This window comes from Stenotrophomonas maltophilia (assembly GCF_047782825.1).
Lineage (GTDB): Bacteria > Pseudomonadota > Gammaproteobacteria > Xanthomonadales > Xanthomonadaceae > Stenotrophomonas.
Window position 1 is genome coordinate 1,239,093 of record NZ_CP180589.1, and the last position, 115,343, is coordinate 1,354,435.

Annotated in this window: 93 protein-coding genes and 1 pseudogene (2 of these 94 cut by a window edge); 36 read left to right on the top strand and 58 right to left on the bottom strand. The window is 65.2% G+C overall.

Translation table 11 applies throughout. From position 1 onward, the window contains the following. The 4 genes from ACM2ZB_RS05700 to ACM2ZB_RS05715 form a co-directional block, all read left to right on the top strand. On the top strand, positions 1 to 1,149 hold the 3' portion of the coding sequence (locus tag ACM2ZB_RS05700) for a diguanylate cyclase (protein ID WP_416057801.1). 444 nt of this gene lie to the left of the window's left edge; 1,149 of the gene's 1,593 nt are visible here — the last part of the coding sequence; its start codon lies beyond the left edge, outside the window; the stop codon is at positions 1,147 to 1,149. A 95-nt stretch (positions 1,150 to 1,244) separates the two neighbouring features. Further along, the gene (locus tag ACM2ZB_RS05705) at positions 1,245 to 3,014 is read left to right on the top strand and encodes an EAL domain-containing protein (RefSeq protein ID WP_416057802.1); all 1,770 of its coding nucleotides are present in this window, start codon (positions 1,245 to 1,247) and stop codon (positions 3,012 to 3,014) included. Between the two features lie 129 nt (positions 3,015 to 3,143). After that, entirely contained in the window at positions 3,144 to 3,587 is a 444-nt protein-coding gene (locus tag ACM2ZB_RS05710; RefSeq protein WP_416057803.1) for a chemotaxis protein CheW, read from the top strand. An 83-nt stretch (positions 3,588 to 3,670) separates the two neighbouring features. Beyond that, positions 3,671 to 4,711 carry a hypothetical protein gene (locus tag ACM2ZB_RS05715; protein ID WP_416057804.1) on the top strand — a complete coding sequence of 347 codons (1,041 nt, stop codon included), beginning with the start codon at positions 3,671 to 3,673 and terminating at the stop codon, positions 4,709 to 4,711. Positions 4,712 to 5,189: 478 nt separating this feature from the next. Here ACM2ZB_RS05715 and ACM2ZB_RS05720 read toward each other — a convergent pair whose 3' ends face one another. Next, complete coding sequence (locus tag ACM2ZB_RS05720; protein ID WP_416057805.1) at positions 5,190 to 5,759, bottom strand: TetR/AcrR family transcriptional regulator; 570 nt, start codon at positions 5,757 to 5,759, stop codon at positions 5,190 to 5,192. 133 nt (positions 5,760 to 5,892) lie between these two features. Between ACM2ZB_RS05720 and ACM2ZB_RS05725 the strand changes: the two genes are divergently transcribed. From ACM2ZB_RS05725 to ACM2ZB_RS05750, 6 genes are all read left to right on the top strand, one after another. Beyond that, positions 5,893 to 6,480: a carboxymuconolactone decarboxylase family protein gene (locus tag ACM2ZB_RS05725; RefSeq protein WP_416057806.1), complete on the top strand. Its 588-nt coding sequence runs from the start codon at positions 5,893 to 5,895 to the stop codon at positions 6,478 to 6,480. A 69-nt stretch (positions 6,481 to 6,549) separates the two neighbouring features. Next, positions 6,550 to 7,479 (top strand): alpha/beta fold hydrolase, encoded by a 930-nt coding sequence (locus tag ACM2ZB_RS05730; protein WP_416057807.1) that lies wholly within the window; start codon positions 6,550 to 6,552, stop codon positions 7,477 to 7,479. Positions 7,480 to 7,955: 476 nt separating this feature from the next. After that, positions 7,956 to 8,414, top strand: coding sequence for a hypothetical protein (locus ACM2ZB_RS05735; RefSeq protein WP_416057808.1), 459 nt, complete (start codon positions 7,956 to 7,958; stop codon positions 8,412 to 8,414). Between the two features lie 82 nt (positions 8,415 to 8,496). After that, positions 8,497 to 8,853, top strand: coding sequence for a hypothetical protein (locus ACM2ZB_RS05740; RefSeq protein WP_416057809.1), 357 nt, complete (start codon positions 8,497 to 8,499; stop codon positions 8,851 to 8,853). Positions 8,854 to 9,274: 421 nt separating this feature from the next. Continuing rightward, a complete protein-coding gene (locus tag ACM2ZB_RS05745) occupies positions 9,275 to 10,171 on the top strand; it encodes a hypothetical protein (protein WP_416057810.1) in 897 nt (298 codons plus the stop codon). A 30-nt stretch (positions 10,172 to 10,201) separates the two neighbouring features. Then, on the top strand, positions 10,202 to 12,394 hold the full coding sequence (locus ACM2ZB_RS05750; RefSeq protein ID WP_416057811.1) for an XVIPCD domain-containing protein: 2,193 nt from the start codon (positions 10,202 to 10,204) through the stop codon (positions 12,392 to 12,394). A gap of 127 nt (positions 12,395 to 12,521) precedes the next feature. Here ACM2ZB_RS05750 and ACM2ZB_RS05755 read toward each other — a convergent pair whose 3' ends face one another. Next, entirely contained in the window at positions 12,522 to 13,304 is a 783-nt protein-coding gene (locus ACM2ZB_RS05755; RefSeq protein ID WP_416057812.1) for a 3-hydroxybutyrate dehydrogenase, read from the bottom strand. Positions 13,305 to 13,750: 446 nt separating this feature from the next. Between ACM2ZB_RS05755 and ACM2ZB_RS05760 the strand changes: the two genes are divergently transcribed. The 3 genes from ACM2ZB_RS05760 (at position 13,751) to ACM2ZB_RS05770 (ending at position 18,278) form a co-directional block, all read left to right on the top strand. Next, on the top strand, positions 13,751 to 14,392 hold the full coding sequence (locus ACM2ZB_RS05760; protein ID WP_416057813.1) for a DUF1629 domain-containing protein: 642 nt from the start codon (positions 13,751 to 13,753) through the stop codon (positions 14,390 to 14,392). A 35-nt stretch (positions 14,393 to 14,427) separates the two neighbouring features. Then, on the top strand, positions 14,428 to 17,835 hold the full coding sequence (locus tag ACM2ZB_RS05765) for an XVIPCD domain-containing protein (RefSeq protein ID WP_416057814.1): 3,408 nt from the start codon (positions 14,428 to 14,430) through the stop codon (positions 17,833 to 17,835). A 101-nt stretch (positions 17,836 to 17,936) separates the two neighbouring features. After that, complete coding sequence (locus tag ACM2ZB_RS05770; RefSeq protein ID WP_416057815.1) at positions 17,937 to 18,278, top strand: hypothetical protein; 342 nt, start codon at positions 17,937 to 17,939, stop codon at positions 18,276 to 18,278. A gap of 155 nt (positions 18,279 to 18,433) precedes the next feature. Here ACM2ZB_RS05770 and ACM2ZB_RS05775 read toward each other — a convergent pair. After that, a pseudogene (locus tag ACM2ZB_RS05775) lies at positions 18,434 to 18,573 on the bottom strand (type 1 glutamine amidotransferase domain-containing protein); the annotation flags it as partial. Between the two features lie 221 nt (positions 18,574 to 18,794). On the opposite strand from ACM2ZB_RS05775, the gene ACM2ZB_RS05780 reads away from it, so the two are divergent. Continuing rightward, a complete protein-coding gene (locus tag ACM2ZB_RS05780) occupies positions 18,795 to 18,983 on the top strand; it encodes a hypothetical protein (RefSeq protein ID WP_416057816.1) in 189 nt (62 codons plus the stop codon). Between the two features lie 327 nt (positions 18,984 to 19,310). On the opposite strand, the gene ACM2ZB_RS05785 is transcribed toward ACM2ZB_RS05780, so the two are convergent. Further along, positions 19,311 to 20,150 carry a type 1 glutamine amidotransferase domain-containing protein gene (locus ACM2ZB_RS05785; protein ID WP_416057817.1) on the bottom strand — a complete coding sequence of 280 codons (840 nt, stop codon included), beginning with the start codon at positions 20,148 to 20,150 and terminating at the stop codon, positions 19,311 to 19,313. A gap of 94 nt (positions 20,151 to 20,244) precedes the next feature. Here ACM2ZB_RS05785 and ACM2ZB_RS05790 point away from each other — a divergent pair, with 94 nt between their 5' ends. Continuing rightward, positions 20,245 to 21,168: a LysR family transcriptional regulator gene (locus ACM2ZB_RS05790; RefSeq protein WP_416057818.1), complete on the top strand. Its 924-nt coding sequence runs from the start codon at positions 20,245 to 20,247 to the stop codon at positions 21,166 to 21,168. Between the two features lie 557 nt (positions 21,169 to 21,725). Here the strand turns inward: ACM2ZB_RS05790 and ACM2ZB_RS05795 are convergent. The 15 genes from ACM2ZB_RS05795 to ndk all read right to left on the bottom strand — a co-directional run bounded on the left by ACM2ZB_RS05795 (position 21,726) and on the right by ndk (position 43,750). Next, positions 21,726 to 22,532 carry a DNA-processing protein DprA gene (locus ACM2ZB_RS05795; RefSeq protein WP_416057819.1) on the bottom strand — a complete coding sequence of 269 codons (807 nt, stop codon included), beginning with the start codon at positions 22,530 to 22,532 and terminating at the stop codon, positions 21,726 to 21,728. A 179-nt stretch (positions 22,533 to 22,711) separates the two neighbouring features. Continuing rightward, positions 22,712 to 23,950, bottom strand: a complete 1,239-nt coding sequence (locus ACM2ZB_RS05800; protein ID WP_416057820.1) for an HAD-IA family hydrolase — start codon at positions 23,948 to 23,950, stop codon at positions 22,712 to 22,714. 35 nt (positions 23,951 to 23,985) lie between these two features. Beyond that, a complete protein-coding gene (locus tag ACM2ZB_RS05805; protein WP_416057821.1) occupies positions 23,986 to 28,770 on the bottom strand; it encodes a DEAD/DEAH box helicase in 4,785 nt (1,594 codons plus the stop codon). A 562-nt stretch (positions 28,771 to 29,332) separates the two neighbouring features. After that, positions 29,333 to 30,898 (bottom strand): glutamine-hydrolyzing GMP synthase, encoded by a 1,566-nt coding sequence (gene guaA / locus ACM2ZB_RS05810; protein WP_005413109.1) that lies wholly within the window; start codon positions 30,896 to 30,898, stop codon positions 29,333 to 29,335. Positions 30,899 to 31,008: 110 nt separating this feature from the next. Then, a complete protein-coding gene (guaB, locus tag ACM2ZB_RS05815; RefSeq protein ID WP_416057822.1) occupies positions 31,009 to 32,466 on the bottom strand; it encodes an IMP dehydrogenase in 1,458 nt (485 codons plus the stop codon). A gap of 215 nt (positions 32,467 to 32,681) precedes the next feature. After that, positions 32,682 to 33,557, bottom strand: a complete 876-nt coding sequence (gene folD / locus ACM2ZB_RS05820; protein WP_416057823.1) for a bifunctional methylenetetrahydrofolate dehydrogenase/methenyltetrahydrofolate cyclohydrolase FolD — start codon at positions 33,555 to 33,557, stop codon at positions 32,682 to 32,684. A 174-nt stretch (positions 33,558 to 33,731) separates the two neighbouring features. Then, positions 33,732 to 35,561 (bottom strand): monovalent cation:proton antiporter-2 (CPA2) family protein, encoded by a 1,830-nt coding sequence (locus ACM2ZB_RS05825; protein WP_416057824.1) that lies wholly within the window; start codon positions 35,559 to 35,561, stop codon positions 33,732 to 33,734. A 200-nt stretch (positions 35,562 to 35,761) separates the two neighbouring features. Continuing rightward, positions 35,762 to 36,898: a molybdopterin-synthase adenylyltransferase MoeB gene (gene moeB / locus ACM2ZB_RS05830; protein WP_416057825.1), complete on the bottom strand. Its 1,137-nt coding sequence runs from the start codon at positions 36,896 to 36,898 to the stop codon at positions 35,762 to 35,764. A gap of 225 nt (positions 36,899 to 37,123) precedes the next feature. Next, positions 37,124 to 38,521 carry a ribosome biogenesis GTPase Der gene (der, locus tag ACM2ZB_RS05835; protein WP_416057826.1) on the bottom strand — a complete coding sequence of 466 codons (1,398 nt, stop codon included), beginning with the start codon at positions 38,519 to 38,521 and terminating at the stop codon, positions 37,124 to 37,126. Positions 38,522 to 38,536: 15 nt separating this feature from the next. After that, positions 38,537 to 39,745: an outer membrane protein assembly factor BamB gene (gene bamB, locus ACM2ZB_RS05840; RefSeq protein ID WP_416057827.1), complete on the bottom strand. Its 1,209-nt coding sequence runs from the start codon at positions 39,743 to 39,745 to the stop codon at positions 38,537 to 38,539. After that, positions 39,745 to 40,383 carry a YfgM family protein gene (locus ACM2ZB_RS05845; RefSeq protein ID WP_313439696.1) on the bottom strand — a complete coding sequence of 213 codons (639 nt, stop codon included), beginning with the start codon at positions 40,381 to 40,383 and terminating at the stop codon, positions 39,745 to 39,747. Before ACM2ZB_RS05845 ends, bamB begins: the two co-directional genes overlap by 1 nt. Before the next feature lie 64 nt (positions 40,384 to 40,447). Further along, the gene (locus ACM2ZB_RS05850; protein WP_416057828.1) at positions 40,448 to 41,314 is read right to left on the bottom strand and encodes a helix-turn-helix domain-containing protein; all 867 of its coding nucleotides are present in this window, start codon (positions 41,312 to 41,314) and stop codon (positions 40,448 to 40,450) included. A gap of 19 nt (positions 41,315 to 41,333) precedes the next feature. Then, a complete protein-coding gene (locus tag ACM2ZB_RS05855; protein WP_416057829.1) occupies positions 41,334 to 42,122 on the bottom strand; it encodes a type IV pilus biogenesis/stability protein PilW in 789 nt (262 codons plus the stop codon). Beyond that, positions 42,109 to 43,314, bottom strand: coding sequence for a 23S rRNA (adenine(2503)-C(2))-methyltransferase RlmN (rlmN, locus tag ACM2ZB_RS05860; RefSeq protein WP_079221620.1), 1,206 nt, complete (start codon positions 43,312 to 43,314; stop codon positions 42,109 to 42,111). The genes ACM2ZB_RS05855 and rlmN overlap by 14 nt, the downstream gene beginning before the upstream one ends. 10 nt (positions 43,315 to 43,324) lie before the next feature. After that, positions 43,325 to 43,750, bottom strand: a complete 426-nt coding sequence (ndk, locus tag ACM2ZB_RS05865; protein WP_176020966.1) for a nucleoside-diphosphate kinase — start codon at positions 43,748 to 43,750, stop codon at positions 43,325 to 43,327. 346 nt (positions 43,751 to 44,096) lie between these two features. Here ndk and ACM2ZB_RS05870 point away from each other — a divergent pair, with 346 nt between their 5' ends. The 3 genes from ACM2ZB_RS05870 (at position 44,097) to ACM2ZB_RS05880 (ending at position 48,513) form a co-directional block, all read left to right on the top strand. Further along, entirely contained in the window at positions 44,097 to 44,750 is a 654-nt protein-coding gene (locus ACM2ZB_RS05870) for a TetR/AcrR family transcriptional regulator (RefSeq protein ID WP_313439685.1), read from the top strand. Positions 44,751 to 44,803: 53 nt separating this feature from the next. Beyond that, positions 44,804 to 47,176, top strand: a complete 2,373-nt coding sequence (locus ACM2ZB_RS05875) for a 3-hydroxyacyl-CoA dehydrogenase/enoyl-CoA hydratase family protein (protein WP_416057830.1) — start codon at positions 44,804 to 44,806, stop codon at positions 47,174 to 47,176. A 128-nt stretch (positions 47,177 to 47,304) separates the two neighbouring features. Continuing rightward, positions 47,305 to 48,513: an acetyl-CoA C-acyltransferase gene (locus ACM2ZB_RS05880; RefSeq protein WP_416057831.1), complete on the top strand. Its 1,209-nt coding sequence runs from the start codon at positions 47,305 to 47,307 to the stop codon at positions 48,511 to 48,513. A 200-nt stretch (positions 48,514 to 48,713) separates the two neighbouring features. Here the strand turns inward: ACM2ZB_RS05880 and ACM2ZB_RS05885 are convergent. From ACM2ZB_RS05885 to cmk, 9 genes are all read right to left on the bottom strand, one after another. Continuing rightward, a protein-coding gene (locus ACM2ZB_RS05885) for an IS3 family transposase (protein WP_416057832.1) occupies positions 48,714 to 49,948 on the bottom strand; the annotation gives its coding sequence in 2 pieces (ribosomal slippage) (positions 48,714 to 49,597 and positions 49,597 to 49,948; 1,236 coding nt in all). A gap of 375 nt (positions 49,949 to 50,323) precedes the next feature. Further along, the gene (galU, locus tag ACM2ZB_RS05890) at positions 50,324 to 51,202 is read right to left on the bottom strand and encodes a UTP--glucose-1-phosphate uridylyltransferase GalU (RefSeq protein WP_313439679.1); all 879 of its coding nucleotides are present in this window, start codon (positions 51,200 to 51,202) and stop codon (positions 50,324 to 50,326) included. After that, on the bottom strand, positions 51,202 to 53,112 hold the full coding sequence (locus ACM2ZB_RS05895) for a nucleoside-diphosphate sugar epimerase/dehydratase (protein WP_313439677.1): 1,911 nt from the start codon (positions 53,110 to 53,112) through the stop codon (positions 51,202 to 51,204). Before ACM2ZB_RS05895 ends, galU begins: the two co-directional genes overlap by 1 nt. A gap of 15 nt (positions 53,113 to 53,127) precedes the next feature. Next, a complete protein-coding gene (locus ACM2ZB_RS05900; RefSeq protein ID WP_416057833.1) occupies positions 53,128 to 54,105 on the bottom strand; it encodes an MraY family glycosyltransferase in 978 nt (325 codons plus the stop codon). 3 nt (positions 54,106 to 54,108) lie between these two features. After that, positions 54,109 to 55,287 (bottom strand): lipopolysaccharide assembly protein LapB, encoded by a 1,179-nt coding sequence (gene lapB, locus ACM2ZB_RS05905; RefSeq protein WP_313439675.1) that lies wholly within the window; start codon positions 55,285 to 55,287, stop codon positions 54,109 to 54,111. A gap of 6 nt (positions 55,288 to 55,293) precedes the next feature. After that, complete coding sequence (locus ACM2ZB_RS05910; protein WP_416057834.1) at positions 55,294 to 55,578, bottom strand: LapA family protein; 285 nt, start codon at positions 55,576 to 55,578, stop codon at positions 55,294 to 55,296. A gap of 77 nt (positions 55,579 to 55,655) precedes the next feature. Continuing rightward, on the bottom strand, positions 55,656 to 55,961 hold the full coding sequence (locus ACM2ZB_RS05915) for an integration host factor subunit beta (protein WP_005409286.1): 306 nt from the start codon (positions 55,959 to 55,961) through the stop codon (positions 55,656 to 55,658). A 90-nt stretch (positions 55,962 to 56,051) separates the two neighbouring features. Beyond that, a complete protein-coding gene (gene rpsA / locus ACM2ZB_RS05920; RefSeq protein ID WP_313439674.1) occupies positions 56,052 to 57,737 on the bottom strand; it encodes a 30S ribosomal protein S1 in 1,686 nt (561 codons plus the stop codon). Between the two features lie 196 nt (positions 57,738 to 57,933). Beyond that, positions 57,934 to 58,611: a (d)CMP kinase gene (gene cmk / locus ACM2ZB_RS05925; protein WP_079221613.1), complete on the bottom strand. Its 678-nt coding sequence runs from the start codon at positions 58,609 to 58,611 to the stop codon at positions 57,934 to 57,936. Between the two features lie 197 nt (positions 58,612 to 58,808). On the opposite strand from cmk, the gene ykgO reads away from it, so the two are divergent. The 6 genes from ykgO to ACM2ZB_RS05955 all read left to right on the top strand — a co-directional run bounded on the left by ykgO (position 58,809) and on the right by ACM2ZB_RS05955 (position 63,371). Next, the gene (gene ykgO / locus ACM2ZB_RS05930) at positions 58,809 to 58,934 is read left to right on the top strand and encodes a type B 50S ribosomal protein L36 (protein WP_054656844.1); all 126 of its coding nucleotides are present in this window, start codon (positions 58,809 to 58,811) and stop codon (positions 58,932 to 58,934) included. A gap of 149 nt (positions 58,935 to 59,083) precedes the next feature. Continuing rightward, the gene (locus ACM2ZB_RS05935; RefSeq protein WP_108746517.1) at positions 59,084 to 59,413 is read left to right on the top strand and encodes a hypothetical protein; all 330 of its coding nucleotides are present in this window, start codon (positions 59,084 to 59,086) and stop codon (positions 59,411 to 59,413) included. Between the two features lie 39 nt (positions 59,414 to 59,452). After that, the gene (locus tag ACM2ZB_RS05940; protein ID WP_416057835.1) at positions 59,453 to 60,490 is read left to right on the top strand and encodes an agmatine deiminase family protein; all 1,038 of its coding nucleotides are present in this window, start codon (positions 59,453 to 59,455) and stop codon (positions 60,488 to 60,490) included. A gap of 223 nt (positions 60,491 to 60,713) precedes the next feature. Further along, a complete protein-coding gene (locus ACM2ZB_RS05945; RefSeq protein ID WP_313439671.1) occupies positions 60,714 to 61,601 on the top strand; it encodes a carbon-nitrogen hydrolase in 888 nt (295 codons plus the stop codon). 14 nt (positions 61,602 to 61,615) lie between these two features. Beyond that, positions 61,616 to 62,146: a GNAT family N-acetyltransferase gene (locus ACM2ZB_RS05950; protein WP_416057836.1), complete on the top strand. Its 531-nt coding sequence runs from the start codon at positions 61,616 to 61,618 to the stop codon at positions 62,144 to 62,146. Between the two features lie 4 nt (positions 62,147 to 62,150). Further along, a complete protein-coding gene (locus ACM2ZB_RS05955) occupies positions 62,151 to 63,371 on the top strand; it encodes a TraB/GumN family protein (protein ID WP_416057837.1) in 1,221 nt (406 codons plus the stop codon). 312 nt (positions 63,372 to 63,683) lie between these two features. Here the strand turns inward: ACM2ZB_RS05955 and ACM2ZB_RS05960 are convergent, their stop codons facing one another. Genes ACM2ZB_RS05960 through ACM2ZB_RS05970 form a run of 3 tightly spaced genes read right to left on the bottom strand, consistent with a single transcriptional unit; the run spans position 63,684 to position 71,454 of the window. Next, entirely contained in the window at positions 63,684 to 66,761 is a 3,078-nt protein-coding gene (locus ACM2ZB_RS05960) for an efflux RND transporter permease subunit (RefSeq protein ID WP_416057838.1), read from the bottom strand. Continuing rightward, positions 66,758 to 70,294, bottom strand: a complete 3,537-nt coding sequence (locus ACM2ZB_RS05965) for an efflux RND transporter permease subunit (protein WP_416057839.1) — start codon at positions 70,292 to 70,294, stop codon at positions 66,758 to 66,760. Before ACM2ZB_RS05965 ends, ACM2ZB_RS05960 begins: the two co-directional genes overlap by 4 nt. Then, entirely contained in the window at positions 70,291 to 71,454 is a 1,164-nt protein-coding gene (locus ACM2ZB_RS05970; protein WP_313439664.1) for an efflux RND transporter periplasmic adaptor subunit, read from the bottom strand. Before ACM2ZB_RS05970 ends, ACM2ZB_RS05965 begins: the two co-directional genes overlap by 4 nt. Before the next feature lie 206 nt (positions 71,455 to 71,660). Between ACM2ZB_RS05970 and ACM2ZB_RS05975 the strand changes: the two genes are divergently transcribed. Both ACM2ZB_RS05975 and ACM2ZB_RS05980 read left to right on the top strand, forming a co-directional pair. After that, positions 71,661 to 72,056: a c-type cytochrome gene (locus ACM2ZB_RS05975; RefSeq protein ID WP_416057840.1), complete on the top strand. Its 396-nt coding sequence runs from the start codon at positions 71,661 to 71,663 to the stop codon at positions 72,054 to 72,056. A gap of 9 nt (positions 72,057 to 72,065) precedes the next feature. Next, entirely contained in the window at positions 72,066 to 72,527 is a 462-nt protein-coding gene (locus ACM2ZB_RS05980; protein WP_108764877.1) for a c-type cytochrome, read from the top strand. A gap of 212 nt (positions 72,528 to 72,739) precedes the next feature. On the opposite strand, the gene ACM2ZB_RS05985 is transcribed toward ACM2ZB_RS05980, so the two are convergent. Further along, on the bottom strand, positions 72,740 to 74,617 hold the full coding sequence (locus tag ACM2ZB_RS05985) for an ATP-binding cassette domain-containing protein (RefSeq protein WP_313439658.1): 1,878 nt from the start codon (positions 74,615 to 74,617) through the stop codon (positions 72,740 to 72,742). Between the two features lie 218 nt (positions 74,618 to 74,835). Next, positions 74,836 to 75,711, bottom strand: a complete 876-nt coding sequence (locus ACM2ZB_RS05990; protein WP_416057841.1) for a LysR family transcriptional regulator — start codon at positions 75,709 to 75,711, stop codon at positions 74,836 to 74,838. Positions 75,712 to 75,813: 102 nt separating this feature from the next. On the opposite strand from ACM2ZB_RS05990, the gene ACM2ZB_RS05995 reads away from it, so the two are divergent. Both ACM2ZB_RS05995 and dbpA read left to right on the top strand, forming a co-directional pair. Beyond that, positions 75,814 to 76,890 (top strand): YeiH family protein, encoded by a 1,077-nt coding sequence (locus tag ACM2ZB_RS05995; RefSeq protein WP_313439649.1) that lies wholly within the window; start codon positions 75,814 to 75,816, stop codon positions 76,888 to 76,890. Positions 76,891 to 77,067: 177 nt separating this feature from the next. Next, positions 77,068 to 78,444: an ATP-dependent RNA helicase DbpA gene (gene dbpA, locus ACM2ZB_RS06000; protein WP_416057842.1), complete on the top strand. Its 1,377-nt coding sequence runs from the start codon at positions 77,068 to 77,070 to the stop codon at positions 78,442 to 78,444. 78 nt (positions 78,445 to 78,522) lie between these two features. Here dbpA and ACM2ZB_RS06005 read toward each other — a convergent pair whose 3' ends face one another. Beyond that, positions 78,523 to 79,062 carry an adenine phosphoribosyltransferase gene (locus ACM2ZB_RS06005; RefSeq protein ID WP_108768603.1) on the bottom strand — a complete coding sequence of 180 codons (540 nt, stop codon included), beginning with the start codon at positions 79,060 to 79,062 and terminating at the stop codon, positions 78,523 to 78,525. A gap of 298 nt (positions 79,063 to 79,360) precedes the next feature. On the opposite strand from ACM2ZB_RS06005, the gene ACM2ZB_RS06010 reads away from it, so the two are divergent. Beyond that, positions 79,361 to 81,778: a membrane-bound PQQ-dependent dehydrogenase, glucose/quinate/shikimate family gene (locus ACM2ZB_RS06010; protein ID WP_416057843.1), complete on the top strand. Its 2,418-nt coding sequence runs from the start codon at positions 79,361 to 79,363 to the stop codon at positions 81,776 to 81,778. Positions 81,779 to 81,879: 101 nt separating this feature from the next. Next, entirely contained in the window at positions 81,880 to 82,734 is an 855-nt protein-coding gene (locus ACM2ZB_RS06015; protein ID WP_313439642.1) for an IclR family transcriptional regulator domain-containing protein, read from the top strand. A 113-nt stretch (positions 82,735 to 82,847) separates the two neighbouring features. Here ACM2ZB_RS06015 and pcaC read toward each other — a convergent pair whose 3' ends face one another. The 15 genes from pcaC to ACM2ZB_RS06090 all read right to left on the bottom strand — a co-directional run bounded on the left by pcaC (position 82,848) and on the right by ACM2ZB_RS06090 (position 98,193). Further along, positions 82,848 to 83,234 (bottom strand): 4-carboxymuconolactone decarboxylase, encoded by a 387-nt coding sequence (gene pcaC, locus ACM2ZB_RS06020; protein WP_416057844.1) that lies wholly within the window; start codon positions 83,232 to 83,234, stop codon positions 82,848 to 82,850. 22 nt (positions 83,235 to 83,256) lie between these two features. Next, positions 83,257 to 84,042: a 3-oxoadipate enol-lactonase gene (gene pcaD, locus ACM2ZB_RS06025; protein ID WP_416057845.1), complete on the bottom strand. Its 786-nt coding sequence runs from the start codon at positions 84,040 to 84,042 to the stop codon at positions 83,257 to 83,259. A 26-nt stretch (positions 84,043 to 84,068) separates the two neighbouring features. Then, positions 84,069 to 85,412, bottom strand: coding sequence for a 3-carboxy-cis,cis-muconate cycloisomerase (locus ACM2ZB_RS06030; RefSeq protein WP_416057846.1), 1,344 nt, complete (start codon positions 85,410 to 85,412; stop codon positions 84,069 to 84,071). A 90-nt stretch (positions 85,413 to 85,502) separates the two neighbouring features. Next, positions 85,503 to 86,066, bottom strand: coding sequence for a protocatechuate 3,4-dioxygenase subunit alpha (pcaG, locus tag ACM2ZB_RS06035; protein WP_416057847.1), 564 nt, complete (start codon positions 86,064 to 86,066; stop codon positions 85,503 to 85,505). A gap of 4 nt (positions 86,067 to 86,070) precedes the next feature. Continuing rightward, positions 86,071 to 86,781, bottom strand: a complete 711-nt coding sequence (gene pcaH, locus ACM2ZB_RS06040) for a protocatechuate 3,4-dioxygenase subunit beta (protein WP_079221590.1) — start codon at positions 86,779 to 86,781, stop codon at positions 86,071 to 86,073. 69 nt (positions 86,782 to 86,850) lie between these two features. Further along, complete coding sequence (gene pcaF, locus ACM2ZB_RS06045) at positions 86,851 to 88,065, bottom strand: 3-oxoadipyl-CoA thiolase (RefSeq protein ID WP_416057848.1); 1,215 nt, start codon at positions 88,063 to 88,065, stop codon at positions 86,851 to 86,853. Between the two features lies 1 nt (position 88,066). Further along, positions 88,067 to 88,714 carry a 3-oxoacid CoA-transferase subunit B gene (locus tag ACM2ZB_RS06050; protein WP_416057849.1) on the bottom strand — a complete coding sequence of 216 codons (648 nt, stop codon included), beginning with the start codon at positions 88,712 to 88,714 and terminating at the stop codon, positions 88,067 to 88,069. Then, the gene (locus tag ACM2ZB_RS06055) at positions 88,711 to 89,391 is read right to left on the bottom strand and encodes a 3-oxoacid CoA-transferase subunit A (RefSeq protein WP_416057850.1); all 681 of its coding nucleotides are present in this window, start codon (positions 89,389 to 89,391) and stop codon (positions 88,711 to 88,713) included. The genes ACM2ZB_RS06050 and ACM2ZB_RS06055 overlap by 4 nt, the downstream gene beginning before the upstream one ends. A gap of 171 nt (positions 89,392 to 89,562) precedes the next feature. After that, positions 89,563 to 90,888: an MFS transporter gene (locus ACM2ZB_RS06060; RefSeq protein ID WP_416057851.1), complete on the bottom strand. Its 1,326-nt coding sequence runs from the start codon at positions 90,886 to 90,888 to the stop codon at positions 89,563 to 89,565. 52 nt (positions 90,889 to 90,940) lie between these two features. Beyond that, on the bottom strand, positions 90,941 to 91,792 hold the full coding sequence (aroD, locus tag ACM2ZB_RS06065) for a type I 3-dehydroquinate dehydratase (RefSeq protein ID WP_416057852.1): 852 nt from the start codon (positions 91,790 to 91,792) through the stop codon (positions 90,941 to 90,943). A 35-nt stretch (positions 91,793 to 91,827) separates the two neighbouring features. Then, a complete protein-coding gene (locus ACM2ZB_RS06070; protein ID WP_416057853.1) occupies positions 91,828 to 93,129 on the bottom strand; it encodes a carbohydrate porin in 1,302 nt (433 codons plus the stop codon). A gap of 22 nt (positions 93,130 to 93,151) precedes the next feature. Further along, on the bottom strand, positions 93,152 to 94,663 hold the full coding sequence (locus ACM2ZB_RS06075) for a nitrous oxide reductase family maturation protein NosD (RefSeq protein ID WP_416057854.1): 1,512 nt from the start codon (positions 94,661 to 94,663) through the stop codon (positions 93,152 to 93,154). 847 nt (positions 94,664 to 95,510) lie between these two features. Next, the gene (locus ACM2ZB_RS06080) at positions 95,511 to 97,076 is read right to left on the bottom strand and encodes a protein adenylyltransferase SelO (protein ID WP_416057855.1); all 1,566 of its coding nucleotides are present in this window, start codon (positions 97,074 to 97,076) and stop codon (positions 95,511 to 95,513) included. 31 nt (positions 97,077 to 97,107) lie between these two features. Then, positions 97,108 to 97,797 (bottom strand): glutathione S-transferase, encoded by a 690-nt coding sequence (locus ACM2ZB_RS06085; RefSeq protein WP_313439610.1) that lies wholly within the window; start codon positions 97,795 to 97,797, stop codon positions 97,108 to 97,110. A gap of 186 nt (positions 97,798 to 97,983) precedes the next feature. Next, positions 97,984 to 98,193: a cold-shock protein gene (locus ACM2ZB_RS06090; protein ID WP_313439608.1), complete on the bottom strand. Its 210-nt coding sequence runs from the start codon at positions 98,191 to 98,193 to the stop codon at positions 97,984 to 97,986. A 301-nt stretch (positions 98,194 to 98,494) separates the two neighbouring features. Here ACM2ZB_RS06090 and ACM2ZB_RS06095 point away from each other — a divergent pair, with 301 nt between their 5' ends. Further along, entirely contained in the window at positions 98,495 to 98,983 is a 489-nt protein-coding gene (locus tag ACM2ZB_RS06095) for a YaiI/YqxD family protein (RefSeq protein ID WP_416057856.1), read from the top strand. Here ACM2ZB_RS06095 and ACM2ZB_RS06100 read toward each other — a convergent pair whose 3' ends face one another. Together ACM2ZB_RS06100 and ACM2ZB_RS06105 are read right to left on the bottom strand one after the other, a co-directional pair. Then, the gene (locus ACM2ZB_RS06100) at positions 98,984 to 99,868 is read right to left on the bottom strand and encodes a pseudouridine synthase (protein WP_416057857.1); all 885 of its coding nucleotides are present in this window, start codon (positions 99,866 to 99,868) and stop codon (positions 98,984 to 98,986) included. Next, positions 99,865 to 100,233 (bottom strand): hypothetical protein, encoded by a 369-nt coding sequence (locus ACM2ZB_RS06105; protein WP_416057858.1) that lies wholly within the window; start codon positions 100,231 to 100,233, stop codon positions 99,865 to 99,867. Before ACM2ZB_RS06105 ends, ACM2ZB_RS06100 begins: the two co-directional genes overlap by 4 nt. A 123-nt stretch (positions 100,234 to 100,356) precedes the next feature. Here ACM2ZB_RS06105 and ACM2ZB_RS06110 point away from each other — a divergent pair, with 123 nt between their 5' ends. The 3 genes from ACM2ZB_RS06110 to ACM2ZB_RS06120 all read left to right on the top strand — a co-directional run bounded on the left by ACM2ZB_RS06110 (position 100,357) and on the right by ACM2ZB_RS06120 (position 104,247). Continuing rightward, positions 100,357 to 100,905 carry a YaeQ family protein gene (locus ACM2ZB_RS06110; RefSeq protein WP_416057859.1) on the top strand — a complete coding sequence of 183 codons (549 nt, stop codon included), beginning with the start codon at positions 100,357 to 100,359 and terminating at the stop codon, positions 100,903 to 100,905. Beyond that, the gene (locus ACM2ZB_RS06115; RefSeq protein ID WP_416057860.1) at positions 100,902 to 102,086 is read left to right on the top strand and encodes an NAD(P)/FAD-dependent oxidoreductase; all 1,185 of its coding nucleotides are present in this window, start codon (positions 100,902 to 100,904) and stop codon (positions 102,084 to 102,086) included. The genes ACM2ZB_RS06110 and ACM2ZB_RS06115 overlap by 4 nt, the downstream gene beginning before the upstream one ends. Positions 102,087 to 102,177: 91 nt before the next feature. Further along, positions 102,178 to 104,247 (top strand): EAL domain-containing protein, encoded by a 2,070-nt coding sequence (locus tag ACM2ZB_RS06120; protein ID WP_416057861.1) that lies wholly within the window; start codon positions 102,178 to 102,180, stop codon positions 104,245 to 104,247. A gap of 126 nt (positions 104,248 to 104,373) precedes the next feature. Here the strand turns inward: ACM2ZB_RS06120 and fabV are convergent, their stop codons facing one another. The 6 genes from fabV to queA form a co-directional block, all read right to left on the bottom strand. Beyond that, positions 104,374 to 105,633, bottom strand: coding sequence for an enoyl-ACP reductase FabV (fabV, locus tag ACM2ZB_RS06125; RefSeq protein WP_313439588.1), 1,260 nt, complete (start codon positions 105,631 to 105,633; stop codon positions 104,374 to 104,376). A gap of 727 nt (positions 105,634 to 106,360) precedes the next feature. Beyond that, positions 106,361 to 107,341 carry a protein translocase subunit SecF gene (secF, locus tag ACM2ZB_RS06130; RefSeq protein ID WP_416057862.1) on the bottom strand — a complete coding sequence of 327 codons (981 nt, stop codon included), beginning with the start codon at positions 107,339 to 107,341 and terminating at the stop codon, positions 106,361 to 106,363. Positions 107,342 to 107,356: 15 nt separating this feature from the next. Continuing rightward, positions 107,357 to 109,213 (bottom strand): protein translocase subunit SecD, encoded by a 1,857-nt coding sequence (secD, locus tag ACM2ZB_RS06135; protein WP_416057863.1) that lies wholly within the window; start codon positions 109,211 to 109,213, stop codon positions 107,357 to 107,359. A gap of 62 nt (positions 109,214 to 109,275) precedes the next feature. After that, positions 109,276 to 109,620 (bottom strand): preprotein translocase subunit YajC, encoded by a 345-nt coding sequence (gene yajC / locus ACM2ZB_RS06140; protein WP_057498089.1) that lies wholly within the window; start codon positions 109,618 to 109,620, stop codon positions 109,276 to 109,278. Between the two features lie 136 nt (positions 109,621 to 109,756). Beyond that, positions 109,757 to 110,887, bottom strand: coding sequence for a tRNA guanosine(34) transglycosylase Tgt (gene tgt / locus ACM2ZB_RS06145; RefSeq protein WP_313439579.1), 1,131 nt, complete (start codon positions 110,885 to 110,887; stop codon positions 109,757 to 109,759). Positions 110,888 to 111,139: 252 nt separating this feature from the next. Beyond that, positions 111,140 to 112,207 (bottom strand): tRNA preQ1(34) S-adenosylmethionine ribosyltransferase-isomerase QueA, encoded by a 1,068-nt coding sequence (gene queA / locus ACM2ZB_RS06150; RefSeq protein ID WP_416057864.1) that lies wholly within the window; start codon positions 112,205 to 112,207, stop codon positions 111,140 to 111,142. A gap of 210 nt (positions 112,208 to 112,417) precedes the next feature. Between queA and ACM2ZB_RS06155 the strand changes: the two genes are divergently transcribed. Beyond that, positions 112,418 to 113,914: an aminotransferase class III-fold pyridoxal phosphate-dependent enzyme gene (locus tag ACM2ZB_RS06155; RefSeq protein ID WP_313439573.1), complete on the top strand. Its 1,497-nt coding sequence runs from the start codon at positions 112,418 to 112,420 to the stop codon at positions 113,912 to 113,914. Positions 113,915 to 114,015: 101 nt separating this feature from the next. Continuing rightward, positions 114,016 to 114,609: a TIGR00730 family Rossman fold protein gene (locus tag ACM2ZB_RS06160; RefSeq protein ID WP_313439570.1), complete on the top strand. Its 594-nt coding sequence runs from the start codon at positions 114,016 to 114,018 to the stop codon at positions 114,607 to 114,609. A 34-nt stretch (positions 114,610 to 114,643) separates the two neighbouring features. On the opposite strand, the gene ACM2ZB_RS06165 is transcribed toward ACM2ZB_RS06160, so the two are convergent. After that, a protein-coding gene (locus ACM2ZB_RS06165; protein WP_416058626.1) for an EAL domain-containing protein crosses the window boundary here: on the bottom strand, positions 114,644 to 115,343 show its final stretch. 2,102 nt of this gene lie beyond the right edge of the window; 700 of the gene's 2,802 nt are visible here — the last part of the coding sequence; the start codon falls outside the window, past its right edge; the stop codon is at positions 114,644 to 114,646.

The following is a 115,343-nucleotide window of genomic DNA, read 5'->3' on the forward strand; positions in this document are numbered from 1 at the left end:
TTCATCGCCCACACCGGCAACCTGGTCGTCACCCTGTCCCACCCGGTGTTCGATGCCAACGGCGACTATGCCGGCTACATCACCGCCTCGATCCACCTGCGCGACCCCAACGTGCTGCATTCCCTGCTCGGCACGCATCCCTACGAAGACGGTTCATATCTGTACGTGGTCGCCCGCGACGGCACCCTGCTCTACCACCCCGAACCCGACCGCGTTGGTCAGCCCGCCACCCGCAACGCCGCCGTGGATGCGATCAGCCAGGGCCGCGCCGGGGCACTGCATTCGCACAACCGCCACGGCGTGCACATGCTGGCCGGCTTCGCGCCGGTACCCGCCGCCGGCTGGGGCATCGTCGCCCAGCGCCCCATCGATGCCGCCGTGGCCCCGCTGGGCAGCCTGATGGCCACCGTGCTGCGCAACGCCGCACCGCTGGGCGTGCTGTCGCTGCTGCTGATCTGGCTGTGCTCGCGGCGCATCGCCACGCCGCTGTGGCTGCTGGCCGAACACACGCAGGACCGCGATCTGGGCACGGCCATCACCCAGGTCAAGGCGGTGAACGCGTGGTACTACGAAGCCGCGCACCTGAAGCAGGCCGTGCTGGTCAGCTTCCGCAACCTGAGCGAGCGTATCGGCATCCTCGACCAGGCCACGCTGACCGATCCGCTCACCCGCCTGCTCAACCGGCGCGGGCTGGAACGCGCGCTCAGCGCACTCACCGCCTCGGGCGTGCCGTTCGGTGTGATCACCCTGGATGTGGACCACTTCAAGGATGTGAACGACCAGCACGGCCACGACGTGGGCGACCAGGTCATTGCCGGCATCGCCCAGTGCATGCGCAGCAACGCACGGCCGCAGGATGTGCTGTGCCGCCTGGGTGGCGAGGAATTCCTCGCCCTGCTGCCCGAAGTGAGCGCCGAAACCGCGCTGCAGGTGGCCGAGCGCCTGCGCAGCGTGGTCGAAGCCCATCCCTTCCCCACGGTCGGGCACGTCAGCATTTCCGCCGGCGTCAGCCACTTTCCCGAAACCCAGGCCGACCCGGATCTGGCCATCCGCCAGGCCGACAAGGCGCTGTACCGCGCCAAGCATGGCGGGCGCAACAAAGCCGTGCTCTACCGCAGGCGCAGCCATCGGCCATCCCCACCGTCTTGACGCGGTACTTGCCGCATCTACACAGCCACGCCGCCCTGCACCTGCAACCCTGTCATCGCCACCCGTATCCGCCGCGGTTCAACCGGACACAACGCATGGCCCCTACCCGTACCGAAGAACGCATGTCGACGCTGGGCAGCCTGGACGTCCTTGATGACGTAGCCGGGGCATCCCTGGATCGCCTGACCGATCTGGCGGCACGCACCTTCCACGCCCCGGTGGCGTTCGTCTCGCTCATCGAAGTGGACCGCCAGCGGCTGATTTCCCGCAAGGGCCTGGCCATGGGCGATTCGCACATCCGCGATTCCATCTGCGCCCATACCATCGGTGCGGCCGCCGGGCTGGTGGTCAACGACCTCACCGTGGACCCGCGCTTTTCCAGCCTGCCGCTGGTGGCCGGGCCGCCGCACCTGCGCTTCTATGCCGGCACGCCGCTCATCGCCGGCAATGGCGTGCCCATCGGCGCGCTGTGCGTGATGGACAGCGTGCCCCGGCAGTTTTCCGCCGATGATCGCCGCCAGCTGCAGACGCTGGGCATGGCGGTGATGAACGAACTGGAGCTGCGCACGCTCAGCGGCCGCCGCGATCCGGTCAGCGGCCTGCCCAACCGGCACCAGTTTTCCATCGACTACGCCGCGCGTTCGGCGCGCAGCCCCGGGCTGCACTGCCACGCCGTGCTGATCGACGTGCTGGACCTGCCGCGCGCCAACGAGGCCGGCCAGGTGCTGGGCATGGCGCCACTGGAATCGCTCATCCGCCGCGCCGGCGTGCGCATCAACCTGGCCCTGGAAGGCGTGGCCGAGGTCTACCACGTGGGCACCACCCGCTTCGCCTTCATGGTGGACCTGCCCGACCGCGAGGCCATCGACCGCCTGCTGGACCTGCTGCGCGATGACCTGACCCGCCCGCTCATGGCCGCCGCCGTGCCGCTGTCGCCGCAGTTCCATGCCGGCATCTGCGAAGCCACGCTGGGCCGCGACAGCGCCGATGATGTGCTGCGCAAGCTGATGATCGGCGTGCACTCGGCCATTACCGGGCGCGTGCACGCCTGCTGGTATTCGGCCACGCGCGATGAAGGCCTGCGCCGCAGCTACCAGCTGGCCACCGATGCCCTGAAGGGCCTGCAGCAGGACCAGTTCCACCTGGTCTACCAGCCGCGTTTCCGCGCCCACGATCTGTGCCCGGTTTCAGCCGAAGCGCTGCTGCGGTGGAACCACCCACAGCTGGGGCCAGTCAGCCCGGCCGAGTTCATTCCCGTGTTCGAGCGCACCGCGCTGATGGACAACGTGACCGCTTGGGTGGTGGACCACGCCCTGGCCCAGCTGGCGCAGTGGCGGCAGCAGGGCCTGTCACTCACCCTGTCCATCAATCTGTCCGCCCGCGATGTCGCCCGCCGCGGCATGGCCGATGCACTCATCGCCGGCCTGCGCAGCAAGGGCCTGGACTGCACCGATCTGGAAATCGAGATTACCGAGGGCGAATGGCTGCGGGCCGATTCCCTGCCCGGCGAACAGCTGCAGCAGCTGGCCGCGGCCGGCATCCGCGTGGCCGTGGATGATTTCGGCAGCGGCTACAGCAACTTCGGCTACCTGACCGAGCTGCCCATCCACACCATCAAGATGGACAAATCCATGATTGATGGCCTGCCCAGCGACCACCGCGCGCAATTGAAGGTGCAGGCAGTGATTGGCCTGGCCCACGGGCTGGGCTACAGCACCGTGGGCGAAGGCGCGGAAACCGACGAACAGGTGGCCCTGCTGCAGGCCCTGGGCTGCGATGAGATCCAGGGGTTTGCCCTGTCCCTGCCGGTCAGCGCCGCCGAACTGGCGCAGCGCCTGCAGGCGGCCCCCTGCGCCCAGGGCTGAGGCCCGGCCGGCCACGCCCAGCACAGGCTGAATGGGCGGCGCGACGTTCATCATTTGCGCACACACGTGGTCACACGCACACGGCACTATGGCGGACGCAACCGCAACGCCCCTTCCACTGGATGTCCCTTGCAACCGCATTCCCCTACAGCCGGTCAACCGGCCAACACGTCACGCCCGGTATTCGAAGTTGTTGTCCTGCGGGCGGGTGAGCACCTGTTCTGCATCGACGTTGAAGCCGCCGTTGAAATACGCGGACCGGAGACCTTCGACCGCGCCGGCGGCGATGCCCGCCGCACCCTGACCGTACGCGGCCAGGCCTTGCGCGTGGTCGACCTGCGGCGGCTGAGCGGGCTGTCCGCCTTCGCCTACCGCTGCCCGGCCATGCTGCTGGTGCAGGCCGGGGCGGATGTGATCGCCCTGGCGGTGGACGAAGTGGGCGAGATTGAAAGCGTGCCGCCGCAGCCCAGCGCCGATACCGCGCCTGCGTTCGCGTTCTGCAGCGGGCACATCGTACTGGGCGCCAAGGGCAGTCTTCCGTTGATCGACCCGATGGTATTGCTCAACGCATAGCCCAGAACGTGCGCCCTGAGTAGAGCCGAGCCCATGCTCGGCTGCTTTTCGCAAAGGCCAATACCCAAGGATGCATGCACCAAATGACTGAGCACCTGCAGCTGGTAGAACCCCTGATCAACGAAACCTGGGTTGTTGACGGCAAAGCACTACACACCCGACCAGACGATGTCAGCGCGCTCTACATCGCGCCGCTCGTTCACCAGCGCGGCGCAACGTGGCCCAACGTGAAGATTCTTCACTCGGTGCTTCTGGACAACAACGTCCTGATTGATCTGCTGCAGGATCGACAGCCGAGTGACAACCAGTACGTACTGGAACTCTTTAGAACCACCCCTCTTGAGTTCAACCCCGTAATGGCATTGATAGAGAAGCGGCAGGGCTTTGCCGGTGCCAGCGAATCCGTCCATCAGCTTGCCGATCTGCTGGCGAAAAACTATGGCAGCGAAGCCGCGAAAATAAATGCCGTCGAGTTCGACAGGATCCTGGAACGGGGCAAGGAAGACATCTCCGCCAACCTGGACCTGCTTTCCGGCTACATTCCAGCCATCATCTACCTGTACCACCTTCCGGGAAGTGCCGAATCCAAGATCGAGTGGTTGGCGGGCATCATCAGCGCAAACGACCTGCCCTACATGCAGATTCCGTTCTATCTCGCCGCGCTTCTGTTCCTGGTCAAGGAAAAACCCGATCTTTTCCCCCGAAAGGTGGTGGCCAAGGTCACCAGGGATACCAAGTTGCAGCCCAGCATGGAGCTGCAGAAGAAGGCCGCCTTGAATCTGGCTTACGACGTCATGCTTCCCGCAACCGCGCTTTTCACGGCAGGCTTATCCGAAACCGTGGTGGTGCCCTACATTGCCACGCGCGACTATCTGCTCCAGGAACTGCTCAATCAAATTACCTGTGGCGCCATCGTGGCACTGCCGGATGGGCGCGCTAATGGCGCATGGCAACTCAAGCCGTCAGGCCATCTCCACGCCCATCTCGCGCAGGCCATTACGGCCCATATGCCACGGCGCGTCGGCCCGGGCTCGGAAAGTGAGATGGCCGTGCGGCGCGCACGCATGCGTGCAGTTGGCGACAGCTACCTTGCCAAGTGCCTCGACCTGAAGGCCCGCGCGTAGCACCACAGCCGAGCGTGGGCTCGGCTCTACAACGCAGCCATCACCGTCACGATACGGGCGGTGCGTCCAGAACAATCCGCGGCAACCGCGCCAGCGCCCGCGCGCCGTAGTAGTGCCAGCCCATGGCTGGCAACTCCCAATGCAGCCGAGCATGGGCTCGGCTCTACAGCGCTTCCATCAGCACGCCGGTTGCGATCTACACAGCCTCCAGAATGATCCGCGGCAACCGCGCCAACGCCCGCGCGCCGTAGTAGTGCCAGCCCATGGCTGGCAACTCCCAATGCAGCCGAGCATGGGCTCGGCTCTACAGGGCTTCGATCAGCACGCCGGTTGCGATCTACACAGCCTCCAGAACAATCCGCGGCAACCGCGCCAGCGCCCGCGTGCCGTAGTAGTGCCAGCCCATGGCTGGCAACTCCCAATGCAGCCGAGCATGGGCTCGGCTCTACAGGGCTTCGATCAGCACGCCGGTTGCGATCTACACAGCCTCCAGAACAATCCGGGGCAACCGCGCCAGCGCCCGCGAAAACACCGCTGGCGTATCCATCCCGCGCGCCACCACCAGCGCGCCGTGCAACTCCACCAGCATCTGCTCGGCCAGCAGTTCCGCTTCCTCATCAGCCACACCGTGCTGCCGCGCCACACCCGCCAGCGCGTCCTGCAGCCGGTGGAAGGTTGAAGCAATCGCATCGCCACAGCCGTTCTGCACACCGCGCGGCGGCGACAGCATGTTCAACAGACACGACTGCCGGCCGTGGTCGTACATCGCGTCCATGGCCGTAACGAAACGCGCCAGTTTGTCCGCCACCGGCGCATCGCCGGCCAGCACGGGGAAGATTTCCGCATCCAGCACGCGCCCCACCTGGGCGAGCACTTCCTGCGCCATCTCCTCCTTCCCGTTCGGGAAGCGGTGGTAAAGGCTGGATTTCTTCAGGCCGGTCGCTTCGGCAATCACCGCCAGCGACGCGCCTTCATAGCCAACGTCCTTGAACGTCAGCGCCAAGCGGTCCAGCAGGGCCGCGTCATCAATTTTCCTGACCTGGGGCATGGGTCACCTCCTGCCTGAACTATAACCGACCGTTCGGTCCAATTAAAGCTTGACGCGGACCGATCGTTCGGATTCAATTCAGTCCGTACCGACCGTTCGGTACATTTCATCCCAACCACCCAAGGAACCTGCCATGTCCCGTATCGCCCTCGTCACCCCCGAAACCGCCACCCCCGCCCAGCAGCCGCTGCTGGAGCAGACCAAGGCCAAGTTCGGCAAGCTGCCCATCATCATGACCGCGCTGGCCAACTCCCCGGCCACCATGAACAGCTACCTGGCCCTGTTCCAGAACCTCACCGACGGCCGCTTCAGCAAGCAGCTGGCCCGCAAGATCGGCCTGGCCATCGGCGAAGAAAACGGCTGCGAATACTGCATCTCCCTGCTGGCCGCCATCGCCAAGCTGCAGAAGCTGAGCGAGGAAGACATCGAGCTGGCCCGCCACGGCAAGTCCACCGACCCGAAGGAACAGGCCCTGCTCGACTTCGTGCTGCTGCTGGTGCGCCACAAGGGCGACGTGACCGACGAAGAACTGCAGGCCGTGCGCGCCGCCGGCTGGGGCGATGAGGACATCGTGGAAGTGTTCGGCCACCTGGCGCTGAACTTCATCACCAACTACCTGTGGAAGGTCGGCCGCAACGATGTCGACTTCCCGATCCTGCGCCTGTTCGACCAGGGCAAGATCTCGCGCGGCAGCAGCCACGCCTTCCAGCAGGTCGCCTGACCTGCCCCACGCGCGCGCCCATCCGCGTGGCGCGCGCGTGCCCCTTCCCGCCCTGTTGGAGCCCACACCATGAACACCCCTGCCCGACTGGCAGCCGGCCTTGCCGGTGCCCTCGCCGCTGCCTCCGCCCACGCCGCCGCGCCGGCCGTCACCTTCCACTACGCCCAGGTGGACGACGTGCGCGTGTTCTACCGCGAAGCCGGCGACCCCAAGGCGCCCACCATGCTGTTGCTGCACGGCCTGCCCGCCTCGTCCTTCATGTACCGCGAACTGATCCCGATGCTGGCCGACCGCTACCACGTGATCGCCCCGGACCTGCCCGGCTTCGGCTTCACCGAAGCGCCGCCGCGCGACAAGTACGCCTACACCTTCGACAACCTCGCCAACACCATCGACCGTTTCACTGAAGTGGTGGGCATCGATCGCTACGCCATCCAGGTGTTCGACTACGGCGCACCGGTGGGCTGGCGCCTGGCCACCCAACACCCGGAACGCATCACCGCCATCGTTTCGCAGAACGGCAACGCCTATGAAGAAGGCCTGGGCGAACTGTGGGAGCCGATCAAACGCTACTGGAGCGCGCCGACCGCGGCCAACCGCGATGCGCTACGCGGCATGTTCACCCCGGAAAGCATCCAGTGGCAGTACACCCACGGCGCGCCGGATGCCATGCGCATCGCGCCGGAAACCTACACGCTGGACAACGAGCGCCTGGCACGCCCGGGCAATCTGGATATCCAGCTGGACCTGATGCTGGATTACCGCACCAACGTGGCGATGTACCCGCAGCTGCATACGTACTTCCGCGACCGTAAGCCGCCGCTGCTGGCGGTGTGGGGGCGCAATGATGCGATCTTCATTCCGGCCGGTGCGGAGGCGTTCAAGCGCGATCTGCCGAAGGCGGAGGTGCATTTCTACGATACCGGGCATTTCGCGCTGGAAAGCCATGTGCAGGACATCGGGCCGGTAATCCGCGCGTTCCTGGATGCGAATCTGTAACGCCCGCACGGCGGGGTTGCGCCCGATGGCGCGACGCATACGGCCCGCTTTGCGGGCCGTTTCCGTCTTGGGCCTGCGGGCGGGCTCATTGATGAGTACTTTTGCGTACCTGTCTTGGTGCGGGGGGTATCACGCGAATCCTCGGCGCTAGCGCTGTTTGCGTCTTATTGCATCGCGCTTGGCCGCGTGGTTGGCACAGATGCGTCTATCACTGTCGCATGTGCCACAGAGGGTGCGTGCGACAATCAGGGCCTGCTCTCGAACGTCGCGGAGTTTTCGTAACTTTCTTATTGAGTTGAGAGCGCAGGCGTAAACACCATGGCGTGCCACTGACAACGAGTGGCCGGGCGTCCAAACCCGAGACATTAGCTGTTTACGCTTGCCAGCCGGCACCGTCCTGAAGCGGTGCCGGCTGGCAATCCGTCGGCCTTTATGGCGGGCGGTGCGTGGGGGTCTTCGGGCCCGCCGGTTTAGCTATGTCCCGGTTTGGAACCCGCACCGTCCGCCACCCGCTTCGCGCGGTGGCGCAGTTAAGTACTGCCAAGGAAGCCGACGCCATGAATGATCAAGATGACTTCATCACCTACATCAATGAAACCCTTGCCAAAGGCAAAGAGGACCATCCGGAACTGACCACGTTCCTGGGCATCCTCAAGCGCCTGCGCGCCGGTGAGGCCGCTGATGGCCAGCCGTGGCCGGAAAACGACGTATCACCCGGCCGACGTTCCAGCCTGGCACGCGCCGAACGCGCGCTGGTGGGCATGCAGGTGGTGATTGAAATGCTGCATGCCGCAGAGCGCTGCCGGGTTGCCGCAGACCCGGAACGGCATCTGGATGAAGGCACTGTTGAAGCGCTGTTCTTTGCATGCAGGGGGCTGGCCGAGTGGGCGTGCCGGGAGGTTCGGCCAGAGAGCGACCGTGGGTTCGTCAGCTAGACGCAACGGTTTTCAGCCCGCGCCAAGTGCCACCTGCTTACGGGCGGTGGCGCTGGCATGCACAGTTTTGGAAGCGCACACCATGACCACTCGCAAGAACCCACCCTTCTCCGTCGATGACCCCATCAACGATGACGACAATCCCGCCTCCGACCTCAGTACCTTCCAGGGCTGCCTCAAACGCATCCGCGATGGTGAAGGCTCCGACGGGCTGCTGTGGCCGGAGGAGACACTTTCTGAAGCCCGCCGCCAATCCCTGGCGCGCATTGACCGCGCGGCCGTGGGTATTGTGACAGCGGTGGAGATGCTGCATGCCGCGAACCGCTGCGAGGGAACGGCGGCGCCGGAGCGGCATCTGGATGAAGGTGTGGTTGAGGGGTTGTTCTTTGCCTGCCGGGAGCTGGCGGAGTTGGTTTGTAGGGAGGTGAGGCCGGGGTGACCTATCGATATCGCGGGCGCTCAGCCATTGCCAACGTTCTCAGCTAGATCCGTCCTCCCAAGGGTCCATCGCGATGCCCCATGCTTGGAGTCAATTGATCGATCATCAGGGGGGGCGAGTCCGGAGAGTGAGCCAAAACTGGCACTTATCGGATGTCCTGAAGATCCACCTTGGGCCGATTGTGAGTCAAACTACTAATTACACCTCTCGGTACGACTACTTGGCTATGATCCATCAGGCGATCCTTGACCTGAAAAATGTCAATGAGCTGCTGAACCAGTCGGAAGTGGCCCTACTACCGCTGGTGGCAGACCCCGGACCAGGATGATTCCAGTCCGCTGTTGCGGTGAAAATTGGCTTACCTTTGCAAATTGAGGCCATTGACGCGAACAAGTGGCATCAATCCAGGACCGGAAAACGCATGGAACTAACACCCCATACATCGCTCTATGCCTTGGCTCGTGAATGCCAGGAGTGGCTGGAGCATGCCCAGGACAAGGGCAAAGCCGAGCAAGCTGTGACAGCCATCCAGACGTTCTTGGACATGCCGGGCCAGCTGCACCAAAAGGCGGCCACACAACTGAGTGATCTTGCCTTGTTCTACGATGTTCGGAGTTGCGACGCGTTCCTTCGCTCCGACGCCGAGATGCTGACCTTATCGATCCAGCGTGCTGTCCGCTTGCGGACGTTATTCTTCCGCTGGATGGGCATGTATTCGGACATGCGTCAGGACCTTGGCAACTGGCCGAAAGAGTTCTCAGACAGCATGAAAGCTCTTGGGCCTTCGATGCTCTCTTGGTGGGATGAAGCGTCTACGTGCGCCCAGCTCTACATTGAGATGGCTGAGAAGGATCAGCGCATCAACACAATGCCGGCGATGCGGAAGATCAAGAACTCGACATCGGATGTCTTTGCACTTGAACTGATGTCCAAAGAATTTGGGATACCGACGAATTTCTCGCCGCTCAATCCACTCATTCCCGAGTACCGGTCAGTACTCGATGTCTGGACTACAGACGATGAGATGAAATTCAAGGCAGCCATGCAAGTTGCGGCTGACTTTCATGTCTCTCGCAGCAGAGAAAGTACTGATCGCAATCGATACGAGTTCGACGCGACGATTGATCGCGTTTTTCCCGCTGAACTGCTTGCAATCCAGGCACTCAGGCGCAAGCACAAACTTCCCGAATTCCAAGCTGACCATGCGCTGATCGATGAACCTTGGAAGGCGCTTAAAGCAATAGAACGGGAGGATAAATTTCCTCTTGCCCAGGCTATCGAAGAGCGACTGATCAAAGACTACCCCCAGTTCCGATAGGAAATCCCATCATGGAGAAAGGACTCCCACATGAATGATGCAACCCGCCATACGCGTAGTTCTGATATCGCAGCACTCGCAAATGCAACGGACCCGAATGGCAACGTCGATCTCACCGCGTACCAAGCCTACCGACTGATCTATTCGCATCAATCCGTTGACGGCTTGGATGCGATAGGTGTCGTCAATGAAATAGTAGCTTCGTCAGTCTATGCAACAGAGAAGGGGCGCGGGCAGGTCGGATCGTTGATAGATGCCATCAGCGCTCGAGTATCACGAGCTGATGCACGACGCTTCGATGAGGCTTTGGATGCTGCGAACGTCAACGATTCATGGATCGAGCGGAACTACGAGCGATACATCGAAGAACCGATTGTCGCCGGATACGAGACCGCCAAGGTAAAGACAGGCCAAGCCCTTGACTGGACGGACAAGCAGATCAGCGACAATCTCGCTGCTGCTAGAAAATGGGCCATCGAGGCCCGCGACAATCCGCAGAACAGCTATCTAGCCCGCGCTGCAGCTGAAATCGATAGTGATGCATTGGGGAATGCTCAGAATCGATATGGGGCGATGAAGGGCGCGACATCCCATGGGCTTGGGATGATCGGCGACACAATTGATCTCGTAAAATTTGCCCACCAATTCAGCAATGATCGCGACTTTCGCAATCTGGTAATAGGTGCGGCAGCGGTCTACGCCAATTCAGCCATTGAGGATCCGGGCAAGGTTCCCCGCGACATCAAGAATGCTGCGGTAGGCGCCTGGAACGAATGGGAGGCTGGCTACGAAAAGGCTCTCAAGGAAGGAAAGGAGAACGAGTATGTCGGCGGGATCGAGGGTGCAGCAGCCATCGAGATCATTGCGACTTTCGTGCCTGCCACCAAGCTCACCAACCTTGCCAAGGTTGCAAAGGCTGTAGAGGTTGTCGATGACCTGGCACCCGCCGCAGGAAGGATCGCGGGGCGCGTAGAGGCCCATGCCGGAAAGGAAATTGCAAGCGAGCTTGTAGAGCTTGCCCATGATGCTCAGAAGCTCCAGGCAAAAGGTGGTGTCGCTGCTGAAAGTGCCGATCTCATGTTCCATGGGTTGGCCGGTATCAAACGCAGCCAGGGTGAGTTGGGCGATCTGGTCGAAGGTTTTCGCAAGTCAGGCAACCTCGATGGCTTGCTGCAAAGTGGCGCGCTCTCGCCGAAGGAACTTGGTCATCTCGCTCGAAAAGATGTCTCGACGTTTGAAGGCCAAGTCTCGATCGAGAAGGCCATCGATGCCTACATAGGCAAGAGGCAACTGGCCGAGTTGACCGATCCGGAGGTGGGCGACATTGGGGAGGCTTTCGTCTCTCATGATCTCGCCAGAAAGGGCTATACAGATCTCGTTGCCATCCAGAACAAACAGGGCCACGGCATTGATGTTGTGGGAAAAAATCCGGAAGGCCATTGGGAGAGCTTTGAGGTCAAGGCATCTGTGCAGGGCACGGCTCGCAAACAGTATGGAAATCCGGAAGAATTCATCACGGATCGTCTGGAGAAGGCTAAAGCTGGGCAGAGCTCATGGGCTCCCAAGAACATGTGGGAGGAGCAAGCTCAAGCTACTGCTTCAAAGATCCTCGACGACACTATGGACCTTACGACTGGCAAAGCCGATATCGAGTCGAAATGGGCCAGGGTCAACATTGAGCGGGATCCGGCAACTGGCGCGATCAAGGCTGAGCCGGAAATAGAGAAGTGGAAGACGCCCCTCGAGCGCCAACAGGATCGCCAGCTCGAACGCAGTCTTCGGAAAGAGGCGGAAGATCAGAGGAACCCTGCTGAAGTCGACCATCAAGACTTCGCCTTGAATCGGCAGATCAAAGGACTGGTCACAGAGCTGGATCACCAGAATGGCCGTACCCCTGACGCAACCAGTGATCGTATGACGGCAAGTCTCTTAGTCCTTGCCAAGGAGAATGGCCTCACTCGTGTTGACCAGATCCTTCTGAGCAGCAAGACCGACACGCTGGCCAGTGCCCAGAATGTGTTCGTTGTCCAAGGATCCCCAAGTGATCCAGCAATGCTTCGTGCGCATATGCCAACGGTCCAGGCAGCTCAGACACCAGTTGAAGAGTCCCTCAGCCGCCTCGAACAGCTCAACCAGCGGCTTGCGCAAAAGTCGGCTGAACAACACACCATTGATCAAGCACAGTCACTATCTCAGGACCCATCGCCCATGCGGATGGCTTGAAGCAAATCAACGGATCTGCTCACAACCCAAACATTCGATGGGAAGCCGTCGGCCTGCTGGGTCTCAACCTTGCAGGCCAGCGGCCGAGACTACCGTCGGGCCCCTTGTAGAGTTGCGGCTGCCTTCCCTAGCGCGCCGTCCAACCACCATCCATAGGAAGCGCCGTGCCCGTCATCTGGGCCGCAGCATCCGACGACAGGAACACCACCATCTCCCCAAGCTGCTCAGGCGTCACGAACTGCAGCGAAGGCTGCTTCTCGGCCAGCAGCTCACGCGCCGCGGACTCCTGGTCCGTTCCTTCCCGCTCCGCCAGCGCGGTGATCTGCTTCTCAACCAGCGGGGTCCGCACCCAGCCCGGGCAGATGGCGTTGGCCGTGATGCCCGTGCCCGCGTTCTCCAACCCGGTTACCTTGGTAAACCCGACCACGCCATGCTTGGCCGCCACATAGGCCGACTTGTTCACCGAGCCGACCAGCCCGTGTACCGACGCAATGTTGATGATGCGGCCCGATCCCTGCTGCTTCATGTGCGGCAGCGCCGCCGCCGTCGCATGGAACACTGCGGACAGATTCAGCGCCAGGATCGCGTCCCACTTCTCGACCGGGAACTCCTCGATCGACGAGGTGTGCTGGATGCCAGCGTTGTTCACCAGGATGTCGATACGGCCCATCGCTGCGACGGCACGGGCGATCATTTCTCGCACCGCCTCTCCGCGTGACAGATCGGCACCGTCGTGCGCCACCCGCACCCCGAACTCTGTCTCCAAGCAGGAGCGGATGCGTTCGATTTCCTGCGCATCCCCGAATCCATTGAGCACGATGTCGGCCCCCTGCCGCGCCAACGCGGTGGCGATGCCAAGACCGATACCGCTGGTGGAGCCGGTGACTACCGCGACCTTTCCACTGAACATGGGCGAGACTCCTTGGGACGGAGCCACAGTGTAGATCCACGCCAAGCGTGGATGCTCTTCACGTATGCGCAGCAGATCCTATCGTTCCGGCTACGGAGCAGCCCACGAAGGCCACCGCCCTCGCCCGCGCGGCAAATGGCAATGGACCGGCCAACCGGCCAATGGGTGGGGGACGTCGGGTGTCTACGACAAGCTGGCCGGTCCAGTCCGCTTCAGGTTGATCCAACCAGCGGTCGATGTCGTGATCAGCACGCAGCGAATGGGGTCTCTGTCACACTCTCGCTCTCAGCACCTAACTTCCGTCGCTTTGGTTACTGGCTTTAGCCTATGGGTCCCACGCATTCGCTCATTTCTCCCACCATGAAACAATTTGGCACGCCAGTGGGCGGACGGGTAGGCTACTCGAGACAGTTCCGATAACGCAGCCATAGGGCCGGACGCAACGCATGGAATCGACATCTACCAATCAGCCTCGGAAAGGCGAGTTCTACCAATTGCAACCGGATGTTCGCCGAGGCGGCAAGGGGCATGGCGTGGTCTTTGAGAACGAGGACGCCCTACTTTCCCCGCCCAGACTAATTCTTTTGCCCAAGGCTGGTGGTTTCCCACCGCTGCGCGAAACCCCACGCTTGGTCTATCACCCTCGCGAAGGTGTACTGCCCGAGGATCTGGAAGGCGGGATGAGTGGCTATTGGCTGGTCTCCGAGCGCCTGCGCAAGGTGATGGAAGTGGTCGACCCTGATGCTTTCGCCTTCGCCGATGTCGACTATCGCCTGGCCGACGGTTCCAAGGGTCCCACTTACTACCTCTGCGATGTGGTGCGTACGCTGGATGCCTTGGATGAGGATGCGTCTACACTCGACATCGAGATTAGTGATGAGTTTGAGGCCGGTAAGTATTACGGACTCACGGGCGATGTCCGGCTGGCGTTCAAGCGTGAGGTTCTGGATTCGGCTCACGTGTTCAGATTAGCGTTCCATGGAGGGGTCTTCTGCGACCGCACATTTAAAGATGCCGTGGAGGCTGCCGGAATCGTCACGCCCAGGAAGTCCAACGGCCTCTGGTTCGAAGACGTTGTGAACTGCTGAACCGGCAGCATCGGCAATAGGGAAGGAACCTGATCATGCCCAACTACCGCACGCACCTTCAGGACCATCACACGATCGAGCAGCAGACGCTGAAAAACAGTCCACTGCTTGCCAAGCTGCAGAGCGCGGGAAAGTTCGATATCCATTCCCTGGAAAACCGGCTTTTTCTGCCCGCCGACCCCCAGTTTGCCAACGTGCTTGGTGTTACTCCCCATAGTGGTGGTCCCCTGAGTGCCTACCAGCTAGGGATGCTTGATCGACTGAACAGAATCCAGATGACCTCTGATGGTCAAGCCTCATTAGAGGGCGACCTGTCAGCGATGGATCGAGTTGCCCGTCGGGTGGAGCAGTTGCGGGATACTGTCAAGGTCGGCCTGATCAATGGTGATTTGAACACCAACACACCCGTTGGAAGTTCCCCTGAGCTGACCAACCAGCAGGTCCGGCACTTCTTTCGCAACATCCCCGCTTACTACCAGACCCACGCTCAGCAGATTGAGGCCTTGAAGGGCCTCCATGGCGTGGACCATGGCTGGGGTGCCATCGTGCATACCGAGCCGCGGATCGTCACTTCCCTGCATCAGTTCCAGCTTGATAGCCGGCCGATCATGCGCGGCGGCAACATCGAACTTCAACGCAGCGGGTTGTCACTGGCCATTGCCAATGCCCACCACGATGGCCGTCTGAGCATATCTCCCGGCGGCATCCTGGTAGTAGAGCGCACTCTGGGTGAGGAAGCGGCCTATCGCATCCGTGTACCGCGTGCACAGCAGGGCTTCGCCTCGATGGATCTGCTCCTCGGCGAAGCCTCAGCCAGCCCGTTGATCCGTGCCGGGGGTCTGCTTGCCTCTGGTGCTGACGCCGTCATGACCACGCGCCGGGTTTCCGAGTTGCTGCAGCAAGGCAATGGCACAGCCGCGCAATCTGAGTTCAACCATGCACTCGCACGCAGTGGTGGCGGTTGGATGGGCGGCCTGGCAACGGCCTCGGTCATTGGGACGTCGAGCTTCGTGCCAGCGGCCGTGGTGGCTGCCGATGCGCTGTTCATGAGCAAAGCCTTCGACAAAGGCGCTGATCTGCTCGACAACCGCGTCGTGTACTGCCAGGAAGACAGTGCGCATGTGCAGTGGGAGTTCAACGGCCGCAATTGGCAACGCGAAGCGAAGATGGCACGTGCGGCCGATGGTTCGCCCGACCCCGCCGTGCATAGTGTCGGCGCCAGCTATGAGACGGCGCGTGAGTTGGGTGCCAAAGCCAGTGTGCGTGCCGTAGAGCTGGCACTGGGCAAAGCACCTGAGCCGCAGAATCCCTTCAGCATCCCGGCAGGGCCGCAGGATGTGAAAGGTTTGGACAATCAGAACTGGCAGCGTGACCCGCAGACCGAGCAGTGGACCCGCCAGGTCAAGGCAGCCGTGGTAGGTGCCAACGACCGTGGCGTGTACGAAACCCAGATCGCCACGCCGGAGCGCGCCGCAGAGCTGAACCAGCAGGCGGTGCAGCGTATCGAAGACAACATCGCCCATGGCAAGGCTGCCATCGCGGCCAGCTACCTGGAAACCCGTGCCGCCACCCGTGCCAGCGATTTCGTGCCGTTGGTGCCCGACGCTGTGGAGACTGCGCGCGCCCGGTCCGATGCCATCTTGGGTTCGGACAACACGCTCTACCAGCGCGACGCCACCGGGCAATGGAGCCATGACGGCAAGATGGCTCAAGGAAATATCGCGCTGGAACTGGAGCTGACACGTACGATCCAGCAACCCTCGCTGGAACGGTTCGAGCGCACGGTGGCTGCACTGGAAGCCCGGCCTGCGCCAACCAACGCCGAACTGAACCAGTACGAGCAGCGCCATGCCTATGCCTCGGCGGGCGTTGCGCCAACGCCGGTGTGGCAACAGGCCATCGCGTTGGCCACGGCTCGCACGCGCGAGCAGCATGGCATTACCGGCGCCACGATGCAGGAGCTGGGCCCGCCTGTTGACGGCCATGCCGGTGAATCCCGGCCGATCACGCATTACCAGGTGGGGCAGGATGGCGTGGCCCGACCGGTGGCGGTGACCACCAGCGAGGAACTACAGGCGGCATGGAGGGAGGTCCGCGCACGTGCACGCGAGCAGGCACCTGTGCCGGAAGCCCCGGAGCTGCGCATCGCAGCGTTGTCACCGCGCGAGCAGGAGGCGTACCAGCAAGCGCTGCAGGAGGCCAATCGCCAGGGCGCGGCCAGCGTGGATGCGGGGCAAGCAGCGCTGGCGGCAGCGGAACACGTAAGCGGCAGTGCAACGGCACCTTCCAATGCGCGCGAAGCGGTGGAGGCCGCTCAGCGCGAAGAGGCGCTGCGCCGTCCGCTTGCTCCTGCTGAACCGGTTGCGGCGGCACCACAGCTGGTAATGCGGCCACCGCCGGAGCCCAAACCCGAAGCTGCTGTCGCCAGGCAACCTGCGGAGCCGGATACCCCATCGTCATCCGGCCGGTTCGAGCCTGAGCATCGGCGCGACACGCCCGCAACAGAAGTGCCGAACGCGCCATCGCCCGCTGCAACGGATATGCCAGCGGTCACGCATGGCGCTGTCATGCACAACGCTGCAAAACCCGAACCCATCCCCTTCCCTGAGGCAGTTCCGGTGTCCCGGCAGGTGAGCGCATCGCCGCGCGTCACCGAGTCAGCGCAGCAGACTGGCCCAGCAGCGGATGAACCCTTTGCCCATGTCACGCCGCCGAAAGCGCAGCCCTCGGCAACGCCTCCGCAGGAAAGCACTTCGCAGCAAGTCGAAAGACGCCATGAGGTGCACCCAACCACCGAATCATTGCCGTCACCCGCCACGCATCACGCGTCCATCGAACGGCCCACTGCCGACCACGCAGAGAAGTTGCCTGATAACGAGAAATCCCCCATGCAGGTCCCAGTTGCGCCGGTGACTACATGGACTGAGCCCACGCCCGCGCCGATTACGCATCCGGCCTATGCAGTGGCGAGCGATGCCGATCCAGTACAGGTCCCTCGCGATGAGAAGGCCGATCCGACCCACCCGGGCCATCCCGACCACGCGCTCTACCAGCAGATCTGCGAGGGGGTTCAAGCCTTGGATGCCAAGCACGGTCGCAGCTTCGATGCGACCAGCCAGCGGATTGCAGCCAGCTTGCTGGTGCTGGCCAGGGACAACGATCTGGAGCGGGTCGATCACGTGCTGTTGAGCAACGCCACTGCCGACAAGCCGGCCGGGCATACCCTGTTCGTGGTGCAGGGCGAACCAGGCAACCCGGCTCACCTACGGGCTGCGATGCCAACGGAACTAGCCGCACAGACCCCGGTGGAAGAGTCGATGCAGCAGTTCGATGTGGTGAGTCAGGAAGCCCATCAACGGGCTCTGGCCAATCAACTTGAGCAGCAGATGGAAGATCAGCGGGTACAGCACGATATCCAGATTCGCGCTGCCAGTGGCGGGTGAAGCTGGGCCTCAGTTCTCCCGGTATCGCAAATGGCATTGGACCACCCAGGGTATGTGGCAATACTCTCGACCCAGCAAGCAAGAACCTCAAGGTGACCGCCATGGCGCTGACCGACCCACCGGTACCGGCGAAGCTCCGGGAACTGCTAAAGGACTATCCGGAGCACATCAAACAGCTGCAGGAGGCTCTCATTTCAGTGAGCGACGGGCGACAGAATTACGCCCCTCCGTTTGAGGCTGCTGTCTGGCTGTTGGAAGACTGCCTTACTGCCTTCAAGAGAGAAGCCCGCGCTGAAATAGACGCCGCTGTGGCAGCAGGCGACTCGCAGGCGCTTGAAGGAGCCAAAGAGAAAGAACGGCTGATGTCCTTTGCCAGGTCCAGCAACATTGGCCTGGCAGATCTCAGCGAGCTGCACGCCTACTTTGACGCCAACATCAGGTAACGCTGATGCCCTCCGCTGCACTGAACGACAGTAGATCCACCCATGCGTGGATGCTCTCCCCATCGCGCCCCGTCGAAGAACACGACCCAAAGGACAGCAACCAGCGAGCACAGATCGACTCCAGCAACCGAACAGTCCCTTACCCACGGGCCGCCCTACCTCAACCGCTCCACCATCCGCTGGCCCACCTCCAGCGCCGAAGCCGGGTTTTGCCCGGTAATCAGCTCGCTGTCTACCACCACATGCCCGTCCACAGCGTGATGTTGCTGCTGAACTTTGCACCTGCCAGCTGCAATAACCTGTCCCCGGTTTCCTGGTCCGTTCCTGGCACAGTCTACGGACCCCTTAATGGATGCCAGTAATGCCCATGCCCCCTCCCCCAATCCCTACAAAGCTTCGTGAACTGCTCAAAGACTACCCGGAGCATATTGAGCGATTGCAGCAAGTTCTGAATCGATCAGCTGAACGCTCTCTGGAGGCTCCATTGATGCCATTTGACGACGCAATCATGCACTGGTGGGCCGACTGGAATCATTCATTATCGAAGCGCGCACCGAGCTCGCGGACGCCAAGGCATCGGGAGACCCGCAGGCAATTGAACGCGCCACGGAGAAAGAGCGACTGATGTCGTTTGCCCGATCCAGCAACATAGGCATGGCCAATCTCAGCGAGTTGCGCGCCTACTTTGATGCAAACATGGGCTGAGACTGGACCGGCCAGACTTCCCTAGACCCTCACGACCGCAAGGATGATGGACACATGCCCGTTAGAGACCCCGCTTTCTACGACCTGCGCCGCCTGTACTCCGACGAAGACATTGAAAGCCTCGAGCGGCAATACAAGACTCTTTGTAGTGCGGACGAGGCCTGCGCCCAAAGGCATGGCGATGGAGGTATCCGGTCCATTGGGGACTATGAAAATGCAAGACAAGCAGAAGAGGAGAAGAGGGATTTCGAGCAAAAGCATCCGCAGCTCGTAGAGATCATCAACAGTAGAAAGGGCCCTGCGAAAGATCCACGGTAAGAAGCCGCCCTACTTCAACCGCTCCACCAACCGCTGCCCCACTTCCAACGCCGAAGCCGGGTTCTGCCCGGTAATCAGCTCCCGATCCACCACCACATGCCCGGTCCACGGCGTGGCGTTGCTGCTGAACTTCGCACCCGCCCGCTGCAACGCCGTCTGCGGGTAGAACTTCATCTCACCGCCGCCCAGCATCGGCTTGGCCTGCTCTTCCTCCTCGTTGCTGATCACCGTCATCTGGTAGCCGCTGTAGATCCACTTTGGCGTGGCCGGCGTCACACCGGCTTCCAGCTTCGCCACGAAGCCACCGGCATCCGGCAGCGTGGACAGCAGCGCGATCGGCCCGTGGCAGACCAGCGCGGTGGTCTTGTTGCGCTGGTGGAAGTCAGCCAGCAACCGACCCAGCGCCGGGCTCTTCAGCAGGTCCTGCATCGGCGCGTGGCCCCCGGGAATGTAGACCGCATCGAAACGCGCGTAACCCTGCTGCTCGACGCGCGCCAGGCTGACCACCGGCGAGGCCGTCGGCGAGGTCAGCGCCAGCTTCTCCAGCAGGTCCTTGTGCAGCGACAGCTGCGCGGCATCGTTGCCGAAGTACGCCGGCGTCACCGAGGATGCATCCACCGTCGGCGCCCGCCCCTGCGGCGTAGCGAAGGTCACCTCGTGGCCCGCGTCCAGCAGCAGCTTGACTGGCTGCATCAGTTCGTTGAGATAGAAGCCGGTGGACAGCACCTTGCCGTCCTTCAGGTCCAGGTGGTTTTCGTCGGACAGCACCACCAGCACGTTGGCGGCATGGGCGCCGGTGGCGGCCAGGGTCAGGGCGAGCGCTGCGGCCAGCCGGGTCATCAGGTTCATGGGTAGCTCCTCTGGGAATGGTGGCCACTTTATTCAGCGCCGCAGCGGCGATAAATTGACCTTCTCGCAAAAGATCTGTTCCCCGGAGAGCCAAATGAGCCGCAAGTTCGACTACCTGGGCAATGTGGAGGTGTTCCTGGCGGTGGTCGAGCACGGCTCGTTCACTGCCGGCGCGGTGGCGCTGTCCACCACGCCTTCGGTGCTGAGCCGCGCCGTCACCCGCCTGGAAGCGCGGCTGGGCCGGCAGCTGCTGCAGCGGACCACCCGCCGGGTGGGCCTGACCGACGCCGGGCGGCTCTATCTGGAGCAGGTGCGCACCGCCTTCGGCCTGCTGGACGACGCCGAGCGCGACGTACAGGGCCAGGACGGCGCGCTGGCCGGCCGCGTGCGCCTGAGCGTGCCCACCACCTATGGCCACTACCGGCTGCCGCCCGTGCTGGCGCGCTTTGCGCAGCAGTACCCGCAGGTGCAGGTGGAACTGAACATCACCAACCGCAATGTGGACCTGGTGGCGGAGGGCTTCGACCTAGCTATCCGGCTGGGGCAGCTACCGGATAGTGGGCTGGTGGGGCGGAAGCTGGAGGATGCAGCGCTGCTGCTGGTGGCTTCGCCGGAGTACCTGGAGCGCCGGGGTACGCCGCAGACGCTGGAAGACTTGGAACAGCACCTGTGCCTGCCGTTTGTGATGCCGCGGACTGGGCGGCTGGCGCCGTGGGTGTTTCGGGATGGCGGGCGGGATGTGGACTGGGTGCCGCGTTCGTCGATTGAGACGTCTGACGATGTGTTGGGTGTGGTGTCGCTGGCCGAACAGGGGATTGGGATCTGCCAGAGCTATGAGTTCATCGTGCACGAGCGGTTGCAGCGTGGGGAGTTGGTGGAGGTGCTACCGCAGTTGCGGGGGCGGTCGAGGCCGTTCTCGGTGATCTATGCGCCGCATCGACGACAGTCGACGGCGTCGCGGGCGATGATTGAGTTGCTGATTGGGAATACTGCGGTAGGTGCGGGTAGTGTTGGTTGAGGCTGCGATGCTTGTTAACAGCGTCGAGTTTGAAACAAGTTTCGAGCTGCATGAAGGTCTGGCACCGTGTTGAAGTGGAGTGAGAACTGTTGCAACGAACGCAGTCGTGTTATCCGCCTCCTGTATGGGCGAATACGCCACTTTGATTCGTAATCGGCGAAGTATCTGCGCAAATGCATCGTGCGGTGTCCGTAAGCCCCGAGTGATCCTCGAGGTCCCTCACTACATCAAGTGGGCGCCTAGCGGCGCCTTTGCTAATTCGCGAGTAAAAGGGTTTGGTCGAGGTCACGCTGCTGGCGCGCCGCACGAGTGACGACATTTAATGAAAAACTACAGGCCGCGTGAGTGACCAACTGGACCGATGAGGACATCATCACAATTTTCTAGCTTCCAGCCTTTTACGTGGGAATTTTCGATGAAAATCAGGCACGACAAAATGGCAATTGCTTGGACAGCTCATCGCAATTGGACTGAAATCGGAATGCTTCGTTTAACATACGCCTGGCGTCGGATTCAATCACTCTCTAAAAGAGGAGCACAAAATTAATGAGAATTTCCTAGAACATGCTTCCTTGCATGGCAGCGATGTTAACCACCGGTTCAGCTTTTGAAACAAGACAACGTGAGTAGTCGTCCTTACTGCGCAACACTATGATGCGGGCTAAATCGGCGTCGCCCTTAAGACGCAATAGATCCATTTTTTCCGCACCACTACCATCTGCCAACCGCAAGTTGGCCTGAATCTTGGGTTCATTCCTCCCCAGATCTTGATCTGTCGGGTACGGAACGGCCAACCAGCGCCCATAATCGAGAGACGCCCGTGACGCGTGAAGACTCCCACCTTGGAGGTCAGACTGAATCATGATCACCCCCTGGGCCATCCCTGCTTGAGTCTTGTCGCGCTGAACGAACTGCTGAGCAATAGCTGCTCTACCGATTGGGTACTGGCTGACCAGGGCCCCGCCAGCGTCGAGGATATCCTCAGCAAGCTTGCGATGTTTAGACGGCGCAATGGTATGAAGACCGTGGGCCAGCACAGCGGTAGTGTGCCCACCAGCATCCACCGCCTCTTGGTGGGCAACTCCGTCACATCCGAGCGCAAGACCACTAACTATGCTCCACCCTTGCTCCACGAAGTAGCGAGTTATGCGCTGGGCAATCAGCCTCCCGTGCTCCGTCGGTTGCCGTGTACCTATGATTGCAACCGATTTCTCAGGGTTCGGAGCTAGTGATCCTCGTACCCATAGTAGAAACGGGTCGTCCTTTGTCGCGGCCAACAGCTTGGGATATCCCTTGTCCATGGGCGAGAGGATGGAACATCCGTTGTAGTCAGCAAGTTCAAGCTGCTCCTCGGCCTTGATCAAAGCTCTGCTCCATCCATCGGCCGACAGGGCCGACTTAAGCTTTGGAACCTCTAGAGCAAGTTGTTCAACGCTCTTTCCTTCAATTTCACATACTTGAGATATCTGGCGGAGCGCCGCCGGTCCAATTCCCGATAGAAAGGAGATGGCTAGGAGCTTCCCAGTGACTGAAGATATCTCGTTCAATTTGCACCTACGGCTTGGGCCAAGGACAAGCAGCTGACGCTGCGAGCACCTGCTTCCCTGAGATAACGATGAGACCACAAGAGTGTAGCCCCGGTCGTGACAACATCGTCAATCACGATAACGTGCTTCCCTTGTATCTTTCGGGGACGACGGATGTGGAGATTGTCGCCCACGTTCGCAAATCGCTCATGCGCATTCAGGTGGTTGCCATGACTGGACACCGCACCGACTCGGAAGGCCAGTACGTCTGCGCAGAAGGACACATTCGGAGCTGCATCGTCGGCACTCAAATAGCGAGCCTGATAGGCTGACGCGACCTGATCCAGCAGTCCCTCCAGTCTCGGGGGCCGACCAGGCTTAAACGGAACCACCGTGACAACTGTGTCCAGATTACGGTGCTTATCGCTACGAACGAACCGCTGGATAGCCTCGATCCACTCGTCAGGGAACTCGTCAGCATCCTTATGGGCGATGATCTGGTCAGTCAGGACATGCGTTTCGCGCCGATAACGAATCTCCTCATGCTCCCCAAACAAGCGTCCCATAACATGGATCGGAACATACCCGCCACCTGCGCTACGGGGGAAGAAATGATTGACCCTATCAATGCGGCGCTGTCTCCCTAGCAGCCGCTCGCCATTAATAAGGTACTCCAGTTCTGGCACTCCCAAATAGGGCGAAGCTAGTAGGTCCTCCAACTCGCTGGCACCTTCAAAAAGTGCATCTGGCACCCGCTCTAGCGCCCACCAATGCACGTTCTCGCGTGGTTGCCACGTTGCTTGGTCGATGAAAACCCAACAGCCTGCGCGGTAAGCACATACCACATCGACCTTCTCGTCGCCTACCAATACGACTTGATCTCGCCTACGAACGCCTAGCCTGCGGGCCGCAAGCTCAATACCTTCAGGGTTGGGCTTGGTGTTCCTAACATCCTCGTATGCCACGAGGATGTCCCACTCCATCTGTGGATATGCCTCATCCAGCAGGGTACTTGCATAGTGGCGGGGCGCGCGGGTGAAAACGCCCCAGCACATGCGGGGAAATTCCTCTTGCAGATGCTCCAACTGCTCCGGTGTGTAGAGCAACCTGTCATCACGGCTACGATACTCGCGCAGCAGCGCGCGAGTGTAGTCACGACTAGTTCTATTGACGTTCTCTCGCCCTCGGAAAACTTCCAAATCGTCAGTACGCAACAAAGTGTTGTCCAAATCAAACAGACAAAGCCGGATAGACATTTCCCGTTCCTTTAGGACGTCATACGATCAAGCCATCAGATCTTCCGTTCGTTCAACGGCGGAAGATCTCTGACGATCTTCATGGTCTCAACCGACACTCGGACAATACGCTTGACCAGATTCACAATGTAAGCAGGCTCCCCGCTCTCAATAGCCCAGTCGTTGGGATCGTTTACGATGCTGGAAGATCTGTCAGTAGATACCTGGTAGCGTTCAATCAGCCATTCTATAGCCGGCTTGCCGTTGACGACGTAATCGTGCGCCTCGGGAGGAATTCCAGTCAAAATGGTCTTGGCATTAAACTTCAATGCGGACTTGTCCTCCACCAACTTGCCATCCACTCGATTCTTCACCCAAGCCATTCTGATGACCTTGCTCTGGTCAACTCCGCCCAGAGGGAGCTCACCGGCCTGGGCCAGCGGATATGGCTCAACCGTTTCGTAGTTCAGATGCCAATCGGCCAACTGACGGCCTGCACTGGAGAAGACCCAGAAGTCGCCTGCAAGGGGGATGCGCGGAATCATCTTCTTTAAGTCGGCCTCGAAGCGCTGCCGGTACTCGGGTGAGTGGAGGATTCCGTACACGTAATAAAACAGGTCCTCCTTGCTGATCTCCTTGTCTTGATATGCCCGCCGGAAGACCAACAAAGCTTCATCGGTGATGGCATCGCGGCGGACCAGCCCGTCCTCACCAGCCCCCGAGAGAAGATCGCCCTTGGGCGCTTCCTCGTAGTAATACAGCGGGAAAGTCTGTCCAGTGTCTTGGAGGTGAAGATTAGGCACTGCATCGGTGATCAACGCAGAAAAGCCGCGCCGTGCACCCACGCCAGTTGTGGAAATTACCAGGTTGTGAAGGCCTTTCTTGGGGAACAGCTTCGGCTGCAAAAGGACCTGCTCGTTGAATGCTCGACTGAAATACAAGTACTGCTTACAGAACGGGCGATAAGTTCCGACAACGACCTGGCCGTTCTCAAAGGAATGTACTTTCTGCTTCCGTATGTCCTCCTTCAAAGACCGGGTCCAACTGATCTTCCTCGGATCATTGTCAATTACAGAGTCCACACTTGGAAGTTCAGCCGATGCCTTGCTGACAACCCTGGCATACAGCTCCCGCTGCTGACTGTAGAAATCAACCATGCGTCGTACGTTTGCTTCCAACTTCTGCCTTGAATAATTGTAGACCCAAGCGTCGCGATTCGTGCTTACGCCCAAAGAATAAGTATGAAAGACCACCAAATCACTACGATCGTCCTTGTTCCCAAGCGGCAAGAATGAGGCAAATGCGGGATCGCGGACGTTGATCCAATCTGCCTCTTCATTGGGCGTGATAGCAAGCCAGTCCACGCCCGAGAGACTACCCGCGTCGGTGATTGCCGCTAACTTCTCAGACTTTGACATGTAGTCGCCGATGTCGTGGTAGAAGATCTGCCCCTGCTTATCGGCATCAGGATTCTTGACCAACAACGTGATGGCCACACCCGTGAGTATGTCAAAGACATTCCCTCCCTCTCGCTTAGCGTCGTCGCCCACACGCCCCTTCACAAATCCGCGCAGATTGAAAATATAGGCGCTACTGAACTCTTGCGCGACGCATTTACGAAGTCCACTAGCAAATCCCGCATCGATGAACCGGCCATTAGTGATAAAGGCAATCACACCTCGATCTTTGACGCGATCACTTGCCCAGCGAATTGCTCGAATGTAACTGTCGTAAAGGTTACGCAGCAATGAGGCGTCGGCTTGTTCAGCGTAGGTCTCAGCAATCCTCTTATCCAAGAACGGATAGGCTACGTTCTGATTCTGATCATTCTGACTAGTCTGGCCCACTGAGTAAGGTGGATTGCCGATAATCAGGCGAATGTCAGTCTTTTGCTGCTTCTTCGCCCGTTTGTCGTTCTCTGGAAAGACCTCTTCAAACTGTCCTTCCCGTTCGCCAAGCTGGAAGGTATCGGTCAAAACAATGCCATCGAACGGCGTGTAATCGCCTCCCGTCAGGCCGTGGTAAGCCTCTTCGATGTTGATGGCAGCGATGTAGTATGCCAACAGGACGATCTCGTTAGCGTGCAGTTCATTGGCATACTTGCGCTTGGCCGCCTCGGGTGGGATCAGCCCCGACTGCAGAAGACGAACTAAGAAGGTACCGGTACCGGTGAAGGGATCCAAGATATGCACGCCTTCATCCGCTAGCCCCTGGTCGAACTCTTTGCGCATGATTTCATCAGCCGAGCGGATAATGAAGTCCACAATCTGCACAGGGGTGTACACGATCCCCAGCCGATCCGTCATCTTTTTGAAAGCAACCTTAAAGAACTTCTCATAAAGCTCTGTAATGACCTTCTGCTTACCCTCGGCATTATCCACACCATCAACGCGCATGCGCACGTCGGCATAGAACTTATCCAGACTCTCGGTCTCCTTATCCAAAGCCTGGCCGTCCAGCACTTTCAGCACCTTGTCCATGGATAAGGAAACAGGATTGTTCTTCGAGAACTGGTAGTTCTCGAACAGCGCCTCAAAAACGGGCCTGGTGATGAGGTGCTGGGCCAGCATCTCAATCGCATCATCCTTGGATATGGATGGATTGATGTTCTTGTGCAGTCCTTTAAGGAACTGTGCGAAGGCTTTGCTAGCCTTGCTGTCGGGATCTGACAGCAGCAGCGTGATGCGGTCGATATGGCGCTGGGCTATATCTGCGACCTTCTCGGCCCATTGCTCCAGGTATTTTCTGGTACCCACCTTCTTAACGATCTTGGCAAAGATTGCCTCACGCCATTCTTCCAGGTGCGGGAACGCGAATCCCATTTGCTGGCCACTCTGCCCGTCAGAGTCCTCCTTGCCATTGGTACCGGCATCATTACCTCCCACACCAATAATGCTAATCTTGCCAGCGCCAGGATCGTTATTCAGCTCGATCTTATTGATCAACGCATTGAAACGATCATCGTGTGCACGTAGAGCTTGCAGCACCTGCCAGACTACTTTGTACTTCTTGTTGTCTTTCAGCGCCTCTTCTGGCGTGAGGTCGGCGGGCACTCCAATAGGCAGGATAATGTAGCCGTAGCTCTTACCCTCCGCACGGCGCATGACACGGCCCACCGACTGGACTACGTCTACCACCGAGTCACGCGGATTCAAGAAAAGTACAGCGTCTAGGGCTGGCACGTCTACGCCTTCGGACAAGCATCGGGCGTTAGACAATATCCGGCAGGTGTTGCCTTCACTGTCCTCCTTCAACCAATCCAGCTTCTGATTTCGCAGCAATACGTTGAAGGTGCCGTCGACATGCTGAACCTCACAGCGCAAAAGGTCCTCGCCTGACCCATCGATGTATCGATCTACGACCTCAGGAAACAGCTGGGCCAAGTGTTTTGAGGACTTAATATCGCGGGCAAACGCAACAGCTCGTCGCATGGGGTGCGGATCAAGCGTCGCGGCATCGTCCCCGTCGCTGGTCGCCAATCGCTTTGACAGGCCATTCCAGCAACCGACGATCTTCACCACGTCGTCAAGGTTCAGCTCCTTGTTCTTGTCAGCCAACTGGGACTGGAAGGTCTTAGTGACCGACTTCTCGTCAACGGCTAGGACCATGACTTTATAATCGGCCAGCAGGCCCTGGGAGACCGCTTCGCCGAAGCCTAGGCGATGGAACTCAGGGCCAAATTTGGTCTCGTCATCCATTGAGGCGATTTCAGCGCCAGCTTCGTCGGCCTTAGTCTTGCTCTCGTCCGCATAGATCTTAGGCGTCGCCGTCATGTAAAGCCGGCGGTAAGCGGCCAGAAAGTCAGGCTTGTGGACACGCACAAATGCGCTCTCATCGTTGCCTGAGAGCGTCACACCGGTGGTGCGGTGCGCCTCGTCGCAAACGATTATATCGAATGCTCCCAACCCATGGTTCTTTTGGGCTTGGGAGATGACATCAATCGATTGATAGGTCGAAAATATCACTGTGCGGCGTGCGTCGCCCTTGCGCCGCGCACCTATAGCCTGGCCCAAACGTTTAGCGTCGGTCGTGGCCGGGAATGCCAGGTCGTGGACAGCGATGTCCTCGGAGTGTTTACCAACCTTGGTATCCGAACATACGGCGAACGCACGGATCTCGTCTGTGGCCTGAGCCGCCCATTCCTTCAGCGTCTGGGACAGCAAAGAGATAGATGGCACGAGGAAGAGCACCAAGCTGTTGCTGGATGTCTCCTGCTCCACGATTCTCAAGCTCGTAAAAGTCTTGCCCGTGCCACAGGCCATGATCAGCTTGCCTCTCGAGTGCTTCTGAAAGCCTTCGTGAACGGCTTTGAGGGCGGCCTGCTGGTGCTTGAAGGGCTTCTTTTTGGAGCGCAAAACCACATGGTCAGGCTTAGCCAAAGAGAACTTCGACCAATCAACTGCGCTGTCTTCTAGGTCGGCCACACGCAACCGGGCACAAGGAATCTGCTGTGCTTCCAAGGCATCCTCAGCATGCTTGCTCCACTTATCGGTTGTGGACACAATCAAGCGAGAAGCGAACGGCGACTTGCCCGAAGCGGTAAAGAAGCTGTCGATATCTCCCTTCTGAAGAGTGTAGCTGGGCGCGAAGAACTTGCATTGGATGGCAACAAGGGCACCCGTGTCGCGTTCTTGAGCGACAAGGTCAATACCAGTGTCGGCCTTGGCGTTGCGGCCGGGCCATTCGCTCCACAGCCAGACATCCGAGAACCGCGAAACATACAGCGGATCTACGAGGAAGTAGGCCTTAATTAGGCGCTCGAACTTGCTGCCCTTGTCGCGATGATCTGTCGCAGCCAAAGCCAGTTCGTCGAGGATGTGGTGGATGGTGGTATCGGCCATGGTGTCCCCTAAAGGCATGGGGATCGGCGCATGGTCGTCCGTCCCCTAACGAGTGAGCGCAAGGATTGGCGACAGCCGTCCCTAGCATTGGGCGCAAGTAGCCACCCGGTCAGGGTTAGATCATCGCCGCGCGGTGAATCGAGTACAAGTCACCAAGCAACTCGCTTTAGGCTGCAAGGCCTCCGGCCGGCTTACAGGGCCGCAGCTAACCTCGATCTGCGCCGCTAAGAATGATGGGCTCCCCGTTCTGACTACTTAGCCCCACTCACGTCTTGGCACTTAGCCAATGACAATTCACGTGCTCTGCGAATTTGCCTGCTGCAGTAGGACCAACGGATTGACGCAAAATTGGATTAACCGAAGAGCACGGCAAGAGCGATGCAAAGCCCCCCTCCACCCGACATTCATCCTCGATCGAAAGCGAATGTCGGCCACTAGATCTCTTCGTTCGCGCCGCGAAGCGGATCGAACCTTGGGAGAGATCCGACAAGTCTGGGTCGCGATCTACCGATGAGAGCCGACATGCAACAAGGGCGCCTCTCGGCGCCCTCATTCTTCCAACTCACTCCCACTCAATAGTCGCCGGCGGCTTCCCCGAGATGTCATAGACAACCCGCGACACCCCCCGCAACTCATTGATGATCCGGTTGCTCACCGTCCCCAGGAACTCATACGGCAGATGCGCCCAATGCGCCGTCATGAAGTCAATCGTCTCCACCGCCCGCAGCGCAATCACCCACTCATAAGCCCGCGCGTCACCCACCACGCCCACCGACTTCACCGGCAGGAACACGGCAAACGCCTGGCTGGTCTTGTCGTACAGATCGGCCTTGCGCAGCTCATCAATGAAGATGGCATCGGCCTTGGCCAGCAGCTCGGCGTATTCGCGCTTCACTTCACCCAGGATACGCACGCCCAGGCCCGGGCCCGGGAACGGATGGCGGTAGACCATGGTGCGCGGCAGGCCCAGCTCGACGCCCAGGCGGCGCACCTCGTCCTTGAACAGCTCGCGCAGCGGCTCCACCAGGCCCAGCTTCATGTGCTCCGGCAGGCCGCCCACGTTGTGGTGGCTCTTGATCACATGCGCCTTGCCGGTCTTGCTGCCGGCCGACTCGATCACGTCCGGGTAGATGGTGCCCTGCGCCAGCCACTTGGCGTTCTTCAGCTTGTTCGATTCTTCGTCGAAGATCTCAACGAACAGGTTGCCGATGATCTTGCGCTTGGCTTCCGGGTCGCTCACGCCTTCCAGCGCGGCGAAGTAACGGTCGGCGGCATTCACCCGTACCACCTTCACGCCCATGTGCTCGGCAAACATCGCCATCACCTGGTCGCCTTCCTGCCAACGCAGCAGGCCGGTATCCACGAACACGCAGGTCAGCTTTTCGCCGATGGCCTTGTGCAGCAGCGCGGCCACCACGGACGAATCGACGCCGCCGGACAGGCCCAGGATCACTTCGTCATCGCCCACCTGTTCGCGCACGCGGGCAATCTGGTCGTCGATGATGTTGGCGGCGGTCCACAGCGTCTGGCAGCCGCACACGTCCACCACGAAGCGGCGCAGCAGCGCCTGGCCCTGCAGGGTGTGGGTCACTTCCGGGTGGAACTGCACGCCGTACCAGCGCTTTTCTTCGTTGGCCATGGCGGCCACCGGAATGCGGTCGGTGGTGGCGGTGATGGTGAAGCCCGGCGGCGCAACGGAGACGTGGTCGCCGTGGCTCATCCAGACATTCAGCTTGGGCTCGCCGCCGTGGTCGCTCAGGCCCTTGAACAGTGCATCGGGGTTGATCACGTTCACTTCGGCGTGGCCGAACTCGCGCTGGTCAGCGGCTTCGGTGGCACCGCCCAGCTGGGCGGCCAGGGTCTGCATGCCGTAGCAGATGCCGAAGATCGGCAGGCCGCTGTCGAACACTTCCTGCGGCGCGGCCGGGGCGCCCGGCAGCGTGGTCGATTCCGGGCCACCGGACAGGATGATGCCCTTGGCGCCAAACGCCGCGATCTCGGCCGGGTTGTGGTCCCAGGCCCAGATTTCGCAGTAGACGCCCAGCTCGCGGATGCGGCGGGCGATCAGCTGCGTGTACTGCGCGCCGAAATCGAGGATCAGGATCTTGTCGTTATGGATGTTGGTCATGGCGCCCTGGCAATGCAGTAGGGAAAACGAAACTTCGAATGCTTTTTCAACAGCAGATAGAGAAAGAGGAACGGGAATCAGCTTCCTCGTTCCTCTTTGCCCGGCCCGCGTCAGGCGCGGTAGTTCGGCGGTTCCTTGGTGATGGTCACGTCGTGGACGTGGCTCTCACGCTGGCCAGCGCCGCTGATCTTGACGAACTTGGGCTTGGTGCGCATGTCGTCGATGGTGGCGCACCCCACGTAGCCCATGGTGGCGCGCAGGCCGCCCATCAGCTGGTGGATGATGCCGCCCACCGGGCCGCGGTACGGCACGCGGCCTTCGATGCCTTCCGGCACCAGCTTGTCGGCGGTGGCGGCGTCCTGGAAGTAGCGGTCCTTCGACCCCTTTTCCATGGCGGCCAGCGAACCCATGCCGCGGTAGCTCTTGTACGAACGGCCCTGGTACAGCTCGGTCTCGCCCGGCGATTCCTCGGTACCGGCCAGCAGGCCACCGACCATGATGGTGGAGGCACCGGCGGCCAGCGCCTTGCCGATGTCGCCCGAGTAGCGGATGCCACCGTCGGCGATCAGCGGGATGCGGTCCTGCAGCGCTTCGGCCACCAGATCAATGGCGGTCACCTGCGGCACGCCGACGCCGGCAACGACGCGGGTGGTGCAGATCGAGCCCGGGCCGATGCCGACCTTCACGGCGTCCGCGCCGCTGTCCAGCAGCGCCAGTGCGGCTTCGCCGGTGCAGATGTTGCCACCGATGACCTGCACGTGCGGGAAGTTCTTCTTCACCCAGGCAACGCGGTCCAGCACGCCCTGCGAGTGGCCGTGCGCGGTATCGACCACGATCACGTCCACGCCGGCGGCAACCAGCGCTTCCACGCGGCGATCGGTGTCGCCACCCACGCCGACGGCGGCGCCGACCAGCAGGCGGGTCGACAGATCCTTGGCAGCGTTGGGGAAGTCGGTGTTCTTCTGGATGTCCTTGACGGTGATCAGGCCACGCAGTTCGAACGAATCGTTGACCACCAGCACCTTTTCGATGCGGTTGCGGTGCAGCAGCTGCAGCACTTCATCGCTGGCGGCGCCTTCCTTGACCGTGACCAGGCGATCCTTCTTGGTCATGATGTGGCGGACCGGATCGTCCAGCTCGGTTTCGAAGCGCATGTCGCGATGGGTGACGATACCGGCCAGCAGGCCGTCGCTGCCCACCACCGGCACGCCGGAGATGTTGTGCGCCTGGGTCAGGGCCAGCACGTCGCGGATGGTGGTTTCCGGGCCGACGGTAATGGGGTCGCGGATGACGCCGGCCTCGAACTTCTTGACCTTGGCCACTTCCGCGGCCTGCTGTTCCAGGCTGAGATTCTTGTGGATGATGCCCATGCCGCCGAGCTGGGCCATGGCGATGGCCAAGCGGGCTTCGGTGACGGTATCCATGGCCGCAGACAGGATCGGAAGCTTCAGCTTCAGGTCTCGGGTCAACCGCGTTTCGAGGTTGACGTCCTTGGGCAGGATGGTCGAGTGGGCGGGGACGAGCGAGACGTCGTCGTAAGTGAGTGCTTCAGCCTGGATGCGCAGCATCGGCATACCCGAGATGTGGGGAAGCGCGACATTTTACCCCTTTTTCACGCCCCGTGGGAGGGGGTGGATGCGACGCAGTGTCGCGCGGGCGGGGACACGTTCAGCCTGTAGCGCCGAGCCCATGCTCGGCTGCTTTCCGGTCAGACCGCGATGAGCCGAGCATGGGCTCAGCGCTACAGCAGCCCCCCCGATCATGCCGACGGGCACGCACTCTCTCAGGACGCTTCCGCCGCTTCCAGGGTGTTCTGCATCAGGGTCGCCACGGTCATCGGGCCCACACCGCCCGGCACTGGGGTGATCCAGCTCGCCCGCTGGGCCGCCGCCTCGAACCCGACATCGCCCACCAGGCGGCCGTCATCCAGCCGGTTGATGCCCACGTCGATCACCACCGCGCCCGGCTTCACCCACTCGCCCGGCACGATGCCCGGGCGACCCACGGCCACCACCAGGATGTCGGCGTTGCGCACGGCCTGTTCCAGCACGTCCTTGGGGGTGAACTTGTGGCAGCTGGTCACGGTGCAGCCGGCAATCAGCAGCTCCAGGCCCATCGGCCGGCCCACGTGGTTGCTCACGCCCACGATGGTGGCGTTGCGGCCACGCACCGGCTGGTCGGTGTGGCCCAGCAGGGTGGTGATGCCGCGCGGGGTGCAGGGGCGCAGGCCGAATTCACGCAGGGCCAGGTGGCCGACGTTTTCCGGGTGGAAGCCGTCCACATCCTTGCGCGGGTCGATGCGCTGGATCAGGCGGCGCGCGTCGGGGATGCCGGGCAGCGGCAGCTGGATGAGGATGCCGTTGATCTTCGGGTCCGCGTTGAGCTGGTCGATCAGGTCGAGCAGTTCGGCTTCGCTGGTGCCGGCCGGCAGATCGTAGTCATGGGCTTCGATGCCAACCTTTTCGGCCGCGCGGCGCTTGTTGCGCACATACACGGTGGAGGCCGGATCGCCACCGACCAGCACCACGGCCAGACCGGGGCGGCTACCGCCAGCGGCCACGCGGGCGTCGACACGCACCTTCAGGCTGTCGAGCAGGTCCTCGGCAATACGGCGGCCATCGAGGATGCGGGCAGGAAGCTGGGGGGCGGAGTCAGTCATCGAATGCGGGGGCAGGCGGCGGCGGGGACGCTATTGTCCCTGATTCAGGCCCCCTCGCCCACCGCAATCGCACCGATGCGCCAGCTCCTGTAGAGCCGAGCCCATGCTCGGCTCGCGCGCGTAGCGCGGGTCCAGCGCGATCTGACTGAAGAGCAGCCGAGCATGGGCTCGGCTCTACTCCTCTTCCGGCACCTGGTCCGCATTCAACGTGCGGGCCTTGCGCTTGGGCGCGGTGAACGGGGTCGGGGTCGGCACGCCCGGCAGCGCGCTGCCGAACACCATGTGCGCACCGGCGCGCAGGCTGCCGCCGGCCATTTCCAGCTCGAAGCGCTCGGCGTCGCGCTCGCGGATCTGCTGGGCGATCTCCTGCGCGTCATCCTCGTCCGCACCCAGCTCCATCAGCGCGGCCTGGCCGAACAGCAGCGCCGATTCAAACGTCTCGCGGATCTGGAAATCGACGCCGGCATGGATCAGCCGCAGCGAATGCTCACGGTCGAACGAGCGCACCAGCAGCTTGGCCTGCGGGAATTCGTGCGCGACCAGTTCCACGATGCGGTCGGCATCCTCGGCGTTGTTCACGCACACGGCAATGGCGCGGGCGCTGCCGGCACCGGAAGCGTGCAACACATCCAGCCGGGTGCCATCGCCGTAGTAGATCTTGAAACCGAAGCGCTCGGCGTTGTGGATCATCTCCACGTCGTTGTCGATGATGGTCACGTCCACGTCGCGGGCCAGCAGCGACTGGCTGGCCACCTGGCCGAAGCGGCCGAAGCCGATCATCAGCACGCTGCCGGACAGGCCATCGGCGGTGTCCACGCCTTCCAGGCTGACTTCCTGCTGCGGCGCCACGCGCTTGTAGACCAGCACCACCAGCGGGGTGAGCGCCATCGACAGCACCACCACGGCAGTGAAGTTGGCATTGATGTCCATGTTGATGACGCCCGCGCTGGCAGCGGCGGAGAACAGCACGAAGGCGAATTCGCCGCCCTGCGCCATCAGCACGCCACGGTCCATCGCCTGTGCGTGGTCGCTGCCCATCACCCGCGCCACCACGTAGATGCACAGCGCCTTGGCGGCCATCAGCGCCAGCACCAGGCCGACGATCATCGGCCAGTTGCCGGCCACCACGCCCAGGTCCAGCGCCATGCCCACGCTGAGGAAGAACAGGCCCAGCAGGATGCCGCGGAACGGTTCGATGTCCGCTTCAATCTGGTGGCGGAAGGTGGATTCGCTCAGCAGCACGCCGGCCAGGAAGGCGCCCATCGCCATCGACAGGCCGGACAGCTGCATCAGCAGCGCCGCACCCAGCACCACCAGCAGTGCGGCGGCGGTCATCACCTCGCGCGCCTTGGCTTCGGCCAGCAGGCGGAACAGCGGGTTCAGCAGGAAGCGGCCGACCAGCACCAGGCCGATGATGGCGCCGGCGCCAATGGCCACCGACAACCAGCGCGAGCCCTCGCCATCGGCGCTGCCGGCGCTGGGCGCCATCCACGCCACCAGGGCCAGCAGCGGCACGATCAGCAGATCTTCGAACAGCAGGATGGAAACGATCTTCTGCCCCGACGGCAGCGCGATATCACCGCGCTCGGCCAGCAGCTGCATCACCACGGCGGTGGAGGTGAGCACGAAGCCGGTGGCACCGATGAAGGCGACCTGCCACGGCAGGCCGAACAGTTTGGCGATGCTGGTCAGCACCAGCGCGCAGGTGACGATCTGCAGCGTGCCCAGCCCGAAGATTTCCTTGCGCAGGCTCCACAGGTGCGAGGGCCGCATCTCCAGGCCGATCACGAACAGGAACATGACCACGCCCAGCTCGGCCGTATGCAGGATCGCCTGCGGATCGGAGAACCAGCCCAGGCCGAACGGTCCGATCGCCAGGCCAGCGGTGAAATAGCCCAGCACCGAGCCCAGGCCGAGCCTGCGGAACAGGGGCACCATCACCACTGCCGCGCCCAACAGGGCCACGACCTTGACCAGTTCGCTGGTCGCTGCTTCTACCGCCATGCGGTGTTTCCCCAAGAACCGAAATCGGCCTCAACGATAGAGCATGTTTTCTGACGGCAATAGCACGGGCGTTGCGTTTGCTTGTGCCGAAAATAGAACGATGGCGTAATTTATACCCAGCATCGTTCCGAAATCGCCGGCATTCATCCACACCATGTGTCAGTAGATCCACGCCATGCGTGGATGCGGATGCGCAGCAATCACCCGCCCCGGCAGAACGCGGCGTAATCGATATACCCCGGGAACGGCACCCCCGGCGCGCACACCGGGCACTGCGGGTCCGGCCCGATGCCGGTTTCGCGGAAGCGCATGCCCAGCGCATCAAAGCGCAGCAGGCGCCCCACCAGCGGCTCGCCGATACCCAGCAGCAGCTTCAGCACTTCGGTGGCCTGCAGCACGCCAGCCAGGCCGGGCAGCACCCCCAGCACGCCCGCCTCGGAACAATTGGGTGCGAACTCCGGCGGCGGCGGTTCGGGGAACAGGCAGCGGTAGCACGGCGCCACACCGCGCTGGCGGCCAGCATCGAACACGCTCACCTGGCCGTCGAAGCGCTCGATGGCGGCATAGACCATGGGTTTCGCGTGCTTGATGCAGGCATCGTTGAGCAGGTAGCGGAGCGGGAAGTTGTCCGAGCCGTCCAGCACCACGTCCACCCCTTCCAGCAGGCGGTCGACATTTTCCGAGGTCACCCGCTCGGGCACTGCTTCGACGTCGATGGACGGGTTCAGCGCCAGCAGCCGTTCGCGCGCGGAGTCGACCTTCAGCTGGCCGACGCTGGCTTCGGTATGCACGATCTGCCGGTGCAGGTTGCTGCGCTCCACCCGGTCGTGGTCGGCGAAGCGCAGGTGCCCTACCCCGGCCGCAGCCAGATAGAAGCCGGCAGGCGCCCCCAGGCCACCGGCCCCCAGCACCAGCACGCGCGATTGCTGCAGGCGGCGCTGGCCCGCCTCGCCCACCTGCGGCAGCAGCAGGTGGCGCGAATAGCGGTCGTAGAAATCGCGGTCGGCCGCATCCAGCAGGGGCTGCACCAGTGGCAGCGCCTGCTCGCGCCAGGCCACGGTGCCACCGGCCACCGAGGCGACATTGGAATAGCCCGCGTCCTGCAGCGCCTGCGCGGCGTCCGCCGAGCGCTTGCCGCTCTGGCAGATCAGCAGGATTTCCTGATCCACGGCCGGCAGGTGCGCGGCCGGGTCGGCCAGCAGTGCATCCTTGGCCACGCCGCGCGCGCCCTCGGCCATGCCACCGGCACGTTCGTGCGCCTGCCGCACATCGATCAGCACCGCACCATGGGCCACGCGTGCCCGTGCCTGTTCCGGGGAAAGCTCTGGAATGCTCATGCGCCCATTGTAGAGCCGAGCCCATGCTGAGCCGAGCGTAGGCTCGGCTCTACACGGGTAGCGTCCGGCCCCGTTGTAGAGCCGAGCCCACGCTCGGCTGCCTTTCCGCCGACCTCCCAGGAGCCGAGCATGGGCTCGGCTCTACACGCTAGCACCGGGCCATGCCCGGCGGATGGCCCGGCACTACCAACGAAAAAGGCGGCCCTGAGGCCGCCTTCTTCTGCATCACTTGCCCTTGACGTGCTTCATCAAGCGCCGCTTGGCCTTGACCTGCCGTTCGGTGAGCACGTTCTTCTTGCCCTCGTACGGGTTGGCGCCTTCGCGGAAGATGAAGCTCACCGGCGTGCCGATCAGCTTGAAGCGCTTGCGGAAGAAGTTTTCCAGGTAGCGCTTGTACGATTCCTGCAGCTCCTTCAGGCGCGTGCCGTGCACGATGAAGGTGGGCGGGTTTGCGCCAGCCGGGTGCACGTAACGCAGCTTGGAGACGTGGCCGCGGATGGTCGGCGGCGGGTTGGTCTCGTAGGCCATTTCCAGCGCCTTGTTCACTTCGCTTGTGGTGAAGGTCTTGTTGGCCGATTCGTGCGCGCGGTGCACCGCACGGAACAGCTCGCGCAGACCCGAACCATGCTTGGCCGAAATGCGCACCGACTCGGCCCACGGCACGAAGCCCAGGCGCAGCGACAGCATGGTTTCGGCCTGTTCGCGCTGGTATTCGGTCAGGCCATCCCACTTGTTGATGGCGATGACCAGCGCACGGCCGGCGTCCAGCACCGCGCCCAGCACGGTGGCATCCTGGTCGGTCACGCCTTCGGTGGCGTCCAGCATCAGCACGGCCACCTGGCACTGCTCGATGGACTGCATGGTCTTGACCACCGAGAACTTCTCGACAACCTCGTCCACGCGCGAACGGCGGCGCAGTCCGGCGGTATCGATCAGGCGGTATTCGCGGCCATCACGCTCCAGGTCCACGGCGATGGAATCGCGGGTGGTGCCCGGCACGTCCGAGGCGATCATGCGCTCTTCGCCGAGGATGCGGTTGACCAGGGTCGACTTGCCCACATTCGGGCGGCCAACGAAGGCGATGCGGATGCGGTTCGGATCGTTGTCCAGCTCTTCGCCACTGCCCTCTTCCGGCAGGCGCTGGACCACTTCTTCAAGCAGGTCATCCAGGCCCTGGCGGTGCGCGGCCGACACGGTCAGCATTTCGCCGAAGCCATACCGGGCGAATTCCGAGCGGACGGTGTCCTCGTCGGTGCCATCGATCTTGTTGATCAGCAGCAGCGTCGGGCGCGACAGCTTGCGCAGCCAGGCCAGGATCTCGTCGTCCATGGCCGAGGTGCCCTCGCGGGCATCGACAACGAACAGGATCAGATCGGCTTCGGCCGCCGCAGCGCGGGCCTGGCGCGTGGTAGCGCCAGCCAGGCCTTCCTCTTCTTCGGCAATACCACCGGTGTCCACGACGAGGAAATGGTTGTCCTCGTCCAGACGGCAGACGCCGTAGTTGCGGTCGCGGGTGACGCCGGGCTGGTCATGGACCAGGGCGTCACGCGTGCGGGTCAAAGCATTGAAGATGGTCGACTTGCCGACATTCGGCCGTCCAACCAGGGCGACCAAAGGCAGCATCGCGAGTACTCCGTATTAATTTGCCAACCGGAAGGCGGTCAGCTTGCCATCAACGTTCTGCACCAGCAGCACCCCATCAGCGACGATCGGCTGGGCCAGCAAGGCGTCACCGCCGCTCTTGGCCCGTGCCGCCAAAGCGCCATCGGAGGTCTGCAGCCAGTGCAGGTATCCCTTGTAGTCACCGACCACCACGTAGTCGCCCTGCAGCACCGGGCCGGTCAGCGAACGACGGGCCAGTGCGGTCTGCGACCACATTGCCGCGCCGCTGGCCTTGTCCAGGCCGAACACGCCGCCCTTGTTGTCGGTAACGAAAACATTGCCCGAAGACACCGCCACGCCGCCGGCGCCGCCATGGTCGCGCGCCCACAGCGGGCGACCGGTCGGGCCTTCGATGGCCATGGTCTGGTTCTTGAAGCTGCTCACGAACAGTGTATTGCCTTCCAGCACCGGGGCGCCGTCGACATCGGCCATGCGCTCCAGCTCGGTGCGGCCTTCGGGGCTGCCCACGACCTGCTCCCAGAGGGTGCGGCCATCCTGCATGGCCAGGGCGGCGACAGCGCCGTCGTCCTTGCCGATGAACAGCACGCCCGGGCCGGTGACCACCGGCGCGTTGCCGCGCACGGTCAGCGCCGGCAGCTCGCTGGGGTTGAACCACTTCTGGGTGCCGTTTTCCGCTTCGAAGGCGGTGATGCGGCCGTCATTGCTGCGCACGAACACCAGGCCCTGCGACACGGCCGGAGCCGAGATCACTTCGCCCGGCACGCGGGCGCGCCACTTCTCGCTGCCATCGTTGATGTCCAGCGCGATCACCTGGCCATCGAGGGTACCGATGACCACCAGGTTCTCGCCGACACCCGGGCCGCCGGACAGGCGCAGCTTGGCCTTCTTCTTTTCCTTCTGCGGCTCCCAGGTCCAGACCTTCTTGCCGGTCTGCAGATCCAGGGCGTGCACGCCACCGGTGATGGCCGCGGCGAACACGTGGCCATTGGCCACTGCCGGGCCCTGGCGCACGCCGATGCGGCGCTCGCCCTTGCCCAGGTTCACCGACCAGGCCTTGTTGACCTTCAGGGTGGGCTCGAACTTGACCAGTTCGGCCGGCTCCTGTGCCTTCTTGGCGGCGGCATCCTTACCCGCGAACCAGCCCTTCATGGTGCTGCAGCCGGTCAATGCCATGCCCAGCAGCAGGACCGAGGCGACGCGCGTGATCATGACCTTCTGACTCATCAAACCGACTCCGCAGGGGCGGCGACGGTGCCGCCGGCGTCCATTACCTTGGTTTCCAGCAGGCGCCGCTGCGGCGCTGCCACGTCCAGCGTCTTCAGCGCCTTCTCGTATTGTTCGCGGGCTGCATCACGCTTGCCCTGCGCCAGCAGCGCATCGCCATGGATTTCCAGGCTGCTGCTGTCGGTGGCGCTGCCCATCAGCTTGATGGCTTCCTCGCTCTTGCCGGTAGCCACCAGCAGGCGGGCGACACGCTGGTCGACCACGCGCTGCAGGTCGCCTTCGACCTTCACCGCGCGCAGGGTGGCCAGCGCTTCTTCGTTCTTGCCGGCGTCAACCTGCGCCTTGGCCAGCTGCAGGGCTGCCAGGTCGCCGTAGATGCTGGACGGGCCAGCCTCCAGCGCCTTCACCGCCTTGGCGGCGTCATCCAGCTTGTTGGCCTGCAGGCCGACCAGGGCCTTCTGGTATTCGACATTGGCCGAAGCCAGCTTGCCGCCCTGGTCCTTCTGGTACCACTGCCAGCCGGCAATGGCGCCGATGGCGATCGCTACGCCACCCAGGATGCTGGCGCCATTCTTCCGCAGCCAGCTGCGGACACGTTCACTTTGTTCGTGCTCGTCGAGCAGATCGTCGATCGCCATGCGTACTCTCGCCCCGCCCGTCGGGAGGGACCATTGGGATTATCGAAGGTGGTGAAACCGCGTCTCAGTGTGAAACCGGGACAACGGAGCCTTCAGAGGATACCTGAAAGCGGGCCACGTTGGCTCGCTGGTAGGGGGTCAGATCGACGATAGCGCCGTTCTGCTGAACCTGGACCGCCGAGGCATTGCCCAGGGTCACGCGGCTGACCTGGCCCGGGGTGAAGCTGCGGGTCTCGCCGGCCTTGATCAGCGCCTTCTCGACCGAGCCGCCATCGGGGCCGGCAATATCGACCCAGCTGTCGCCACTGAACTGCATGTCCAGGTTGGCGGTGGCCGGGGCGGCCGGGGCCGGGCGCGGCACCGGGGCCAGCGAAGCCACGTACGGGGTGGCCGCCGGCTTGGCGGCCGCGGCAGCCGGTTCGGCACTGGCCGCCGGCTCGCTGCCCACGGCGGACGGGGTGACCGGCACGGCGGCCGGGATCGCGTCCAGCGAGGCGGTGTTCGGCGCCGGGGTGCTGCTGCCATCGAAATGGCCGCGGGTAGCGAACCAGACCGGCACGGCCAGCACGGCGGTGATACCGACATACAGCGCACGCCGGCCGAGGTTTTCGGCAATGCGGCGCGCACGCGGGGTATGGGTATGGCTGACCAGGGTGGGCGGAACCACCGGGCCGACCTGGGCCTGTTCCAGCAGCTGGCTGATATCCACGTTCAGCAGCCGCGCATAGCTGCGCAGCTGGCCACGCACGAATACCGGGGCGCCGAGCTTCTGCCACTGTTCTTCTTCGAGCGACTTGACCACCTGGACCGGCATGCGCAGGCGCTGGCCGACATCATCAAGGGTCAGTCCGGCCGCCTCGCGGGCCTGGCGCAGGCGAGTGCCGCAGCCGGCCGCAGTATCGAGAGCGCTCACAGTCTGGTCATCAATCACAATGCATCAACCCTGGAGTTTAGGAGCCCGCGTCCTGCGGAAATTCCTGTCGAATCCGCTGCAGATAACGATCGGATGCCGCCTGATCGCCCAGTCGCGCCTCGATTTCAGACGCAAGTTGTAACACGGAACGCGTGGCCGGTGCAGCCGCAATCCTACGTTCGGCGAAGGCCCGGGCCTCGAGGAACTGGCCGCCACGGAAGTTCAGCAGGGCCATGGCTTCGAGTGCGACGGGATTATCCGGGCCCTGTGCCAGGGCCGCGCGCAGGTCACGTTCGGCGCGTTCGCGCTGCCCCGCATCCAGTGCGCAGCTGCCGGCATTGGCCAATGCCGCGGCGGGGGTGGCGTAGCCGGGCGCCTGCAGGGCACGGTCGAACCACACCAGCGATTCGGCCGCGTGGCCGTGCTGGCACAGCCACGCCGCGTAATTGTTGAGGACGTCACCGCGCTGCGGGGCCAGTTCGGCGGCGCGACGGAAGCCGTCGCCGGCCTGCTTCTGGCTGCCGCGGCGGTCGTCGATACCGGCCAGCAGCATCACCGCATCCACGCCGTTGGACTGGATCTTCAGGGCGCGGCGCACCTTGCGCTCGGCCTCGTCCAGGTTGCCCACCTGCATGTCGCGGGCGGCCAGGGCGAGCAGATCCTCGTAGTGGAACCGGCTGCGTACGCCCGGCGCATCGCGCGCGGTTCGGACCGGGGCAACGCCACCGGGCCCGATGGGAATTTCATTGGTGGTGGTGCAACCGCTGGCCGAGACGGCCAGCACGCCTGCGAACAGGGCTGGCCAGAGACGGTCAAGCGGCCGCATCGCTCCCCTTCCCTGCCTGCAGCGTCTTGTTGAACTCCGCCTGGCGGCGGGTGCGATCCATCACCTGGCCCTTGAGCTGGCCACAGGCCGCATCGATGTCGTCGCCACGGGTGCGGCGGACCATCGTCAGCACGTTGCTGTCCAGCAGGATCTTCTGGAAGGCACGGATGTGCGCTTCTTCGGAACGCTCGTAGCGGGTGCCGGGGAACGGATTGAACGGAATCAGGTTGACCTTGCCCGAATCCTTGGCCTGCACCGCGTTGTCGAACTGGCGCATGAGGCGGGCCAGCTCGCGGGCATGCTCGGGCTTGTCGTTGATGCCCTTCATCAGGGTGTATTCGAAGGTGACCGATTCGCGGCGCTTGTTGGCGCGCAGGTAGCGTGCGCAGGACGCCATCAGCTCGGCGATCGGGTACTTCTTGTTGAGCGGCACCAGCGTTTCGCGCAGCGCGTCGTTCGGCGCGTGCAGCGACACCGCCAGCGACACGTCGCTTTCGGTGGACAGGCGGTCGATCTGCGGCACCAGGCCGGAGGTCGACAGGGTCACGCGCTTGTTGGCCAGGCCGTAGCCCAGATCGTCGCGCATCACGCTCATGGCGCGCACGACGTTGTCGAAATTCATCAGCGGCTCGCCCATGCCCATCATCACCACGTTGGTGAGGCGGCGCATCTGGTGCGGCACGTTGCCCAGGTGGCGCGCGGCAACCCACACCTGGCCGATGATCTCGGCGGTGGTCAGGTTGCGGTTGAAGCCCTGGGTGGCGGTGGAGCAGAACGTGCAGTTCAGGCCGCAGCCGACCTGCGAAGACACGCACAGCGTGCCGCGGGTCTTGTCGGGGATGTACACGGTCTCGATGGCGTTCTTGCCATCCACGCCCATCGCCAGCAGCCACTTGTGGGTGCCGTCGGCGGAGGGCTTGTCGAACACGATGTTGGGAACCAGCACCTCGGCATGGGCCTGCAGCTTGGCGCGCAGGACCTTGCCGAGGTCGGTCATTTCATCGAAATCGGTGACGTAGCGATGGTGGATCCACTTCATCACCTGATGGGCACGGAACTTCTTTTCGCCAAGAACCTCGACGAAAAACTTCTCCAGGCCCGCGCGATCAAGGTCGAGCAGGTTCTGCTTGCCAGCCGTGGGTGCCGACTTGGGCAGCGGCTGGATGGCGGGGGACTGTACGACCTCGTTCACGGCATTACTCTCAGCGCGAAACGACTTCGGTGGCGGCGAAGAAGTAGGCGATTTCAATCGCGGCATTCTCGACCGAGTCCGAGCCGTGGGCGGCGTTGGCATCGATGGATTCGGCGAAGTCGGCGCGGATGGTGCCCGGCGCGGCTTCCTTCGGGTTGGTGGCGCCCAGCAGGTCGCGGTGGGCCAGGACGGCGTTCTCGCCTTCCAGGGCCTGGATCATCACCGGGCCGGAGATCATGAACTCGACCAGCGCGTTGAAGAACGGACGCTCGCGGTGCACGGCGTAGAAGCCTTCGGCTTCACGGCGCGACAGCTGCTTGTACTTGGCGGCCACGACCTTCAGGCCGGCCTTCTCGAAGCGGGCGTAGATTTCGCCGATGACGTTCTTGGCAACTGCGTCCGGCTTGACGATCGAAAGGGTGCGCTCCAGCGCCATGGGATGTCTCCAATGGGATCGGGCCGCTGATGGCCCGAAGGGTAACATGAAAAAAACCCGCGTCGGGACGCGGGCTTAGCCTGATAAACGTAGGCGAATTGTAAGAGATAACGTGGCCGGGTGGTAGAGGGCCGTGCGGCCCTGCCGTAGAGCCGAGCCCATGCTCGGCTGGCCTTTGGGCCGAAAAGCAGCCGAGCGTGGGCTCGGCTCTACAGGTTCAGGCCCGCCCCATTCACCCACCTGAGCGGAATCTGACCGCCCCGGCCATTTTGCTGCACTGCAAAATGCCATACGCCACCGTCTGGTTCTAGTATCAAACAATCGTTTGATTAAGGTCCGCCCGCCGATGGCCAAGCCCGCCCACTTCTCGACCAAGGACCGGATCCTCGGTGCCGCCGAGGAGCTGTTCGCCCTGCACGGCTTCGCCGGCACGTCGCTGCGCCAGGTGACCAGCCAGGCCGACGTCAACATCGCGGCGGTCAACTACCACTTCGGCTCCAAGGAAAACCTGGTCAACGAGGTCTTCCGCCGGCGCATGGACGAAATGACCGCGGCCCGCCTGGCCCAGCTGGAACGTGCCCGCAGCGAGCACCCCGGGCAGCTGCGCCCGGTGCTGGCCGCCTTCGTCGAACCGGCCCTGGCCATGGCCCAGGACCGCCAGAGCGGCGGCGCCTTCGTGCGCGTGATCGCCCGCGCCTATGCCGAAAAGAACGACAACCTGCGCAAGTTCCTGTCCGACCACTACGGCCACGTGCTGCGTGCCTTCGGCAAGGCCATTGCCGAATGCGTCCCGGGCCTGAGCAAGGAGGAGCTGTACTGGCGCCTGGATTTCCTGGCCGGTTCGCTTACCTATGCCATGGCCGACTTCGGGCTGATCAAGCGACCCGCCGGTGTCACCGAAGCGGCGCATCGTGCCCATGCCGCCCATGAACTGATCCATTTCGCCGAAGCCGGGTTCCGCGCCGCCGCACGCGGCAGTGCCCTGCCCGCTTCCCCGTGATTCCACCGGGTGTGACCCACCCAGTAACTGCTGACCAACAAAGGCCCTACACCATGTCCAATTCCCTGCTAGTCCGCCGCGCCGCCGTGCTGGGTGCCGGCGTCATGGGTGCCCAGATTGCCGCCCACCTCACCAACGCTGGCGTCGACACCGTGCTGTTCGACCTGCCCGCCAAGGAAGGTCCGGCCGATGGCATCGTGCTGAAGGCGATCGCCAACCTGGGCAAGCTGAGCCCGGCGCCGCTGGCCAGCAAGTCGCTGGCTGAAGCCATCACCCCGGCCAACTACGAGTCCGGGCTGGACCAGCTGAAGGACTGCGACCTGATCATCGAGGCCATCGCCGAGCGCATGGACTGGAAGCAGGACCTGTACAAGAAGATCGCCCCGTTCGTGGCCGACCACGCGGTGCTGGCCTCCAACACCTCCGGCCTGGGCATCAACAAGCTGGCCGACGTGCTGCCCGAGCAGCTGCGCCACCGTTTCTGCGGCGTGCACTTCTTCAACCCGCCGCGCTACATGCACCTGGCCGAACTGATCCCGGCCAGCACCACCGACGCCGCCGTGCTGGAAGGCCTGGAAGAATTCCTGGTCACCACCCTGGGCAAGGGCGTGGTGTACGCCAAGGACACCCCGAACTTCATCGGCAACCGCATCGGCGTGTTCTCGATCCTGTCCACCATCCACCACACCCAGGAATTCGGCCTGGGCTTCGATGAAGTGGACGGCCTGACCGGTCCGCTGGTCGGCCGCCCGAAGTCGGCCACCTACCGCACCTCCGACGTGGTCGGCCTGGACACCATGGCCCACGTCATCAAGACCATGGGCGACACCCTGCCGAACGACCCGTGGCATGAATTCTTCAAGTCGCCGAAGTGGCTGGACGCACTGATTTCCAAGGGCGCACTGGGCCAGAAGACCGGCGCCGGCATCTTCCGCAAGGTCGGCAAGGACATCGTCGTCCTCGACCTGGAAAAGCAGGACTACCGCCCGGCTGACCGCACCGCCGCGCCGGAAGTGGTCGAGATCCTGAAGATCAAGAACCCGGCCGAGAAGTTCGCCAAGCTGCGCGAAAGCCAGCACCCGCAGGCGCAGTTCCTGTGGGCGACCTTCCGTGACCTGTTCCACTACAGCGCCTACCACCTGGCCGACATCGCCGAGACCGCGCGCGACGTCGATCTGGCCATCCGCTGGGGCTACGGCTGGTCGCTGGGCCCGTTCGAGACCTGGCAGGCCGCCGGCTGGAAGCAGGTCGCACAGTGGATCGCCGATGACATCGTCGCCGGCAAGAGCATGAGCAGCGCCCCGCTGCCGGACTGGGTGTTCGATGGCCGCGACGGCGTGCACGCCGCCGAGGGCAGCTACAGCCCGTCGCGCAACGCCAAGCTGCCGCGTTCGGCGCTGCCGGTGTACCAGCGCCAGCGCTTCCCGGATCCGCTGCTGGGCGAGAAGTTCGCCCCGGGCGAGACCGTGTTCGAGAACGACGGCCTGCGCATGTGGCACGACGGCGACGGCATCGCCGTGGTCAGCTTCAAGACCAAGATGAACACCGTCTCCGACCAGGTGCTCGATGGCCTGCAGGAATGCGTCAGCCGCGCCGAGAAGGATTTCCAGGGCCTGGTGATCTGGCAGCAGAAGGAACCCTTCTCCGCCGGTGCCGACCTGGCCGGTGCACTGGGCCTGCTGCAGGCCGGCAAGGTCGACCAGTTCGAAGAGATGGTCGCCAACTTCCAGCGCACCAGCCAGCGCATCAAGTACTCGCTGGTGCCGGTGGTGGCTGCGGTGCGTGGCCTGGCCCTGGGCGGCGGCTGTGAGTTCCAGATGCACAGCGCCAAGACCGTGGCCTTCCTGGAAAGCTACATCGGCCTGGTCGAGGCCGGTGTCGGCCTGCTGCCGGCCGGTGGCGGCCTGAAGGAACTGGCCGTGCGTGCCTCGCAGGCTGCGGGCCCGGGCGGTGACGTGTTCGCCGAACTGAAGAAGACCTTCGAGACCGTGGCCATGGCCAAGGTGTCCAACTCGGCCGTCAACGCCAAGGAACTGGGCCTGCTGCGCAGCACCGACAAGGTGGTGTTCAACAGCTACGAGGCCCTGCACATCGCCAAGGCCGAAGCCCGTGCGCTGGCCGAAGCAGGTTATCGTCCGCCGCTGCCGGCACGCCGCATCCAGGTGGCCGGTGACGTGGGCATCGCCACCTTCAAGATGATGCTGGTCAACATGCTGGAAGGCCGTTTCATCAGCCCCTATGACTACGAGATTGCCGAGCGCATCGCCACCGTGCTGTGCGGCGGCAAGGTCGACCGCGGCACCCTGGTGGACGAAGAGTGGCTGCTGACCCTGGAGCGCAAGCACTTCGTCGAACTGGCGCAGCAGGAAAAGACCCAGGCCCGCATCGCGCACATGCTGAAGACCGGCAAGCCGCTGCGTAACTGATTGATGGCGGGTGCCGGCTGCGGCCGGCACGCCTCTGCCTCTGGTAGGTGCCAACCGTTGGTCGGCACTCCGGCTGTAGCAGTCGAGCATGGCTCGACTCTACAAAACCCATTCGAGAGATCACCGCAATGACCAAGCAAATCCAGGACGCCTACATCGTCGCCGCCACCCGTACCCCGGTCGGCAAGGCGCCCAAGGGCATGTTCCGCAACACCCGCCCCGACGACATGCTTGCGCACGTGCTGCGCAGCGTCGTCGCCCAGGCCCCGGGCGTGGACGTCAACCGCATCGATGACGCGATCATCGGCTGCGCCATGCCGGAAGCCGAGCAGGGCATGAACGTGGCCCGCATCGGCGTGCTGCTGGCCGGCCTGCCGAACACGATTGCCGCGCAGACCGTGAACCGCTTCTGCTCCTCCGGCCTGCAGGCCGTGGCGCAGGCCGCCGACGCGATCCGCCTGGGCAACGCCGACCTGATGCTGGCCGGCGGCACCGAATCGATGTCGATGGTGCCGATGATGGGCAACAAGATCGCGATGGCGCCGAGCGTGTTCGACAACGACCACGTGGCCATCGCCTACGGCATGGGCATCACCGCCGAGAAGGTGGCCGAAGAGTGGAAGGTCTCGCGCGAAGACCAGGACGCCTTTGCCCTGGCCTCGCACCAGAAGGCCATGGCCGCCATCCAGAACGGCGACTTCAAGGATGAGATCAGCCCGTACGAGATCGTCTCGCACCTGCCGGACCTGGCCGATGGCCAGCGCATCATCACCCGCAACAAGCTGGCCGACACCGACGAAGGCCCGCGCCCGGATTCGTCCGCTGAAGGCCTGGCCAAGCTGCGCCCGGTGTTCCGCAACGGCCAGTTCGGCGGCACGGTCACCGCCGGCAACTCCTCGCAGATGAGCGACGGCGCCGGCGCCGTGCTGCTGGCTTCGGAACAGGCGATCAAGGATTACGGCCTGACCCCGCTGGCCCGTTTCGTCAGCTTCTCGGTGGCTGGCGTGCGCCCGGAAGTGATGGGCATCGGCCCGATCGCCGCGATTCCGAAGGCCCTCAAGCAGGCCGGCCTGACCCAGGACCAGCTGGACTGGATCGAGCTCAACGAAGCCTTCGCCGCGCAGTCGCTGGCGGTGATCCGCGATTGCGGCCTGGACCCGAGCAAGGTCAACCCGTTGGGCGGCGCGATTGCCCTGGGCCACCCGCTGGGTGCGACCGGCGCGATCCGCACCGCCACCCTGCTGCACGGCCTGCGCCGTCGCCAGCAGAAGTACGGCATGGTGACGATGTGCATCGGCACCGGCATGGGCGCGGCGGGCATTTTCGAAGCGCTGTAAGGTTCAAAGCGTTGGCGGTTGGGATGTCGGTGTACTGAGGGGCCCGGGTGGGTGAGACTACCCGGAAAAGGCCGGGGTCAGAGCCCTTTGCTGCGCAAAGGGATCCGACCCCGGTAGATCCACGCCAGGCGTGGATGCCTCTGCTCTGTGACTCGTCCTGCCATAGGTTGACACCTATGGGGTGGATGATCCGGCCGCCGTCAGGCGGCCAAAGACGCCCGATGCATCGCATCGGGCGTCTGCATTTTAAGTGACAGGTGGGGTCGCTCGGCGTTGTAGATCTGCACTGCCTCAGCCGCCATCTGCCGTGCCTGACCCAGGTCCAGTGGGCGATGAAGCAAAAACTCGCATTTGAGGATCCCGTTGATCCGCTCCGCCAGCGCGTTCTGATAGCAGTCGTAGCCGTCGGTCATGGAGCAGGTCAGGCCATGCTTGGCGTGGATGTTCTGGTAGTTGTCCGAGCAGTACTGGATGCCTCGATCCGAATGATGGATCAGACGCTGTCTGGTTTTCCGCGCTTTCAGAGCCATTTCCAATGCTTGTGCGGTGTGTTCGGTCTGCAGCGTCTCATTCACGCTCCAGCCCACGATCTTGCGTGACCAGGCGTCTGTAACCAGGCTCAGGTAAACGAAATTTCCATCTGTGGGCAGATAGGTGATATCCGCGACCCATACCTGTTCACTGCCGGTCGGCATCACGCATCCCTCGCCCGGTTTAAGCAGGTTCGGGTGCCTCCGGAAGCGGTGATGACTGTTGGTGGTCTTGTGATACGCACGACGGTGCGGCACCAGCAGCCGTGCTTCTCGAAGCACGTCAAATAGACGGTCCCGACCCAGAGCGATTCCCGCCTCCTGCAGCTTCGGTTCAATCAGGTGATGCAGCTTGCGTGTACCGACCCGAGGCTGGCGCGCGCGGCAATCGCTCACCAGCGCCAAGGCTGTGGCATCAGCAGCGTTTCGCCGCTGATGGCGGTGCCCCGCCTGATAGAACGCCTGCCGACTGATGCCGAAATGGCGGCAAGCCCTTGCCACGCTTATGCCTTTGAGGCGCCTTTGCGTGAGGACTTGCCGGAAGGCTTTTTTACGATTTTCACACCGTAATCCTCTTTGAGGACGTCCACGATCGCCTCGAAGAGCTGCGCCTTCTCGTTTGCCTCCCGCAACTGGACCTGCAGGGCCTTGATCTGTTGTTCCGGCGTAAGCGGCTTGGCCGCTCCGGCTTTGGGGACAGTACTCATGGGAGGGAATGATGCCCCAGCCGACCAATCTTGCCGACCATGCCGACGAAGCCAGGAAAGCACCGTGGTGCGCCCTTGGATCCCATAGCGCTCCTGAGCCTTTTTGTAAGTCAGTTCCCCGCGCTCGACCTGGTCGACCACCGACAACTTGAAGGCCAGCGAGTAATCCCGCTGGCTGCGCCTGACTGTTGATTTCATTGAACATTCCTTTTCCAGAGGGAAAAGGTGTCAACCCAATTCAGGACGGGTCACTGGAAACGAAAAAGGCAGCCATCGGCTGCCTTTCTTGTTTCTGCTCTGCCTTTGATTCCGCCCTTCCCGTCCGCGCCACCAGCCAACTGTCGAGAGGCGGGTGCGGGCCGATGCAGGACCGCAGGCGCCATGGGCCCGAGGCATGCCTCGGGCGGGTTGGGCAGGACGCTCAACCCCGGTCTTGCCGTGTGCGCAGGACAGCGGCACACGAGCAAGGCGCCTACGAGCCCCCAGGGATGGGTTCACGGCGTGTCCTGCAGCGGCCCGCCCCCGCCTCCCTACCTGTGCCGGGAGGCCTGCACGGAGCGCTTGATAAAACCCTTATTCCGCCAGCATCGCCGCCAGCTTCTCCCGCGCCGGGCCAGCCAGCTTCGGGTTATCCAGCGCAAACCGGATCGTCGCCTCAACCAGCCCCAGATGCGTACCGCAGTCGAACCGGGTGCCCTCGAAACGATAGGCATCCACTTCATCGGTCTGCAGCAGCTGCGCGATCGCATCGGTCAGCTGGATCTCGCCGCCCGCGCCACTGCCGGTGCTTTCCAGCAGCTCGAAGATCTTCGGGCTCAGCACGTAGCGGCCAACCACCGCCAGGTCGCTGGGTGCGTCCTCCGGCTTGGGCTTTTCCACGATCTGCGAAATGCGGCCCTTGCGGCCATCGAACGCCTCGGTGGCGACGATGCCGTAGCTGGCCGTCTTCTCGTGCGGAACGTCTTCCACGGCAATCACGCTGGCGCCGCTGGCCTCGTTGAGGTCGGCCATCTGCTTGAGCGCACCGGCGCCGCGGTTCCAGATCAGGTCGTCGGGCAGCAGCACGGCAAACGGCTCATCGCCGATCACCGCCTTGGCGCAGAGCACCGCATGGCCCAGGCCCAACGCCTCGGCCTGGGTGACGAAGATCGCACGCACGCCCTCGGGCAACACGTGGCGGATCAGCTCCAGCTGCTCCTGCTTGCCGGCACGCTCGAGCTTCTGCTCGAGTTCGTAGGCCTTGTCGAAATAGTCGGCGACGGCATGCTTGTAACGGTTGGTGATGAACACCAGGGTGTCACAGCCCGCCTCGATCGCCTCATCCACGGCGTACTGGATCAGGGGCCGATCGATGATCGGCAGCATTTCCTTGGGAACCGTCTTGGTTGCCGGCAGGAAGCGCGTACCAAGACCTGCCACCGGGAATACCGCCTTGCGAATACGCTTGCTCATTAGTGCCTGCTGGCCTCACGTGCTGGAAATGGCACGACTTTAGCGGACGAGATGTAAGCGTCTTGTTCGATTGGCGAGAATTCGGGCATGGTCGCGAACAGGATTTCCTGGATCGTGGCCGTGTCGTACTCGGCAATAGCCTCGCGCAGCTTCGGCACGTTGCCCAGCACGATGTCGCGCGAGAACGTGCGCACGCCCGCCTCCAGCACCTTCGGGTGCGAGGTCGGCCGGTAGTCCTCGTCCGAATAGAACAGGGTCTCGTGCAGCTTCTCGCCCGGGCGCAGGCCGGTGTAGATGATCGGGATGTCCTTGTACGGCTGCTTGCCGGCCAGGCGGATCATCTGCTCGGCCAGCACGCGGATCGGCACCGGCTCGCCCATGTCCAGCGTATAGATGGCGCCATGCGACGCCGACGCCGCTGCCTGCAGGATCAGCTGGCAGGCCTCGGGAATGGTCATGAAGTAGCGGGAGACTTCCGGATCGGTCACGGTGACCGGGCCACCCTTGAGGATCTGGTCGCGGAACAGCGGCACCACGCTACCGGCCGAAGCCAGCACGTTGCCGAAGCGCACGGTCACGAAACGGGTGTGCGAGGACTTCTGGTCCAGGCTCTGGCAGATCATTTCCGCATAGCGCTTGCTGGCGCCCAGCGCGTTGACCGGGTCGACCGCCTTGTCGGTGGAAATGAACACGAAATGCTCGACGCGCGCTTCCAGGCAGGCGCGGGCGACATTTTCGGTGGCCAGGATGTTGTTGCGCACGGCCTCGCGCAGCTGCCGCTCCAGCACCGGCACGTGCTTGTAGGCGGCGGCATGGAAGGCGGTGTCGACCGGATGCAGCGACAGCGCATGGCGCATCACCGCCGGGTCACCACAGTCACCCAGCACCGCTTCGATCTGTACATCGGGGAAGCTGCGGCGCAGCTCGTGCTCGATGGTCAGCAGCAGCAGTTCGCTGATCTCCAGCAGCACGATGCGACCGGCACCATGGCGCGCGCACTGGCGGCACAGTTCCGAGCCGATCGAACCACCGGCACCGGTGACCATCACGGTACGGCCCCCCAGCCAGCCGCGGATCAGGTTCCAGTCCGGCATGATCGGCTTGCGACCGAGCAGGTCTTCAATGGCCACTTCCTTCAGCTGGCCCGGCAGCGACTGGCCCTGCAGGATGTCGCTGAGCTTGGGCACGGTGCGGAACGGGATGCCGGTGCTTTCGCAGATGGCGACCACGCGCTGCATGCCCACCGCGTCCAGCGAAGGAATGGCGATGACCAGCAGCTTGGCCGCAGTTTCGCGCGCTACCGCCGGAGCATCGTCCAGGGTGCCCAGGATCGGCAGGCTCTGCAGCTTGGCGCCGCGCAGGTGCGGGGCATCATCCAGCAGGCCGACCGGTTCGAAATGGCCCGAACGGCGCAGGTCACGCACCAGGGTCTCGGCAGCCTGGCCGGCACCCAGGATCAGTACGCGGCGGGCCGTGGAGTCGGATTGCAGCGCCTGGTAGTCCTTCCAGGCCCGGTACAGCAGGCGCGGCGCACCCAGCAGGGCCGACAGCGCGAACGGATAGATGACCAGCACCGACAGCGGCACGCCGTTGAAGCGCTTCCAGGCCAGCACCAGGACGATGGCGACCAGGCCGATGAAACTGGCCTTGAAGATGTTCAGCAGGTCGCTGACGCTGGCGAAGCGCCACAGGCCGCGGTACAGGCCCACGCGCCAGAACACGATGCCCTGCAGGGCCAGGACCAGGGTCGTATCGACATTCCACAACGGCAACGACGGCGCGTCGGGCAGGATCGAGTAGCGACCGGCATGCAGCAGCTGCCAACAGGCCCAGACCATGAAAAGGTCATGGCAGACGATGGCCATGCGCGGCATCAGACCGAGGATTCTGTCCCGCCAGGGTGAAGACATATTTCGTTTAATTCCTTATCGATTGCGCAATCCATTGCGCAGGAGGAGCCAGAGCAGAGCCAGCGCGGATATCCACGCGACCGCTACGGCAGCCTCCCACCTCGGCTGCAAGTTGGTGCAGACATTGAACACTGTAATGCTGAACAGGCCTAAAACAAAGTACATCCCTGTCACCTGGGCGTGGCTGGCTCCTGCCTGCACCGCGCGCTGGTAGACATGCTGGGTGTGGGGTTCCATCCAGCGTTGTCCGGAAAGCATGCGCGCCAACAGCGTGAAGCCCGCGTCCACAAGAAAGGGAGAAAGCGGCACCAGCAGCAGGAGCCAGTTGATATCGGTACGCAGGGCCGCCACGGCGACCACCACCGACACCGCATACCCCAGCGCGCCACTGCCTACATCCCCCATGAAGATGCGCGCCTTCGGGAAATTGAACGGCAGGAAACCCAGGCAGGCCAGGCCAAGCACGATCGCCACCAGCGACCAGGGCCACGGCAGCACCGCAGCGAAGCCCAGCGCGGCGATGACGGCCTGGCTGCTGGCGATGCCGTTGATCCCATCCATGAAGTTCCAGATGTTGATCAGCGAGGCGGTGAACAGCAGCACCAGTACGGCCAGCAGCCAGCTGCCGCCGTTCATCTTGACCACGGTGGCCAGCAGGCCGGCGGCGATGAAGTGCACCAGCAGGCGGCGCAGGGCCGGCAACGGGCGATGGTCATCCCACCAGCCGATACCCGCCACCAGCACCAGGCCCAGGCTGGCCAGCAGCAGGCTGGGCAGCGCCTGCGGCCAGGCCCACATGGCCACGCCTGCGGCCACCAGCAGGCTGATGACGATGGCAATGCCGCCGCCGCGCGGGGTGGCCACGCTGTGGCTGCGGCGCTCCCCCGGCTGGTCCAGCAGCTGCCGGCGCAGCGCATAGCCGCGCGCCGCCCAGGTCAGGCCGGCGCTGAGCAGGGCCAGACCCAGCAGCGCGCCCATCACGAGCCACGGCATGGGTCAGAGCACCGCGTAGTTCAGCAGCGGCTTGACCGTGCCCCATTCCTTGCAGCTGGGGCACTGCCAGTGGTGGGTGCGCGCACCGAAGCCACAGCGCGTGCAGCGGTATGCCGGGTTGCGCACCAGCAGCTGGTCGGTGATGTGCTTGAGGTCGTGCAGGGTAGCGGTGGAATCGGCACCCTCGGCCAGGGTCAGGTCGATCAGGGCGGATTCGCCACGGACCGAGGGGCGATCCTTCAGCTGGCGGCCAAGATAGGCACGGGCCGGGGCCACGCCTTCCTGCTCTTCCATCAGGCGGGTCAGCGCCAGCACCGGGGCGATGCCGCGGTAGTGCTCGGTCATTTCCGACAGGAAGGCGCGTGCGCCGCCGAGATCACCGACCTTGCGGTAGTTCTCCATCAGCGCCGGCAGCAGCTCGGGCAGGTATTCCGGGTCGTTGCGGGCAGCGCGCTCGAAGGCGCGCACGGCGGCTTCGGCATTGCCCGCATCGGTCTCCAGACGGCCTTCGATGATGCCCGCACGCACCGACATGGCGTCGGCCTGGTAGGCACGGGCAATGGCCGCCCTCGCCTCTTCCAGCTTGCCGGCACCCCGGAAGCGCTCGGCCAGTTCGCATTCGAACTGCCCGATCAGCTTGCCCATCGGGTCGCCGGTCACTTCCTCGAAACGGGTGGCGTTGTCGATCGCCTTTTCCCAGTCACGCTCGGCCTGGTAGATGCCGATCAGGTGCTTGAGCGCCTGCGGGGCGCGCTGGTCGAGCTGGGCCAGTTCGGTGAACACGGTTTCTGCGCGGTCCAGCAGGCCGGACTTCATGTAGTCCTCGCCCAGGGCCAGCAGGGCCTGCACGCGCTGTGCGTCACTCAGGTCGTGGCGGTTGACCAGGCCCTGGTGCAGACGGATGGCGCGGTCGACCTCGCCACGGCGGCGGAACAGGTGGCCCAGCGCGACCTGGGTCTCGAAGGTTTCCTTGTCCAGCTCGGCGATGTGCAGGAACAGCTCGATGGCCTTGTCCGGCTGCTCGTTGAGCAGGTAGTTCAGGCCACGGAAATAGGTGCTGGACAGGCGGCTGACCTGGTTGTCGCCGTGGCGCTGCCCACCACGCCGCCCGATCACCCAGCCAGCGACAGCCGCCAGGGGCACGAACAGGAAGAACCAGAACCACTCAGTGACGAAATCCATCTTCGATCAGCGTCCATCAAAAGATTGGGAGGGGGAAACCGGGGCCACAGGGGGGGCGACCGACTTGTTGGCGCGGCGCAGCTGGGCGTAGAGCGGAATGACCACGCTCACCAGCACCAGGCCGGCACCGACAATGACGCCGATCAGCAGCGAGGCGATGATCGCCACGCCAATCGAGGTCTTGAGTTGGGTGAACACCAGGTTGATGGTCATCTCGTCCATGTTCATGGCACCGATGATCAACCCGAGGAGAAGCACCGCCAGCAGGACCAGCAGACGAAAAACCTTCATGCGACAGCTCCATTGGCAGGAGACCGTAGCTTATCCGACTGGTGGTGGGATTCGCACGCAGTCGCGCGACGGGACCTTCAGGCCGGATCGGCGTCCAGCGGCAGCACACTGCTGACCCGCTCGCGCAGTTCCTTGCCCGGCTTGAAATGGGGAACGTGCTTGCCCGGCAGGGCCACCGATTCGCCAGTCTTCGGGTTGCGACCCAGGCGCGGCGGCCGGTAGTGCAGCGAGAAGCTGCCAAAGCCACGGATTTCGATGCGATCCCCGGCAGAGAGGGAACCGCCCATCATTTCCAGCAACGACTTCACCGCCAGATCGACATCATCGGCCTTCAGGTGCGCCTGGCGGCGCGCGAGGATTTCGATCAGTTCGGATTTGGTCATTGCCGGCTCACATCAGGGATCACTCACCCTGAAACGGCCCGGGCAATGAAGCCCGGGCCGTCCAGGAAACAACGTACAGCGTAAGGCCGATTACTCGGACTTGTTGCCGCTCAGCTGTGCACGCAGCAGCGCGCCCAGCTGGGTGGTGCCGCTGGCAGCCGAAGAGGACTGGTATTCCTCCAGCACTTCGCGCATTTCCGCGTCGTCCTTGGCCTTGATCGACAGCTGCAGGGTACGGCCCTTGCGGTCCATGCCCACGAACTTGGCTTCGACCTTGTCGCCGACCTTCAGGTGCTGGGTGGCGTCGTCAACGCGCTCGTTGGCGATGTCGCGTGCCGAGACGTAACCTTCGATGCCGTCAGCCAGCTCGATGATCGCGCCCTTGGCGTCGACTTCCTTCACCACGCCTTCAACCTTGGAGCCCTTCGGATTGGCAGCCATGTACTGGCCGAACGGATCCTGCTCCAGCTGCTTGACGCCCAGGGAGATGCGCTCGCGCTCCGGATCGACAGCCAGGACGACGGCGTCCAGGGTATCGCCCTTCTTGAAGTTGCGAACGATGTCTTCGCCAGTGGTCGCCCAGCTGATGTCGGACAGGTGAACCAGGCCGTCGATGCCGCCGTCCAGGCCGATGAAGATGCCGAAGTCGGTGATCGACTTGATCTGGCCCGACACCTTGTCACCCTTCTTGTGGGTGGCAGCGAAGGTTTCCCACGGATTGGCGGCAACCTGCTTCATGCCCAGCGAGATACGGCGACGCTCTTCATCGACGTCCAGCACCATCACTTCGACTTCGTCACCAACCTGCACAACCTTGGACGGGTTGACGTTCTTGTTGGTCCAATCCATCTCGGAGACGTGCACCAGGCCTTCGACGCCCGGCTCGATCTCGACGAACGCGCCGTAATCGGTGACGTTGGAGACCTTGCCGAAGACGCGGCTGTTGGCCGGGTAACGACGGCCGATGTTGTCCCACGGATCTTCGCCCAGCTGCTTCAGACCCAGCGAAACGCGGTTGCGCTCGCGGTCGAACTTCAGCACGCGGACGTCCAGCTCGTCGCCGACGTTCACGACTTCCGACGGGTGACGCACGCGCTTCCACGCCATGTCGGTGATGTGCAGCAGGCCGTCGATACCGCCCAGGTCCACGAACGCGCCGTAATCGGTCAGGTTCTTGACGACACCCTTCAGGATCGCGCCTTCCTGCAGCTTGTCCATCAGCTGCTCGCGCTCTTCCGAGTGCTCGCTTTCGACGACAGCGCGGCGCGAGACCACGACGTTGTTACGCTTGCGGTCCAGCTTGATGAGCTTGAACTCGAGCTCCTTGCCTTCCAGGTAGGCCGGATCGCGCACCGGGCGCACATCGACCAGGGAACCCGGCAGGAAGGCGCGGACATCCTTGATGTCCACGGTGAAACCACCCTTGACCTTGCCGCTGATGCGGCCGGTGATGGTTTCGTTCTTTTCCAACGCTTCTTCCAGCTCGTCCCACACCATCGCGCGCTTGGCCTTCTCGCGCGACAGGACGGTTTCGCCGAAGCCGTTCTCGATGGAGTCGAGGGCGACCTTGACGATGTCGCCTTCGGCGACGTCGATTTCGCCAGCGTCGTTACGGAACTGTTCGATCGGCACGATGCCTTCGGACTTCAGGCCAGCGTTGATCACCACGACGTCGCCGCGGACTTCAACAACGGTACCGCTGACGATGGCGCCCGGCTTCAGCTTGGCCAGGTTGGCCTGGCTGGCTTCAAACAGTTCGGCAAATGATTCGGTCATTAGATTTACTCTGTTGGACACATGGGTCGGTGGCGTCCCTTCAGGGATTGACGACCGCCCGCCTGTTGGTCGACCCCGGAAACGCAGGTCGTGTGTAGTAGGAAAACCGCCACGCATCATTGCGCGGCGGAGCTGGTACAGCACTGCTATGCGCGACCACCACCGGTGTTGCTGGTGGCACTCCCGCGCGAACGGATCAGGCAGCCGGAACCGGAAGCAGATCCATCACTCGGGCAACGACATCATCGATGCCGATGCCTGTGGTGTCGATGAGGACAGCATCGTCTGCCGGCTTCAGGGGCGCCACGGTACGCTGAGCATCACGGGCGTCGCGGGCCATGATCTCGCGCAGGAGGTCATCAAAGTTAACAGAAACCCCCTTGTCTTTCAACTGCTTATGCCGGCGCTCGGCGCGCTCCTCGGCACTGGCGGTCAGGAAGACCTTGTAGGGGGCGTCCTTGAAGATCACCGTGCCCATGTCGCGGCCGTCGGCGACCAGGCCCGGCAGTTCCCTGAATGCGCGCTGGCGCTCCTTCAGGGCCGCGCGGACCTCGGGAATGGCGGCAATGGCCGAGGCCAGCGCGCCGGTGGTCTCCAGGCGCAGCTCGTCGGTGGCGTCGGTGCCGTTGACCATGACCCGCATCGACTCGCCCTGTTCAACAAACTGAACATGGGTGTCGAAGGTGCAGCGCACCAACGCCGAGGCATCGGAGGTATCGATGTCGGCCCAGCTCGCTGCCACGCCCACCGCCCGGTACAGAGCGCCCGAATCCAGGTAATGCCAGCCCAGACGGCGCGCGACGATGCGGCTGATGGTACCCTTGCCGGCCCCCGAAGGGCCGTCGATGGTCAGGACGGGAGCGAGTGGATTCATGGGGGTCCTAGCGCGTGTGAAGGGGCCATTCTAGCCCCTGCCCGGAGCCCCGCGCAGAGACTTTCGCGCAACCACTTGAAACCACGACGAAAAGCCCGGTAGAATGGCGGGCTTGAACGAGCGCCAACTGCCGATTGTCTTTCGCATATCGCGGCCACGCTCCACCCGAACAACTACTGTTTACGCCGAGGTATGCCATGAAAATCCTGTCCTCCCTGAAGTCGGCGAAGGCCCGTCACCGCGACTGCAAGGTCGTCCGTCGTCGTGGCAAGATCTTCGTCATCTGCAAGTCGAACCCGCGTTTCAAGGCGCGTCAGCGCTAAGCCTCACGGCCTTCGGGCCGCGGCGGGTCCCGCGCGGGACCGACCCGATGCAAAAAGCCGCCTTCGGGCGGTTTTTTGTTGCATGCGGCTTTTTTTTCCTGCCGTTTTTGCTGTAATCGCCTTTCTTGACCACTGGGGAGTAGATCGAGATGAAGCGTTACCTGAGCACCCTGGCCGTTCTGGCCACCCTGGCCGCCGCCACGCCGGCGCTGGCCGATACCCTGCTGGTCGACCGCGCCGCCGAAAAGCCGGCCGGTGCCCTGCCCGTCCGCGGCCAGAGCATGCAGCAGGTGCAGTCGCAGTTCGGCGCGCCGAGCGAGCAGCTGCAGCCGCGCGGCGGCCAGAAGCGCCAGTGGCCGACCATCAACCGCTGGGTCTACCCGCAATTCACCGTCTACTTCGAAAAGCAGAAGGTGATCGACGTGGTGGCCAACAAGGCGGACCCGAACGAGATCGGCCCGAAGCCGCCGATCCGCTGAACCCCCTACCCGCCGCTGGCGGGCCTGTGTAGCGAGACCATGAACCAGACCCTTCGTTTTCCTGCCGAATGGGAAGCCCAGAGCGGCGTCCTGATTGCCTGGCCCACTGCCGACACCGACTGGGCCGACCGCCTGGGCCAGGTGGAGGAGACCTACATCGCACTGGTCGCCGCCATCACCCGCTTCCAGCCGGTGCTGATCTGCGTGGCCGACGACGATGTGGAGACCTATGCCGAAATGCGGCTGCGCTCCAACCGCATCGACATGGACCGGGTCCACTTCACCACGGCGGCATACGACGACACCTGGCTGCGTGACTCCGGCCCGATCACCCTGCGCCGCGCCGACGGCAGCTTCCAGCTGCTGGATTTCCGCTTCACCGGCTGGGGCGGCAAGTTCGATGCCACCTTGGACGACCAGCTGGTGGGCGTGCTGGACCAGGCCGGCGTGTTCAACAACGCGCCGGTGCGCAGCATTGCCTTCGCCCTGGAAGGCGGCGGCATCGAGACCGACGGTGAAGGCACCCTGCTGACCACCTGGAAGTGCCTGCACGAGCGCCACCCGGACCGCGACCGCGCCAGCCTGAGCGCCGACCTGGCCGACTGGCTGCAGCAGGACCGTGTGCTGTGGCTGGACCATGGCTACCTGGAAGGCGACGACACCGACGCCCACATCGACACCCTGGCCCGCTTTGCTTCGCCTGACAGCATCGTCTACCAGGCCTGCGACGACGAAAGCGACTCGCACTACGCCGAACTGCAGGCGATGGGCAACGAGCTGGCCGCACTTCGCACCAAGGATGGGCAGCCGTACCGCCTGTTCCCGCTGCCGTGGGCCCAGCCGGTGATCGACGAGGGCCGCCGCCTGGCCGCGTCGTACGCCAATTACCTGATCGTCAACGGTGCGGTGCTGATGCCGGCCTACGGCGACCCGGCCGACGACCTGGCCCGCGATGTGCTGGCCCAGGCCCACCCGGGCCGCGAGATCGTGCAGGTCCCCTGCCGTTCGCTGATCTGGCAGAACGGCAGCCTGCACTGCATCACCATGCAGCTGCCGGAAGGGTTGTTGAAGGCCTGACGGATGACGCCGGGCCCCGCCCGGCACCGCTTGTGTAGCGTCGAGCCATGCTCGACTGGCTTCTTGTGGAGCCGAGCCCACGCTCGGCTGGCCGCTCGCGCGATCGAAGCAGAACGCAGCCGAGCATGGGCTCGGCTCTACAACACCGGCCATTCAGCGCGCGACACGCCGTCGCCGCCCATCCGCGCTAACATGCAGGTTTTCCCCCGCAGGAACGCCCCGCATGAACTCGCGCAGCCCCCTTACCGTCGCCCTGATCCAGGAGCGCAACCACGGTGATGCCGCCGCCAACCTGGCGGTGATCGAAGCACGCGTGGCCGAGGCGGCTGCGCAGGGCGCGAAACTGGTGCTGCTGCAGGAACTGCACAACGGTCCTTACTTCTGCCAGCACGAGTCGGTTGACGAATTCGACCTGGCCGAGCCGATTCCGGGCCCCAGCACCGAGCGCCTGGGCGCGCTGGCCAAGAAGCATGGCGTGGTGCTGGTCGGCTCGCTGTTCGAGCGCCGCGCCGCCGGCCTGTACCACAACACCGCCGTGGTGTTCGAGAAGGACGGCACCCTGCTGGGTAAGTACCGCAAGATGCACATCCCGGACGATCCGGGCTTCTACGAAAAGTTCTATTTCACCCCGGGTGACATCGGCTTCAAGCCGATCGATACCTCGGTGGGCCGCCTGGGCGTGCTCGTGTGCTGGGACCAGTGGTACCCGGAAGCGGCGCGCCTGATGGCGCTGGCCGGCGCCGAGCTGCTGCTCTACCCCACCGCGATCGGCTGGGACCCGGACGACGTGCAGGACGAGAAGACCCGCCAGCGCGACGCCTGGGTGCTGAGCCACCGCGGCCACGCCGTGGCCAACGGGCTGCCGGTGCTGAGCTGCAACCGCGTGGGCCACGAAGCGTCGCCGCTGGGCGCCTCGGGCATCCAGTTCTGGGGCAACAGCCACGTGCTGGGCCCGCAGGGCGAATTCCTGGCCGAAGCCGGCACCGATGCCACCGTGCTGATGTGCGATGTCGATCTGCAGCGCAGCGAACACGTGCGCCGCATCTGGCCGTTCCTGCGCGACCGTCGCATCGACGCGTACGGTGACCTGCTCAAGCGCTACATCGACTGAGCCGGAGCGCTGCCATGGCCGTCCTCATCCGTGATGCCGGCCCGGCCGACATCGCCGCGGTCACCGCGATCTACGCGGTGGAAGTGACCGACTTCGTCAACACCTACGAGTACGACATCCCGGACCAGGCCGAGATGCTGCGCCGCATGCGCGACATCATCGACCGGGGCTTCCCCTATCTGGTCGCCGAGATCGACGGCCAGGTGGCCGGCTATGCCTACGCCAACACCTACCGCACCCGCATTGCCTACCAGTGGACCGTGGAAAATTCGGTCTACGTCGATGCCGCGTTCCAGGGCAAGGGCGTGGGCACCGGCCTGTTGCAGGCCCTCATCGACGCCTGCACCGCGCGCGGCTACCGGCAGATGGTGGCGGTGATCGGCGAACCGACCAACACCGCTTCCATCAAGCTGCACGAACGCTTCGGCTTCCACCTGGTGGGCGTGTTCCAGGGCCTGGGCCGCAAGCATGGCCGCTGGCTGGACACCGTGCAGATGCAGCGCGCGCTCGGCGATGGCGCCGACACCGCACCTTCCAATGAATGAACCCATGACCGAAACCCTTCCCGAAACCGGCGACGACTTGTTCGCTGGCCAGCCCGTGCGCGTTGTTGAACGCGACGGCGTGCGCTACACCCTGCTGGGCACCGCCCACGTCTCCCATGCCAGCGTCGAGGCGGTGGAAAAAGCCATCGACAGCGGACGATTCGACGCGGTGGCCGTCGAGCTGGACCCGCAGCGCCTGCAGGCACTGAGCGACCCGGACACGCTGGCCAAGCTGGACCTGGTGGAAGTGATCCGCAAGGGCCGCGTGGCGCTGTTCGCGGCCAACCTGGCGCTGTCGGCCTACCAGCGCCGCCTGGCCGAGCAGCTGGGCATCGAACCCGGTGCCGAACTGAAGCGCGCAGTGGACCTGGCGCGCGAGCGCAACCTGCCGGTGCACCTGATCGACCGTGAGGTCGGCCTGACCTTCCGCCGCGCGTCGCAGCGGCTGGGCTTCTTCGGCAAGCTGAAGCTGGTGGCCGGCCTGGGTGCCGGCCTGTTCTCGTCGGAAGAAGTGGGCGAGAACGAGATCGAGAAGCTCAAGCAGGGCGACATGCTGGAATCGAGCTTCGGCGAATTCGCCACCGAAAGCCCGGCGCTGTACGAGACCATCATCGGCGAGCGCGACCGTTACATGGCCACGCGCCTGCGCGAGGAACACAACCCGCAGCTGCGCGAGGTGCTGGCCGTGGTCGGTGCCGGCCATCTGGCCGGGCTGGCGCGCTACCTGGAAACCGATACCGCCGAACCGGCGCCGCTGCGCGCGGAACTGGAAGCGGTGCCGAAGAAGCGCAACATTCCGTGGTTCACCCTGGGCATCCTGGCCATCGTCATCACCGGCATTGCGGTGGGCTTCTACCGGGGTGGGCTGGGCGTGGGTACCGAACTGCTGGCAACGTGGGCGATGTACACCGGCGGCCTGGCCGGCCTCGGCTGCCTGCTGGCCGGCAGCCATCCGCTGAGCATCCTGACCGCGATCGCGGTGGCACCGTTCAAGCCGTTCCGCCTGAGCATCCCCACCGGTGCGTTCTCGGCGCTGGTGGAAGCGCGCCTGCGCAAGCCGGCCTATGAGGATTTCCTCAAGCTGCGTGACGATGCGCAGAGCCTGAAGGGCTGGTACCGCAACCGCGTCACCCGCGTGGTGCTTACCTTCATGCTGACCAACCTGGGCAGCATGCTCGGGCTGTGGCTGACCGCCGGCAAGGTGTGGGGCCAAGTCGCGGGTTGATTCAGCGGTGGCGGGTCATGCGACCCGTAGCGCCCGAGCCCATGCTCGGGCGGCGCCGCGGAGCGGCGAAAGGTAGGTGCCAACCTTGGTTGGCGTCGCTTTCCAGACGCGTACAGCAGCCGAGCGTGGGCTCGGCTCTACAGGTCGATGCCAACGCTGGTTGAAAAAAAGGGGGAGACCGCCCCACTACGACCGGTCTCCCCCCACCACAAACACGTTGTCGCGCAAGACAGCCGAGCATGGCTCGGCTCTACGGTGTCCCTCCCCCACCACAAACACGTTGTTGCAGCCATCAGTCGAGCAAGCTCGACTCTACGCGGCTGTTGCCTCCACGTTGTCCAGCCCACGCGCGCGCCGGATCAGCCGCGTGACCGCGCTGCGCAGGTCATCCAGCACGGCATAGATGGTCGGCAGGAACAGCAGGCTGACCACGGTGGAGAACGCCAGGCCACCGGCAATGGCGCGTGCCATCGGCGCATATTCCGGGCCATCGCCGAACATCTGCGTGTTGGTGAGCGAGATCGGCACCATCGCCAGGATCGCCGTGCCCATGGTCATCATGATCGGCCGCAGGCGCTCGCGTGAGCCTTCCACCAGCGCCTGGGTGCGGCCCATGCCGCCGCGCCGCAGGTTGTTGATGTGCTCGATCATCACGATGCCGTTGTTCACCACCACGCCCATCAGCACCAGGATGCCGATGAAGGACATGATTCCGAACGAGGTGCCGGTGATCCAGAACAGCCAGAACACGCCGAAGATGGAAAACAGTACGCCGCTCATGATCGCCGCCGGGAACAGCAACGATTCGAACACCGCGGCCATCACCACGTAGATCATCACCAGGGCGATGAGCAGGTTGAACACCATCTGCTGCATGGCTTCGTTGTCGTTGCCGTAGTCACCGCCATCGAAGGTATAGCCATAGCCGGCCGGGAAGCTCATCGGCTTGAGCACCGCTTCGATCGCGTTGCGGCCATCGGGCGCGGTGATCTTCTCGGCCAGGTTGGCCTTGATGGTGAGGGTGGTCTGGCGGTTGGTGCGGCCGATCTGGGTGGCCGATGAACCGATGTCCACGCTGACCAGGCTGAGCAGCGGCACGCTGCGGCCATCGCCGGTGCGCACGCTGTAGCCGGCCAGGTCTTCCGGGCTGCTCTGCTCGGCACCGGCGAAGCGCACCCACACCGGCACTTCATTGTCGCCGCGGCGGAACTCGCGCATCGGCGCACCGCGCAGGGCCAGGCCGACGAAACTGGCCACCTGTTCGGCGTTGAACCCGAAGGCAGCGGCGCGCTCGCGGTCGACCCGCACCTTCAGCTCGCCGCCCTTCTCGCCGTTGTCGATGCGCACATCACGCAGTTCCGGGCGCTGGGCCAGCAGCGGCAGCACCTCCTGGCCGATCTCCTGCAGCATCGTGCTGGAATCACCCACCAGCTGCACCTGCACGCCCTGGTTGCTGCCGCCGCCGTCGCCGCCCTGGTTGCCGACGAAGTAATCGGTGCGGGCGGACTTGGGCAGGCCCTTGCGCAGCTCTTCCTGCAGCGCCTTGATGTCCTTGGCGAACTTCTCGTCCACGGTGACCACGGTCGAGCTGCCTTCCTGCTCGCTGTACCAGGAATAGACCTGCTTGACGTGCAGGCGCTCGCGGTTCTGCTCGACCCACGCTTCCACGCGGGCCACTTCCTCGGACATCTGCCGGTAGGTATAGGCCCCCTTCCACATGTAGCCGATGAAGATGTCCTTGCCACCACCGCCGCCGAACATGTCCACCTTGGTGAGCTTCATCGGCACCAGGCTGACCAGCACCACCAGCAGGATGCCCAGCAGGCTCCAGCCGCGATGGCGCAGCGACCAGTCCAGCAGGCGTGCATAGCGGCGCTGCAGGCGGGCGATCACGCCGGTCTGCGAATGCAGCAGCTTGGGCGTGGCCATGCGTGCGGACAGCATCGGGATCAGGCTGACCGCCACCAGCCACGAGGCCAGCAGCGAGACCGAGATGGTGATCGCGATCTGCGCCATGAAGATGCTGATGTTGTTGGTCTCACCAAACAGGTTGGGCACGAACACGATGCAGTGGCACAGGGTGCCGGCGCTGAGCGCGATGGCCACGTTGCGGGTGCCGATGATCGAGGCCAGGCGCGGCTGGTCCGGCATGCGCTCGCGTTCCTGGTAGATGCTCTCCACCACCACCACGGCGTTGTCGACCAGCATGCCGACGGCCAGCAACAACCCCATCATGGTCAGGATGTTCAGCGTCACCCCGGCGAAGTACATGAAACCCAGGGTGATGGTGAAGCAGATCGGAATGGCCAAGGTCACCATCAGGGTGGACGGCCAGTGGCGCAGGAAGAAGAACAGCACCGTGATCGACAGGATCAGGCCCACCGCGCCGGCTTCGGCCAGTTCCAGCAGCGAGGAGGTGACCGCCTTGCCCTGGTTGTCGATGACCTTGATCTGCACGTCGCGCATGGACTCCTGCGCGCGGATAGCCTCGACCTCGGCCAGTGCCGCACGCGAGACGTCCACCAGATTGGCACTGCGTTCCTTGAAGATGTCCAGGCCGACGGCAGGATTGCCATCCAGGCGGCGGCCGTAGTTCATCCGCGCCGGCTTCAGGCGCACCTCGGCAATGTCGCCCAGGCGCAGGCCCTTGGCATTGATCACCAGGTCACGCATTTCCTGCAGGTCGGTGATCTCGCCCACCGGCTGCACGCGCACGCGCTGGCCGTTGTCGTCGATCTGCCCTGCCGAGATCGAGAAGTTCAGCGTGCGCAGGCGATCGCTCAGTTCGTTGATGCTCAGGCCATGCGCGTTGAGCCGGTCCGGATCGATCGCGATCTCGACTTCGTTCGGCGGTGCGCCGGTGATGTCCACGCGGGCCACGCCGGGGATGCGCTCGATGCGCCGCTTGAACTCGCGGTCGAGCATGTCATAGGCCGCGGTCAGGTCGGTGGTGCTGGCCAGGCGCACCTTCAGCACCGGCTGGTCGCTGCTGGACCACTTGAACACGTTGTAGCGCTGCAGGTCGTCGGGCAGGTCGCTGCGGATCGCGTCGATGCGTTCACGCGCATCGGACGCGGCGATGGCGATGTCGCGGTCCCAGTCGCTGAACTCGATGAAGATCGAGGCCGCTTCGGAGGTTGCCGACGAGCGCATGCGCTTGATGCCGGTCATCGTCGCCAGCGATTCCTCCACCGGGCGGATGATGGTCCGCTCGACCTCTTCGGGGGTCGAACCGGTGTACGGGATCTGCACGAACAGGAACGGCGCGGAAATGTCCGGCAGTGCCTCCAGCGGCAGGCGGAACGAGGCAATCAGGCCCACCACCACCAGCGAGATGAAGCACATGATGGTGGTGACCGGCCGGCGGATGGAGAACTCGGCAACGCTCATGCCGGTTCCTCCCCAGCACCCGGGTGCGCCGCCGGGCGACCGCCTTCGGCGGCTTGCAGGCCTTCACCGGCATGCTTGCGGCCACGTTCGCGGTAATAGGCATCGCCGCGGCGGTCCATCAGGTCGTACACCACCGGGATGACCAGCAGGGTCAGCAGGGTCGACACCAGCAGGCCGCCGATGACGGTGATCGCCATCGGTGCGCGCACCTCGGCGCCCTCGCCCATCGCCACCGCCAGCGGCAGGAAGCCGAACAGCGTGCACAGGGTGGTCATGATGATCGGCCGCAGGCGCGAGCGCGCACCTTCCACCAGGGCCTCGTGCTTGGCCACGCCGGCCTCGCGCAGCTGGTTGACCTTGTCGATGAGGATGATCGCGTTCTTGGTGACCAGGCCGACCAGCAGGATCAGGCCGATGAACACCACTACCGAGATGGGCTTGCCGGTCAGCAGCAGGGCCAGGATGGCACCGACCAGGGCCAGCGGAATGGTGAACAGGATGACGAACGGATGCAGCAGCGATTCGAACTGCGAGGCCATCACCAGGTAGACCAGGAAGATGGCCAGGCCGAAGGCGAAGATCAGCGACTTGGCGGCCTGGGCCAGTTCCTCGCCCTGGCCACCGATATGCAGGCCGACGCCCGCACCCAGCGGCTGCTCGGCCACCATCTGCTGCACTTCACGCATGGCTGCGCCCAGGTCGATGTCGCGCAGGTTGGCCGACACCACCGCGACGCGGGTCTGGTCGGCACGGTGGATCTCGCTGGGGCCGGTGGTGGCGACCACGTCGGCCACCGCGTCCAGGGTGACCGGACGACTGCTGCCCGGGTTCACGATCAGGCGGCGGATGCTGTCCACGCTGGCACGGTCACCTTCCTGCGCACGCACCAGCACGTCGATCTTGCGGTCGCGGAAGCTGTAGCGGGTGGCCACGTCGCCACGCACCTTCTTCACCACCACATCGGCGATCTGGCGGGTGGTCAGGCCGAGTGCGCCGGCCCGTTCCTGGTCGAAGCGGATCTGGATTTCCGGGAAGCCCTCTTCCACCGTCGACTTCACATCGGCGTAGTGCGCATTGCCGCGCAGCAGGGCCGCCAGGCGCTGGCCAGCCTGTTCCAGCGTGGCCATGTCCTGCCCGCGCAGCTCGATTTCCAGCGGTGTGGAGAAGCTGAACAAGGCTGGGCGTGCAAAGTCGACCTGGGCACCGGGGTGCTGGCCCATGGTGTCGCGCAGGCGTTCGGTGATCTCCGCTTCGGTGCGCGCGTTGCCGCCGCCTTCCATCACCACGGTCAGCTTGCCGATGTTCTCGCCGCTTTCGGTGGGGCTGGCATCCAGGCGCGTCCCGCTGCCGCTCACGCCGTACAGCGAGGCCACGCCCTCGCCCTTGCCATGCGCCAGCTGCAGTTCGCGCACCAGCGCATCGGTCTGCTTCAACGGCGTGCCGGCGGGCAGCTTGACCGTCATTTCGAAGCGGTCCTGCGCCAGCTGCGGGATCAGGTCGGCGCCCAGCATGGGCACCAGGGCCATGGTGCCGACGAAGGCCAGCGAGGCCAGGCCCAGCACCTTGCCCGGGTGGGCCAGCGCACTGGGCAGCAGCCGCAGGTAGCCGCGTTCGGCACCGGCATAGGGCTTCATGGCGATGTCGCTGGCCTTGCGCATGACCGGCCCGACCACGGCCACCACGCCACGCCATACGCGCACCACCAGCCAGGCCAAGGCGAAGAAGCTCCAGCGCACGCTGGCCACGAAGCCACGGCGGCCCAGTGCGACCGGCTTCTGCCAGCGGCTTTGCGGGCGCCACGGTTCGGCCTGGGCCTCTTCCGGGAAGGCCAGCGGCGGACGGCCCTTCAGCGAGCTGAGCATGGGGATCAGGGTCATCGACACCAGCAGCGAGATCGCGATGGCGATGGCCACGGTCAGGGCCTGGTCACGGAACAGCTGGCCGGCGATGCCGTCGACGAACACCAGCGGCAGGAACACGGCAATGGTGGTCAGGGTGGACGCGACCACGGCCATGCTCACTTCACGGGTACCGGCAATTGCGGCCTGCAGGATGCCCAGGCCGCGTTCGCGCGCCTTGGCGATGCTTTCCAGCACCACGATCGAGTCATCCACCACCAGGCCGGTGGCCAGCGCCAGGCCGCCCAGCGACATCACGTTCAAGCTCAGGCCCAGCTGGCCCATGAAGAAGAACGTGGCGATGATCGAGACCGGCAGCGACAGGCTGATCACGAAGGTGCTCCAGCCATCGCGCAGGAACAGGAAGATGATCAGGATGGCCAGCAGGCCGCCGATCACCGCGTCCTTCTTGACGTCACTGATGGCGTGCTCGATGAAGCGCGACTGGTCCTCGATGGTGGTCAGTTCGGCATCGGCCGGGAAGGTGCTCTTGATCTGCTCCAGGCGCGTGCGCAGGGCCGCAGCGGTGGCCACGGTATTGGCATCGCCTTCCTTGTAGATCGCCAGTTCCACCGATTCCTTGCCGCCCAGGCGGATGATCGCCTCGCGTTCCTTGTAGCCCTGGCGCACGGTGGCCACATCTTTCAGGCGCACCGGCACGCCATTGGCGACCACGCTGGAACCCCCACCGGAGGAGGCACTCTGCGCCGCCGACGCTGCGGCCACGGCGGCCGCCGAGCCGGTGGAAGCGGCGATGTTGAACATCTGCTGCAGGGCCGAATCGGCCGCGCTGCCATTGGAGGACTGGGTGGTGACCAGCAGGTTGCGGATCTCTTCCAGATCGGCGAACTGGTTGACGGTGCGCACCAGGAAACGCTGCGAGCCCTCCTCCAGGCGGCCGCCGGAGATGTTGATGTTCTCTTCCTTCAACCGCTTGATGACGGTGTCGATGGGCAGGTTGAGCTGGGCCAGCTTCTGCTGGTCGATGTCGACCTGGATCTCGTCCTCCAGGCCACCGCCCACCTTGACCGCGGCCACGCCGGTGACCGGTTCGAGCTTCTTCTTCAGGTCTTCGTCGGCATAGCGGCGCAACGCGGTCAGTTCGCGGATGGCGTCCTCATCGCTGGCCGGGGTGGCCTTGGTCGACAGCACCAGGCGCATGATCGGCTCGGTGGACGGATTGAAGCGCAGCAGCACCGGCGCCTTGGCCTCCAGCGGCAGGTTAAGCGCTTCCATCTTGTCGCGCACTTCCAGACTGGCCTGGTCCATGTTGGTGCCCCAGGCGAATTCGAGCACCACATCGCTCTGCCCGGTGCGCGAGACTGATTTCAGCTTGCGCAGGTTCTTGACCACGCCCACCGCTTCTTCCACCGGTTGGGTGATCAGGCTTTCGATTTCGGTCGGCGCCGCACCGGTGTATTCGGTACGCACGGTGAGCGTGGGGTAGCTCAGGTCCGGCAGCAGGTTCACCTTGAGGTTGCCCAGCGCGATCAGGCCGAACAGCAGCAGGGTGACCGTGCACATGGCGATGGTCACGCGGCGGCGGGTGGCGAATTCCACCAGGCCGCCGCGCATGGCGGCGGCGGCGCCGTCGCCGCCCGGCGAGGCACCGTGGTCGTGGCCCGGGGCGGTCATTGCTGGCTCCCGGCCTTGTCAGCGGGCTTGGCGGCGGCGGTGACCGCAGCCGGCTTTGCCTTCGGGTTGGCCTTGGGATCGGCGATGACCTGCACGGCGGTACCGTCGCGCAGGGCAACCTTGCCGGCAGTCACGATCTGGTCGCCGGCAGCCAGGCCGTCGCGGATTTCCACCCACGGCCCTTCGGCATAGCCCAGCTTGACCGGCACGCGGGCGACCTTGCCTTCGCGCACACGGAACACCGCCGGCTCGCCGTCGTCCAGCAGGGCCAGGCGCGGCACCACCAGGGCGTCGGCGCGCTGGTCGTAGTCGATGCGGATGCGGCCGAACATACCCGGTTGCAGCGCATGCTCGGTGCCATTGAAGGCGCTGACCACGCGGAAGGTGCCGCTGCCCGAATCGACCACCGGGGCGATGCGGTCGACGGTGCCGGTGAAGGTCTGGCCCGGCAGCGCATCGGCCGACAGGGTGACCGGCTGGCCGGCACGCAGGGTGGCCAGTTCGCGCTCGGGCACGTTGAGGGTGGCTTCCAGCTGCGAGTTGTCGACGATGCGGAAGATGGGCGTGTTGATCTGCACGAAGTTGCCGGTCTTGATCGAACGCGAGGCGATCACGCCCGAGATGGGCGCCACCACCGTGGTGTAGGACAGTTCCAGCGTGGCCAGGCGGTACTGCGCGCGCATGTTTTCCAGGTCGTAGCGCAGCTGGTCGACGTCGGCGGCGCTGACCATCTGCTGGCCCACCAGTTTCTGCGCACGCTGGTAGTTGTTTTCCAGCTTGCGCATCTGGGCTTCGCTCTGCGCCACGGCCAGGCGCGCGCGGTCCGGGTCCAGGCGCACCAGTGGCTGCCCGGCGGTGACCCGCTGGCCTTCCTCGACCAGTACCGCCAGCGCCACACCGGAGGTCTTGGCCACTACCTGCGATTCGGCGCGCGGTTCCAGCGCGGCGGTGCCGGTGTAGCTGGCGGCCACGGCGCGGTGGCTGGCCACGGCAACTTCCACCGGTACCGCATCGACCTTCTTCGCGTCCTTGGTTTCGGCCGCCTTGGCTTCGGAATTGGGGCCCGCGGCGCAACCGCCCAGCAGCAGGGAGGTGGAGATCAGCAGAGCAGCGGCACAGAGTCCAGTGCGGCGGCCGGGCAGGAAGGTTGGGTGCGACATCGTCAGATCCCTGGAGGATGCGTAGGCAGGTGTGGTAGCAAAGTAATGCACCACTTCACGGCAACACCATATCCCAAAGGTCATGGTGCCTTCACGCCGCCGGTCGGCCCGACCCCCATTTCAGCTAGATGAAACCTGAGGCTATACTCGGGTCGTTCCGTACCCCACGCCGGAACGACCAGACCCGAATCCCCGGAAACGACATCATGCGCCCGCAGCCGCTCGCCGCTTGTCTCGCTCTGGCCGTCCTCCTGCCCCTCGGGGCCGCCGCACAGCCCGCTCCTGCCCCTGCTCCTGCAGCACCCGCCCCGGCTCCGGTCCAGGCCGCCCCGCCCGCTGCCGCCACCCCGGCCGGCAACTTCGACAATGGTCGGGTACTGGCCTACACCTGCCAGGGCTGCCATGGCATCACCGGTTACAAGAACGCCTACCCCAGTTATCGGGTACCGAAGATCGGTGGCCAGACCCAGCAGTACCTGGCCCAGGCCCTGACCGAATACCGCCAGGGCAAGCGCCGGCATCCCACGATGCAGGCGCAGTCGATGAGCTTCAGCGAACAGGAGATCGCCGATCTCGCTGTTTACCTGTCCACCGTCAAGTAAGGCCCGCCCATGTCGAAAGCCGCGCACACGATGCGTCACGCCATCGCCCTGTCCGTTGCCCTGCTGCTGGCGGCCTGCTCGCAGTCGCAGGTGGAAAGCAGTGAAAAATCAGCCGGCGACCCCGGCCATGCCAGTGGCGAACACGGTTCCTCCTCTTCGGCTGGCCTGCCCGCGGGCCGCGAGGCCGCCGGTGAAGCCCGGGCCAAGGTGAAGGGCAAGGCGACCAACCAGAGCTGCATTGATTGCCACGGCGCCGACGGCAATGCGCCGATCGACCCGACCTACCCCAAGCTGGGTGGCCAGTACGGCGATTACCTGGCCCATGCCCTGCAGGCCTACCGTGCCGGCGACCGCCAGCATGCGCTGATGACGCCACAGGCGAAGGATCTGAGTGATCAGGACATCGCCGATCTGGCGGCGTACTTCGGCAGCCGGCCGAGCCAGCTGCGGGATCTGCACGGGGTCAAATAGGTCCAGGGCACGGTCGTGCCCTCGCACCTGTACTGTAGAGCCGAGCCCATGCTCGGCTGCTCTCCGGCCAGATCGCGATGAGCCGAGCGTAGGCTCGGCTCTACAACCATCCGCACGTGTGGCGCCCTCGGCTGCTCTCCGGCCAGATCGCGATGAGCCGAGCGTAGGCTCGGCTCTACATCAATCGGCGCACCGTTGGCGCCGACCGATGCTCAACCCTCCAGCTCTTCCCAGCGCGCGTAGGCGGCATCCAGCTCAGCCTGCACCTTGGCCAGCTGCTGGGTGTGGGCGGTCACTTCGGCACTGCTGCGGGTATAGAACGACGGGTCGTTCATCGCCGAGGTCAGGCCTTCCACATCGCCTTCCAGCTTTTCGATGGTCTTGGGCAGCTGCTCCAGCTCGCGCGCTTCCTTGTAGGCCAGCTTGCGCTTGGGCGCGGCCGGTTCGGCAGCGGCCGGGGCCACGGCGGGCGCCAGCTTGGCCACCACCGGGGCCACCGGGCTGCTGATGCTGGCGGCATAGCGCTGCCAGTCGGTATAGCCGCCCACGTACTCACCGATCACGCCATCGCCTTCCATCACCAGCGTGGAGGTGACCACGTTGTCGATGAAGTCACGATCGTGGCTGACCAGCAGCAGGGTGCCAGTGTAGTCGCCCAGCAGCTCTTCCAGCAGCTCCAGGGTTTCCACGTCCAGGTCGTTGGTCGGTTCGTCCATCACCAGCAGATTGGACGGCTGTGCGAACAGCTTGGCCAGCAGCAGGCGGTTGCGCTCACCACCGGACAGGCGGGTGATCGGCGCGCGCGCACGCTCGGGGGTGAACATGAAATCCTGCAGGTAGGCATGCACGTGCTTGCGCTTGCCGTTGAATTCCAGAAAGTCGCGGCCTTCAGCCACGTTCTCGATCGCGCTCCAGTCTTCGCGCAGCACCGAGCGGTACTGGTCGAAATAGGCGATCTGCAGGTTGGTACCGGCGTTGACCTCACCCTTGGCCGGCTGCAGTTCGCCCAGCAGCAGCTTCAGCAGCGTGGTCTTGCCGCTGCCGTTGGGGCCGATCAGGCCGATGCGGTCGCCACGCAGGATGGTTGTGGTGAAGTCGCGGACCATGGTGCGATCGCCGAAGGCGAACGAAATGTCCTTGACGTCGATGACCTTCTTGCCGGAGCTGACGCCCTGCGCGGCTTCCATCTTGACGTTGCCGCTGAGGTCGCGGCGCTGCGAGCGTTCGTTGCGCATCGCCTTCAGGCGGCGCACGCGGCCTTCGTCGCGGGTGCGGCGGGCCTTGATGCCCTGGCGGATCCACACTTCTTCCTGCGCCAGCAGCTTGTCGAAACGGGCATTTTCCTGCGCCTGCGCATTGAGGCGTTCTTCGCGGCGGCGCTCGTAGTTGGCCCAGTCGCCCGGCCAGCTGGTGACCTGGCCGCGGTCGATCTCGACGATGCGGGTGGCCAGCGCACGCAGGAAGCGGCGGTCATGGGTGACGAACACCACGCTGCCGCTCCAGCCCTTCAGGAAGGCTTCCAGCCAATCGATGGCTTCGATGTCCAGGTGGTTGGTCGGTTCGTCCAGCAGCAGCACGTCCGGGCTGGATACGAGGGCACGCGCCAGCAGCACGCGGCGCTTCATGCCGCCGGACAAGCGGCCGAACTCGGCCTCGCCATCCAGGTCGAGCTTGGTCAGGGTTTCACTGACGCGCTGGTCCAGGCCCCAGCCGTTGGCGGCATCGATCTTGGCCTGCACGTTGCCCAGGGCCTCACCGTCGAAGACCTCGGCATGGCTGAGGTGGTGGAACTCGGCCAGCCACTGGCCCAGTTCGCCCAGGCCATCGGCCACGACGTCGAACACCGAGCCGGCGGCGCCATGCGGCACTTCCTGTTCCAGGCGGGTCACGCGGACGCCCTGCTGCACGCGGACTTCGCCGTCATCGGGCTTGTGGTCGCCGGACAGCAGCTTGAGCAGGGTGGATTTGCCGGCGCCGTTGCGGCCGATCAGGGCGATGCGTTCGCCCGGCTCGATCGACAGTTCGGCCTTTTCCAGCAACAACGGGCCGCCGACGCTGAAGTCGACGTTCTGTAGGGTAATCAGAGGCATGTGCCTATTGTACGGGTTGGGCGCGTCGGCCGGGTTGCATCCGGCACCCGCGGTAGTGCCGGCCGCTGGCCGGCAACTTCAACGGCAACAGCGAAAGCAGGTTTCCAGTGGGATGGCAGGGTGGGTGTCGACCTTGGTCGACACTGTAGATCCACGCCATGCGTGGATGAACGCTGCAGGGACTGTCGATGGATGGAATCGACTGGGTCTCTGATGGCTTACCCCACCTCCCCCAACAACGCCTGCAAGCCCGGCAGCCATTGCTTGCCGGGATGACGTACCAGCCAGAGCGTGCGTTGCAGGGCGGGTAGCGGGGTCTCGAGCACGCGCAGGCGGCCCAGGGCCAGCGGCTCTTCCAGCGCGTGACGCGACAGGCAGGCCAGGCCAAGGCCGGCGATGGCGGCCTGCTTGATGGCTTCGGTATTACCCAGCTGCAGGGTCTGCGCGAAGCCGTGCAGGTGCGGCAGCAGGGCCTGTTCCACCGCTTCGCGCGTGCCGGAGCCGGGTTCGCGCAGCAGCCAGCGGGCGGCGCGCAGCTCATCCAGCGACCAGCGCGCCGGGGCGCTGGCGGCGGCCACGATCACCAGTGGGTCCTGCTGCCACGGGGTCACCTGCAGGCCACGCTCGTGGCACGGGCCTTCGATCAGGCCGGCGTCGACATCCAGCCGCTGCACGGCGGCGACCACCCCGGCACTGTTGTCGATGCGAAGGTCGACCTCGGCCTGCGGGGCCTGCCGCAGCAGCTCGGCAATGCGTGGCGGCAGCAGGTAATTGCCGATGGTGGTACTGGCGGCCAGCACCAGCCGCAAGGGCGCGCCCCGGCCCGGGTCGCCACCGGCAGCGAGCTGGCGTTCCAGGTCGGCGGCGTTGACCAGCAGCGCGCGGGCCGGTTCCAGCAGCGCGCGGCCATGGCCGTTCAGGGCCAGGCGGCGGCCGATGCGGTCGAACAACGGCGTGCCGAAGTGCGCCTCCAGTTCCTGTAGTGCGGCGCTGCTGGCCGACTGTGAAAGCGCGACGGCCTGGCCGGCTGCGGTGGTGCTGCCGTGGTCGGCGATGGCCACGAAGACCTGCAGCTGGCGAAGGGTCAGGCGCATGACTTCTTACCTGCTATATAGGTAGGTTTCAACCATATTATTCGTTTTACAGGTCATCCGTGCGGACGCAGTCTGTGCCCATCTCCTCCGTCCCCCTTTGCCATGAACGCCCCTGCCCTGTCCCCGTGGTCCCTGCCCGCCCTGCGCCAACGCTGGCAACCGCGCCTGCCCGGCCTGCTGCTGGTGGGCCTGGTGGCGGCGGCATCGTTGTATCTGGCCGAGCTGCCGTGGCTGCAGGCCCACGGCCTGAGTGCGCTGACCGTGGCGATCGTGGCCGGCATCGTGGTCGGCAACACCTTCTACCCGCGGCTGGCACCCAGCAGCGCCGCCGGCGTGGGGTTTTCCAAGCACTGGCTGCTGCGTGCGGGCATCGTGCTGTACGGCCTGCGCCTGACCTTCCAGGACATCGGCCATGTCGGCGTGGCCGGTGTGCTGATGGACGTGCTGGTGGTGGCCAGCACCTTTGGCCTGGCCTGCTGGCTGGGCGTACGTGTCTTCAGGATGGACCGTGAAGCGGCAATGCTGATCGGCGCCGGCAGCGCGATCTGTGGCGCGGCAGCGGTGATGGCCGCCGAACCGGTGGTGCGCGGCCGTGCCGTGCAGGTAACCGTGGCGGTGTCGACGGTGGTGGTGTTCGGCACGCTGGCGATGTTCCTGTACCCGGCGCTGTATGCGCTGGTGCAGTCGCACGGCTGGCTGGCGATGGACGCGCGTCAGTACGGCCTGTTCACCGGTGCCACCGTGCACGAGGTGGCACAGGTGGTGGCGGCCGGGCGCGCGGTGGGCGAGTCGGCCGCCGATACGGCGGTCATCACCAAGATGGTGCGGGTGATGCTGCTGGCACCGTTCCTGGTGGTGCTGTCGCTGTGGCTGGCCCGCGGTGGCAAGGCGGCCGATGGCAGCACGCCGCGCATCGTGGTTCCGTGGTTCGCGTTCGGGTTCGTGGCGGTGGCCGGTTTCAATTCGCTGCATCTGCTGCCGGCGGGCCTGCAGGCCGGGCTGGTGCAGCTGGATACGGTGCTGCTGGCCATGGCGATGGCCGCGCTGGGCCTTACCACCCATGTGTCGGCGCTGCGCCAGGCCGGGTTGAAGCCGCTGCTGCTGGCGTCGATCCTGTTTGTGTGGCTGCTGTTGGGGGGGCTGGCCATCCACCAGGGTGTGCTGGCGCTTCTGGGCTGAGTGCCGGGGCAACATCATCCACGCATGGCGTGGATCTACTGGCCCCCGGTCGGTCCACGCCATGCGTGGATGACGGCCAACCCCGATACATCCACGCCACGCGTGCCGGTAGATCCACGCCATGCGTGGATGAAGGCCCCGGAGCAGGACCGGCCCCGCGCGCAGGTACAATGTGCCATGACTGACTTTTCGACCCTGCCGCTGAGCCCGGCCCTGCAGCCCGGCCTGGACGCCCTCGGCTACACCACTCTCACGCCCATCCAGGCGCAGAGCCTGCCGGCCATCCTGGACCGCCGCGATGTGATCGCACAGGCGCCGACCGGCAGCGGCAAGACCGCCGCCTTCGGTCTGGGCCTGCTGCAGGCCATCGACCCCAGCCTGATCCGCGTACAGGCACTGGTGCTGTGCCCGACCCGCGAACTGGCCGACCAGGTCGCCAAGCAGATCCGCAAGCTGGCCACCGGCATCCCCAACCTGAAGCTGCTGCTGCTGGTCGGCGGCGTGCCGCTGGGCCCGCAGCTGGCCTCGCTGGAGGGCCACGACCCGCACGTGGTGGTCGGCACACCCGGCCGCGTGCAGGAACTGGCCCGCAAGCGCGCGCTGAATCTGGGCGCGGTGCGTACCCTGGTGCTGGACGAAGCCGACCGCATGCTGGACATGGGCTTTGAAGAGCCGATCCGCGAGATCGCCGGCCGTACCCACAAGGACCGCCAGAGCCTGCTGTTCTCGGCCACCTTCCCCGACAGCATCCGCGAGATGGCCCGCGACCTGCTGCGCGATGCGGTGGAAGTGACCGTGGAAGGCGCCGACCAGGCTCCGGCCATCCGCCACCTCTTCTGCGAGGTGGAACCGGCCCACCGGCAGAAGGCGCTGGCCGGCCTGCTGCTGAAGTACACGCCCGAATCGGCGGTGGTGTTCTGCAACACCCGCAAGGACGTGGACGAGGTGGCCAATTCGCTGCAGCAGTTCGGCTTCTCGGCGCTGGCCCTGCACGGCGACATGGAACAGCGTGACCGCGAGGAAGTGCTGCTGCGCCTGGCCAACCGCAGCTGCAACGTGCTGGTAGCCAGCGACGTGGCCGCGCGCGGGCTGGACGTGGAAGAGCTGGCGGCGGTGATCAACTACGAGCTGCCCACCGACGTGGAGAGCTACCAGCACCGCGTGGGCCGTACCGGCCGTGCCGGTGCCAGCGGCCTGGCGATCAGCCTGGTGGCCGGCCGCGAGAAGACCCGCGCCGAGGCCGTCGAGGCCCACTTGGGCCAGCCGCTGGACTGGCAGAAGACGCCGCTGGCGACCTCGCGCCCGGCCGAATTGCCGCAGGCTGCCATGCGCACCCTGCGTATCGATGGTGGCAAGACCGACAAGCTGCGCCCGGGCGACATCCTCGGCGCACTGACCGGCGATGCCGGCCTGTCGGGCAAGCATATCGGCAAGATCGCGATCTTCCCGACCCGCTCCTACGTGGCCATCGCCCGTGAGCAGGCGCAGAAGGCCGTAGCGAAGCTGGAAGCCGGCAAGATCAAGGGCCGTCGCTTCCGCGTGCGGATGATGTAACAGGCGGGGCATCCGCCGGGCATGGCCCGGCGCTGCCTGCATGCGGTGGGTAGCGCCGGGCCATGCCCGGCGACGCCATCAGAACACCAGTTCGGTGTGCAGCGGCAGATCCGCTTCCCAACGCCCACGGCCACCCAGGCCGTCCAGCTCGACCAGCACGCCGGCACCGACCACTTCAACGCCCAGGCGGCGCACCAGCGACAGCGCCGCACCGAGCGTACCGCCGGTAGCCAGCACGTCATCGATGATGGCCACGCGCGCGCCGGCCGGCAGCGCGTCGGCATGCACTTCGATGCAGTCGCTGCGGTATTCCAGCGTGTATTCCTCGCGCAGCACCTTGCCCGGCAGCTTGCCCGGCTTGCGCACCGGCACGAAGCCCACGCCCAGTTCCAGCGCCATGGCCGCACCCAGGATGAAACCGCGCGATTCGATGCCGACGATGGCGTCCAGCTGCTGCCCGCGCCAACGGTCAGCCATGGCCGTGATCGCGCCGCGGAAGTCTTCGCCATGGGCGAGCAGCGGCATGATGTCCTTGAACAGGATGCCTGGCTTCGGGAAATCGGCGATATCGCGCAGGCGCGAGGCCCAGGCGGGGACGGCCACGGTGGCGTCGGTCATTGCAGCTACCAGCTTGTATGGCGGCATAGGGTAACCGGTTCGCCTGCGCCCTGCCCGTTCCCGGCACCACCGCGCCGCTGCGTTCCATCCATGGCGCCGCGGCGTCACGCCAAAATCGCACACACGTGCGATAATCGCCCTAACCGGTCATTCACCCAGCCTGCGTCATAAGCGGGCCGACGCCTGCCCGCCGCCATGGCCCGCAGCCGCCCGGGATGCCGACGGCCCCCGCCACGCCTGGCGCGCGCGGGGCTCTGCCCGCCGCCGCGCGGGTTTTTCGCAATGAGGTTCATGCAACGTGGACGAGACGACGAAGGTTCCGGCCCTGTGCCGTGTGCTGGTGGTCCTGCTCGGCATCCTGGTGACCCTGTTCGGCCTGGCTCTGCTGGTCGGCGGTGTTCGCCTGGTACAGCTGGGGGGCAGTTGGTATTTCCTGCTGATGGGTGCGGTGTCGGCGGTCGCCGGCGTACTGCTGGTGATGCGCCGGCCCAATGGCGCGCTGCTGTACGGCCTGGCCTTCGTGGCTACGCTGCTGTGGGCGCTGGTCGATGCGGGCTGGGAGTTCTGGCCGCTGGTCTCGCGCCTGGTGATGCCGGCCGTGCTGGCCCTGCTGGTTGCGCTGGCGTGGCCGGTGCTGCGCCGCAGCCGTGGCCAGGTGGCCGGGCGCGGTGCCTATGGCGTGGCTGCCGTGCTGCTGGTGGGCCTGTTGGCCACGGCAGTTTCCGCGTTCCAGCCACGCCCGGTGCAGACCGCGCAGGGCACGACGCCGCCGGTGGTGCCGGTGGCCAAAGGCGCTGAACAGCGCGACTGGATGCACTGGGGCAACACCACGGCCGGCACCCGCTTTGCCGCGCTGGACCAGATCACCCCGGCCAATGTGAAGGAACTGCAGGTGGCCTGGACCGCGCATACCGGCGACGTGCCGGAAAGCAACGGCTTCGGTGCCGAGGACCAGAACACTCCGCTGCAGATCGGCGACACCCTGTACCTGTGCACCCCGCACAACCAGGTGATCGCCATTGATGCCGATTCGGGCAAGCAGCGCTGGGCCTTCGACCCCAAGGCCACCGCGCCGAACTGGCAGCGTTGCCGTGGCCTGGGCTACTTCGATGCGACCACCGCACCGGCCGTGGCCGCTGCGCGGGCACCGGCACCGCTGCCGGCCACGGAAACCACCGGACCCGGCCCGTCCCTGTGCGAGAAGCGCATCCTGATGACCTCCATCGATGCGCGCCTGTTCGCGCTGGATGCGAAGACCGGCGCGCTGTGCCCGGACTTCGGCAGCAACGGCGTGGTCGACCTGAAGACCGGCATGGGCGAGATCAAGCCCGGCTTCTACACCCTTACCGCCGCACCGCTGGTGGCAGGCGAGCTGATCGTGGTGGGCGGCCGTGTGGCCGACAACATCGAAGTGGGTGAACCGTCCGGCGTGGTGCGTGCCTACAACGTGCGCACCGGCGCGCTGGCCTGGGTCTGGGATCTGTCCAAGGAGACCCCGGACGTGCCGCTGGATCCGTCCATCCACTACACGCGTGCCACGCCGAACGTGTGGACCTCGATGGCCTACGACCCGCAGCTGGGCCTGGTCTATCTGCCCACCGGCAACACCACGCCGGACCAGTGGGCCGGTGAACGCACCCCGCAGGACGACAAGTACAGCTCGGCCGTGGTCGCGCTGGACGTGGCCACCGGCAAGGAGCGCTGGGTGTACCAGACCGTGCACCACGACCTGTGGGACTACGACCTGCCTGCGCAACCGACCCTGACCGATGTGCCCGACGGCAAGGGCGGCACGCTGCCGGCCCTGCTGCAGATCACCAAGGCCGGGCAGATCTTCATGCTCAACCGGCAGACCGGCGTGCCGATCAGCGAAGTGCGCGACATTCCGGCACCGCAGGGCAACGCCGAAGGCGAGCGCTATGCCGCCACCCAGCCGCTGTCGGTGGGCCTGCCGCAGATCGGCGCGCAGACGCTGACCGAGTCGGACATGTGGGGCGCGACGCCCATCGACCAGATGCTGTGCCGCATCCAGTTCAAGCAGTTCCGCTACGACGGCATGTACACGCCCCCGGGCGAAGACCTCGCGCTGCAGTGGCCGGGCTCGCTGGGCGGCATGAACTGGGGCAGCGCCTCGATCGACCCGACCACCGGCTACCTGTTCGTCAATGACATGCGTCTGGGCCTGTGGACCAAGCTGATCCCGCGCGCACAGATGACCAGCGGCGCTGGCGGCGTGGAAATGGGTGCGGCTTCGCAGACCGGCACGCCCTACGGCTCGCTGCGCGACCGCTTCCTGTCCAAGCTGGGCATTCCGTGCCAGAAGCCGCCGTTCGGCACGATGTCGGCCATCAACCTGGCCACCCGCCAGCTGGTCTGGCAGGTGCCGGTGGGCACGGTGAAGGACACCGGGCCGATGGGCATCAAGATGGGCCTGCCGATTCCGATCGGCATGCCGACCCTGGGCGGTTCGCTGGCCACGCAGTCGGGCCTGCTGTTCTTCGCCGGTACCCAGGACTACTACCTGCGCGCCTACGACAGCCGCACCGGTGAGGAAGTGTGGAAGGCCCGCATGCCGGTCGGCAGCCAGGGCACGCCGATGACTTATGTCTCGCCGAAGACCGGCCGCCAGTACGTGGTGATTTCCGCCGGTGGCGCCCGCCAGTCGCCGGACCGTGGCGACTACGTGATCGCCTACGCGCTGCCCGAGCGCCGGTGACCCGTGCCACGCGGTGCGGCCTGCCAGGCTGCGCCGCGTGGGTACCGGTTGCCGGTTCCAGCGCTTACCATGCAAGGTCGAACCTGATGAAAGCTGCTGCCATGCCTGCCGTTCCTCCCAGCCGTCGCCCCAAGCGCCCGCCTGCGCCGCCGCAGGATCGTGGCCTGGCCCATGAGCTGATGCAGCAGATCCAGGACAACCAGGGCGACCCGGATTTCATGACCTCGCTCGGCCGCGGCCTGGCCGTGCTGAGCGTGTTTTCGCAGCATCCGCGCGAAGTGACGATGTCGCAGATCAGCAGCGATACCGGCATCTCGCGCGCCGCGGTACGGCGCGTGCTGTACACCCTGGAAAAGCTGGGCTATGTGGGCGAACAGGGCCGTGGCTACGTGCTGTTGCCGCGCGTGCTGGGCATGGGCGGCGCCTATGTGGCGTCGTCGTCGATGACCGCTGCCGCGCAGCCGGTGCTGGATGCCCTGCGCGACGATGTGCACGAATCCTGCTCGCTGGGCGTGCTGGACGGCGATGACATCCTGTATGTGGCGCGCGCGGAAACCGTGCGCATCATGTCCATCGGCCTGCGCGCGGGCAGCCGCCTGCCGGCCTACTGCACCTCGATGGGCCGCGTGCTGCTGGCCGCGTTGCCGCGTGACACGCTGGAAGGCTACCTGGAACGCAATCCGCTGCGGCCGCGCACCGAACGCACCATCACCCGCATGGATGATTTCTTGGATACCCTGGAAAAAGTGCGCCGGGAAGGCGTGTCGCTGGTCGACCAGGAACTGGAGATCGGCCTGCGTTCGATCGCCGTGCCGGTGCGCTCGCGCAGCGGCGATGTGGTCGGCGCGTTGAACATCGGCACCCAGGCGGGCCGCATCGGCCTGGGGGTGATGCAGACCCAGCTGCTGCCGCGCCTGCGCGAAGCCGCACAGCGCTTGGGCACGTTGTTGAATTGAGCCGAGCGCCGGGGTCGGATCCCTTTGCAACGCAAAGGGCTCTGACCCCGTTGGGCGACCCTGCAAAATCGGGGTCAGAGCCCTTTCCTTCGGAAAGGGATCCGACCCCGGCGTCAACGCTCGGCGGCCTGCTCTTCCAGGATCGGCTTGGCCAGTGCGAAGGCGTGGTTTGCCGCCGGCACGCCGCAGTAGATGGCCGCCTGCAGCAGTACTTCCTTGATTTCCTCAGGCGTCACCCCGTTGTTGCGGGCAGCACGGATGTGCAGCTTGAATTCCTCGTCATGGCCCAGCGCCACCATCATCACGATGGTCAGCAGCGAGCGCGTATGCCGCGGCAGTCCGTCGCGTGTCCACACCGTGCCCCATGCAGTGCGGGTGATGAATTCCTGGAATTCGGTGGTGAAGTCGGTGCGCGCCTGCAGCGAGCGTTCCACATGCGCCTCGCCCAGCACCTCACGGCGCACCGCCAGCCCGGCTTCGTAACGTTCCTGTTCGTCCATCGTCGTCTACCTGTTGAATGATTCAGTGCTGCGCGGAAAGATGCGCGGCCAGTGCGGCAGTGAACGCCTGCGGCGATTCGAGGTTGCAGATGTGGCGGCCTGCAACGGCGGCATAGCGCCCCTGCGCCACGCCCTCGGCGATCGCCTGCAGCTCGGCCGGCACGCACACCGGATCGTCATCACCGGCAATGGCCAGCAGCGGCACGCCGATGCGGCCCAGCGCATCACGGAAGTCGGCCGTGCCCACCGCATTGCAGCAGCCGGCGTAGCCTTCGACGCTGGTGGCCAGGAAGCGCTGCAGGATGTCTTCCACCTGGCTGGCATGGGTCTGTGCGAAGCCGGCGGTGAACCAGCGCTCGCGGGTGCCATCCACCAGCGGCAGCAGGCCATCGTGGTGGACCTGGGCGATGCGCGCCTGCCAGCCCTCCAGCGTGCCGATCTTCGCTGCGGTGGCGGCCACGGTGAGCGTGCGCAGGCGGTTGCCGGCATGCACGCCCAGCCACTGCCCGGTCAGGCCGCCGATGGACAGGCCGCAGAAGTGGCTGCGATCGATGCCCAGGTGGTCCCACAGGGCCAGTACATCGGCGCCCAGCTCGGCCACCGTGTACAGCCCCGGCGGCGCGCTGGACTGGCCGTGGCCGCGGCGGTCATAGCGCAGGATGCGGTACTGCGAGGCCAGTGCATCCACCTGCGGCTGCCACATGCCCAGGTCGGTACCGAGCGAGCTGCAGAAGGTCAGCCACGGGCCATCGGCGCGGCCTTCGGTCTGGTAATGCAGGCGATGCTGCGGAAGGTCGAGGAATGACATGCGGGCTCCAGCGTTGAACGTGGGGATCAGCCGCGCGCGAGCACGCGGTCGATCCAGGTATCGGCCATGCCGCGCCAGCTGTCGGCGGCGAACAGGGCATCCAGTTGTGCGGGCGAAAGCTGCGCGGTGACCTCAGGCGTCTGCGCCAGCACCTCGCGCAGGTGCAGGGACTGCGCCAGCGCCTGCTTGGCCGCCTGTTCCACCAGCGCATGTGCGGCCGGCTTGCCGATGCGCTCACCCAAGGTGACCGCCACGGCTTCGGCGTAGAGCAGGCCACCATGGCTGTCCAGGTGCTGGCGCATGCGCTCGCGATCCAGCTGCAGGCCCTGCACCACCACGGTCACCTGGGCCAGGCTGCCGGCACACAGGCGCACGATCTCCGGCACGGTGTCCCACTCGGCATGCCACTGCCCGGCCGCGCGCTCATGCGGCTGCGGCATGGAGGTGAACAATGTGGACAGCAGGCCCGGCACGCGCGTGGCTGCAGCGATGGCGGCCACGCAGCCGACCGGGTTGCGCTTGTGCGGCATGGCCGACGAGCCCCCCTTGCCCTCGCCTGCCGGCTCGAAGGCCTCGGCAACTTCAGACTGCATCAGCAGCACGACGTCGGTGGCGATCTTGCCCAGGCTGCCGGTCAGCAGCGCGAACACGCTGCCAAGCTCGGCAATGCGGTCACGTGCGGTGTGCCACGGCAGCGCGGGCAGCGGCAGCTGCAGTTCGGCGGCCAGCGCTTCGGCCACGTCCAGCCCGCGCGTCTGCAGCGAAGCCAGCGTACCGGCGGCACCGCCGAACTGCAGGACCAGGGTGTCTTCGGCCAGCGCATCGAGGCGACGCTGGCTGCGCTGCAGGGCATCGAGCCACCCGGCAGCCTTCAGGCCGAAGGTGACCGGCACCGCCTGCTGCAGCAGGGTGCGACCCGGCAGGCCGGTACCGCGCTCGGCCTCGGCCACCCGCGCCAGTGCCGTGCACAGCAGTTGCAGCCGGGCTTGCACTTGGCTGACTGCGGCACGCAGCTGCAGTACCGCGCCGGTATCGATGATGTCCTGGCTGGTGGCGCCCCAGTGCACCCAGCGCGCGGCCTCGGCATTGCTGGCCTTGACCTGCGCGGTAAGCGCCTTCACCAGCGGAATGGCCGGGTTGCCGGCCAGTGCCGTGGCCGCCGACAGCGCAGCCACCGGATACAGATCGGCGCGGCAGGCCGCTTCGATCGGCGCCAGCGCGGCCGCGGGAATCACCCCGCACTGCACCTGCGCACGCGCCAGAGCGCGTTCGACATCCAGCATCGCCTGCAGGCGTGCGTCATCACTGAACACGGCATCGACGGCGGGGTCGCCGAACAGACCGCCCAGCAGCATTGGGGAGTGGCTCATCGGTGCAGTCCATCCTGGGTGGCCACAGCTTACCCGCGCCCGCTGTACGCGGGCGTGGAGTGGCCGGAAGGCGCGTTGGCCGCGCCGCGATCAGTAAGCGAAGAACACCGTCTCGTCCGGGCCCTGCATGCGCACGTCCCAGTGGTAGAGGCCCTTGCCCTGCGCCTGTGCGACCAGGGTGTGGCGGCGCTCGGCGGGCACCAGGGCGAGGATGCCGTCTTCGCCGTTGCTGGCTTCATCACTGAAGTAGATGCGGCCACGGGTGGCCTGCAGCAGGCCGCGCATGAACACCAGCACCACCAGGTGTGGTGCCTGCGGCTCGCCACGCAGGCCAGGCACGCGGCCCGGCTTGACGGTAGTGAAGGCGAAGCGGCCCTGGTCGTCGGTGGGCACGCGGCCCCAGCCGTCGAAGGCGGGGTCGTGGTCATCACGGCGCGGGTCTTCGCCATGGGCGTAGATGCCCTGCGCGTCGGCCTGCCAGATTTCCAGCACGGCATCGGACACCGGCACACCGTTGCCATCGAATACCTGGCCCTGCACCTGCACGCGCTCACCCTGCGCGGTGGCCGGGGCGATCTCGGTGCGGTACAGCGGTTCCAGGCCCAGGCGGTAGTACGGGCCCACGGTCTGCCACGGAGTGGATTGGAAACTCATGGTCTTACTCCCAGACGGTCATCTTGCGACCGCGCAGCACGATGTCGAAGCGGTAGCCCAATGCGAATTCGTTGGCGGTGTTTTCCCAGTCGAACGAGGACACCATGCGCTCGCGCGCCTTGGCGTCGTCCACGCAGTTGTAGATGGGGTCGAACGCCAGCAGCGGGTCATTGGGGAAGTACATCTGCGTGACCAGGCGCTGGCCAATGCCATCGCCGTGCAGCGAGAAATGGATGTGCGCCGGGCGCCAGGCGTTGTAGTGGTTGCGCCACGGGTACGCGCCCGGCTTGATGGTGGTGAAGCGGTAGCGGCCTTCGCTGTCGGTCAGCACCTGGCCGGTGCCCTTGAAGTTCGGGTCCAGCGGCGCGTCGTGCTGGTCGCCCTTGTGCAGGTAGCGGCCGGCGGCGTTGCACTGCCAGACCTCGACCACGGTGTTGCGCACCGGGCGGCCGTTCTCGTCCAGCACGCGGCCGCTGACGATGATGCGCTCGCCCTGCGGCTGGCCGGGGAAACCGGCGGTCAGGTCGGCGGCATGCTCACCCAGGGTGATGCGGTTGATGCTCGGACCGGTCACTTCCGAGAGCGTCACCGGAATGGCGATCGGATCGGTGCCCGGGCCACGCAGCGCGGTGGAGGCATACGGCAGATGGATGCGCGGCGGCTGGCTGCCGGGGTACGGCTTGCGGTAGCCGCGCAGTTCGGTGGGATCGCTCATGGCGTACTCCTGTTGGCGAGCGGCCCAAGGGCCGCGGCTGTCGTGCAGATCACGGATTCGTCGGGTGGCTCATACGCGCTCGATGGCCAAGGCCACGCCCTGCCCCACGCCGATGCACATCGTGGCCAGGCCACGGCGGCCGCCGCTGGCTTCCAGCTGGCGCAGCAGGGTCAGCGCCAGGCGCGCGCCGCTCATGCCCAGCGGGTGGCCCAGGGCGATGGCACCGCCGTTGGGGTTCACCTGCGCGGCATCGTCAGCCAGGCCGAGCTGGCGCATGCAGGCCAGGCCCTGCGAGGCGAAGGCCTCGTTCAGTTCGATGGCGTCGAAGTCAGTGATGGACAGGCCCAGCCGCGCCATCAGCTTCTGGCTGGCCGGCACCGGGCCCATGCCCATGATGGCCGGCTCCACGCCGGCACTGGCAAAACCAAGAATGCGCGCGCGCGGAGTCATTCCCAGCGCCTTCACCTGTGCGCCCGACGCCAGCAGCAGTGCGGCGGCGCCATCGTTGATGCCCGAGGCGTTGCCGGCGGTGACCGTGCCCGGCTGGCGGAACAGCGGCTTCAGCTTGGCCAGCGCCTCGGCGGTGGTATCGCCGCGCGGGTGTTCATCGCGGTCGACAGTCACGGTCTCGCCGCGCTTGCGGCCCGGCACATCCACCGCCACGATCTCGCCGTCAAAGAAGCCGCGCGCCTGCGCAGCGGCAGTGCGCTGCTGGCTGCGCAGGGCGAAGGCATCCTGGTCCTCGCGGCTGATGCCGTAGCGCTCGGCCACGTTTTCGGCGGTCTGGCCCATGGTTTCCACGCCGTGCAGTTCGCGCAGGCGCGGGTTGATGAAGCGCCAGCCCATGGTGGTGTCTTCCATCTGCTGGTCGCGGGCGAATGGCGAGGCCGCCTTGCCCATCACGAACGGCGCACGTGACATCGATTCGACGCCACCGGCAATGGCCAGGCCCAACTCGCCAGCGGCGATGCCACGGGCCACAGTGCCGATCGCATCCAGGCCCGAACCACACAGGCGGTTGATCGTGCTGCCCGGCACCGTCACCGGCAGGCCGGCCAGCAGCAGGCTCATGCGGGCCACGTTGCGGTTGTCTTCGCCGGCCTGGTTTGCGCAGCCCAGGTAGACATCCTCGACCAGCGCCGGGTCCAGCTGCGGATGAGGCGCCAGCAGCGCCTTCAGCGCGATCGCGCCGAGGTCGTCGGCGCGCACGCCGGACAGCGCACCGCCGTAACGGCCGATCGGGGTGCGGATGCCATCGACGATATAGGTCTCGTGCAGGCTCATCTCAGGCTCCCTCGGCCAGTGCCAGCGGCAGGCCGGTCAGTTCACGCAGTTGTTCGATGTCCATGCCCTCGACCATTTCCAGCACGGTCGCGCCGTCGGCGCCGAGGTCGAACACCGCCACATCGGTGTACACCCGCGACACGCAACGCAGGCCGGTCAGCGGGTAGCTGCATTCGGCTACCAGCTTGCTCTCACCCTTCTTGGTGAACAGGTCCATCATCACGAAGACCTGCTTGGCACCGATGGCCAGGTCCATCGCGCCGCCCACGGCGGGAATCGCGTCGGCCGCACCGGTGCTCCAGTTGGCCAGATCGCCGTGCTCCGACACCTGGAAAGCACCGAGCACGCAGATGTCGAGGTGGCCGCCGCGCATCATCGCGAACGAGTCGGCATGGTGGAAATAGCAGCCACCGGTGAGCAGGGTGACCGGCTGCTTGCCGGCATTGATCAGATCCGGATCCTCCTGACCGGGCGCCGGCGCCGGGCCCATGCCGAGCAGGCCGTTTTCCGACTGCAGGAAGATCTCCTTGTCGGCCGGCAGGAAGTTGGCCACCGTGGTCGGCAGGCCGATACCCAGGTTCACATAGGCGCCTTCGGGAATATCACGCGCCACGCGCGCGGCCATCTGTTCGCGACTGAGCTTGTTCATGCCTGCACTCCTTCTGCGGCCACCTGCACCACGCGCTGCACGAAGATGCCCGGGGTCACCACGGCCTCCGGGTCCAGTTCGCCCAGCGCCACCACGTCGCGCACCTGCACGATGGCGCAGCGTGCGGCCATCGCCATCAGCGGGCCGAAGTTGCGCGCGGTCTTGCGGTACACCAGGTTGCCCCAGCGGTCGCCACGGTCGGCCTTGATCAGCGCGAAGTCGGCATGCAGCGGGTACTCGAGCACGTAGTGGCGACCATCGATCTCGCGCGTTTCCTTGCCCTGCGCCAGCTCGGTGCCGTAGCCGGTGGGGGTGAAGATCGCGCCCAGGCCGGAACCGGCCGCGTGGATGCGCGCAGCCAGGTTGCCCTGCGGCACCAGCTCCAGCTCGATCTCGCCGGCGCGGTAGGCGGCATCGAAGTGCTGCGAATCGGCCTGGCGCGGGAAGGAACAGACGATGCGGCGCACGCGCTTGTGCTTGATCAACGCGGCCAGCCCGGTATCACCATTGCCGGCGTTGTTGTTGATGATGGTCAGTTCGCGCGCGCCCTGCGCGATCAGCGCATCGATCAGCTGGTCGGGCATGCCGGCGGTACCAAAGCCGCCGATCATCACGGTGGCGCCATCATGGATATCGGCCACCGCTGCTTCCACGCTGGCCACGGTCTTGTCGATCACTGCATTGCTCCTTGCCCTGCCTGCCGGCGGTCATCGCCGCCACGCTGCAGGGCCACTGCGAAGGGAAAACACGACCCTGACATGGTCGCCACGGCACCCCGTCCGGTCAATGCGATATTCGGCCATCTCATTCGATAATCGCACATTGAGTGAGCTGTACCGGCCATCGGTTCAACGCCGGTTCTGGCCCACGCCCACGCGCAGGCGCAGGCCCAGGCACGCCCACGCCGCCAGCAGCAGCGGCAAGGCGCACAGCACATACAGCGCGGATGGCTGCCAGTGGCCGTCCACCAGCACGCCCACCGTGAGCGGCGAGAGAATCGCGCCGACGCGGCCGATGCCGATCGCCCAGCCGAGACCGGTGGTGCGCACTTCGGCGGCGAACACCACGGGTGCGGCCGCATACAGGCCGGCCATTGCCGCGAACAGGGCCGCGCCGATCACGAAGGCCAGCGGGAAGGCCACGCCCAGCTGCGTGTTGAAGGCTGCAAAACCCAGCATCGACACCATCGCCAGCAGCAGCGCGCCGGCGGTCAGCTTCGACAGCGACCAGCGTGAGGCCAGCCAGCCGAACAGGCTGCCGCCGACGATGCCACCCAGGTTCAGCAGCACGCCGCCAGTGATGCCCTGCTGCGCCGACACGCCGGCCGAGACCAGCAGCTTCGGCGTCCAGCTCAGCACGAAATAGAACGCGAACATGTGCAGGAAGAAGGCCAGCGCGATCAGCAGCGCGACGCGGCGCAGGTCGCCCACGAACAGCGCCGCATAGCCCTGGCGCTGGCCAGCGCGCACCGGCACGGGTGGCAGCGCCTGCAGTTCCGGCATGCGCATGCGCGACAGCAGCGCGTTGAGCCGAGGCAAGGCATTGGCCGGGCGCCGCGCGACCAGGAAATCCAGCGACTCGGGCAGGCACTTCAGCACCAGCGGGATGCAGACCAGCGAGGCGCCAGCGCCGATCAGGAACACGCTGTGCCAGGACCAGTGTTCAAGCATCCACGCCGCCAGCAGACCACCGGCGGTGGCGCCGATCGGATAGCCGGTGGCCTGCAGCGCGACCGCCGTACTGCGCCACTTGGCATTGGCGTACTCGGCGGTGATCACGCCCACGCCGGCCAGCATGCCGCCGATGCCGATGCCGGTGTACACGCGCAGCGCGCCCAGCTGCCACGCGTTGGCGGCCAGAGCCGACAGCGCCATGCCGCTGGTCAGGATCAGCAGGCAGCAGATGATCATCGGCCGCCGGCCCCAGCGATCCGCCAGCGGCGCCAGCAGGAACGAACCCAGCGCCATGCCGACCAGCCCAGCACTGAGCATCAAGCCCAACACTTTGCCCGACAGTTCCCAGTCCGCCGACACGTGCGGCGCGGTGAAGGCCATGACCATCACATCGAAGCCATCGAGCATGTTCAACAGCACGCAGATGGCGATGGCGGTCCACTGGAAGGGACTCATCCGTTCAAGGACAAGCGGCGGTGCAGCGGCGGAGGCGTGGCTCATGGTGCGGTTTCCTGCAACAGCGTGAGGCGGTGGAACGTCCGGCGGGGTGGTCTCAGTGACCGGCCTGGCTGGATGCGTGGATGACCTGCAGGACGTCCTGCAGGCGATCGACCTCGACCTGGCCCGGCGCCGACGGGGTGCCGATCATGCCGAAGGTCAGGGCCTGGCCGAAGGTTTCGCCGGCCAGCCGAGAGACCACGCCGGTGCCGCCCATGGACATGGTCAGCAGCGGCTTGTCGCTCTGCTGGCGCACCTGCCAGGTGGCGTCGAGCAGGGCCAGCACATCGCCGGCATCGCGCGGCATCACCGCGATCTTCAGCACGTCCGCGCCCAGTGCCTGCTGCTTGAGCAGGCGCGCGACGATTTCCTCGCGCGGCGGCGTGGCATGGAAGTCATGGTTGGACATCACCACCTTCACCCCGGCCTTGTGCGCCTGTGCCACCAGCGCCTGCACCACCTTCGGGTCGCGGAACATCTCCACGTCGATCAGCTGGGCAACGCCGCCGCGCAGCAGGGTGGCGTAGAGCGCGCCGTAGTCGGCATCGCTGATCGGCTTGGCGCCGCCTTCGGCCTTGGTGCGGAAGGTGACGATGACCGGCTTGCCGCCCAGCGTGGCCTGGATGCGCTTGCCCAGCGCGATCAGTGCCTTGCCGTCGGTGGCGATGTCCAGGTAATCGATGCGCCACTCAGCGATGTCGGTGGCCTTGCTGGCAGCAATGGCGGCGGCCTGCTGCAGGGCGACCTCAGCGGTGGCGCCGGTGATCGGCACGATGGTGCGGGGGCTGCCCTCGCCGATGCGCAGCTGGCCCACCTGCAGCACCGCCGGCGGCGGTGCGGCCAGGGCCAGCAGGGGGGAGGCGCTGAGCGCACCGGCGAGGACAACGGAAGCGAACGGGAATTTCATGCCAGTCACCAGAGCGTGGATGGAGCGCGCTGCCATCAGAAGGTCACCTTGGCCTGGACACCGACGGCCCAGGCGTTGTCGGTACGGCTGTAATTGAACGTGCCCGGATTGACGATGTACTGCACATCCGGGCGGATCATCAGCCACGGGTTCACCTGGACGCTGTAGGACAGTTCGAACAGCTCCTCGGCCTGGCTGAGGTTGTACAGCGGCGAATCGACGGGCACGCCACCGGCGGCCAGCGTGGCGCGCCGCGCATCGACCAGCCGGTTGTTGATGTCCGCGCCCACGTAACCCAGCGCAATGCTGTCCTGCGGGCGCGAGCCGATGCCCTGGTAGACACCACCCACGGCGTACCAGCGCTTGATCTGCGCCGTTTCCTTGTCCGACACCATGTACTGCGCGAAGGCGGTCAGGCCCCGGCTCGGGTCGGCCGATTCCTGGGTCAGGCGCTGCTCGGCCAGCACATAGGCGCCGTGGCGGCCGGTGGTGGGCGAGGTGTCCAGGCCGCGCTTGTCCACGCGCGAAGTGTCGTAGTAACCGCCGAACTTGTAGACACCGGCGTAGCGGCTGCCCTTGGCCGGGGTCCAGGTCACTTCCACCGGGAACAGCGAACCGGTGGTGCCCGATACGAACGGACGGAACGCGTTGCGCTCGATGTTGCCGCCCAGGTTCGGGTTGACCTGGAACCAGCCGGTGCGCACGTTCACTGCCGGGCTGACCTGCTGGGCGAACTCACCGCCCCAGCGCGCCATCGGGTAGTTGTACCAGCCGCTGTTGCCGGACATCGCCAGCGGGTGCGCGCAGAAGGCGGCGTTGACGAAGTGGGTCAGCAGGCTGTGCAGGCCGAACTGGTTGCCCATCGCGTAATAGCCCAGCTTGTAATACGACTGGCCGGCGTTGAAGGTCTGGTCGTAGCTCAGCTCGGTCAGGCGCGTGTACTGGCCGCCATACGCTTCCTGGATCGGGAAGCGGTTGCCGACGAAGTCCACCGAGGTGCTGCGGCCGCGACGGTCGTTGAGGGTGAAGTGGAACGCACCACCGTCCCAGCCGGCCAGCTTGCCCATGTCCAGGTCCATGCCCACGCGCACCTGCTGTGCATAGCGCGCGCCGGTTTCTCCGTAGCCACCATCCACCACGCCCATGGCCTCACCCACGTAGTCGCCGCGGAAAGCGATGCCGCGCTCGAACAGATCGGTGCGGGTACCACCCCAATCCCCTGTGAGCGTCTTGCCCTCGTAGCGGTTGCTGGACTGCGCATGGGCCATCGCCGGCAGCAGCGCGATGGCGAGGATGGACAGGGAGATGCCCGGTGAAAGGGATTTTGCAGGAATCATGATCGCAGTCTCGTGGAGGTGATCAGCGCAGCGACAGCGGCGCGCTCAGGGGAGAGGTGGCGCCCTGCGCCGAGGTGACCGTGGCGGTCAGGCTGTTGGCAGCGCCAGCATCGGCCCCGGCCCCGAGCGGGAAGGTGAAGCGGCCCTGCCCCTGCGCATCGGTGTGGGCCTCGACGCTGCCCAGCACCCGCTCGGCCTCGGTGCCGTTGGCGGCACGGTTGCCGAACACTTCCACCTGGTAGCGGGAATCCGGCGCCCCGTGGAAACGGCCGTTGAGCTGGCGCTGCGCGCCCTTGCCCTGCACGGCGATCAGTTGCGGTGCGGCCTGGCCGAGATTCGGCAGCGGCTGGCAGTCGGCCTGACCGGCCGCGGTGCAGATGCGCGCACGCTTGGATGGATCGTTGTCGACGCCACGGCCGCGCGAGCCGACGAAGCTGGCGTGCTCCAGGCCCGGCACACCGAACACGATGGCACCGCGCGGCTGGCCCTTCACGCAGGCGCCGCCGGCCTCACAGCGCTCGATCGGCAGACCATTGCCGTAAATGCGGTTGGCGGTGAAGCGGTTCGGCGCACTGACCGGCTGCGGGCGCACGCCGATGCCGATGCCATTGCCGGTGATGGTGTTGCCATCGACCACGTTGCCACTGCCGGTGATGCTCAGGCCCAGCGAATTGCCGGTGAAGGTATTGGCCGCGATGTAGTTGCGGTTGCCCCAGTTGATCTGCAGGCCATCGGAGTAATCGACGAAGCGGTTGTGGACCACGCTGTTGTCATTGCCCCACAGGATCTCGATGCCCTGCGAGGGTTCCGGATTGGCGCGGGTAGACTGGAACAGGTTGTCGGCCACCAGGTTCCAGGCCGCGCCACGGGTCAGTTCCAGGCCGTCGCCGTTGTCGAGGAATTCGTTGCGCACGATGCGGTTGTGCACGGTGGTGGTGGCGGTGGACTGGCCCTTGCCATCGTCGCCGGTGAGCATGATGCCGGCGCCGCCCTTGTTGGCGACGATGCGGTTGTCATGGATCTCGTTGTGGCTGGAGCGGTTGACCAGCACGCCGATGCAGAAGTTGCGGATCTCCAGGCCGGCCAGCTCCACGCCCCGGGTATCGCGCAGGACCAGGCCGGGCAGCGTGGTGGTTCGCACGTTGGTGCCGGACTGGCCCGGTTCCGCGCCCGGGCAGGCATCGGTGCCGGTGCCGGTGACATAGGCCGAACCGTCGATGGCGACGTACTGGCCATCGCGCGCCCAGGGCGTGCCGACGATCTGCACCGGGCCCTTGATCTCCGGCAGCGGCGCCGCCGGCTTGATGACGTAGGGCGCGGTGCCGACGGCATCGATCTCGATGCGGTAGCGGCCCGGCGCCGCGTTGGCGGTGGTGATGGCCCAGCGCAGCGAGCCGGCATTGGCGTCGTCGGCGTAGCGGTCCACGCGCAGCACCTGCAGGGCCTCGCGCGGCGGTTCGGCCTGGTAGGCCAGCGCCAGTGACGGCAGCACGGCAAGCAGGGACAGGGAAACAACGGACAGACGACGGCGCATGCAAGCACTCCGCACAGGTGAAGGGAAATCCTGCGGTCTTCCCCTGCACCTGGCTTCAGCACCGGACCGGCTGCTGCCCTCGCCCCGCCAGGGGTGGATCGCTTGGACTGCTATGAAACTGCGGGAGTGAAATTAGGTTTATCGCACTGCACCATTCAAGTGCGGTAATCGACTGTGCGTGCGAATATCGCACTGAACGGGTAATACCATCGTTGTAGGGGGGGCTTTGCAGGGCTTGCAGCCCTGCACCTGCTCAATGCAACGGCAACGGCGACTGCAACGTCAAAAGCTGGATTTCCGTGGGATGGCGGGGCGGTGTGGGTGGGCAGGACACGCCGTAAACCCGTCCATGGGGGCTCGTAGGCGCCATCCATGGCGCCTGCGGTCCTGCCCACCCACACCGCCCCACCTCTGACAGATTCCTGCGGCTGTCGGTAACTGCGACTGTTGCTGCGCGCGGCTGTTGGTAGGTGTCGACCTTGGTCGACACATCTGTCAGACATCGAATGAATTCATCCACGCATGGCGTGGATCTACTGGCAACAGCGCTGTTGGTAGGTGTCGACCTCGGTCGACACATCTGTCAGACCTGGATATCCAACCAAGTGCCGACCAACGGTCGGCACCCACCCCAAGAGCATGTCCGACAGATCGCGGGAAACTGTCGAAGGCGGGGTGGGTCCGGTTGAGGGGGCGTGAGCCGCATGGATGCGGCGACCGAGCTTACAGGGACGTACTTGCAGCGCCCCCCTCAACCGGACCCACCCCGCCATCCCACGGATACCCAGCTTTTGACGTTGCCGTTGCAGTGAGCGGGTGCAGGGCTGCAAGCCCTGCAAAACACCCCCTACGAACTGCACGAAAGCATCGAGCAGCCTGCCCGGTGATCCGCCCACGCCGGCCGCTTGCCGGCATAGTGCTCCAACCCCGGCCGCTCCGTGTACGGGTCACGCAGCACCTCCTGCAGCGCATGCACGCCACCCAGGTCGCCCTGCTCCGCCCGGTCGATCGCTTCCTTCGCCAGCCAGTTGCGCAGCACATACAACGGGTTGGCGGCGGCCATCTTCGCCAGGCGCTCCTGCGCCGACAACGGATCCGCACGCAGCCGCGCGGTGTAGTCCTGCAGCCACTGCTGCAACGGGACCTGGACCGCTTGCTGCCGCGCCTCGTCGTAATACACCGCATCAAACACAGCGGCCTCCGGCGCGGCTGCATCCACCCGCATCAGCGCGCGCCAGGCCAGGGTCATGTCCATGCCCCCCTCCTGCAGCAGCTGCTGCCAGCGCAGGTAGAGCTGCAGATCCTCATCGTCGGCGGCGGCCAGGCCCAGCTTGGCTGCAGCATCGCGGCGGGTGCAGGCGACGAAGGTGGACTGGAATGCCGCCAGCCCCGCCTGCAGCGGCTCCACGTCGGCGAACAACGGCGACAACGCCTGCGCAAGCCGGTTGAGGTTCCAGTACGCCACCTGCGGCTGGGTGCCGAAGCGGTAACGGCGGCCCTGGGCGTCGGTGGTGTTGGGCGTCCAGTCGGGATCGAAGTCTTCCACCCAGCCGTAGGGACCGTAGTCGATGGTCAGGCCCAGCACGGACAGGTTGTCGGTGTTCATCACCCCGTGCACGAAACCGACGCGCATCCAGTGCGCCATCAGTTCGGCAGTGCGCACGGCAATCTGCGCGAACCAGTCGCCATACAGGGCTTCCCCTTCGCCCTGCAGTCCGGGGAAATCGCGGGCGATGCAGGCGTCGGCCAGCTGCTTGAGCAGGGTTGTCTCGCCGCGGGAAGCCGGCAGTTCGAACGTGCCAAAACGGATGAACGAGGGGGCGACGCGGCACACGATGGCGCCGGGCTCGGCGCGCGGGTGGCCGTCGTAGAACATGTCGCGCACCACGTCTTCGCCGGTACCGACCAGCGACAGGGCGCGCGTGGTCGGCACGCCCAGGTGGTGCATCGCTTCGCTGCACAGGAACTCGCGGATGGACGAGCGCAGCACGGCACGGCCATCGGCGCCGCGCGAATACGGGGTCGGGCCGGCACCCTTCAGCTGCAGCTCCCAGTGGAGGCCATCGGGCGCCACCAGTTCGCCCAGCGAAATCGCACGGCCATCGCCCAGCTGCCCGGCCCAGTGCCCGAACTGATGGCCACCGTAGTTGGCAGCCCACGGCTGCATGCCCGCGTACAGCGCGTTGCCGCCGAACACCTGGGCAAAGTCCGGGTCCTGCACGTCGTCGGCATCGAAGCCGAGCAGCGCGGCCACTGCCGGCGACCAGGCCAGCAGGGCCGGCGCGGCGACCGGGGTCGGCATCACCGATGACCAGGCAGCGCCGCGCACTTCACGCCGGCGCGGGCCGGTTTCCAGGTCGCCCGGCAGGGCGGCCAGCAGGCGGTTGTCGAAACGGGGGGCGGTGGTATCCATGCCTGCAGGATGGGGGCGCCAGGCCCGCTCCTCAATCGCCGCGCAGGGCCTGCAGCGCCCCGCCATGGGCTTCCGCGCGCTGATAGGCGGCACGCTCGCCGATGCGCTTGAGGAAGCCGCGCAGCGCCGGCTTGTCGTCCAGGCCGCCACCGCGGGCCGCAGCCGCCTGGATCGGGAAGCTCATCTGGATGTCGGCCGCGGTGAAGCGCTCGCCGGCAAACCACGGGCTCTCGCTCAGGCGGCGCTCCATCCAGCCCAGGTGCAGCTGACGCTGCGGGCCGATGAAGCCGCGCTCGGCCTTGTCGGCGATGCTGCGGGCGATCGGCCGGGCGAAGAACGGCATCGGCGCACTGCGGATGCGGTTGATGACCAGGGTAAGCAGCAGCGGCGGCATCGCCGAACCTTCGGCGTAATGCAGCCAGTAGCGGTAGGCGACGCGTTCGGCGCCATCCACCGGCACCGGCGAAGGCGAAAACTGGCGCGCGCTGTCGTAGCGGTCGACCAGGTAATCCAGGATGGCACCGGATTCGGCCAGCACCAGATCGCCGTCCTGCAGCACCGGCGACTTGCCCAGCGGATGCACCTGGCGCAGCTCCGGCGGCGCCAGCAGCGTCTTCGGATCGCGCGGGTAGCGCCGCAACTCGTAGTCCAGCCCCAGTTCTTCCAGCATCCACAGCACACGCAGGGAACGGGAGTTTTCCAGATGGTGGACGATGCGCATGAAGGTGATCCTTGGGGAGGCCCACATCCTACCGCGACGGCTGCATGCCCTTTGTAGAGTCGAGCCATGCTCGACTACTTTCAAAAGACAGTCGAGCATGGCTCGACGCTACAGAACGGCAGGCAATAAAAAACGCCGGAAGCTTTCGCTTCCGGCGTTTCTGGCTACCCAACGGTAGCAGACGGATTAGACCGCCTGCACCTGGTCAGCCTGCATACCCTTCTGGCCCTGGACGGCGATGAAGGTAACCTTCTGGCCTTCCTGCAGGGTCTTGAAGCCGGTGCCCTGGATGGCACGGAAGTGCACGAACAGGTCCGGGCCGCTTTCCGGGGTGATGAAGCCGAAGCCCTTGGCGTCGTTGAACCACTTGACGGTGCCGCTCTGACGATCAGACATTTTACTAACTCCTGAAACACATTGTGATAAATCGCAGCCACCGGGAATCGGGGCCGAGACTGAGTTGCAGGCGTTGGTAAAGCGGATCGATGAGCAGATCGTGAGATCAACTGCACCAGGCCACGATTCACGGTGACCCTAGCAAACACAGTGGGTCGAACGATACGCGGGTTTTCTGGAAAAAGCGATAGCCCCGGCATTCAGCGGCATCCCCCGGCCCGCTAGGCGTGACAAGGGCTGGCAGCCGATCGAGGCTAAACCCGAGTCCCCATTCAGGTTTTTCCTACCCTACACTGGGTAGATGACTGAAGCTGAAACCCAAGCTGAACATGGCCTGCCGCGCATTTGGGTCGATGCAGACGCCTGCCCCACTGTCATTCGCGACATCCTTTTCCGCGCCGCCGAGCGGGTCGGGCTGGAGCTGACCCTGGTCGCCAACCAGTGGATCCGCACCCCACCCTCGCGCTGGCTGCGCTCCATCCAGGTGCCGCAGGGCCTGGACGTGGCCGACAGCGCCATTGTCGAACGGGTCGCCGCAGGCGACCTGGTGGTGACCCAGGACATCCCGTTGGCCGCCCTGGTGCTGGAGAAGAACGCCATCGCCCTGAACCCGCGCGGCCAGCTGTACACCGCCAACAACATGGCCGAGCGGCTGTCGATGCGCAATTTCATGGAAGAACTGCGCGGGGCCGGCGTGCAGACCGGCGGCCCGCTGCCCCTGGGCCCGCGCGACCGCCAGCTGTTTGCCGCCGAGCTGGACCGCTGGCTGGCCCGGGTCAAACCGCGCTGATCACGCCCGGTCGGCGCCTGCCGGCAGCTGCAGCGAGCGCTCGCTGCTGAATTCGCGCCACACCCCGCTCAGCGGGTCCCGGAACGCCAGGGCCCGTGCCAGCAGCTGCAGCGGCGGCGCCTGCAGCGCATCGGCCGCCGGCCGCAGCTGCGGGTACAGGTCGTCGCCCAGGATCGGCGCGCCCAGCGCCGCCATATGCACCCGCAGCTGGTGCTTGCGCCCGGTGTCCGGGTGCAGCCGGTAGTGCCAGACCGCTCCATCGGCTGCGATCACCTCCACCCGGGTGCGTGCGTTCGGCTCGCCCGGTGCTTCGGCCATGCGGAAGAACGGTTCGCCTGCCACGATGCGGCTCAACCGCTGCAGCGGGAACTGCTGGTCCGGCATGGCCGGCGCCAGCGCTTCGTAGGTCTTGTCGATGCGCCGCTCGCGGAACAGCCGCTGGTAGGCGTCACGCGAATCCGGTCGCTGCGAGAACAGCACCAGCCCGGCGGTCAGCCGGTCCAACCGGTGCAGCGGCACCAGATCGGCGTTGCCCGTACGGGCCACCAGGCGTGCCAGCAGGGTTTCGCGCACGTAGCCGCCGGCCGGAGTGACCGGCAGATGGTGCGGTTTGTCCGCCACCAGCAGGTGCGCATCCTGGTACAGCACGGTCTCGCTGAACGGAATGCTCGGTTCGTCGTGAACCTCACGGAAGTACAGGATCTCCAACCCCACCTGCCAGGGCAGGTCCGCTGCCAGCGCCCTGCCCTGCGCGTCCTGCACGCGGCCGCGCGCGAAACGGTCCATCCATTGATCGCGGCCGATGCGCGGGAAGCGCGCGCACAGCCCGTCGAGCAGGCTCGGCCACTGCCCCGGCGGCAGCTGCAGGCGGCTGGGCCGCGTCATGGCGCGTCCGGCTCCGCATCGGGCAGCGTGGCCGCATCCAGCACGCGCCAGCCGTCCAGTTCTGCTGCCGCGCCCGCTGCCCCGGCCCGCGCCAGCCCGGCCAACACCAGCGCACGCATCACCGCGGGCCGGTGCAGGTTGATCCAGCGGCCATCGGCAGTGCGCAGGCTGCCGTGGTCCAGCCCGGCATCGCCGGCCAACCGGCCCTGCCCGGGGCTACCGGTGAAGTGCAATCGCAGGCGATGGCCCGTCGCATAGGCGGAAAACACCACGCCACCGGGCGCCGTGGCGGACGTGGATGCACGCACGCTGCAGACGAAGTCGGCGCCGGCAATGTGCAGGCGGCGGATGCGGGAACGGGTCATTGGGGTCGCTGCAGGCCGGGAAGCGCCGCCAGAGTGCCACCGTTGACGCGCGGCAGACACCCCGGCCACGGACACCCCAGCAGCAAACCTCTATCATTGTCGTCTTTAGTCCACGGATTCCCCATGGCTCTCACCGCCACCATCCGCAAGGCCGAGTTGCAGATCAGCGACATGGATCGCGGCTACTACGCGACTCACAACCTGACCCTGGCCCAGCACCCGTCGGAAACCGACGAACGCCTGATGGTGCGCCTGCTCGCGTTCGCGCTCAACGCCGATGACCGGCTGGAATTCGGCCGCGGCCTGAGCACCGATGACGAACCGGACCTGTGGAACCACGATTACACCGGCGACATCCTGCAGTGGATCGACCTTGGCCATCCCGATGAATCGCGCATCCGCAAGGCCTGCAACCGCAGCCGCCAGGTGCAGGTGGTGAACTACGGCGGCAACGCCTCGGAAATCTGGTGGACCAAGCAGGGCAAGGGCCTGGCCCGCTTCGACAACCTGTCGGTGGTCGACCTGGATGGCGCCTTCGTTGAACAGTGGGGCCAGCAGATCCAGCGCGCCATGCGCTTCAGCGTGCTGATCCAGGACGGTGAGGTGCAGATCCTCAACGACCAGATCCAGCTCGACATCATTCCGAACTGGCGCAAGCGCGCCAAGGCATGAGCACGATCCGCTGCGACGTGCTGGTCATCGGCGCCGGCGCAGCCGGGCTGATGACCGCCATCACCGCTGGCCAGCGTGGCCGCCATGTGCAGGTGATCGACCACGCCAACAAGATCGGCAAGAAGATCCTGATGTCCGGGGGTGGCCGCTGCAATTTCACCAACACCGGCACCACCCCGGCCAACTTCCTGTCGGCCAACCCGCACTTCTGCAAGTCGGCCCTGGCGCGCTACTCGCCGTGGCACTTCATCGAGCTGGTTGAAAAGCACCGCATCGCCTATCACGAAAAAGAACTGGGCCAGCTGTTCTGCGATGTGTCCTCCAAGCTGATCGTGAAGATGCTGGTGGATGAATGCCAGGCCGCAGGCGTGCAGATCCGCACCGACTGCAGCGTGCAGCGCGTCGAGCACGCTGCCGATGGCTTCCGCGTGCATACCACCCACGGCCTGTTCCATTGCGCCTCGCTGGTGGTGGCCACCGGCGGCCTGTCGATTCCCAGCATGGGCGCAAGCGGTTTCGGCTACGAACTCGCCCGCCAGTTCGGCCACCAGGTGCTGCCTACCCGCGCCGGCCTGGTGCCGCTGACGCTGAGCGGCAAGCACCAGGAACGCTGGGCCGAGCTGAGCGGCGTGGCCCTGCCGATCGAGGCACGCTGCAACGGCAAGGCCTTCCAGAACTTCATGCTGCTGACCCACCGCGGCGTCAGCGGCCCGGCCATCCTGCAGATCTCCTCGTTCTGGCAACCCGGCGATACGCTGGAACTGGACCTGCTGCCCGGCCAGGACGCCGGCGAGTGGCTGCGCCAGATGAAGCGCGACCGCCCCGCCGCCGAGCTGCGCACGGTGCTGGCCGAGGTGCTGCCCAAGCGGCTGGCCCAGCGCCTGTGCGAACACTGGCTGCCGGACCGCCCGGTGCGCCAGCTGGACGAGCCGGTCCTTCGCCAGGCCGCGCAGGTACTGGGCGCGTTCCCGCTGGTGGCCAGCGGCACCGAGGGCTACCGCACCGCCGAGGTGACCCTGGGCGGCGTGGACACCGATGAGGTGTCGTCGGCCACGATGGAATCCAAGCGCGTGCCCGGCCTGCACTTCGTGGGCGAAGTGCTGGACGTGACCGGCTGGCTGGGTGGCTACAACTTCCAGTGGGCCTGGGCCAGCGGCCACGCCGCCGGCAGCGTGGTGTGAACCGCATCGCCGTTCCAGCCACGCAAGGGGTGCGCGCATGGACGGGCCGCCGCGCATCGTGTATCTAGGTTCGCAGATTGGGGAGCAGTGCATGCAGAACGCGAACGACATCACCATCCGCCTGCTGATTGTCGATGACAGCGGCGAAAACGCCGAAGCCATCGTCAGCACCCTGCGCAACAGCGGCATCGCCGTGCGCCCGTGGCGCCCGCAGGATTCGGCCGAACTGTCGCAGGTGCTGGCCAGCCAGGCCATCGACCTGGTGCTGGCCTCGCCGTCGCAGGGCATTCCCCTGCCGCTGGTGGCCCAGCACATCGCCGCCAGCGGCAAGGACATCCCGCTGGTGCTGCTGGCCGACCGCATCGACGAGGACGAGCTGGTCCAGGCCAGCAGCAACGGCGTGCGCGCCCTGGCCCTGCGCCAGCGCAACGAACACCTGCTGGCCGTGGTCCGCGACCAGTGGGTCGACCTGCAGGCACGCCGTGGCCTGCGCCGCATCGAAGCGCAGATGCGCGAGACCGAGCGCCGCTGCGACGCACTGATCGCCTCCTCGCGCGATCCCATCGCCTACGTCCATGAAGGCATGCACATCCGTGCCAACGATGCCTACCTGGAGATGTTCGGCTACGAGGACTTCGACGATATCGAAGGCATCTCGCTGCTGGACATGGTGGCCGCCCAGCACGTGGACGACTTCAAGCAGCTGCTGAAGTCGCTCAGCCGTGGCGAAGCACCGCCCCCGCAATACCAGCTGGATGCCCGCCACCAGGATGGAAGCGGGTTCCCGGCCACCATGGAATTCACCGCCGCCACCTACGAAGGCGAATCCTGCCTGCAGGTGGTGCTCCGCCGCCGCCTGGAACTGGACCCCGAACTGGCGCGCGAAGTGGAGGACCTGCGCCAGCGCGACCAGGTCACCGGCCTGCTCAACCGCCCCACCTTCATGCTGCAGGTCGAGGATGCGGTGGCCCAGGCCGGGCGCAGCGAAGGCCAGTTCGGCCTGCTGCTGATCGAGCCGGACCACTACGCCCGCCTGATTCCGGATATCGGCCTGGCATCGGCCGACACCCTGATCGGAGCGATGGCTGCGCTGCTGGCCGAGGTGGTGGGCGACGACGCGCAGATGGCGCGCTTCGGTGAACACAGCTTTGCCGTGCTGCACTCCGGCGCCTACGCACAGACCGTCGATCTGGCCGAGCGCATCCGCGAAGGCTTCGCCGCGCACGTCTTCAGCATCGGCGCGCGCTCGGCCACCGTCACCGTCAGCATCGGCGGCGTGCAGGTGGGCGAGAAGATCGCCAGCATCGGCCAGGTGCTGGCGCGCGCCAGCGAATGCACGCAGGCTGCGGCGGCCCTGGGCAACACCTCGCGCATCTTCGATCCGGCCGCCGTGGACCGGGTGGAGGAAGAGCGGGTGCAGCGCTGGGTGTCACGCATCCGCGAGGCCCTGGCCGGCGATGGCTTCCAGCTGCACTACCAGCCGGTGCTGAACCTGCAGGGCGAACCGCTGGAGCTGTACGAGGCCTACCTGCGGCTGGAGCACAACGGCGAGCTGCTCAGCCCTACCGCCTTCCTCGGCATTGCCGAAGAGCATGGCCTGCTGGGCGACATCAACCGCTGGGTGGTGTCGCAGGCGATCAGCGTGCTGGGCGCGCGTGCACGCGAGGGCCATCCCACCCAGGTGCTGGTCAAGGTCACACCCGAATCCTTCGACGACCCGAAGATGATCGACACCCTTCGCCAGCAGCTGCAGGCGCAGGGCGTGCCGGGCGAACGGCTGTGGCTGCATGCGCCGGAAGCCAAGGTGTTCACCCACCTGCGCACGGCCCAGCAGTTCCTGGCCGACGTCGCACCGCTGGGCTGCCGGATCGGCCTGGAGCAGTTCGGCTCGGGGCTGGACTCGTTCCAGCTGCTGGCCCACTTCCAGCCGCAGTTCCTGAAGCTGGACCGCGGCTTCACCAACGATCTGGCTGCCACCCGCGAGAACGCGGATCGCATCAGCCAGATCACCGCGCGCGCGCAGGAAGCGGGCATCCGCACCATCGCCGAGTTCGTCAGCGACGCCAATTCGATGACCCTGCTGTTCAGTGCAGGCGTTGACTATGTGCAGGGCGACTTCGTCGGCCCGGCACTGCCGTCGATGAACTTCGATTTCGGCTGAATCGGCTGATGCCGGCCAGCGGCCGGCACTACCACCTGACACGCAGGTAGCGCCGGGCCGTGCCCGGCGAGCGTAGCGGCATTCACGGCATCCGCCGGGCATGGCCCGGCGCTACCGTTTGTTGCCTCAGGTCAGGTCGACCAGGTTGTCGATCCTGACGTCCGGGTTGACGTCGGCCTCGTAGTCCACGCCTTCCACGCCGAAACCGAACAGACGCAGGAAGTCGGCCTTGTAACCGGCCAGATCGCTGATCTCGTACAGGTTCTCGTTGGTCACCTGCGGCCACAGTTCCAGCACCTTGCCCTGCACTTCCGGGGCCATTTCCTTGTAGTCGGCGCGCAGGCGGCCTTCCTCGTCAACCAGCGCGATGCTGCGGCCCTGGCCATCGACCAGGTCGTGGCGCAGGCGGTCGACGGCCACGCCATCGGCCTTGCCGCCGTAGAGGATGTCGTACAGCACGTCGAGCTGCTCGATGCAGCCTTCGTGGGTACCCTGCGCCTTCATCACCTTGAACAGCAGCGACAGGTACAGCGGCATGGTCGGAATGGCCGAGCTGGCCTGGGTGACCACGGCCTTGAGCACCGACACGCGGGCATCGCCGCCAATCTTGGCCAGCTTCGCGCGCAGGCCCAGCACCTTGTCGTCCAGGTCCTTCTTGGCCGCGCCGATCGACCCGTTCCAGTAGATGGCCTGGGTGATTTCCTCGCCCACGTACGTGAAGGCAGTGGTGGTGCAGCCGTTGGCCAGCACGCCGGCCTCGGACAGCGCATCGATCCACATCTGCCAGTCTTCGCCACCCATGACCGCAACGGTACCGGCGATTTCTTCAGCCGTGGCCGGCTGCAGGTGGGTCTCGGTCAGCACTTCCTTGTCGGTATCCAGGCCGCGCAGGACGATCGGCTCGCCGATCGGCTTCAGCGTGGAGCTGATGATTTCACCGGTCTTCGGGTGCTTGCGGCGCGGCGCAGCCAGGCTGTAGACGACCTGGTCGACCTGGCCCAGATCGGCCTTGATCATTTCGATGGTCTTGGCCTTCACTTCATCGGAGAAGGCATCGCCGTTGATGCTCTTGGCGTACAGGCCGGCTTCGTCGGCGTACTTGTGGAACGCGGCGGAGTTGTACCAGCCGGCGGTGCCCGGCTTGGTTTCGCTGCCCGGGCGTTCAAAGAAGATACCCAGGGTCGCCGCGCCGCTGCCGAAGGCGGCGGTGATGCGCGCCGCCAGGCCGTAACCGGTGGAAGCGCCGATGACCAGCACGCGCTTGGGCCCGTTCTGGATGGGCGGACGCGCGCGGATGTAGTCGATCTGCTGCTTGACCGCGGCCTCGCAGCCGGTCGGATGGGTGGTGACGCAGATGAAGCCGCGGACGCGCGGTTTGATGACCATGGATACCTCGGGTTGGCAGATGCGGCGCACGGGGCGCTCAGCAGGAGTACGGGCGCGCGCAGGCGCGCGCGAACCGCAGGATCGTAGTGCGCGGGGGAAGATTGCACAACCGACGCTGGCGTAGGGTGGGGTTTGTCTTTGCAGGGCTTGCAGCCCTGCACCTGCTGGAAGCCGAAGCAACGTCAACGTCAAAAGCTGGGGTCCTGAGGGTTGGCGGGGTGGGTCCGGTTGAGGGGGACGCTGCAAGTACCTCCATGTAAGCTCGGTCGCCGCATCCATGCGGCTCACGCCCCCTCAACCGGACCCACCCCGCCTTCGACAGTTCTCGGCGATCTGCCGGAACGGCGTCATGCTCTGGTGGGTGCCGACCGTTGGTCGGCCCGGGGTCGGATATCGATATCTGACAGAAAAGTCGTGTCGACCAAGGTCGACACGGTAGATCCACGCCATGCGTGGATGGATTCATTCGGTATCTGACAGATGTGCCGACCAACGGTCGGCACCCACCAACAGCCGTGCGGAACCGGTCTGGGGCAAAGCCCCCTGAGTCAGGGGGCGGCCGCGAAGCGGCGGGGGTCTGGGAGCTGGTAAGTGGGGCCCACGGTTCGCGCAGCGAAGCGTGGGAGCGACAGCGCGCATGCGATGACGCGTACCAGGGCTGCAAGCCCTGCCAACAAAAAACCCCGCTTGCGCGGGGTTCTCTGTGTGCTGCCTGAAACGCGGAAGCTTACGGGCGACGCGCCAGGGCTTCGACGTCCTTAGCCTTGGGCAGCAGATCCTGCTTGCTCACCCGCAGCGCGCCGATGGTCAACATCGGCACCGCCACCAGGATCGAGGACAGCACCACGATCACCGCGCCAATCATGTGCGTCTCGGCCAGGCCTTCCATCGAGCTGCCGCCGTACATGTACAGGGCAAGCGCGGACAGGAAGAACATCACCGCCGTGATCACCGTACGCGACAGCGTCTGGTTGATCGAACGGTTCAGCACTTCCATCGGCTCTGCACGCAGGCTGCGGAAGTTCTCACGCACGCGGTCGAACACCACGATGATGTCGTTGATCGCAAAACCCATCACCGACAGCAGGCCGGCCAGCACGGTCAGGTCGAACTCACGGCCCAGCAGGGACACGTAAGCCACCGTCACGATCAGGTCGAACATGGCCACGATGCTGGCGGTGACCGCGAACTTCCATTCGAAGCGCACGGCGATGTAGATCAGGAAGCCGGCCAGCATGAAGATGGTGGCGTACAGACCATTCATCGCCAGGTCCTTGCCGATCTGCGGGCCAACGAATTCGTTGCGCAGCACGGTGGCCTGGTTGTCAGCCGTGGACAGCGCCTTGACCACCGCCGCAGCGGTGGCCTTGTCCTCGGCGGCGGCCGCACCGGTACCCGGGGCGTGCTCACCGTGCGGGGCCAGGCGGATCAGCAGATCGGTGTTGCCACCGACGCTCTGCACCTGGGCGCCTTCAAAGCCATTGTCCTCGAGCTTGGTGCGGACCTGCTCGACGTCCACCGCGTGATCGAAGCGAGCTTCGATCAGGGTGCCGCCGGTGAAGTCCAGGGCGTAGTTGAAGCCCTTGAAGCCGATGATGCCGATCGATGCCAGGAACACGATGATCGTGACGACCATCGCGACATGGCGCCAGCGCATGAAGTCGATCTGGGTATCGTTCGGGAGGATGTGCAGCGGAAAAATTTTCATGTGCGTGTCGTCCCGTCAGATGGCCACGTTCTGGAGCTTCTTGCGACGGCCATAGATCAGCGTCGCCAGTGCGCGCGACACGGTGATCGCGGTGAACATCGAGGCGAAGATACCGATGATCATGGTCAGGGCGAAGCCCTTCAGCGGACCTGTACCGAACGCGAACAGGGCCACGCCGACGATCAGGCCGGTCAGGTTGGCGTCGAGGATGGTGCCCGACGCACGGTCATAACCGGTCACGATGGCGGTCTTGCCCGGCACACCGGCACGCAGCTCTTCACGGATACGTTCGTTGATCAGCACGTTGGCGTCCACCGACAGGCCGACCGACAACGCCAGGCCGGCGAAGCCCGGCAGGGTCATGGTCGCGCCGAACAGCGACATCACCGCCACCACGATCAGCAGGTTGAACAGCATCGCGATCGAGGTGATCAGACCGAACATGCGGTAGTAGATGGTGAAGAACACCAGGGTGAACAGGAACGCGTAGACCACCGCGGTGATACCGTTCTTGACGTTCTCAGCACCCAGGCTCGGGCCGACCACGCGCTCTTCCACGAAGTCCATCGGCGCGGCCAGCGAGCCGGACTTCAGCAGCTTGGCCAGGTCCTCGGCTTCCTTCTTCTGCAGACCGGTGGTCTGGAAGTTCTTGCCGAACACGCCGTTGATGTTGGCCACCGAGATCACTTCCTCGTTGACCTTGAAGCCACGCACTTCCTGGCCGTCAACCACGGTCACGGTCGGCACGCGCTCGGTGTAGACCACGGCCATCGGCTTGTTCACGTTGGCACTGGTGAAGTCGAACATGCGCTGGCCGCCGACGTTGTTCAACGTCACGCTGACGGCCGGGGCACCGCTGGTGGAGTCGTTCACCGCCTGCGCGCCGACCATCTGGTCGCCGGTGACGATCACGCGCTTGTTCAGCAGGATCGGGCCGCGGCCGTCACGCTGCTGGTAGACCTTGGCTTCCGGCGGGATGCGGCCGGAGGTGATGGCGTCCTGCGCGTTGCCTTCAACCACCGCCCGGTATTCCAGGGTGGCGGTCGCACCGATCATGCGCTTGGCTTCGGCGGTGTCCTGCACGCCCGGCAGCTGTACCACCACGCGGTCGGCGCCCTGGCGCTGGATGATCGGCTCGGCCACGCCCAGCTGGTTCACACGGTTGCGCAGGGTGTTGATGTTCTGCTCGATGGCGCCGTTGGCGATCTGGGTGATCTCCGCATCCGGGATGGTCACCGTGATGCGGCTGCCGCTGACGTCATAACCCAGGGTCGGCTGCGACTTGACCAGCGCCGCACGGGCGTTGCTGGCGGCGTCGTCACCGGCCGACGGGCTCAGGTTGGCCACGATGGAGTTATCGGCGCGGCGTTCCACCGACTGGTACGGAATGCGCGCGTCGCGCAGGGTGCTGCGCACGTCTTCGGTGTAGGCGTCCAGACGCTTGTCCAGCGCAGCCTTCTGGTCGACCTGCAGCACGAAGTGCACGCCGCCCTGCAGATCCAGGCCCAGCACCATCGGGCGACCGCCCAGCTTGGCCAGCCAGTCCGGCACGGTCGAGGCCAGGTTCAGGGCCACCGTGTAGTTCTCGCCCACGGTGTCACGCAGCGCATCGCTGGCCGCGGACTGGGACTTCAGGTCCGGCAGGCGGACGATCAGGCTTTCGCCTTCCTTTTCGGCGCCGATCGGGCTGATGCCGGCCTTCTTCAGGTCGGCAAGCACACGGTCGCGCAGCGCGTCGTCGACCGTTCCGCCACGGTTGGCGGTGATCTGGACGGCCGGGTCCTTCTGGTAGATGTTGGGCAGCGCGTACAGGGTACTGAGCGCCAGTACGATCAGGATGACGACGTACTTCCAGCGTGGAAATTCGAGCATTGCTTGGGTTCCCGCGCGGCGCCATCCCCGGCGCCGCGGTTGTGCATCGGAAAGGGAGTGGCTTACTGGGCCGACTTCAGGGTACCGGCCGGCAGCACGTTGCCGACAGCGCCCTTCTGCACGCGGATGCGCACGTTGTCAGCCACTTCGATGGTGATGAAGTTGTCGCCGATGTCGGTGACCACGCCGGCGATGCCGCCGTTGGTCAGCACTTCGTCACCGCGCTTGATCTTCTCCAGCATGGCCTTGTGCTCCTTCTGCCGCTTCATCTGCGGGCGGATCATCAGGAAGTACATGATGGCGATCAGGATGATCGGGAACAGCAGCGTGGTCAGGCCCATGCCCTGCGGTTGGCCGCCGGCGGCCTGGGCGTGTGCGGCGGGAATCAGGAAAGCAAGCAGGTTCATCGTTGGTCCTTTGGTTGGGCGGCGCTCAGGCCCGTTTGACGGGCACAGGGTGTCGACCGCGGATCTGGGTCAGCCTTGAAGTATGCCACGGCCCCGGACGTTCGTCCTTGGGCCGTTCGGCAGGGGTGCTGCGGGGTTACAGGGGCGGCGCAACCGCCCCGCGTGCTGCGTAGAAGGACTCGCGGAAGGCCTGGAAGGTTCCCGCCTCGATGGCCGCACGGATGTCGGCCATCAGTTTTTCGTAATAGAACAGGTTGTGCAGGGTGCCCAGCATCGGCGCCAGCATCTCGTTGCAGCGGTCCAGGTGGCGCAGGTAGGAGCGGGTGTAGCCGCCGGTGCAGGCCACGCAGCCGCAGCCCGGCTCGATGGGGTCCATGTCCCGGGCGTACTGGGAGTTGCGGATGCGTACGGTGCCGAACGAGGTGAAATAGTGGCCGTTGCGGGCGTTGCGGGTGGGCATCACGCAGTCGAACATGTCCACGCCACGGGCGACACCCTCGACCAGGTCCTCCGGCCGGCCCACGCCCATCAGGTAGCGGGGGCGGTCGGTCGGCAGCTCCGGGTCCAGGTGGTCGAGCATGGCGTTGCGCTCGTGCTCCGGCTCGCCCACGGCCAGCCCGCCAATGGCATAACCGTCAAAGCCAATCGCCTGCAGGGCCTCGGCCGAGCGGCTGCGCAGGTCGGTGTGCACGCCACCCTGGACAATGCCGAACAGGGCCGCGTCATTGCCCAGTTCGTCATGCGCGTTGCGGCTGCGCTGGGCCCAGCGCAGGCTCAGCTCCATCGAACGGCGGGCGACGTCCTCGGTGGCCGGGTACGGGGTGCACTCGTCGAAGATCATCACCACGTCCGAATCGAGCACTTTCTGGATCTTCATGCTCTCTTCCGGGCCCAGGAACACGCGGGCGCCGTCGGTGGGCGAGGCGAAGGTCACGCCCTGCTCGGTGATCTTGCGGCGGTGGGCCAGCGAAAACACCTGGAAACCGCCGGAGTCGGTCAGGATCGGGCCATCCCAGCGGCAGAAACCGTGCAGGCCGCCGTGGTCGGCGATGATGTCCAGGCCCGGCCGCAGGTACAGGTGGAAGGTGTTGCCGAGGATGATCTCGGCGCCAAGCGCACGCACCTGGTCCGGCAGGATGCCCTTGACCGAGCCATAGGTTCCCACCGGCATGAAGGCCGGCGTTTCCACCGTGCCACGCGGGAAGGTCAGGCGGCCACGACGGGCACGGCCGTCGCGGGTCTGGAGCTGGAACTGCAATCGGGACATGGAGCGGTCGTTCAGGCAAATAGTCGCCTATTGTCTCCCAAAACCGCCTTCCCTGCTCCGGTAGCGCCGGGCCCTGCCCGGCGGCGAGATCCGCCGGCGATGGCCGGGGTACCGGATTCATCCACGCATGGCGTGGATCTACTGGACGGATTCATCCACGCATGGCGTGGATCTACTGGACGGATTCATCCACGCATGGCGTGGATCTACTGGACGGTAGTAGATCCACGCCATGCGTGGATGAAGCGCGCGTCAGCCCGCCTGCGGGAACAGCAGCATCGCATCGCCGTAGCTGAAGAAGCGGTAGCGCTGCTCGATCGCGTGCTGGTAGGCCTCGAACACCCTATCCTTGCCGGCGAAGGCCGAGATCATCATCAGCAGCGTGCTTTCCGGCAGATGGAAGTTGGTCACCATCGCGTCCACGCTGCGGATGCGGTAGCCCGGGGTGATGAAAATCTGGGTCTCGCCAGCGAACGGCAGCAGTTCGCCATCGCGCATCGCGCTTTCCAGCGCGCGCACCACGGTGGTGCCCACGCCGATCACCCGGCCTCCGGCCTCGCGGGTGCGGCGCACCTGCTGGACCAGTTCGGCGCCCACGTTCAGCCACTCACGGTGCATCACGTGGTCCTTCAGGTCATCGGCGCGTACCGGCTGGAAGGTGCCGGCACCGACGTGCAGGGTGACGTGGCCGAAGTCCACGCCCTTGGCCTTCAGCGCCGCCAGCAGCGGCTCGTCGAAATGCAGGCCGGCGGTTGGTGCGGCCACCGCGCCCACTTCGCGGGCGAACACGGTCTGGTAGCGCTCGCGGTCATCCACGCCGGGCTCGCGCTGTATGTACGGCGGCAGCGGCAGGCGGCCGGCATGCAGCAGCCACTGCTCCAGCGATTCGGGCACGTGGAACTGCAGCACGTAGAACTCGCCGTCGCGGCCCAGCACCTCGGCCTCGCCACCGGCGTCCAGGGCGATGCGGCTGCCCGCCTTGGGTGACTTGCTGGCGCCCACCTGGGCCCGCGCCTGCTGGCCGCCGAGCAGGCGCTCGATCAGGATCTCCACGCGGCCACCGCTGGCCTTCTGCCCGAACAGGCGAGCCGGAATCACCCGGGTGTCGTTGAACACCAGCAGGTCGCCGGGCTGCAGCAGCGACGGCAGGTCGCGCACCTGCAGGTCGGTGAAGGCCTGCGGGGCCGGCGGCACCAGCATCAGGCGGCTGGCCGAACGCTCGGCCAGCGGCGCCTGGGCGATCAGTTCAGCCGGCAGGTCGTAATGGAAATCGGACTTCTTCAAGGCAGTGAGCGGCAACAGGTCGACATTGGCGCGCATTGTACGGCCAGCGCCTGCGAGCCTGCGTGCTTCGTGGCGAACGTCGGGCAAAATGCTGCTATGCAGCAGGTTTCTGCGGGGTTATCGCGCAAAAAAACAAGTGCTAGCATCGGGAAGGAAGTCCGCAGCACGAGTCCGCCCCAGCGCGCGTGATGACGCGCGTTTTGCTTTTTGAAGGCCCGTGCGACCCATCGTTTCAGGAGATCTGCAATGAGCTTCATCGAACGCCTCGCCCCCCTCCGCGCCCAGCCCGGCAGCCGCATCACCACCGGCCTGGACGACGCCACCCTGACCTCGCTGTCCTCGCGCCACCCGCAGCTGGTTGCCGCGGTGGACGCCGCCGCCGCCGAATTCGCGCGCGTGCAGGATGAACTGGGGCCGTTGCTGGCACAGGACGAACAGGCGCAGATCGATGCCATGCAGGACGGCTTCGTCAATTTCTATGCCGATGATGCCGTGACCCCGTACGTGGCCCTGGCCGCACGCGGCCCGTGGGTGGTCACCCTGAAGGGCGCGGTGCTGTATGACGCCGGCGGCTACGGCATGCTCGGCTTCGGCCACACCCCCGACGCCGTGCTGGAGGCCATGTCGCGGCCGCAGGTGATGGCCAACATCATGACCCCCAGCCTGTCGCAGCAGCGCTTCATCACCGCCCTGCGCGCGGAGATCGGCCACCGCCGCGGCGGCTGCCCGTTTGCCCGCTTCATGTGCCTGAATTCCGGTTCGGAAGCGGTCGGCCTGGCCGCACGCATTGCCGACGTCAACGCCAAGCTGCAGACCGACCCGGGTGCACGCCACGCCGGCGCCACCATCAAGCGCGTGGTCATCAAGGGCAGCTTCCACGGCCGCACCGACCGCCCGGCGCTGTATTCCGATTCCAGCCGCAAGAGCTACCAGCAGCACCTGGCCAGCTACCGTGGCGAGGATTCGGTCATTACCGTCGCGCCGTACGACGAAGCCGGCCTGCGCAAGGTGTTCGAAGAGGCCGAGCGCAACCAGTGGTTCATCGAAGCAGTGTTCCTGGAGCCGGTGATGGGCGAAGGCGACCCGGGCCGTTCGGTGCCGCCGGCCTTCTATGCAGTGGCCCGCGAGCTGACCCGCGCCCACGGCAGCCTGCTGCTGCTGGACTCGATCCAGGCCGGCCTGCGCGCTCACGGCGTGCTGTCTGTGGTGGATTACCCGGGCTTCGAAGGCCTGGACCCGCCGGACATGGAGACCTATTCCAAGGCACTGAACGCCGCGCAGTACCCGCTGTCGGTGCTGGCGGTGACCGAGCATGCCGCGCAGCTGTACCGCAAGGGCATCTACGGCAACACCATGACCAGCAACCCGCGGGCGCTGGACGTGGCCTGCGCCACCCTGGCCCAGCTGACCCCGCAGGTGCGCGCCAACATCGCCGAACGCGGCGCCGAGGCCGTGCGCAAGCTGGAACAGCTGAAGAGCGAGCTGGGCGGGCTGATCACCAAGGTGCAGGGCACCGGCCTGCTGTTCTCCTGCGAGCTGGCGCCGCAGTTCAAGTGCTATGGCGCCGGCTCCACCGAGGAATGGCTGCGCCAGCACGGCATCAACGTGATCCACGGTGGCGAGAACTCGCTGCGCTTCACCCCGCACTTCGGCATGGACAGCGAAGAGCTGGACCTGCTGGTGGGCCTGGTCGGGCGCGCCCTGCGTGAAGGCCCGCGCCGCGAGCAGGCCGCCGCCGCGTAATCCGCGCCAGCGCGTCATAATCCACCGACACCCCGCCCGCGACCGCTGACCCGGTTGCCGGCGGGGCGTTTTCGTTTCCGCACCAAGAGACAGGAACCCCCATGAAGTCCCTCTGCGTCTACTGTGGCTCCAACGCTGGCAGCAAGCCGGCCTATACCGAACGCGCCATGGCCCTGGGCGACCGCATCGCCCGTGATGGCATGCGCCTGGTCTACGGCGGCGGCAACGTCGGCCTGATGGGTACTGTGGCCAATGCCGTACTGGCTGCCGGCGGCGAAGTGACCGGGGTGATCCCGCGCCAGCTGGCCGACTGGGAAGTGGCCCACCGCGGCCTGACCGAACTGGAGATCGTCGGTTCGATGCACGAGCGCAAGTCACGCATGTTCGACCTGTCCGACGGCTTCGTGGCCCTGCCCGGCGGCTTCGGCACCATGGAAGAAATCTTCGAGATGCTCACCTGGCGCCAGCTCGGCATCGGCAACAAGCCCTGCGCGTTCCTGGACGTGGATGGCTTCTACGCCCCGCTGATCGGCATGATCGACCGCATGGTGGAAGAGCGCTTCCTGCACCCGGACCAGCGCAAGGACCTGTGGTACGGCTCGGACATCGATGAAATGCTGGCCTGGATGCAGGCCTACGAGCCGGCCCAGGCCTCGAAGTGGATCGACGAGAAGCGCCGCGCCGCGCTGCGTTGAGCCAGGCCGGATGCCGCGGGACCTGCGCGGTGGCTCAGGCCACCGCGCGCGTCCACGGCGCCGGCCGCCCCAGCAGGTAGCCCTGGCCGTAATCGCAGCCCAGTTCGAACAGGCTCTGGCGCTGGGCTTCGGTTTCAATGCCCTCGCCGATGGTCTCGATGCCCAGCGTGCGCGCCAGCGACAGCACGCCTTCCACCAGTGCGCGGGTGCTCTGCGCTTCCGGGCCGTGCAGGCCGGCGATGAAACTCTGGTCGATCTTCAGCGTGCTGATCGGGAACCGGTGCAGGTAGGACAGCGCCGAGAAACCGGTACCGAAATCATCCAGCTGCACCTGGATGCCACGTTCGCGCAGCCCCTGCAGGATGCGCAGCGTATGTGGACCATCGTCCAGCAGCGCCACCTCGGTGATTTCCAGGCGCAGCCGCCGCGGGTCGGCATCGTTGGCTTCCAGCAGGCCGAACAGGCGCGAACTGAAATCCGCCGAACGGAAATGTCGTGGTGACACATTCACCGACACGTAGCCGCGCCCGCCGTCGGCCAGACCGGCAATGACCTGTTCGTAGATGAGCCAGTCGACCTGCTCGATCAGGCCGCTTTCCTCGCCCAGCTCCAGGAACGCGCCCGGCAGCAGCAGGCCACGGCGCTCATGCTGCCAGCGCAGCAGCGCCTCGTGGCCCACCACCTCGCCATCGGACAGGCGCACGATGGGCTGGTAGAACGGCACGAAATCGCGG

Bases quoted from the DNA above. Each gene is read 5' to 3' on its own strand.
- ACM2ZB_RS05705 (WP_416057802.1), top strand. From the start codon at position 1,245: ATGGCCCCTACCCGTACCGAAGAACGCATGTCGACGCTGGGCAGCCTG.
- ACM2ZB_RS05715 (WP_416057804.1), top strand. From the start codon at position 3,671: ATGACTGAGCACCTGCAGCTGGTAGAACCCCTGATCAACGAAACCTGG.
- ACM2ZB_RS05720 (WP_416057805.1), bottom strand. From the start codon at position 5,759: ATGCCCCAGGTCAGGAAAATTGATGACGCGGCCCTGCTGGACCGCTTG.
- ACM2ZB_RS05725 (WP_416057806.1), top strand. From the start codon at position 5,893: ATGTCCCGTATCGCCCTCGTCACCCCCGAAACCGCCACCCCCGCCCAG.
- ACM2ZB_RS05730 (WP_416057807.1), top strand. From the start codon at position 6,550: ATGAACACCCCTGCCCGACTGGCAGCCGGCCTTGCCGGTGCCCTCGCC.
- ACM2ZB_RS05735 (WP_416057808.1), top strand. From the start codon at position 7,956: ATGTCCCGGTTTGGAACCCGCACCGTCCGCCACCCGCTTCGCGCGGTG.
- ACM2ZB_RS05740 (WP_416057809.1), top strand. From the start codon at position 8,497: ATGACCACTCGCAAGAACCCACCCTTCTCCGTCGATGACCCCATCAAC.
- ACM2ZB_RS05745 (WP_416057810.1), top strand. From the start codon at position 9,275: ATGGAACTAACACCCCATACATCGCTCTATGCCTTGGCTCGTGAATGC.
- ACM2ZB_RS05750 (WP_416057811.1), top strand. From the start codon at position 10,202: ATGAATGATGCAACCCGCCATACGCGTAGTTCTGATATCGCAGCACTC.
- ACM2ZB_RS05755 (WP_416057812.1), bottom strand. From the start codon at position 13,304: ATGTTCAGTGGAAAGGTCGCGGTAGTCACCGGCTCCACCAGCGGTATC.
- ACM2ZB_RS05760 (WP_416057813.1), top strand. From the start codon at position 13,751: ATGGAATCGACATCTACCAATCAGCCTCGGAAAGGCGAGTTCTACCAA.
- ACM2ZB_RS05765 (WP_416057814.1), top strand. From the start codon at position 14,428: ATGCCCAACTACCGCACGCACCTTCAGGACCATCACACGATCGAGCAG.
- ACM2ZB_RS05770 (WP_416057815.1), top strand. From the start codon at position 17,937: ATGGCGCTGACCGACCCACCGGTACCGGCGAAGCTCCGGGAACTGCTA.
- ACM2ZB_RS05785 (WP_416057817.1), bottom strand. From the start codon at position 20,150: ATGAACCTGATGACCCGGCTGGCCGCAGCGCTCGCCCTGACCCTGGCC.
- ACM2ZB_RS05790 (WP_416057818.1), top strand. From the start codon at position 20,245: ATGAGCCGCAAGTTCGACTACCTGGGCAATGTGGAGGTGTTCCTGGCG.
- ACM2ZB_RS05800 (WP_416057820.1), bottom strand. From the start codon at position 23,950: ATGTCTATCCGGCTTTGTCTGTTTGATTTGGACAACACTTTGTTGCGT.
- ACM2ZB_RS05805 (WP_416057821.1), bottom strand. From the start codon at position 28,770: ATGGCCGATACCACCATCCACCACATCCTCGACGAACTGGCTTTGGCT.
- guaA (WP_005413109.1), bottom strand. From the start codon at position 30,898: ATGACCAACATCCATAACGACAAGATCCTGATCCTCGATTTCGGCGCG.
- guaB (WP_416057822.1), bottom strand. From the start codon at position 32,466: ATGCTGCGCATCCAGGCTGAAGCACTCACTTACGACGACGTCTCGCTC.
- folD (WP_416057823.1), bottom strand. From the start codon at position 33,557: ATGACTGACTCCGCCCCCCAGCTTCCTGCCCGCATCCTCGATGGCCGC.
- ACM2ZB_RS05825 (WP_416057824.1), bottom strand. From the start codon at position 35,561: ATGGCGGTAGAAGCAGCGACCAGCGAACTGGTCAAGGTCGTGGCCCTG.
- moeB (WP_416057825.1), bottom strand. From the start codon at position 36,898: ATGAGCATTCCAGAGCTTTCCCCGGAACAGGCACGGGCACGCGTGGCC.
- der (WP_416057826.1), bottom strand. From the start codon at position 38,521: ATGCTGCCTTTGGTCGCCCTGGTTGGACGGCCGAATGTCGGCAAGTCG.
- bamB (WP_416057827.1), bottom strand. From the start codon at position 39,745: ATGAGTCAGAAGGTCATGATCACGCGCGTCGCCTCGGTCCTGCTGCTG.
- ACM2ZB_RS05845 (WP_313439696.1), bottom strand. From the start codon at position 40,383: ATGGCGATCGACGATCTGCTCGACGAGCACGAACAAAGTGAACGTGTC.
- ACM2ZB_RS05855 (WP_416057829.1), bottom strand. From the start codon at position 42,122: ATGCGGCCGCTTGACCGTCTCTGGCCAGCCCTGTTCGCAGGCGTGCTG.
- ndk (WP_176020966.1), bottom strand. From the start codon at position 43,750: ATGGCGCTGGAGCGCACCCTTTCGATCGTCAAGCCGGACGCAGTTGCC.
- ACM2ZB_RS05870 (WP_313439685.1), top strand. From the start codon at position 44,097: ATGGCCAAGCCCGCCCACTTCTCGACCAAGGACCGGATCCTCGGTGCC.
- ACM2ZB_RS05875 (WP_416057830.1), top strand. From the start codon at position 44,804: ATGTCCAATTCCCTGCTAGTCCGCCGCGCCGCCGTGCTGGGTGCCGGC.
- ACM2ZB_RS05880 (WP_416057831.1), top strand. From the start codon at position 47,305: ATGACCAAGCAAATCCAGGACGCCTACATCGTCGCCGCCACCCGTACC.
- galU (WP_313439679.1), bottom strand. From the start codon at position 51,202: ATGAGCAAGCGTATTCGCAAGGCGGTATTCCCGGTGGCAGGTCTTGGT.
- ACM2ZB_RS05895 (WP_313439677.1), bottom strand. From the start codon at position 53,112: ATGTCTTCACCCTGGCGGGACAGAATCCTCGGTCTGATGCCGCGCATG.
- ACM2ZB_RS05900 (WP_416057833.1), bottom strand. From the start codon at position 54,105: ATGCCGTGGCTCGTGATGGGCGCGCTGCTGGGTCTGGCCCTGCTCAGC.
- lapB (WP_313439675.1), bottom strand. From the start codon at position 55,287: ATGGATTTCGTCACTGAGTGGTTCTGGTTCTTCCTGTTCGTGCCCCTG.
- ACM2ZB_RS05910 (WP_416057834.1), bottom strand. From the start codon at position 55,578: ATGAAGGTTTTTCGTCTGCTGGTCCTGCTGGCGGTGCTTCTCCTCGGG.
- ACM2ZB_RS05915 (WP_005409286.1), bottom strand. From the start codon at position 55,961: ATGACCAAATCCGAACTGATCGAAATCCTCGCGCGCCGCCAGGCGCAC.
- rpsA (WP_313439674.1), bottom strand. From the start codon at position 57,737: ATGACCGAATCATTTGCCGAACTGTTTGAAGCCAGCCAGGCCAACCTG.
- cmk (WP_079221613.1), bottom strand. From the start codon at position 58,611: ATGAATCCACTCGCTCCCGTCCTGACCATCGACGGCCCTTCGGGGGCC.
- ykgO (WP_054656844.1), top strand. From the start codon at position 58,809: ATGAAAATCCTGTCCTCCCTGAAGTCGGCGAAGGCCCGTCACCGCGAC.
- ACM2ZB_RS05935 (WP_108746517.1), top strand. From the start codon at position 59,084: ATGAAGCGTTACCTGAGCACCCTGGCCGTTCTGGCCACCCTGGCCGCC.
- ACM2ZB_RS05940 (WP_416057835.1), top strand. From the start codon at position 59,453: ATGAACCAGACCCTTCGTTTTCCTGCCGAATGGGAAGCCCAGAGCGGC.
- ACM2ZB_RS05945 (WP_313439671.1), top strand. From the start codon at position 60,714: ATGAACTCGCGCAGCCCCCTTACCGTCGCCCTGATCCAGGAGCGCAAC.
- ACM2ZB_RS05950 (WP_416057836.1), top strand. From the start codon at position 61,616: ATGGCCGTCCTCATCCGTGATGCCGGCCCGGCCGACATCGCCGCGGTC.
- ACM2ZB_RS05955 (WP_416057837.1), top strand. From the start codon at position 62,151: ATGACCGAAACCCTTCCCGAAACCGGCGACGACTTGTTCGCTGGCCAG.
- ACM2ZB_RS05960 (WP_416057838.1), bottom strand. From the start codon at position 66,761: ATGAGCGTTGCCGAGTTCTCCATCCGCCGGCCGGTCACCACCATCATG.
- ACM2ZB_RS05965 (WP_416057839.1), bottom strand. From the start codon at position 70,294: ATGACCGCCCCGGGCCACGACCACGGTGCCTCGCCGGGCGGCGACGGC.
- ACM2ZB_RS05970 (WP_313439664.1), bottom strand. From the start codon at position 71,454: ATGTCGCACCCAACCTTCCTGCCCGGCCGCCGCACTGGACTCTGTGCC.
- ACM2ZB_RS05975 (WP_416057840.1), top strand. From the start codon at position 71,661: ATGCGCCCGCAGCCGCTCGCCGCTTGTCTCGCTCTGGCCGTCCTCCTG.
- ACM2ZB_RS05980 (WP_108764877.1), top strand. From the start codon at position 72,066: ATGTCGAAAGCCGCGCACACGATGCGTCACGCCATCGCCCTGTCCGTT.
- ACM2ZB_RS05985 (WP_313439658.1), bottom strand. From the start codon at position 74,617: ATGCCTCTGATTACCCTACAGAACGTCGACTTCAGCGTCGGCGGCCCG.
- ACM2ZB_RS05990 (WP_416057841.1), bottom strand. From the start codon at position 75,711: ATGCGCCTGACCCTTCGCCAGCTGCAGGTCTTCGTGGCCATCGCCGAC.
- ACM2ZB_RS05995 (WP_313439649.1), top strand. From the start codon at position 75,814: ATGAACGCCCCTGCCCTGTCCCCGTGGTCCCTGCCCGCCCTGCGCCAA.
- dbpA (WP_416057842.1), top strand. From the start codon at position 77,068: ATGACTGACTTTTCGACCCTGCCGCTGAGCCCGGCCCTGCAGCCCGGC.
- ACM2ZB_RS06005 (WP_108768603.1), bottom strand. From the start codon at position 79,062: ATGACCGACGCCACCGTGGCCGTCCCCGCCTGGGCCTCGCGCCTGCGC.
- ACM2ZB_RS06015 (WP_313439642.1), top strand. From the start codon at position 81,880: ATGCCTGCCGTTCCTCCCAGCCGTCGCCCCAAGCGCCCGCCTGCGCCG.
- pcaC (WP_416057844.1), bottom strand. From the start codon at position 83,234: ATGGACGAACAGGAACGTTACGAAGCCGGGCTGGCGGTGCGCCGTGAG.
- pcaD (WP_416057845.1), bottom strand. From the start codon at position 84,042: ATGTCATTCCTCGACCTTCCGCAGCATCGCCTGCATTACCAGACCGAA.
- ACM2ZB_RS06030 (WP_416057846.1), bottom strand. From the start codon at position 85,412: ATGAGCCACTCCCCAATGCTGCTGGGCGGTCTGTTCGGCGACCCCGCC.
- pcaG (WP_416057847.1), bottom strand. From the start codon at position 86,066: ATGAGTTTCCAATCCACTCCGTGGCAGACCGTGGGCCCGTACTACCGC.
- pcaH (WP_079221590.1), bottom strand. From the start codon at position 86,781: ATGAGCGATCCCACCGAACTGCGCGGCTACCGCAAGCCGTACCCCGGC.
- pcaF (WP_416057848.1), bottom strand. From the start codon at position 88,065: ATGAGCCTGCACGAGACCTATATCGTCGATGGCATCCGCACCCCGATC.
- ACM2ZB_RS06050 (WP_416057849.1), bottom strand. From the start codon at position 88,714: ATGAACAAGCTCAGTCGCGAACAGATGGCCGCGCGCGTGGCGCGTGAT.
- ACM2ZB_RS06060 (WP_416057851.1), bottom strand. From the start codon at position 90,888: ATGAGCCACGCCTCCGCCGCTGCACCGCCGCTTGTCCTTGAACGGATG.
- aroD (WP_416057852.1), bottom strand. From the start codon at position 91,792: ATGAAATTCCCGTTCGCTTCCGTTGTCCTCGCCGGTGCGCTCAGCGCC.
- ACM2ZB_RS06070 (WP_416057853.1), bottom strand. From the start codon at position 93,129: ATGATTCCTGCAAAATCCCTTTCACCGGGCATCTCCCTGTCCATCCTC.
- ACM2ZB_RS06075 (WP_416057854.1), bottom strand. From the start codon at position 94,663: ATGCGCCGTCGTCTGTCCGTTGTTTCCCTGTCCCTGCTTGCCGTGCTG.
- ACM2ZB_RS06080 (WP_416057855.1), bottom strand. From the start codon at position 97,076: ATGGATACCACCGCCCCCCGTTTCGACAACCGCCTGCTGGCCGCCCTG.
- ACM2ZB_RS06085 (WP_313439610.1), bottom strand. From the start codon at position 97,797: ATGCGCATCGTCCACCATCTGGAAAACTCCCGTTCCCTGCGTGTGCTG.
- ACM2ZB_RS06090 (WP_313439608.1), bottom strand. From the start codon at position 98,193: ATGTCTGATCGTCAGAGCGGCACCGTCAAGTGGTTCAACGACGCCAAG.
- ACM2ZB_RS06095 (WP_416057856.1), top strand. From the start codon at position 98,495: ATGACTGAAGCTGAAACCCAAGCTGAACATGGCCTGCCGCGCATTTGG.
- ACM2ZB_RS06100 (WP_416057857.1), bottom strand. From the start codon at position 99,868: ATGACGCGGCCCAGCCGCCTGCAGCTGCCGCCGGGGCAGTGGCCGAGC.
- ACM2ZB_RS06105 (WP_416057858.1), bottom strand. From the start codon at position 100,233: ATGACCCGTTCCCGCATCCGCCGCCTGCACATTGCCGGCGCCGACTTC.
- ACM2ZB_RS06110 (WP_416057859.1), top strand. From the start codon at position 100,357: ATGGCTCTCACCGCCACCATCCGCAAGGCCGAGTTGCAGATCAGCGAC.
- ACM2ZB_RS06115 (WP_416057860.1), top strand. From the start codon at position 100,902: ATGAGCACGATCCGCTGCGACGTGCTGGTCATCGGCGCCGGCGCAGCC.
- ACM2ZB_RS06120 (WP_416057861.1), top strand. From the start codon at position 102,178: ATGCAGAACGCGAACGACATCACCATCCGCCTGCTGATTGTCGATGAC.
- fabV (WP_313439588.1), bottom strand. From the start codon at position 105,633: ATGGTCATCAAACCGCGCGTCCGCGGCTTCATCTGCGTCACCACCCAT.
- secF (WP_416057862.1), bottom strand. From the start codon at position 107,341: ATGAAAATTTTTCCGCTGCACATCCTCCCGAACGATACCCAGATCGAC.
- secD (WP_416057863.1), bottom strand. From the start codon at position 109,213: ATGCTCGAATTTCCACGCTGGAAGTACGTCGTCATCCTGATCGTACTG.
- yajC (WP_057498089.1), bottom strand. From the start codon at position 109,620: ATGAACCTGCTTGCTTTCCTGATTCCCGCCGCACACGCCCAGGCCGCC.
- tgt (WP_313439579.1), bottom strand. From the start codon at position 110,887: ATGTCCCGATTGCAGTTCCAGCTCCAGACCCGCGACGGCCGTGCCCGT.
- queA (WP_416057864.1), bottom strand. From the start codon at position 112,207: ATGCGCGCCAATGTCGACCTGTTGCCGCTCACTGCCTTGAAGAAGTCC.
- ACM2ZB_RS06155 (WP_313439573.1), top strand. From the start codon at position 112,418: ATGAGCTTCATCGAACGCCTCGCCCCCCTCCGCGCCCAGCCCGGCAGC.
- ACM2ZB_RS06160 (WP_313439570.1), top strand. From the start codon at position 114,016: ATGAAGTCCCTCTGCGTCTACTGTGGCTCCAACGCTGGCAGCAAGCCG.